This window comes from Pseudomonas caspiana, from assembly GCF_040224095.2.
GTDB lineage: Bacteria > Pseudomonadota > Gammaproteobacteria > Pseudomonadales > Pseudomonadaceae > Aquipseudomonas > Aquipseudomonas caspiana.
The window spans coordinates 1785308-1896338 of the sequence record NZ_CP167995.1 but is presented as its reverse complement, the minus strand read 5'-3'; the positions used below and the strand labels follow the sequence as shown (position 1 = coordinate 1896338).

The window sequence follows — 111031 nt, the reverse complement described above, 5'->3', positions numbered from 1 at the left end:
GCGCCGTTGAGGCGGCTGGCGCTCCACTTCTGGCGCTCGCCTTCATTGTTTGAATGGTTAGCCGTGGCTGTCATCCACAGCCAGTCATTTTCCACGGAGGACATCCAGTGCTCATCGCTCACCTGTCAGACTTGCACATCCGGCCACAAGGCGCGCTCTACAAAGGGTTGGTGGATTCAAACACGATGTGCAAACAAGCCATCGAGCACTTGAACGCCCTGCATCCGCGCCCGGACGTGGTGATCATCACCGGCGATCTGGTGGATGAAGGACAACCGGCCGAGTACGAAATGGCCCGTGCACTTTTGGCGGAGATTGAACAACCACTGTTGATGATCCCTGGCAATCATGACGACCGCGAGTTGTTCAGGTCTGCGTTTGTCCAAGCAGAAAGTGCTACACACGAAGGCCCACTGCACTTTGTTGCCTCACATCTTGGCCCTGTCCGCATCATTGGACTGGATGTCACCGTGCCCGACGAACATCACGGTGACATGAGCGAGGCAGCACAGGCATGGCTGGAAACTGCCCTTGCAGAAGAGGCGGATAGACCAACCCTGATCATGCTCCACCAGCCGCCATTCTTGAGCGGCATTCCTTACATCGATACGTATGCGTGTATCAATGCGCACCGGCTTGTTCAGGTGGTGGAGCGCTACCCCGCCATCGAACGAATAGTCTGCGGGCACATCCACCGATCCATGCAACTGCGCTTTGGCGGCTCCTTGTTGTGCACCGCCCCCAGTACAACCACAGCCATCGCGTTGGCGCTGGACGCAAATGCTCCGCAAGCCTCTTACGTAGAGCCGCCAGCCCTGCTTTTGCATCACTGGAAACCTGATACGGGGCTTATCACTCATTGGGTGCCGATCGGCAAATTCCCGGGGCCGTTGCCGTTTGCCTGATGGGTGAACTGCGCACGTATTTTCAGGCAGAACAGTGCCTCTCCCAAAACGGGCGCAAAAAATGGGGGGAATTACAGGCGGTGAATCTGAATATCCAGCCCCTCCTCCGGCGTTGGTGCCTGAAAATATCGGGTGATCAAATCAAACTCCGCGTCGGTTGCCGCGAAGTCATGCTCACCGCGTACGTTGCGGGCGCGCAGTCGAGCACGGCAAACATCATCCTCCACGTCCAGATAGTGCAAACAGTGCTTCACCTCACCCGCTTCCGCCAAGCCCCGCAACCACTCGCGGTCTGCACGAGTATTGCCGGGAAAATCCAGAACCACACTGATACCCGACTTCAGCATGGTGCTGACTAGCGGGCCAACGACATCGCGAATTCGATGGGCGAATTGCACATAGTCGGTCACTGATTTGATCTCGCCTGGGTAAAGCCTTGAGAGCCAGTGATCCTCACTCAGCAGGACTGCTGAATGCTCAGCGACGAGTGCCTTCGCAAGTGTTGATTTGCCGGAAGCGATCTTGCCGCACATGAGATGAAGTTTCGCAGTAGTCATCGACCTGTCCTGTTTTCAAAATGTGGTGGGTATCTGCTTGAAGCACATTCAAAGATCCCGCCCCATCAGCCAGTGTTCTTTATCCCACGCCTGAAAACACTCCAGAACCTGCCAGCCGCGCTTGGCGTAGTACTCATGGCGGTCATGGGTGTGCAGATACAGCCGCGTGTTGCCGTTAGCCTTCGCTGCGGTGCAAATGCCCTCGATCAGTTGTTCCGCCAGACCTCGCTGTCGCGCATGCGGGGCGATGAAAACACAGGCCAGCCATGGGCCCAGCTCCGGGCGTTCAGCCAGGTCATTTCTAGCCAGCGCAGCGCCGCCCAGCAGTTGCCCATCCTCGACGGCAATCAGGCATTGCCAGTCACCATTAACCTGTCCTTCGGCAAATTCACGCTGCCAGTCACTCAATGATTGACCGACGTATTCATATGCAAATTGTTCGTGCAGCCACTGTGCGAAAGTGTTGCTGTACTGCATATCGTCGCGCAGCCAGATCAGGCGGGGCATGTGGCTTTCCTTCTTTTTCACCGTCGACGAGTTGAGTATCTCCATCACCATCGGCCTTGGGTACTTCTAAGCTGGGTCAGTGCCCGGCGGTTCAGTGCTGCGAATGCAATCGTCTTGATTGAACCGGCTAAGAGTCAAGCAGAACAATCGCCCATCACTCGCTGGCAACACTCGACATCCGGGCTCACATTCTGCAAGAGTGCGAGTCGATCTGGTGATACCGCTTTAAGGACCTCGCGCCATGGAAAGCCCGCATACACTGCAAACCGCTCGCTTGACACTCACTCCACTGCAACTGACCGACGCCTCCGATATCCAGCAGTTGTTCCCCCACTGGGAAGTGGTCCGCTACCTCGACCGTCGGGTGCCATGGCCTTACCCGGATGATGGCGCGCTGACGTATGTTCGTGACGTAGTGCTCCCGGCCATCGCGGCAGGACGCGAGTGGCACTGGATGATCCGTCTGGGTTCAGAGTCAGGGCAAAGCATTGGCAGCATCAGCCTGTACGACCAGCCTGGCAACAACCGGGGATTCTGGCTCGCCCCGCGATGGCAGGGCAAAGGCTACATGCGTGAGGCCTGCGAGGTCATCAACAGATACTGGTTCGAAACACTGGCGCGTCCGGTCATGCAAGTGCCCAAAGCAGTCGAAAATCAGGCCTCGCGCAAGGTCTCACAGCGTGAGGGCATGCGCTTGATCGGGACAACAGAAGGCCACTTTGTCTCGGGACCTCAACTCAAGGAAATATGGGAGATGACGCGTGCTGAGTGGTTGAGCAACCCGGAAAACGGTCGGGCCTCTCTTGATCGGCCTGTCACAAGCGCAAAGTAAGACATTGCAGGAGACCGCCGTGTGCTTCTAACACGGCACTTTAGCGCAGCGGACACCTATCTGTAGGAGCGCACGAGCAGCGCGAGGCCGCGATGGCGGAGTGTCAGGCGGAAAGCCATCGCGGCCTCGCGTTGCTCGTGCGCTTATACAGAAAGCGTTTGGTAGTCCTACAGAAACGGACCTGCACCGCCGGGGTTCAGGTCAAGTCATACTTAATCGTAAAACGGCTCTACCGACGTCCGACTACCAACAAAGAAACTGTCCGCTACGAGTCGCAACGGCTGCAAATCCAGATCACTGGCTTTGCTGCCAATCAACTGTTGAAAATGCCGATACACCGCCGCGTACTCGCCCTCCCCCGAAACAGCCTGTCGCACGCCGTCAATGCTCAACAGCGCACCACCGTTGTCCAGCCGCAAAACACCTTCGGCACAGCGAACCTCGATACTCCAGAGTTCATCATGACCATGGTCAAAGTCGAACTCCGCGCGCACGTCGAGCTGGCGCGCATCAGACATTTTGATGGATGCAGCGATAGGCGACTGACAGTTACTCGGGACTCGCAGTTCGGCGGACTCAACGAACAGCGGCAACGGCAAAAGATGGGTCGCAATCGACAATGCATTGATGCCGGGATCAAAAACGCCCAGACCGCCCGGCTGCCAGATCCATGCCTGACCGGGATGCCATTTGCGCACGTCTTCTTTCCAGTCGATCTGCACGCTTTGCAGCGTGCGAGTGGCCAGCCAGTCACGAGCGGCCTCAATCCCCGGTGCATAACGCGAATGCCAGGCGAACAGGCCGCTGACGCCCTGCTCCGCAGCCTGACTCGCCAACGCCATCGCTTCGCCCAACGTGGCACACGGCGGCTTCTCGACCAACACGTGTTTACCCGCAGCCAGCGCCTCTTGCACCAACGCGAATCGCCCCTGCGGCGGCGTGCAGAACGCAATCGCATCAACATGCGGGCCTTTTTCGAGCAACTCACTCAAGGACTGGAAATTCTCTACCCCGGCACAAGGCTGGCCTTGGGTCGCAACAGCCACCAACTGGAACGCGGGGTTAGCGGTAATAGCGGGCACGTGCTGATCCTGGGCAATCTTGCCGTAGCCCACCAGACCGAGACGGATCGGTTGCATCGATGACTCCTGACTTTTTGTAGTTATTAGGAAAGCGATCCAGCAAGACTACGTTTGTACGACGGGGAAGTCATCTTGTGAATCGGGCACAGTCGGGTTTTGCAGGAACATCGGTAAACACGTAACCCGTAGGATTCGCCAGACTCTCCACTATTGAATGAGGCTGCGACAGGATTGCGACAAACATCTGACCAGTAGGAGCTGCCGAAGGCCGCGATGGCGGCGTGTCAGGATAAATGCCTCGCAGCCTTCGGCAGTTCCTACGGATAATGCATTCCAGATCACAGGATTATATTTTCTGATGGCAGCGAGACTGCGAAGAAAGGTTATGTAGAGTTTCTGGCCCCCTCGGCTGGCTTGGCAAGAGAGCTGACTAAAACTTCTAATGCCAACGCTTGAACGCCCGACGTCCTCGCAGCACGCCCCACGTCATGGCAAGTCCTGCGCCGCTGAAGAAGATGAACGTAGCGATAGTTTCCAGTAGATACCAAAGGAAACGTTCTGGCTGGTCATCGAATATCAGATGCTCCTTCACGGATTGGCGGCGTGATCCGGTGAGCGCATCGAATTGCCAAAGGGTAAAGGCATCATTCAGACGTTCCCCCGCTAGCCAGGCGCAGCCCAGGCAGAAAACAGCCCCTAAAAAGCAATAAATGCGGACGCGATATTCCGGTATCACAGAAACTCCATTTACTCGTTGAGCAGGTAATGATTATCGGCGACGTTGGGGTAAGAACAAGTATCTGGATCAAGCTATTTAGCCGCGGTAAAGCTCCCGGAGATTAATCACTGTCTTGTGCTGAACTTCACACTCCTCTTTACTCAATGCCCGCTCGCAATACTCGCGACTCAAGAAAAGGATGGTGTCATTCCCGTCAGGTTCGCTAGGGTAATCCGGGTGCTGTCCAACTTCTGCCAACAGTGAATGCGTAACAGGAACCACATGAAAATGCAGATTGAAACCTGCAGAAAAACCCAACTTGTAGACAACAACCTTCCAGGGCTCGAAGGCCTGAAAAAGAAGTTGCTCGGTTTGCCGCAAGACATCGCCGAGTGAGGCCAGCGCCGAGTCGCTGAGGTCCATGAAATCCGAAGCGGCAGCGATTGAGCTGACCATCAGGTAACCACTGTAACGCGCATCGCGCCGATGGCTGACTCGCCAGTGTTCCGTGTCGAAAATATCCCACTCAGTCATGCGTACTCATGCTCCAACTGTTCTCATGTTCGGTTTGTCATAAATGAGGTGCGCCTTGTCGGCGCTCGCGGTTCTGTGCAAGGATTGGCCATGACCAAATGTATTCAATGCAACCGACATCACCATCACGGACCTCGCTCAAGGTGCCGCGGTTGCTCATGCTCATCGAATAATCATAATTCAAGATACTTTTTCTGAAGATTCAATGAACAAACCAAGGCGCCCATGGCGCCTTTTTTATTGCCTGAAAATTGGAAATCATCAAATGACAATGCTACGTGGAACAGGAGCCAACGTGTTGGCGAGACGGTTTTTCTGCCACAGCGAGTTAAGCGGCTCGCGAACAAGTTCGCTCCTACAGGCTCGTCGTTGCCACGAGACCTCGCCGTGAGAGGCGTCGAGCCCCAGCAAGCGATTGTGATGATGGATGCAGACGGCGCAGATGCTTTAATACATCCACAGCTCAAACATAATCAGGAAAATCCGCAATGCCAGACGCCACCGACCAAGCATTCTATGACCGCGCAGACGCGCACATCGAGTTGTCCAACGAGCAGCTTAAAGCGTTCGAAAACCTCGGTCAGGTCAGTGCATCCATGATGTTTGGAACCACACGATTCAACGCCTGGGTCAGCGCGCGCAGCTTCAAGTCCGGCGAGGAAATGGCTCAGGCACGTGAGGCGATGCTGAAGTACTTCTGCGATCAGTACCGGCTGATGCTTGAGGATAATCTGGACGATCACATCAATAATTTCAGCCAGTACATGATGGTTCAAAAACCGGATTGATAGAGATAACTGAGCACCGGTCTTTTTATTGGCCCGTCGAGGCTGGTCGCCTCCAGTCACGCTTATCAAAAAATACTACTGACTGTAGGAGCTCACCGAGGTTACGAGGCCAGCGATAGCGGTTTGTCTGATACTCCGCCATCGCTGACCTCATAATCTCCGTGAGCTCCTACAGGTCCCAGGTTTGCCATAGTAAGATCCGGCTAAACCAAAAGAACAAACCGGCACTCAGCAGTATCGTCACCCATCTGCGGTTCCAGCCGGAACCCGCACCGTTCAAGCACTTTCCTGGAGCCAAGGTTTTCCTCGAAGACATAAGCGACCAGTCGCGTAAGCCTCCAACGCGCCCTTGCCTGCTCAATCAGGTGCTTCAACGCCAGTGTCGCCAGCCCCCGCCCGCACGCCTCCTGATCAATTCGATAACCAACCTCCGCAGTCTGGCCTGACGAACTGATGCCTTTCAGATTTGCGCGTCCGACGATTCGCCCGCTGCAATCCTCGATGACAAATGGATGCCAGACGCCAATGGCGAAGTCAGCGAGATAGCAGTCGATATGCTCCGTGACACCTTGCAACGAATAGAAGTCAGGCTCTCGGGCATCAATGTGAGATTCAAACCACTCACGGTTACGCACTTCAAAGGCCAGCAGTGCTTCGGTATCGTCGGCGTTCAACTCACGGATTCTGAATGGCTTCATGGGCGGCTAGTAACGCTCTGATCAACCTGAAGATACGCGGTCAGCAATAACGTCAGCTGCTGTTCGAGGCCTGCTTCGAAGTCTGTATTGCCACGCCCTTCGAGTAGCGCTCGCACAGGCCCGACAACGGCGGTAAGCGAGACTGCCGCGACCAGTGCCGGATTGTCGAAACGTGCATCGGACGCAGTCTTCAGCATGCTCACTATGGCGGCTACCATCCGCACGCTCATACGCGTGACCAGTTCAGCACCGCCCCGCTCTGCCGCTATCGCGTAGAGCGCCTTGGACATCGGCGGATCACGCAGTTTGACGGCCAGAAAAGCCACGACAAACCCCGACGCCATTTCGGCCACAGTCTTGCCGTGACATTTACCGCACGCACTCTCAACAACCTCGACAACTTCCTGCAGATGCTTTTCGAGCACCGCAGCCAGCAGCGCGTCGCGATTCGGGTAGTACTGATAGACGCTGCCAACCGACATTCCGGCGCGCTCGGCAACCCGCGTGGTGGTGCAGCGACTTAGCCCGTATTGGGTCAAAACCTGAAGGGTAGCCGTGTGAAGCGCCTCAACCGTCGCAACGGATCGGGCCTGAACCGCTGATTTTCTTGGCTTTAACGATGCTTTGACTGTGCTCATGGAATGCGAATTCAAAACCTGAAGGTTCCTTCATATCATAGTTTTTCCTCACGCAAAGCAAGAGCGATAGATATGACGGATGCTTTAAACAAAAGAGGCAACAAAAGCGGCACGTTCAATCTCGGCGACCGCCTGGTGAAGCGAATCGGTTACGGCGCAATGCAGTTGGCAGGCCCCGGTGTGTTTGGTCCGCCCAAGGATCGTCAAGCCGCGGTGGCAGTCCTGCGTGAGGCTGTCGAATCTGGCGTGGATCACATCGACACCAGCGACTTTTACGGGCCGCATGTGACCAACCAGATTATTCGCGAAGCACTGCATCCCTACCGAGATGACCTCACGATAGTTACCAAGGTGGGCGCCGTTCGCGGCGAAGACGGCTCCTGGATTCCAGCCACGTCGAAAAAAGATCTGACCCAGGCTGTACACGACAACCTGCGCAATCTGGGCCTGGACGTGCTGGATGTGGTGAATGTGCGCATCATGTTCAGCGCAATGGGACCAGCCGAAGGTTCGATCGAAGAACAATTGAGCGCCGTTGCAGAATTACAGCAGCAAGGACTCGTTCGCCATATCGGCATCAGCAATGTCACGCCCACGCAAGTCGCCGAAGCGCGGAAGCTGACCAAATTCGTCTGCGTGCAGAACCTTTACAACATCGCCCAGCAACACGATAACGCCATGATCGACGAACTGGCCCGTGACGGGATTGCCTACGTGCCGTTTTTCCCACTGGGTGGATTCACACCGATTCAATCGTCGGCACTGTCGACGGTGGCACAGCGACTCGACGTGACGCCAAAGCAGTTGGCACTGGCATGGCTGTTACGCCGCTCACCTAACATTCTGCTGATCCCCGGCACATCCTCGGTCACCCACTTAAGAGAGAATCTTGCAGTGAGCGAATTGGTTCTGTCGGATGAAATCATGGCAGAGCTGAACGCCATCGCGGATTGACCGCAGGCGATCAACGTTGCGCGTAACCGGTCGACCATCGGCCGGTTACGCGCAGGTTTAAAGCATCAGCTTGCATCAATCCCTGACCCTATTTAAAAACCGGAACCGAAGTCGAACTCTCTTGAGATTGCGCCTGCTGACGCAGTCGGTTCCCGATTTCAGCGATCTTCGCTTCACCGGCACGCAGCGCTTCTTCGCTGGTGTGCACCGAGTAGTAGCCGAGTTTCAGGTCATAAGGATGAGGCGCGGCCGAACCGAGGACAAAGGTCGCGCCTGCTTGCCCGGCCTCAAGCGTAACGGCCTGGCGGCCGCGCTCGAAAATCACCATCTCGCCCGCCACGATTGGATCTGGCGAGCTGACCGATCCGCGACTGAGGCTCATCCAGAGCGACTCATGTCCCTGCGGCGGCGTGTAGGTCCAGGACTCACCGGCAGGAATAGTCACCAGCAAATAGTTGATGCCTTCAGGCGCGCGAACCGGACTCTGCACGCCTTCGTACTGGCCAACAATCACCCGCGCCAGACCCGAAGTGGGCATTGCGTCGGCTTCCAGGTACTGGCTATCAACAGAACCGTTTTCAAGTTCCGGCCCCAACGCGAGCCAGAGCTGGAAGCCTTGAATCCGATCTGAAGTGCCTGCCGACATTTCTTTGCCGTGCCACACGCCGCCACCGGCACGCATCCATTCAACCCCGCCGTAGGCAATCGTTCCGCGGCCTGCCTCAGGATCATCAAAATGCACATTGCCCTCAGTGATCACGGTGACCGTGGCAATACCGGAGTGCGGATGCATTGGCATGCTGCCGAGGAACGACTTCGGACCTTCAACCAAATCCAGAAAAACAAACGGCTTGATCAGTTGCCCATAGTCCGACGGGCTCATCAGCCGGACGATCGGACCATGGCCAGTACCCGTGGTGCGGTGGCTGATCGGACGAGGAGTGACTGCGTTAACGACCGATGATGCATTCATGTGATTGACTCCTTGAATATGAGTGAACGTTGCTCCGCCCGGACAGACAGCAACTGTTTGCGTGCGCTCATGGTAGGGAGTCGGCATCCCGCTGATTAGTCGCTACAATCGATTTGGACTCATCCATTTTTGGCTCAATACAATGATCGACCTGAACGATGTGGCAATTTTCATCCAGGTAGTCGATGCCGGGAGCATCGCTGGCGCAGCACGGCGTATCGGCGCACCGTCAAATACACTCAGCCGTCGCATCAAGCAGTTGGAGGAAAACCTGGGGGCCAGGCTGCTTCATCGATCAACCCGCAAATTGACACTGACCGATGCGGGCAAATCCTTGTATGAGCAAAGCGCCGCGCAGATCACCCAACTGATAGAGATCAGCAGCGAGCTGCTCAACGGCAGCCAGGAGCCTGCCGGTAGAGTCAGAGTCGCGGCACCCGCAGATTTTTTCGAATTGTTCGACATGAATTTCGTGGCGGATTTTCTGGCTCGATACCCCAGGGTCCAACTGGACTTCCTGCTGGGCGATCAACGCAATGACCTGATCGCTGAAGGCATCGACCTGGCGTTCAGGGCCGGTGCTATGCCTGACTCAAGCCTTGTTGCCCGAAAGGTCAAAACAGGTCGCCGCCTGCTTGCGGCAAGCCCCGCTTACCTCGCGGCTCGGGGAGTGCCGCATGACATTCATGCACTGGGTCATCATGACTGCGTGTGCTTCCCTCACCCCTCCGGCCAGACATCATGGAATCTGGCCAGCGCAACCGGGCCAGCGCGAGTCGATATCGTGGGAAGACTCTGTGCGAGCACCGCACAAGCTCAGTTGAAAGCAACGCTCGCAGGCTTGGGTATCTGCTTTTTGCCCGAGTCGGTCCTGCGCCAGAGTTTGAAAAGTGGCCGCCTGGTAGAAGTGCTACCGGACTACGGCCAGCAAAACAACGACCTGTTCATCGTCTTCCCCAGCCGCAAGCAAATCCCCCTCGCCGTCAGCACCTTCGTTGATGAAGCCGTGGCGCATTTACAGCAAGTCCTCTCAGCGTAAGGGCCTGCCAAGCCAGACGAGAACAGGCACTCAGTTACCGGTCACTGCGCCGATCCGGTCCGTGATCCACTGATGGCTGCGCGCAAGAACACGTCCCGTCATCGCCGTCGGAAAATGAATAAACCCATGCGCACAAATCGGTGTCACGTGAACTTCAACATCCGCCGACTTCGCCCATCGATCAGCCATCTGCACGGTGTCGTCCAGAAGCGGATCCAGTTCACCGGCAAACATCAGCGCCGGCGGCATGTCCGTGAGGTCGCCGTACAGAGGCGATAGCGGTGGCTGACGGCGCTCCTCGTCGCTGATATCAGGCGTAAGCAGACGCAATGCATCGACCATTCCCGGGCCATCCAGCACCAGCGTTTCAGGGCCTGCGGCCCTAACACTCGCAGTGCCCGTCAGATCGTATACGCCGTAATACAAAACTGCCCCGCTTACCCGTCGAAGCAAATCCGGCCAGGCTTTTAGCCGCAACAGCGTCGCCGCCGCCAAGTGCCCGCCCGCCGACTCACCGATGATGATCACGGGTAAATCAGCAAATTCTTCATTGGCACCACTCAATAGCCAGCGCGCGGCAGAAAGACAGTCATCCATCAAGCCTTCAACAGGCGTTGATACGGCAAGGCGGTAGTCCACCGAAACCACCGCGACATCGCACGCCTTCACCAGGGCGAGGTTAAGGTCGTCGTTCATTTGCGCGTTGCCGATAACCCAGCCACCACCATGGATATCAAACACCACGCCTTTTGCCTGGCCTTTGGGCCTCAAGATCCGCACGGGCACCGATACGCCGTCGACACCCACCGATCTTTTTTCAGCCTGCTGCCCATGCTTGGCCAGCTTGCTCGCGCCGCCGATTTGCCCCGCTCGCAAGAGTGTTTGAATTACACGAGGCATCAAGCGATTACGGATTCGAAAACGCGGTAACCAGCCGAGCTTTTTATTGAAGCGTCGCATTTCTGCGACTTCATGCTCGGTAAAAGCCTGAAGCTCGTGGTGATCCAATGTGTGGCCTCCTGTCGAACGATGCATAGTCTTCGGGTTGAAGCGTGGCCTGTAGGAGTGAGCTTGCTCGCGATAGCATTACGTCAGTCGATAACTTATCAACAGAAAAACCCGATCGCGAGCAAGCTCACTCCTACAGGTCCAGCGTTTGCCGCACGGCAACACGCTTGGCGGGCATTGAGTAGAACGCCACATTTAATACGAGTTCTGATCACCAGCTTTCATTTATACGCAGTCGAACCACCTTGCAGCGCGCCCTCAAGAAACTCAATGAACGCACGTACCTTCGCATTCAATGCCGACCGTTCTGTGACACATGCATAAATATCCATCGGTTCAGACTCAGCCGCCGCAGCGCCGCAGCCGTCTGACTCGAACAGCGGCAGCAGTCGGCCGCTGTCGATATGCGGCTGCGCAATGAAGCTGGCCAGTCGCGCAATGCCGCCGCCATTCAGGGCGATCTGCGTGAGCATGTCGATGTCATCACAGACAAACCCCGGATTGACCTTCGCCTCGAAACGCTTGCCATCAAGTATGAAATTCCACGGCAGAAAACGCCCGTCGGTGGGATAGCGAAACACCAGGCAGGCGTGTGCTTTCAAATCGTCAGGCGTGACAGGCACTCCGGCGCGATCAAGATAAGCAGGCGCTGCACAGAAAACAAAAGGCAGCGAAGCAATATGGCGGGCAACCAGCTGATCACTGAGTTGAGCCTGGATTCGGATACTGACGTCCACACCTTCCAGCCGATGATCGACACGCCGGTCGGCACTGATCAACTCGACACTGATACGCGGATAGGCGGCCTTGAACGCGGGCATCAGCGGCGCCAGTACATGACGTCCAAACGCCGCCGTGGTTGCAATACACAGCCGCCCTTGAGGTTCGGTGGCAACGGCGGCGGCTTGCGACGCGAGTTCGATATCGCGCGGGATGTGCCGCACCTTTTCGTAGTAACGCGTACCGCTTTCGGTGAGTGCCATCCTGCGCGTGGTGCGCGACAGCAGTCGCGTGCCCAGATGTTTTTCCAGCCGGGTAATGCTCTGGCTCGCTGCGGCGGCGCTCATCCCTTGGGCACGTGCCGCCGCGGCGATGCTGCCCGCTTCCACCACGCGGATGAAGGTATTAATCAAACCCAGAATATCCATCGAATCTTCGACGCCCTATTCGTTGATTTTACTTATGAGTGATTCAAGCGCCGCTTGGCTACCCGCATATTCCGCCGCTTGTTAGGTTAGCGGCTCCGGCTACCGCCAGACTATCCAAGAGGTTAACCGATGACAGCTCGAACGAGCCAAACCAGCCTGCGTCTTCGCTTTCCAAAACGCGCAACGCCTTACGTTTTTGCGCTCTATATGGCAACTATCATGGCGTTCCTGATGTGCCTGGTGATCACCTTGGCGGAGTTTGGATTCGACGAAGATTACCTGAGGAATGTGATGAATGCCTATCGAGTGGCAATGCCCGCAGCCTTCGTCTGCGTGCTGGTTGTAAGGCCGATGGTTGCCCGGCTGGTCGCGTGGACCGTGCATGGACACTGAGACTGCCAGTGCTTATCACTTGAAGAATTGTGCTGCCCCATCGACACTGCAACACCCCGAATGGAATCTGAGAGATAGCCGTGCGTTTTATTCCTCAAGTCATGCTTGTCTGTGGCGTCGTCAGCCTGGCAGGTTGCGCCACCAACTCCCGTAACGCAGAACGTGGGCTGCAAGCCACCATGGGTCAGCCGCTGATACAGAACAGCATCATGCGTGAAGGCGATGCGTTGACCTTTCAGGTTGCCGTGCCGCAGTCCATTAACACGGTGCCTGTTACCGGTATGTTCGAGGCAGCATGCTCGTCGCCCACGCTCTATTTTCTTTATGTGCATGGCACTCAACGCGCGTATCCGGCGGGGTCCGTCAACTACAGCGCAGCCAAACAGTTATCGCCGACGCTATACCCTTCGCTCGCGGCCAACCCGACGTTCACGCAGGCCTGCGCACAGACACCCAAACCCGATTGGCGCGTGGTGAAAACCAACGACCGCGAAGACTGGACACTGCTTGACCGCAATAGCGTGAAAACAGTCAACGGCGAAGTGCGCTTTTGGGCCGCCTTCGATAGCCCCACCGTACTCACTGACATGCCCTATGACGCCCCTTATGCGCAGAAGCGCGAGCAGTTTGCAGTGTCCTGTGCGGCGGGCACCTACAAAATGCTTGCGGGTTACGATCTGGACGCAAACAACCGGGTGACCGATGGGCGGGTGACTTCATCCCCCACCGCCGAGCAGATCGCAGGCAGCAATGCTGACTATCAGGCGTTGTTCACCCTGGCGTGTGGCAACGCGGAAAAAACCGCCGCGCTGGATACCTTCAAGCCGCGCCAGAAGGCTCCTTTGGTGATCAAGCTGGAAGCCGTGCAGCCATCCGTACTGAACGCGATCAAACAACTTGATCTTGGCCAACCCCGGCAAACGCTCAACTACGTGCGCACCCAAGGCACCACAAACTTCGAGGGCAAAAGCGGCACCGCCAGTGAAGAGCGCTTTATCAGCACCGATAAGTCGAGTGGTCAATTGAGCATCAACTCACGCGCTGAAGGCTATGACAACCAACAAGTCAGCTGGCGCGGTCTGCTCCCACTGGTGTCAAAAACGAACTTCACCGTTAATGGTGCAAGTGACAGCAGCTCCACTAGCCAACTCAGCTTCAGCGGCAACTGGAAAACCCTGCCGGTCGGCGAAACCGTAAGCCACACCTCCACCCAGACAAAGGTCAGCAGCCTGGTCGGGAAATACGGGGGCAAGCCTCAAACCACCCACTGCAAAGTCGAACGCGAACTTAACGCCAGCGAACTCAACGCCGCCCTTTCCGGTACAGCCAAAGCTTTGTCCTGCAGCACAGAAGGAGATCAGTACAAGCGGGTTAACCACGTTTACTACCTGAACGATTACGGATATTTCTTCCAGGCCAGTACAGACAAGAACCGGTTTTATTACAGCGATTATCGGATTGAGTCGGTGAAGTAAGAATGCGGCAGGAGCTGTAGGAGCTCACCGAGGGTACGAGGCCAGCGATAGCGGTGTGTCAGATAAACCGTCATCGCTGGCCTCGTAGCCTTGGAGAGATCCTACAGAACTGTTTCAGCTTTGAAGGCTGCGCGGCTACTTTACCGCCGCCCATCAATTAACATCCGCACGGCAAGGCCCATCAGTACCGTGCCCATCAACCAGCGCTGTACCACCTGCCAAAAAGGCCTGCCCACGAAAAACGCAGCGATTGAACCCGCCGTTATGGCAATCATTGCGTTGACGCTCACGCTAATAAATATCTGCGTAAAACCCAGCACTAAAGATTGCGTCAGCACACTGCCGTGATCAGTCGGATCAATGAACTGGGGCAGCAACGACAAATACATGACCGCCACTTTGGGATTCAGAAGATTGGTGACGAAGCCCATCATGAACAACTTTCGTGGGCCGTCCATGGGCAAATCTTTGACCTGGAATGCAGAACGGCCACCCGGTTTGACCGCTTGCCAAGCCAGGTACAGCAGATACAAGGCGCCGCCGATTCGCAGGGCGTCGTACGCATAAGGAACGGCCATAACCAACGCAGTAATGCCCAATGCCGCCAGGACCATATACACGACAAAACCCAACGCAACGCCGCCCAGGGAAATCAAACCGGCAACCCGTCCTTGACAGATCGATCGCGAAATCAGGTAGATCATGTTCGGACCGGGGGTCAACACCATGCCGAGCGAGATCAGGCCATAGGCAACTACAGTGGACAGTTCGGGCATCGTGTCGCTCCTTGAGAATATTCGGAGCAAGCGTAAGTCGCGAAAACGAAAAACGTTAGATACAGATGCAACACCAAAACGGCATACACAGAGTGGGAGCACTTGAACAAATCCAGCGGCGTTAACCCTGCGCATGCTCAGATATCAGGGGGCATGATGATGCAGGGAAACCGACAGCAAGCGACTTTGGCAGTGTTATTTTTCAAGCCGGATTCAGATCAAGACTCAATTATTGATAACCTCCCCTTTTTTAACGAACAAGGACAGCCCGTGTGATTACCTGCCATGTGAAGTACCTGATTGATCCGTATCAAATCCCTGCTTTCGAAAACTATTCGCGCTTATGGATCCGGCTGGTGACGCGCATGGGCGGCTTGCACCATGGCTACTTCCTTCCGGCCGAAGGTGCCAACAACATCGCGTACTGCCTGTTCAGCTTTCCAAGTCTCTCGGACTACGAACGCTATCGCAAAGAAGCGGAAACCGATGCCGAATGCATTGACGCAGTGGCATTGGCAGTGGAGAAGAAATTCATCGTCAGCTATGAGCGCAGCTTTATGCGCCCCGTGCTCGATTGATACTTGGCGCGAATTGTCACCTCACACCAGGACACCCAATGCTCATTGTCTTCAGCGGCCTTCCCGGAACGGGTAAAACGACTATTGCGCGTGAACTCGCCAGGCAAATACCTGCGGTGTACCTGCGTATTGATACGATCGAGCAAGCCATCCGCAACTCCGGCGAGCTTGCACAGGATGTTGGTCGCAGCGGATACAGGGTTGCGAACGCTCTTGCGCTGAGCAACCTTCAGCTTGGCAGTAAGGTGGTTGTTGATTGCGTTAACCCGGTAACGGAAAGCCGAAATGTCTGGAGTGAAGTTGCCGCACAGACGGGTATTCAGCTAGTGAACATTCAAGTGGTTTGCTCTGATAAACAGGAACATCAGCGCCGGGTTGAAACCAGGCAAAGTGACATTTGCGGGCTGACTCCACCTACCTGGCAATCTGTATTGAGCCATGAATATGAAGCCTGGGATGAAGCTCCGTTTACGATCGACACGGCGGTAACGTCTGCGACCGAGGCAGTGGCAATAATCACCCGGCAATTTTTATCGAATGATCATCAGGCTCGTTAATAAGGGAATGTACAAATGCTGACAGGACAATGCCTTTGCGCAACCGTGGTTTTTTCCCTGAGAACAGAACCGCTTTCTTTCTATCGATGCCACTGCTCCCTCTGCCGAAAGCAAACGGGCACAGGTCATAACTGCGCGACAATCGTGCCTGAATCCAGTTTCCAATGGGAGGCCGGACAGTCTGAAATCAGCACATGGCTCAAACCCAGCGGCTACAGAAATGATTTCTGCAAACACTGCGGTTCAACAGTCCCCAATGCCTTGCGCGGCTCGCCGTATATGTGGATTCCTTTGGGTCTGCTGAATTCGCAAGTCCAAGCCATGAAATGCATTGGCGATTATTGCCTGAGCGACGCGATGCAATGGGATACGTTGCAGTCTGAAAACGCTTATGACGCCTCGCCTGAATCTTTGGAGTCGCTGCTCGCTGCACTGGGAGCCAAGTGTTGATCGGTCAGCCAGGAGGGTTAAAGCGAACATAGTAATGATCGAACTCGCCACTTTCTAAAAACTGAAAGCCATGACGGACATAAAACCGATTCGAATCGCTCTCTTTGAGTGCCCCGACTTTAATCGGCAGTGCAACAGCATCCGCCTCTTGGAATATCAGCGACAGCACCGCAGCGCCTACACCTGAACCTTGCGCGACCCGCTTCAGGTACAAGTGGTCAAGCAGCAATTCAGCGTCCTGTTGCTTGACCACAACGAAACCAACGCGCTCACCGGACACTTCGATGTAACGCGTATTACCTGCCTCAAAGCCACTGACAAAACGCTCCCGAGCACGCACCGGATCAAATCGCCCTACCCGCTCCAGACTTTCGCGCATGGCTTCAATCCGAATGGCGACCAGGTCGTCCAGATCGCTTTGTTGAACAGGGGTCAAAGTAACGTCGGGACGATGATCAGTTGTGGCAAGCATCATTTGCGGGCTCCAGTCCTTTTGAATTCAAGTTGAAGCGCAGTGCCTTCCAGGTGATCAAGCCTCCCTCAATAACTTCAGAACCCACTGCTGACTCCATGCGCCTATCCGCTTTAAATATCAGCAATCAGCGCAGCGTCAATACTGCATTAAACAGGCGTGCGTTTGAACACCTACGTCCGGTGGACCGCACGCCTGCATAGCACCCAGGCCGCTTACCCCTTCAGCTTGCGCGAGAGAAATTCGCCGATGTACTCAGCAACTTCTGGCGCATGGGTTTCCAGCGCGAAGTGGCCGGCATCCAGCAGATGCACTTCCGCACTCGGGATGTCTTTACGGTACGCCTCAGCCCCCGGCGGGATGAACGCCGGATCATGCTTGCCCCAAACAGCCAGTAGTGGCGGCTGATGTTTGCGCAGGTACGCCTGAAATGCAGGGTAGGCCGCAACGTTAGTGCGGTAATCGAGAATCAGGTCCAGCTGGATTTCTTCTGCGCCGGGCCGTGCCATGTACAGGATGTCGAGGTTATAGCCGTCCGGGGAAAGCTTTTGCGGGTTGGCACCCGTGCCATATTGCCAGTCACGGATTGTCTGCGGTGATAACGATGGGCGGCAGGCCTCGCGATTGGCGGCGGACGGATCGCGCCAATAGGCTTGCCACGGGTCCCATTGATCGCTGAAGCCCTCCAGATAGGCGTTGCCATTCTGGCTGATAATCGCCGTCACCTTCTCTGGGTTTGCAGCGGCAAGACGCAAGCCGGTTGGCGCACCGTAGTCGAATATGTACAGCGCGTACTTCTTCAAACCCAACGCCTCGGTGAAGCCCTCGATCACTTTGTAGAGATTCTCGAAGGTGTACGCGAACTGCCCGCGTTGCGGCGCTTTGGTGTTACCGAAACCGGGCAAATCCGGGGCGATCAAGCGGTACTGGCTAGCCAGTAACGGCATCAGATCACGGAACATGTGGCTCGCTGTCGGAAAGCCGTGCAGCAGCAAAAGCACCGGGGCGTCCTTGGGGCCAGCTTCACGGTAGAAGACCTCTACCTCACCCACTTGCTGCGTGTGATACGTGACGCGCAAAGCATCATCGAGTGCCATATCGTTTCCCTTGGTCGCAGGACCTTTGATGGATGAAGCAGCGCTCACAAAAGAAGCACCGATAGCAGAAGCGGCGCCTACCGCAGACGCCTGCAAAACCTTGCGCCGGCTGATGCCAAACGCTGGATCGGAATTGTTCATGACAAGAACCCACTCTGGATGAAGTGAGCTCAATGCTATTCATTGAGTAAGGTGTAGAGAATGACCAGCCAACTCAATTGACCATTTCCGTTTCTGCAATGCTGGTAGGATCTCTGGCAAGTCACATCACGCGGTGAGCGGTATATGGATCGGATTCAGGAGATGACGCTTTTTGCTGCTTTGGCCGAGCAAACCAGCTTTGCCGGGGTGGCTCGCCATGTCGGGCTGTCCACGGCCACGGTCACACGGGCCGTGGCCAGCCTCGAAAGCCGTCTGGGGGTGCTGCTGGTTGTGCGCAACACGCGCAATATGCGGCTCACCGAAGCGGGACAACGGTTCGCCATTGATTGCCGCCGTTTACTTGCCGACCTCAATGAGGCGGAAAACGCAGCGGGCGGGCTGCATGCGGTCCCGGGTGGACTACTGACGGTGACCGCGCCACAGATGTTCGGCGCGCTGCATGTCACTCCACTGATGACCCGGTTTCTCAGTCGACATCCGACCGTAGAGATTCGCGCCATTCTGGTTGACCGGGTCGTGTCCATGCTGGATGAAGGCGTTGATGTGGCCGTACGCATTGGCACGCTGCCCGACTCATCGTTGACAGCTATCCCCGTCGGCAGCGTACGCCGCATGGTCTGCGCTTCCCCTGCCTATCTGGCCGAACATGGCACCCCGCAGCATCCGGATGACCTGCGGCAGCACGCGACCATCTCGACCTCCGCAGCAGAACGGCCCCCTCAATGGCAGTTTCGAATAGATGGGCACGACTACTCGGTGGACGTGGGCTCAAGGCTCAGCCTGACGTCATTTCAGGCTGCGATCAGAGCAACCGTTCAGGATTGGGGGCTGACCCAAGTGCCGCACTATCAGATACGCGAACACCTGCAGGGCGGAAAGCTCGCATGCGTGTTGCAAGCATTTGAAATCGCACCGGAGCCGGTACATGTGGTGTACCTCGAAGGCCGCCGAGGCTCCTCGAAGGTGCGCTCATTCGTGGATTTTTGTGTTGAGGCGTTGCGGGAGGATCTACGTTTTGAGGCGGGTGCTGCGTGACGGTGGACTGAAACGATAAAAATATCGTGGCCTAAACGGCCTGTTTTTTAGCTACCCCGCTCCAGCGACTAGGCTGAACGAAACTCAAATGACCTTTTTTCCGAAGATCGTTTCGTAACGCTACCCTTGGAGCCCCGACCATGACCGACACCCAACCTCTGACCATCGCTGTATTGCTAGGCTCCGTACGCAGTGACCGTCAAGGCATCAAAGCCGCACGCCTGCTTTTGAGCGCCCTTGAGCAGCGCGGCCACGAAGCCGTCCTGGTCGACCCCATGATGACGCGCCTGCCTCTGCTGGACCGGATGTACAAGGAATATCCAGCCGGACAAGCACCAGCAGAACTGGAACAACTCGCTACCCTTTACCGCCGCGCCGATGGATTTCTGCTGGTCAGCGCCGAATACAATCACGGCGTCCCACCGGCACTGAAAAACCTGCTCGACCACTTTCTGGAGGAATACTTCTGGCGTCCCTCGGCGATCACTTGTTACTCAGCAGGAGGTTTTGGCGGAGTACGGGCGGCGATGCAACTGCGCATGATCGTGGGAGAACTGGGCATGCCGAGCATCCCCAGCCTGTTTTCCATCCCCCGCATCGGCGACGCCCTGGCGGATAACGGACAGCCTACAGAAGCGCGCACGCTGAAACAGATGAACCGGTTTCTCGACGAGTTCGAGTGGTATGCGCGGGCGTTGAGGGATCAGCGGGCGAAGGGGACGCCTTATTGAGGGTGCGTCTCTTGAGGGATCGTGGCATAGAGTTTGACGGCGAAGATAATCAACTGTAGGAGCTGCCGAAGGCTGCGAAAGCGGTATGTCATTAATTACCGATTCGCAGCCTTCGGCAGCTCCTACAGAGAGCGTGCGGATATCTTAAACACCCAAAAAACCGACATGTAGTACATACCTAAAGCCATCCAAAAACCGCTCGATGCTAGCGTGATTTCTCATTCACGCTCTGCAGGATTCACCGATGTACGCTATCGATTACAACAGCTACCGCGCCACCAAAAGCTTCAATCACCGCACCCGTTTTCTGGTCATGCACTACACGGCCTGTAACTTCCGACAATCAGTTGCTGCGCTCACAGGACCCTCGGTCAGCGCGCATTATCTCGTCCCGGACCCAAGCGATAAAACCTACACCGACGCGGATTTCACCGATATGCGCATCTTCAACCTCGTCGATGAAGGCGAACGCGCATGGCATGCAGGCGTCAGCGGATGGGCGAAGCGTTACAACCTAAACGACACAGCCATCGGAGTAGAAATCGTTTATGTGGCCACCGAAGACAAAGGTGCTTTCACTTTCCCGCCCTATAACCCCACGCAGATAGATGCCGTCAAAGAGCTGGCAAAAAACATCCTTCAACGCTATCCCGATATCACACCGGTTAACGTGGTCGGCCACAGTGATATCGCCATCGGCCGTAAAAGCGACCCTGGCGCTGCATTCCCCTGGAAAGAACTTCACGATGCCGGTATTGGCGCGTGGTACGACGAAGCAACCAAACAAAATTATCAAACGCAGTTCAGCGGCGCCCTGCCCGCCAAAGCAGACATGGTCGCGAAACTAGGCCGTTATGGGTATGACTCAGATACTGCGGGGACAGACAGCGGTTACAGGAATCTGATCCGGGCATTCCAGCTGCATTTCCGCCCGCAAAAATATGACGGAGTGGTGGACGCTGAAACGGCGGCCGCGCTGTATGCGTTGGTGGACAAGTATTTCCCGAAGAAGATGACGAAGCAGATATATGTGTGAAGCGATTGAGGTTTAAACAGATTCGCAGACGACGCAGCACGATATTCAGGAAACCCTGAACACTGATCAAAAACCGGATTTTTTACAGATACCCGCCAGAGCTGGCGAGTTAAAAGATAGGTGGTAACCCCACCAGCCACACCCCGGCACACAATGTTCCCGCTGTGGCTGCTTCCTTCCGGATCTGACCAGGTTCACGGGTAATCGTTGCGGGGGGACCGATGGGGTCACCATAACGACACTCACCTGTCGGCGAGCCGCGCCATTGTACCGGTCTTGCGCGAAGTTACAACCCGTAATGCCGGATAAAAATTCGATAGGGCTCAAGCACTTGTGTGCCGGGGGTTGGGTGGGTTGCAGCGCTCGGGATCGGGGCTTATAGTCGCGCCGTCGCTGCACATCAGCGATCGGGTGTGGAAGCCCGGCTGGACCAGGAACGCAAAGCTCATAGCAGCATCGCAGGCATTTACGTGCCCGATTGCAACGTTATGGCGGCTGTGCGTTGGGGCATCTTCGGGTGCGCCGGGTTTCCTGGACCGGTCTTCCACACCTGCGCACAGCTGCCACCCACTCACGTGGAAGTGAGTTTTTGGCAGCTTCGTCTAACTCAGGAAGCTGTAACCAATGTTCAAAATCACTCCAAATCCCCCTGCCCCACCTGCCCCATCCGTTCCCGGAGGTGCAGCATGAGTCGCTTCCTTCCGCTCAAGAGCAACAACACAGACACACCGGTGATGCACATCGACAGCCATGCGCCGCTGGATTTTCTGTTTGCCAGTGCTGACCGGCGCATTCGCATGGCGCGCTATCTGCTGGAAACACTGGACGGTGCCGATGAGTGCGATGTGCGTTGCATCGCCAATGCCGCGCTGATGTTGCTGAGCGATGGTTGCGATGCACTCACGGTTGTCGAGAAGCAGATATTTAGCCCGCCCTCTCCATGCACTTCTGTCAGACACTGAGCCATACTGCGCACCGCCTACTTTTCTTGTCAGACGGTGCGATTTAGCAGTGATGAATACGCAAGTTGTGAGCTACGAAACCCTCAACGAAACACAGCGCCAACAGCTGGATGCTCTGGAGATTTTGCCGCAGCAGCTGCCGTTTTCCGGGGATATCTACTGCGCGCTGAATACGTTGCTGGTCCGCCCCAGTCCGAATATTCAAGGTGTGGCGCTGTTGGTGGACGACAAGCCGGTGGGTTTTTTATTGCTCAAGCGTGGGGAGTTTTTGCCGCACTGGGCGGTGGAAGGTTCAGCGACGCTGCATGCGCTGCAGATTGATCATCGGGTGCAGGGTAAAGGCTTGGGCAAAGTGTTTTTGCAGGGCTTGCCAGAGATAGCGCGCGCGACGTGGCCGGATATCGGGCAACTGATGTTGTCAGTGGATGCGGACAATGTGGCGGCGCGAAATTTGTATGTCGGCCAGGGCTGGGTGGATACCGGTGAGGCGTATAAGGGGCGGATCGGGTATGAGCGGCGGTTGGTGTTGGGCTTGTAGATCGAGCGCTTAGGTGAGTCAGGTAGACCGAGGCGCCTGCATCGCTGGCAAGCCATGCTCCCACAGGAAGTCGCATTCCCCCTGTGGGAGCATGGCTTGCCAGCGATAAGGTCGCCTCGGTTTCAAGCGAATTGCTGTTAAAGCCCCAACTCAGCCACAACCGCTTCCAGCGCCTTGGCCGGGTCGGCCGCCTGGCTGATCGGGCGGCCGATGACGAGATAATCGGAGCCTGCGTCCAGCGCCTGACGCGGGGTCAGGATGCGGCGTTGGTCGTCCTGGGCGCTGCCGCTTGGGCGGATGCCGGGGGTGACCAGTTGCAGCGTCGGGTGGGCAGCTTTCAGCGCCTGAGCTTCCAGTGCGGAACACACCAGACCGTCCATGCCAGCCTTTTCAGCCAGCGCAGCCAGACGCAACACTTGTACCTGCGGGTCGACGTCCAGACCGATGCCAGCCAGGTCTTCGCGCTCCATGCTGGTCAGCACGGTCACGCCGATCAGCAGCGGTTGCGGGCCGGTGCGCTGGTCGAGCACTTCACGGCAGGCCGCCATCATGCGCAGGCCACCCGAGCAATGCACGTTGACCATCCACACACCCATCTCGGCCGCAGCTTTCACAGCCATCGCGGTGGTGTTGGGGATATCGTGGAATTTGAGGTCCAGGAATACTTCAAAACCCTTGTCGCGCAGGGTTTCGACGATGTCCGAAGCGCAGCTGGTGAACAGCTCTTTGCCGACTTTGACGCGGCACAGCTTGGGGTCCAGCTGGTCAGCCAGTTTCAAAGCGGCGTCACGGGTCGGGAAATCCAGGGCGACGATGACAGGAGTCTGGCAGGCGGACATGAGCGGGTTCTCTGGTAGGTCGAAATCGGCGCGCATTGTATCCGAACCTTACAGCAGACGGTAATCGAACCGCTGTACTGAATCGATTCTCCCCAATGAATACGCCCTAAAGCGGACATTACAGCGCCCTGCCCGCACCAAAGCTGCCCCCACTTGCCCTGCGCAAACGAGAACCGTTCTGCGAACGACGCATTTTGGACCAATACGACTATGGTTCAGTGAGTGGCATGGCGACTGCAACAGGATGTTTCGATGATTCCACAGACTCCAGGGAGCTGCACATGAACACTCAACTCAAGCCCACGCTGGGCACACTCCATTTATGGGGGATCGCAGTGGGGCTGGTGATCTCCGGTGAGTACTTCGGCTGGAGTTATGGCTGGGGCGTTGCCGGAACATTAGGCTTCCTGGTCACATCGCTGATGGTTGCGCTGATGTACACCTGCTTCATCTTCAGTTTTACCGAACTGACTACTGCCATCCCACACGCGGGCGGACCATTTGCCTACAGCCGTCGAGCATTCGGGGAAAAAGGCGGGCTGATTGCCGGGCTGGCGACCTTGATCGAATTCGTGTTTGCGCCCCCAGCCATTGCGATGGCCATTGGTGCGTATCTGAACGTGCAGTTTCCGGCGCTCGACCCCAAGCATGCCGCCGTTGGCGCCTACATTGTGTTCATGACCCTGAACATCCTCGGCGTGAAGCTGGCTGCAACCTTCGAGTTGGTGGTGTGCATCCTGGCGGTGGCCGAACTGCTGGTGTTCATGGGTGTGGTTGCCCCGGCGTTCAGCTTCAGCAACTTCGCGCTTAACGGCTGGGCCGGTTCTGACACCTTTGGTGCGCCGGCAATTGCCGGTATGTTTGCCGCCATCCCGTTCGCAATCTGGTTCTTCCTGGCCATCGAAGGTGCGGCCATGGCGGCTGAAGAAGCCAAAGACCCGAAGCGCACCATTCCAAAGGCTTACGTCAGCGGTATTCTGACGCTGGTGGTGCTGGCCATGGGCGTGATGCTGTTCGCAGGTGGCGTGGGTGACTGGCGCACCCTGTCGAACATCAACGACCCGCTGCCACAGGCAATGAAAACCGTGGTCGGGGAAAACTCCGGCTGGTTGCACATGCTGGTCTGGATTGGTCTGTTCGGTCTGGTGGCAAGTTTCCACGGCATCATCATGGGCTACTCGCGACAGTTCTTTGCGCTGGCCCGGGCTGGTTATCTGCCCTCCTCGCTGGCCAAACTGTCGCGCTTCCAGACGCCACACCGCGCAATCATCGCGGGCGGCCTGATCGGTATTGCAGCGATCTACAGCGATGGTCTGATCAACCTCAACGGTCTGACCCTGACCGCAGCGATGATCACCATGGCGGTTTTCGGCGCCATTGTGATGTACATCATGAGCATGCTCAGCCTGTTCAAACTGCGTAAGACCGAACCAGGTCTGGAACGTACCTTCCGCGCGCCGGGCTACCCGATCGTGCCTGGCATTGCTTTGGCGCTCGCCGTGGTGTGCCTGATTGCGATGGCCTGGTTCAACGCTCTGATCGGCCTGATCTTCCTCGGTTTCATGGTGGTGGGCTTCGTCTACTTCAGCCTGACGGCGCAATCACGCGCCGATGCGCCGGCTGATGCGATGCTCACCGGGCTTTAAATAACCACGCACACAGGGCACAGGACTAGACTTGAACCATTGAGCGGCGCTGCTGCTCAAACGGTTACATAAAAAGGAGAGCCCTATGCCCTGGTATGCCTGGTTAATTCTGCTGGTTGCAATTGGTTCGATCGTGGGCGGTTTGATGGTCTTGCGCCAGTCTGCGCAAAAGCTGCCACTGACCGACGAGCAACTCAAACGCGTCCACGAGCGCAATGCCGAGATGGATGCCAAAGAGGCCAAAGATCGCTAGAACAGAAAAGACGGTGCCAACAAGCACCGTCTTTTTCGTTTAGCGTGTTGCGTGATTAGGCTCGGTTGCCACGGCCCGATTGCTGGTCAGTGGCAGTACGGCTATTCGATAAGGCTGGAAAATCTTCAGCATCTGCCCGTTATCGCGCAGTTGCTGCAGCAGGTCTTCGAATTGCGCGGCACTTATCGGCGATTTCGGACGTAGCAGGGCAAAATGCCGATACGTTTGATCGACCCGCTCCGATACCAGCAACTGAGCAGCTTCGGTGCGGTTGCGCGCCATGAAATCACTGAGGTACGAGCGCGTGACCAGCGCAATGTCGGCGCGGTCACGCATGACCATCAGCAGGTTGCTGTCATGTGAATAGGTCAACGTGGTATCGAAGTGTTCGCTGAGGTACTTCGGATCAGCATTGAACTGCGCAAACGCATAGTGATAGCCACTGAACAGCGCGAGACGCTTGCCCTGCAAGTCATTGAAATAACTCTGCCCCCGGCCCTCGACTTTGCGCGTGACGAAAATTTCCGCATCTTCGAGTTTCATGTCGACCGATTCGTGGGGAATCGTCTGCCAGTCCCACTCGGGATTCTCAAAGATCGCCATGTCGATGCGCCCTTGCTCGAAATCACGAAAGCGACGAGGAATCGACGTCGGCACCAGCACAAACTGATAGTTTTGCTGAGCAGCGTTCAGGGCAGCGACTAGTTCAGGCAGCAAACCGGTGTCTGCGCCTTTTTCCGGTCGGATGGTGTAGGGCGGGAAATGCGCCGCACCGATTTTTACTACTTGTGCAGCACTCACCGGAAATGCCAGCAGTGCTGCGGCGCTTACCAACAAGGCCCGCGAAACCGTTCGCCCAGACAAAAAATCCAAGACTGCGCACCCCTGAAATTGGTCAACCCTAGGTGTTTTTTGGTGTTAAGACTATCAGCAAATAGAGCAATGCAGCCTTAATTGTCCTTAAGTGCCATCATCAAGGCTTCATCGGCCAATTGATCCAGTGTCATGCTGCCTTGCGGTCTGAACCACGTAGTGGTCCAGGACAGCGCGCCCGTCAAAAAGCGCCGGGTGATGAACACATCGCCCTTGATGAAACCGGCTTCCTTAGCCTCGCCCAGTACCTGTAGCCACAACTGTTCGTAGAGATCACGCAACGCCAGAATCTGCGCCTGGCCTTGCGGCGACAATGAACGCCACTCGTAAACCAGCACCGCCATGGCTTCACCGCTCCCCCCCATGATCGACTGCAACTCGCAGCGGATCAGCGCCAGCAACCGCTCGCGCACGGCGTTCGCTTCAGTCAACGCAGCGCGCATCAAGGCGGTGTTGTAGACAATGGTTTCCTCCATCACCGCACGCAGGATCTCGTCCTTGCTTTTGAAGTGATGAAAGATGCTGCCCGACTGGATGCCCACCGCGCTAGCCAGATCGCGCACGGTTGTACGCTCATAACCTTTGTGGCGGAACAGGTGCGCAGAGACCTGCAACAACTTGCCCCGGGCGCTTTGCGGGTCAGTGAGCTGGCCCGCGTCGACCAAATCGCGCATGACCTGTAAAGCTTGCTGCTCGTTCAAGTTCGCTTTCCTCCAGCTCACACACGAAACGCCTGATCCCACTTCCATATCTTGCAGGAGCTGGTGCTGCTCGTAAGCGCCTACAAAATCCAACCGTCTTGCAAAACCCTCCCGCAAGCCCCGCAATCTATGCTTGCTAGCGCAACCGAGCAAGCGCTAGGCCAATAAATAAAGAGTGGAGTCGCAGATCAACGGTCGTCCGAAATCGTTTTCACCACCTCAAAAACCAAGCACTTGCTCGGCAAGCTCGAACAAGCCGGTATCCGCGAGATGTTCAGCAACGCCCCGCTGCCCGCAATGACAGACCGGACGCATGACACCATCGCCAGTCCGAATATTGTCCTTTGGGGCACGATCAGGGCACCGATGGACGGATCGATTGTCGATGTATTAGTCAGCGAGAGCGCAACCGTCAGCCAGGGCCAGTTACTGTTGGTGCTCGAGGTCGCGCCGATAGACGTATCCGGCTGAATGTAGCTACGCTTGGTCCGAATGGATCAATGACTTGGACAGGAGCTTCAGATGCCGCACTGGTTGGTGATTGATCTGGAGGCCACGACCGAAGAAGGCGGCTGGCCTGTAGCAGAAATGGAGATCATCGAAATCGGGGCGACGCTCGTCAATCAGGACGGCCGTGAGCTGGATCATTTCGAACGCTTCGTGCGCCCGGTGCGTCGGCCTCTGCTGACGAGCTTTTGCAAGGAGCTGACTCATATCAGCCAAAGCAACATCGACAGCGCAGCGCCACTGACTACGGTGTGGCCGGCCTTTGAGCGATGGATCAGCCATCATCAGGCACGGGTGGTGGGCTGGGCGAGTTGGGGGAACTATGATCGCCAGCAGCTTGAGCAGGAATGGCGGCAGCACCAACTGACAAGCTTTCTGAGCAGTGTGCCCCACGTGAACCTGAAACAACGCTTCGCCAAAGAGCGCCACCTGCAACGCCCTTTAGGGCTGAACGGCGCGCTGCAACTGGCCGGCATGCAATTTCACGGTCAACAGCACCGCGCTCTGGTGGATGCTCGAAACACGGCACGCCTGCTGCCGCTGATTCTTCCCAACTGAATGGCACGCGCGTTCTAAAGCGGGTGACGAGGAGAATTCGCTTCGGCATACTGGCCGCCCAATTTTCAGCCCTTATCGAGGAATCGCCATGTTCAAAGTCAACGAGTACTTCGACGGCACTGTTAAATCCATTGCATTCACTCAACCTGAAGGGCAAGCCACAATTGGTGTCATGGCCGCGGGTGAATACGAGTTCGGTACTGCGCAACGGGAAATCATGCACGTCATTTCCGGCAGCCTGAGCGTAAAGCTGCCAGATAGCACTGATTGGGAAACCTTCGAGACCGGCAGTCTTTTCAACGTACCGGCCAATAGCAAGTTCCAGCTGAAAGTCGCTGTGGACACGGCTTATCTTTGTGAGTATCGCTGAGGCTGTTGCTCCACACGCCTGATTGCACGGCACCCGAGCCTGAACGGCAACGCTGAAAATGCGCCGGGTGCCTAGCGATCAAACACGCTCGACAAGCAGTTGATCATCCCTCCCCGGATTGCGCCTGATTCCTCTCCCCCATCTTCTTGCTGCGCTTCTCAAGCACCAGATAAACCACTACGGCAATCATCAGCGGCAGCAGGAAATAAATGGCGCGATAGCCAATCAACGCCGCCAATAACGTGCCTTTGGAAAACTGGCCCTGCAGCAGGGTGATAAACACCGTTTCCAATACCCCGAGCCCCGCCGGAATATGGGTGATGACGCCCGCGATACTGCTGATCAACAGCACCCCGAGGATTGCAGGATAAAACGCCTTCTCAGGCAACAGCGTGTAGATCACCAACGCCATCAGCGACCAGTTCAGCGCGCCAAGGCTCGCTTGCAGCAACGCCTGCTTCAGCGATGGCAAGTTAATTTCCTGTTTACGGATCGTCCAGGAGCGACGCTTGGAGAAGCGGCAGGCCAGCAAATAGGCACCGGACACCAGCAGCAGCGCTACACCGATCAGCCGCAGGGTTCCTGAACCTACCGCCCAGTCCTTGGGCAATTCCAGAAAGCCCATGGAGAAAACGCTACCCGCCAATATCATGTAGCCCAGCCAATTGGTGATCAGGCTCAGACTCAAAACGCGGGTGATGGTCGGCACATCCAGCCCAAGCCGGGAATACAGGCGATAGCGCAAAGCGATCCCGCCGACCCAGGAACTGAGGTTGAGGTTAAACGCGTAGCAAACAAAGGCCACCGGCACGATTTGCTTGATCGCCAGTTTGTGCCCGGTATAAAACCGCGCCAATACATCAAAGCAGCAATAGGTAAGGTAGCTGCACAGCGCAATGACCACGCCCAAGGCCAGGGTACTGAACTTGTAGGACTGCAGCGCCTGCTTTACCTCCTGCCAGTCGAGATTCTTGACCAGCAGAAACAGCAAGACCGGCACGGCAATAAAGAAAAACAGATTGAAGGCACGCTTGGCCCACTTCCATTTGTTGCCATGCTTGTTCTGGACTTTATCCGCTGACGAGTCGGTCGCGGCCTCATAAGACTGGCTCATAACGACTTCTCCTGATCTGATCGCAGGCCCGACTGCAGCGTTTGCGCAACACCGTTCTGCTCGTCCTGAATAACGCTGGCTTCGGGAATCACATCAGCGGTGCGCAGTGGCTTGAGGCGCATGCCGTGAGCCGGGAACAAACCGGCAATAGCCGGAAAGTGTCGCAAGAAGTGAAAGCACAAGAAGATCATCGGCGCGCGCCACCACTGACCGCGCGCGGCGCCCTTCAAGCTCATTTCCTTGCTATGGGCCGCAGCCAGTCCTGTCAGGTGCTCATGCAGATGCTGATTGAGCTGCTGATCGCGAATGAACAGGTTCACCTCAAGGTTCAGCGCAAGGCTTAACGGGTCAAGGTTGCTGGAGCCAACGGTGGACCATTCACGGTCGATCAGCGCGACTTTGCCGTGCAGCGCGCGCTGGGTGTATTCATGAATTTTCACCCCGTCACGTAGCAAGTAGGTGTAGGTCAGTCGCGAACAGACCCGCACGAACGGCATGTCCGGCTGGCCTTGCAGAATCAGCGTGACCTTGACGCCGCGCCGCGCCGCATTGCGCAACTCGCGCAGAAAACGGTAGCTGGGGAAGAAGTAGGCGTTGGCGATGGTGATCCGCTGGGTTGCATTACGAATCGCCAGTAAATACTGCTCTTCGATGTCCGTGGTGTGTTCTTCGTTGTCGCGTTCGCACAACAGCATTCGTGCACTGCCGGCATGTTGGGTCGCCACACGCAAGGCCGGAACCTTGGCTCGCACGCCCTCGCTGAGCAGACGCAAAGCAGAATGATGAATGTCAGCGACGATGGGACCCCGCACCATCACCGCGTAATCCTGCTTGGCGGTCAGCCCGGTGTCGCTCATATGATCGACGCTGTAGTTGATGCCGCCAATGAACGCCAGCTCGCCGTCGATGACCACGACTTTGCGGTGCAGACGCCTGAACAGATTAGTGCGCATGCCCATCAAGCGAGGACGCGGGTCAAAAAGCTGGATATGCACGCCCGCAGCCAACATGCGGCTGACGAACGACTTGCTCAGGTCGGAGGTGCCATAGTCGTCGACCGTGACCACCACATACGCGCCGTTAGTTGCCGCCTGGATCAGCGCCTGTTGCAGCGCCTCGCCAATCCGGTCTTCAAAAATAATGAACGTCTCCAGCAGCACTTCCTTGCGTGCCGCGCGAATACACTCGAAAACCCGGCTGAAATAATCTTCACCGTTAATGAGCAACTCAACCGAGTTGCCTTCCTGCCAGTGCCCGTGGTTATTCGCCTGATCACTCATAAGGTAACCTCCACTGCCAGCGGTGCATGATCTGAAAGATGGGACCACGGACGATTGGACAATACTTTGGGCCGATCGCTCGTGGCATTACGTATGTAAATGCGGTCCAGCCGAAGTAACGGCCAGCGCGCAGGAAAACTTTTCGCGGGAGCGCCGAAGTGCTCAACAAAAACTTCCTGTAACCCCGTGCCCTCCAAGGCTGCATCTGCGCGCTGACGCCAATCGTTGAAGTCACCGGCGACGATCACGGCGTCCCCTTCCGGCAACCGGGCCAGCAGCTCTGCGAGCAGCTTTAACTGCTGTAGACGATGATGTTCACGCAACCCCAGATGCACGCAGATCGCATGGACCTGACCGTGATGCGGCACCTCCAGGACGCAGTGCAATAACCCGCGCTCCTCTGTGCCGTGGATCGATATGTCGAGGTTCTCGTGATAACTGATCGGGTACTTGGACAGCAATGCGTTGCCGTGGTGTCCATGGGGGTAAACCGCGTTGCGACCGTAGGCAAAGTCGGTCCACATGCTGTCAGCCAGAAACTCGTACTGGGTAGTCGTGGGCCAGCCTTTGACACGCTGCGCATGGTTCTGATGCTCACCATGCACTTCCTGCAAAAACACCACATCGGCAGACACTGTGCGTACCGCGTCGCGTAGTTCGGGCAAAATAAATCGCCGGTTGAGGAAGCCGAATCCCATGTGCATGTTCATGGTCAACACATTCAGGGAAGTACTCGCAGGCGTGGCTGTTCGCACGCCGACTGGCGATGTGGCACTGGTCAAAACTCAACTCCTTGCAGGTCGCCCGGGGACACTTCAAGCCCTTTGACGAGATTGAAGCGCTCCAACAATTGGCGAGCGTCGTACGGCGCACGAACTTTTATGTCGTTATCGAAGTAGCAATAGATGTCTCGGGTCTTGCGTTTCGGACCGTTCGCGGCGCTGACCAACTGCGCATCGTCGGGCTGCGAGCCGTTGCACCACGCGTCTATACGCGTCTGCCAATGTTTGATGGCCTTGTCGCTATAGCCGCTGGCATAGAGTTTCTTGTCGCCATGCAAACGCAAATACACATAGTCGCTGGTCAGGTCTTCGATATACGGCCACTTGCCTGCGGTGTCCGCTATCACCAACGCAATGTTGTATTTGCGTAATAAGGTAATGAACTCCGGGACCTTGAAGCTTGCGTGGCGGATTTCCACCGCGTGACGCACCCGGCCGGTCTTGGGGATTTCCAGATATCCGGGCTTGTGCATTTTTTCGTCACAGCCCGAGGCGCAGTGCTTGGCCTGCTTCATGTCATGGGGCAGCAACGCCAGAAAGTGTTCGAACTTGTCGGCATCGAACTTGAAGCTAGGCGGAAACTGCCAGAGGATCGGGCCGAGCTTGTTCTTGAGCTGAAAAATACCCGATGCAAAGAAGTTTGCGATGGCGTTCTCTACTTCATTCAAGCGCCGCACGTGAGTGATAAAGCGCGGCGCCTTGACGCTGAAGACAAAGTCATCAGGCGTATCGGCATACCAGCCTGCATAACGCTCAGGCGTCTGCAGAGCATAGAACGAGCCATTGATTTCAATGCTGTTGACAGCCCGGGAAGCAAACTTGAGTTCGTTCTTCTGTGTCAGTCCGGGCGGGTAAAAGTCACCCCGCCATGGGACGTAACGCCATCCGGAGATGCCTATGCGGATATCGCTCATGATCGAGGTCCAGTGCTATGCGCGTCGCCTGAGTGCGCGGTATCTCTGGCACGCTCCGGGCCGAGATCCACATCTGCTCTCAGGCATGAATGTTCAAGTCATATGAAGCCTGGCACTGGCACAGGTTCCCTATCGATTTACGGCTGAGGCCTAACTGAGCGAGTTCACAAAGCTTTTATATTTGCGCCCCAGTTCTGCAGCACATTGGTGAACGTCCTGAAGCTTGAGGTTCGAGACAGTGAAGCCGAGCAGGGACTCCATGACCGCCATGTTCTCGGATTCGAAGCTAACGCTGCCATCGGCACGTATGGCGCTAATCCCGTCCTGCCGTTGGCCTTGTTGATTGACATCGATCGCCTCGCTGCGCGATACCCCATAGGGAAGCGCCAGCAGAATTTGCCCCATTCCTACCCTGACCGGATAGCCACCCGGCAGCCCGTTTGGGCCCGGCGCATGGGTGATGATTTCATGCGCGGCATACAGATTTTCAAGCATGGAAACCGCTGATATCGCATTGAAGAAATTGATATCGACCCCGCCCAGGCTACGAAAGTGGGTGAACGCAGCATTGAAAATCGCCTCGTCGTCGTACTCACCCGTGTACTCCCGGTTATCGACCCAATAAATGAGTCGATAATGAGCAATTTTGGGTAAGCCAATCTGAGCGACCTGATGGCAGAAGTGTTGCTGCGCCACCAGCCGGACCTGCACACAATCGGGGGGACGCATCGCCAGACGTGCTATCGATAACCGAACAACAGGCACGAGATTGGCCAAACCGCCTATACCAGCGTCCGGGGCCATGCCTACTTTATCAAGCACAACATTAACGGCGTCGGGAAATGCCGCATTAATCACTAAAACTTTTAACCCGCAACTTTTTATCGCACGCATCAGTTCATAGGCAGGCGCTAACTGCATAGGTAGCCAGGGTCCAAACCCGGCTTTATCCAACGCCTGATAATGCGCAGCGGGCAGATGACCAATCAATCGCCACGGCTGCAAAGAGGCACTATTAAAAATGATATCAGGGCGAATTCGATAAATAATTCGAGCATTCTCCTCGACATTACCTTCCGCCAGGTCCATAACCACTGGATAAATTGTGCATATCCCGCCCATCTGCAGGCATCCCAAACGCAGCAAATTACAACTCCGGATTATTTTTTCCAGATCAAGACCCGCGACATAAAAGATAAATGCATCTCTGGGGACCAAAATCTTGAGAATCTGCAGGGACAAATCTCCACCGCCCACTAACATCAATTTTTTCTTTTCCATTACTGTTTTCCCCGACACGCATTTGGATGCTCCTTGTTTCAGCGCGGGCATAAAGGTACGCCGCGCCGTATCCGGCGTGATCTCATAGCGTTGTTTTTATTTCACCCTATAAAAGCCAGCCAACAGGCTTAGCTACCCCATACGAGCGGCCACCGCCCAAATGAAGCACTGTCTACAACTCACTAAATAAAATAGTTTTCTTTGAAGCACAAAACCTGGACACTTACAGCACGACACTCAAAACTTGTAAAACGCCCCCGCGCCAACAAAAAACATCGAATACCGAGTAAATTCCGCGCAAGTATCAGACACTCGAGCCTCAGATAAAAATAACGAAAATCATGACCATCAAGATGAATCCAATTCAAATAACTGTCAAACATGAAGACTACCTTTAACAGCACAATTAGATATAACTAGCGACGTTTTAAATCCGAAGTCTTTTTCGACACCCCTAAGGCGGCAGTGTCGCTATGATCATTCACCCTCAGCAAGGATGCATACAGCGTCGTTCAGGCATGGGTATTGCTGTAACAATTTGAGCGCTCAGGGGTCAAGAAAACGTCACTTCCACAGCCACTTAACGACCTGCCCGCGCTAACAAACTGGTCTGACCGAAGGTCATAAGGAAGCTGGGCCCACTTATCAATCCTGGATCAACCCGAGCCAGGCAGCCCAAAAACAAAACAATGCCGCACATAAAAAACCTGGCATGAAGGGAAAACACCGTGAAGACACTTTCATCAGCACGCTACAGCTACAAAGCCCGCTGGCTTCACTGGGTCATGGCCATCCTGATCGTCCTGGCCTACGCTTTGATCCTGAGTCGCACACAGTTTGCCCGCGGTTCTGAACTACGTATGTTCGCCGTACAAAGCCACTTTTGGGTCGGCATTCTGGTGCTGGCGCTGGCATTCTTTCGTGTTGCCGAGCGTCGTCGTCATGCACCGCCTGACATCACGCCCCCACTCGAAGGTTTTCTGCGGCTCGCCGCAACGCTCTCTCACTACCTGCTTTATGCGTTTTTGTTTGCGCAACCGCTGCTGGGGTTGTTCACCGTTCTGATCGAAAAAGGCGCGCTGCCTGTTCCATTGACAGAAATATTGATCCCCTCCCCGTTTCCGATTTCGGAACGCTTTGCAGAATCTCTGGAGGATCTGCATAAGCTGCTGGGTTCAATTTTCTACTATGTCATTGGCTTGCATGTAATTGCGGCGATCTGGCACCACTTCGTGCGCAAAGACAACACGCTCAAGAGAATGGTCTAGAGACGAACAGCGGGATCTTGCAGGCCACAGGCAATGGCTTGCTCCGGCCGCCTTGCAAGACAATCCATGGTTCAAAGGTTCTGTAGTGTTCCTGCAGAACCCTTGATCAGAAATGCTGCAATATGTCTTCGCTGGCGACAACCGTGGCGTATTCCCCGTGCAGATTCGCGAGCGACATGGCGTGTACGTCTTCGGCGCTGCGCGGGGTGCCGAAGAAATCTGTGGTGTCGAAAGTAAAGCATCCGTCATGAGGCACCATGACCTCAAACCCCAGGTTGCCACCTGTGCGAGCAGTGGATTCCACTGAGTTATTGGTGACAACGCCAACGATGACGAGCTGGGTGATGGCATCGCCTTTCAACCACTGTGCGAGTGACGAATTGCAAAATGCATCCGGCACCTGTTTGCGTAGCTCTCGCTCCCCGTCTACAGGCGAAAACTGCGGCTGATACTCCACGCCGGATTGCTCAGGCCAGAACACCGATTGAGGCTCGCGGGAAAAATGCCGGATATGAATCACCGGTCGATGGGTCGTACGCCACGCCCGCAACAGCTTGAGCATTCGCTCTTCGGCTTGCGGATTGTTGCGCCGCCCCAGTTTTGGATGCTGGATACCTTGTTGCATATCGATGATCAACAGCGCGGCATTGCCGTGAATATTCATTTTCAACTGACTCTATCGAGGGTTTAAACGGCGCTAAAGGCTGATGCCAGACCCTGCCGGGCAAACTGTTCGAGGATAAAGTCGACGAATGCCCGAGTCTTGCCTGGCAGTAATTTATGCTCACTGTAATAGAGAGAGATATTGCCGTCATCGACGTACCAGTCGGGCAACACCCGGTGGAGCTGACCGCTGCGCAGATACGGCACGGCAAACGGCATGCTGACTAACGCAACCCCCAAGCCCTGCTCGGCTGCAGAACAAGCCGCTTCCGAGTCGCTCATGGTCATGCGCGGCTTCAAATTCAACGGGCTGTGCTCGTGTTCGCGACTGGTCAGCGACCAGGAGCGGATTCGGCCCGTCTGTGGTGAACGTATAAGAATCCCCGGATGTCTCTGTAGATCATCTGGATGCACGATACCTGGCTGCCCGGTCAAGTAGCCCGGCGAAGCAACCAATATTCGATGCGCGGGCGCGAGTTTACGTGCGACCACACCCTGCGGCAGATCGAAGCCGCCGCCAATGGCCGCGTCAAAGCCCTGACCGACAAGATCGACCTGTCGATTATCAAAATGCCAGTCCGGAGTTATCGCCGGGTAACGACGCAGGAACTCCGCCAACAGCGGCACGATGTAAAGACGACCGAATATCGTCCCCATGCTGACTTTAAGCGTGCCCGCTGGCTGACCTTGCGCACTGGCCAGGTTCGCGACGGCATTTTGAATAGTGGCAAAGCTGGCACTCACTTCGACCAGAAAACTTTGCCCTGCCTCCGTCAGCGTCAGGCTGCGGGTACTACGCTGGAACAGGCGTACGCCCAGTCGTGCTTCCAGCTTGGCGACACTTTTGCCCACCGCCGCTGGCGTCAGACTCAGACGCCGTGCTGCTTCGGCAAAGCTCCCCACCTCGGCACTGCGAACAAAGCATTCGATGCTGCTGAAGTTTTCCATGACTTGGATTCTAAACTTTTGGTTTACACAGACTAGCCCAATTACCGTCTACACAGGATGCAATCTGCGCCGGATACTGAGCCCCATCAACTTCCACCCCAACTGTTCAGGAGAATCACATGACCCAGCACACACCTCTCAGCGGTAAAGTAGCTCTGGTTCAAGGCGGCTCACGCGGTATCGGCGCGGCCATCGTCAAACGTCTGGTCGAAGAAGGCGCCGCCGTGGCCTTCACCTACGTCAGCTCCGAAGCCAAGGCTCAGGAACTGCAGGACAGCATCACCAGCAAAGGCGGCAAGGCGCTGGCGATCAAGGCCGACAGCGCAGACGCGGAAGCCATTCGCAACGCCGTCACCCGCACCGTTGAAAGCTTTGGTGGCGTCGACATTCTGGTCAACAACGCAGGCGTGCTCGCAATAGGTCCGCTCGAAGAGTTCAGCCTGGAAGACTTCGACCGTACGCTGGATATCAACGTACGCAGCGTATTCGTTGCCTCCCAGGCCGCAGCGAAACATATGGGTGATGGCGGTCGCATCATCAACATCGGCAGCACCAACGCCGACCGCATGCCCTTCGCCGGTGGCGGTGTGTACGCCATGAGCAAATCAGCGCTGGTCGGCCTGACTAAAGGTCTGTCCCGGGACCTCGGCCCACGGGGCATCACCATCAACAACGTACAACCTGGCCCGGTAGACACTGACATGAACCCGGCAAGTGGTGATTTCGCGGAATCGCTGATCCCGCTGATGGCCGTCGGTCGCTATGGCCATGCAGAAGAGATCGCCAGCTTCGTCGCCTACCTCGCAGGCCCTGAAGCGGGCTACATCACTGGCGCGAGCTTGACGATTGATGGTGGGTTTGGGGCTTGATGGACAGCAGCGCTATTGATTGACACTGCGCAGCAGGAAAGCCAGAAACGAAAAACCCCTGAATTCTCAAGGAGTTCAGGGGTTTCGTTTGTAGCGAATTTGGCGGTGAAGGAGAGATTCGAACTCTCGATACAATTTCTTGTATACACACTTTCCAGGCGTGCTCCTTAAGCCACTCGGACACTTCACCGTATCTCGTCACACCGTTGGTCTGTCGAGGCGCGCTAATGTAGTCGAAAGCTTTTACGAACGCAAAGGTTTTTTCAGAATTTTCATGTGCTTAAGCAAAACACCCGCCTGCACTCTGATCGCCACGACGTCTTCCCCATTGGGCGATGCAGTTTATGCCTCGCGTGATGCAGGCCGGGGTGATTTCCGGTCGGTCATTGCTCTATATTCGAGTCCTGCTCGGCGGAGATAGAAAGCAATGGCACATTCACCCCGGTATCAAGTATCAGAATCCGTACGCAGCATCGAAACAGAGATCGGAAAGCTGCTGGATTTGGTCCTCATGCTAAAGGACGCTGGCGACGAAGGATTATCAGCGAGCGTGGCGCTTCAAGCGCATAAATTGCTGGAGGCTGCGGTAGCACTGAGGATGGCGATGGCGGATTGACTGCCGGTATGGGCCCGGTGCCTTGCTCAAGCCAAAAACTCCATTAAGGGTCACACCCGACTTGCAACGAATATTGTGCAGCACTCAGTGCATCTCATCTTCGCGGGGGCGACCCTAAAGGCTCGGCGGCACTGGCAGCTCACCCGTCAATAACGCACAATCGCGCCTTCCCGACACTTTGGCGTCTTTGCGCCGGAGATGGTCGACTTGGCTGCACACCTGCCGGAGAACCCGATGAATCTGCTCGAATGGAACGACGTTACTCAAGCCAAATACCTTGAGACCAACCCTCTCCTGCGCGATGAAATCAAGAGTTTGAGCGCCAAAGACCAGGAAGATCAGATCAAGTGGGCCTTCGAAGACGAGGCTGAAGCTCAGGGTATTGAACCGTGGGAGTTGGCCGCGCAACTGATTGCCGAAACCCCGGAGCAACTCAAAGACATTCGCCGCAACACCCATCAACAGGTTGCCGAGGCTTTGGGCATGGACTGGGCTGAATACTGCGAGCTGAACGACATTCAGGAGTGAGACGTACATGAGCGCATCGTCTGAAGCAGGAGCCGCAGTTTATTCGCCCCTGACGCTGAAGCTGTATGACGCATGGGTGCTTGGTATTTCCAACCGTTTCGCCTGGCACTGCCCCACGCGGCAAGTGTTGCAACCGTTCTTCGACCGTCACATCGGAGCGAACCACCTGGATGTGGGCGTCGGCACCGGCTATTACCTGGCTAACGCCCATCTGCCAGACACCACGCATGTGACCTTGCTGGACCTGAACCCCAGCAGCCTTCAGGCAGCCAAGGAGCGCTTCGGTCGCGCTGACACGCAAGTCCTGCAGCACGATGTGTTCAAGCCGCTGGATGCCTCGCAGCACGGTCGCTACGACTCGATCTCTCTGTTCTATCTGCTGCATTGCCTGCCAGGCAGCATGGCCGACAAGGCTCAGGTGTTTGCCAGCCTCAAGCCCTGCCTGAAAGGCAACGGTGTGCTGTTCGGCGCAACCATCCTCGGCGATGCGGCCGAGCACAATGGCTTTGGCCGCAAGCTGATGGACATCTATAACAAGAAAGGGATTTTCGGTAATCGCGGCGATACAGTGCAGGGCCTGCGCAGCGCTCTGGAGCAACACTTTGCTCAAGTGAGCATTGAAGTGGTAGGCAAAGTCGCGCTGTTCAGTGGCAGATCACCGATTCTGTAAGTGCCGTTGACGCAGGACGAGTAAAGAAAAACTGACTCGGTAGTCATTGCTTTACCTGCCCCTTGCGGGTGGGTAACGTCTGCTCACGTCAATAACAAGGAACACTGCCATGAGTGATTTGATCTCTTACCAACTGGAAGATGGTATTGCCACCCTGACCCTCAACAACGGTAAGGTCAACGCCATTTCGCCTGCGGTAGTCGCGGCTTTCAACAGCGCGCTCGATCAAGCCCAGAAAGACCGCGCCGTGGTTATCATCACCGGCCAGCCCGGGATTTTGTCCGGTGGCTACGACCTGAAAGTCATGACGTCGAGCGCCGAAGCGGCCATCACCCTGGTCAAGGAAGGTTCGACACTGGCCCGACGCATGCTCGCTCACCCCTTCCCTATCGTAATCGCCTGCCCCGGTCACGCGGTGGCCAAAGGCGCTTTTCTGCTGCTGTCGGCTGACTATCGGATCGGCGTCGAAGGGCCATTCAGCATCGGTTTGAATGAAGTGCAGATCGGCATGACCATGCACCATGTGGGCATCGAACTGGCCCGGGACCGCTTACGCAAATCGGCTTTCCACCGCTCGGTCATCAACGGCGAAATGTTTGACCCCAAAGGCGCCATGGACGCGGGATTCCTCGACAAAGTCGTCAGCGTCGAAGAGCTCTCCGAAGCAGCACGCACAGCTGCGCTGCAATTGAAAAAAATCAACATGAACGCCCACAAGCACACCAAGCTGAAGGTGCGCAAAGCGTTACTTGAAACGCTGGACGCGGCTATCGAGGCTGATCAGCAGCACTCGCTTGGCTGATATCAAGCGTCTGTCGAAGCGGACATGACGTAGCCCGCGAACTCGGCGGGCTTTGCCGACTCTTATTCGTTAGCCCGCTGCCCGGGCATCCCCGCCACTTTCAGGATGCGAAATCAAAATGGGTCGAGTCGTTGCCGCCGCGGTTTACAGTGCGGGCAAAAAAGTCACCAATATAAGCCTCGAAGAAGGCGCAGCCTGGGCTGCAAAACCCGGCCACTTTGTCTGGATTGGTCTGGAGCAACCGAGTGCCGCCGAGCTGGCCAGTCTCAAGGAGCAGTTCAACCTGCATGAACTGGCTCTGGAGGATGCCCTCGAGGTACACAGCCGTCCCAAGCTGGAAACCTTCGGTGATGCGCTGTTTATCGTCACCTACGCGCCGGTCAGGGCGAACGGCAAGCTGGAGTTCATCGAAACCCACATCTTCGCGGGCAAGGGTTACATCATCACTTCGCGCAATGGCCACTCCAAGTCTTATGGCCTGGTGCGCCAACGCTGCGAAGCCCGGCCATTGCTGCTGGAGCACGGCGAGGACTTTGTGCTCTACGCCTTGCTCGACTTCGTCACTGAAAACTATCAACCCGTCACTGAAGCCATCCATTGCGAACTGGAAGAGCTGGAACACAACGTGCTCAACGGTGCGCTGAAAGAGAGTGACATCCAGCGTATCCACAGCCTGCGTCGCGATCTGCTACGCCTGTGGCGTTACGTGGCGCCAATGGTGGAAGTCGGTGAGGAGTTACAGAAACTCAATTTCCCCTTCATCGACAAAAACATGCGGCCGTACTTTCGCGACGTGGAAATTCACGTCAAACGGCAGATGGAAGATTTGGGTAATCTGCGCGACATCGCCAGCCAGACCATCGAGATCGGCCTGCTGCTGGAGTCCTCACGGCAGAGCATCGTGCAACGCAAGTTTGCCGCGTACGCGGCAATCCTCGCCGTACCGACCGCCATCGCGGGCATTTACGGGATGAACTTCGAAAACATGCCGGAGCTGACGTGGCACTACGGTTATTACGTGGTGCTCGGCACGATAGCTACCGTGTGCGGCGGATTGTTTGCGAGCTTCAAGCGCTCGGGATGGCTTTGAAGAGAGTGCCTTTTTGGCACTGACTTGTCGGCGAGGCGGAAATCCTGATTACGCAGGCCCAATGTCTCGCCAACAAGCTGGCTCCTACCGGTTATTAACGGTCAGCACTAAAGCGTGACCTCAAACCGCTGCTTTGTGCTGCACGAAGCGCATCATCCATTCGGCTACTGTCTGGCCGTGATGGTCATGGTCGAGGCTGGCGATGCCGGTCTGGTAAATCGTTTCGCCCAGGCACTCCTGGCGGATATCCAGCAATGTCCGTGAGTAATCGTGAATGAACTCCGGATGCCCCTGGAAGCACAGCACCTGATCGTTGATGTGATACGCCGCAAACGGACAGAACTCGCTGGAAGCAATGACGGTGGCGTTCTCCGGTAGCGCAGTGACCTGGTCCTGATGGCTGATCAGCAACGTCAGTTTTTCCATCGTAGGTGTCATCCACGGCGTGGCGGGCGCCAGCGTGTAGTGATGAATGCCGACGCCCCAGCCTTTGCTCGCCCGCTCACTTTTGCCGCCCAGCAGCAATGCGAGCAACTGATGGCCAAAACAGATACCGAGCAGCTTGTCGCCGCGCTTGTACAGCTCCAGCAAATAGACTTTCAGGGTTTGAATCCATGGATCTGTGCCGAACGAGTCCGCCTTGCTGCCCGTGACCAGGTACGCGTCGAAACGCTCGCCTTCGGGTGGGTAAACACCCTGCATCACGTTGTAGACCTCGAACTCGGCGGCAATCGGTTGCCGCGCGAAAAGCCGTTCGAACATCCGTCCGTACCCCTGATATTGATCAACCAACTCAGGACGCAGGACGTCGGTTTCCAGAATGCAGATGCGTAGCGGCATAGAAAGTACCTGAAGCGGTAAAGGCGATAGTGCACCGCTCAAGCCTGCCTTGAACGGGCATGCCAAGGCAAGCGCCCGTTGCAGGGTCTGTGCGTCATTACCTGAACCCTGGCTGTACCGTCAGCAATCAGAACTGCTCGTCTTTTGTAAGGCTGGTACAACAGCAATCACGGCCGTAGGAATATTCCGACACCGACGAACGGCAGCGAGATGCAAAAAGGTTGAAAAATTGCCCGAGCTGTCTAGCAAGGGAGCATCCGCCCGGCAACGGCGATTTCTATAACTCAATAGTCATATTAATTAGCTGTAGATACGAAATGGTTCTAAACAACAGTATCCGTGGACTCTAAGGTTAACTTTGTAGCAACAGTAGCGCGATAAAAATTATATGTGGCGCTCGGGTTGTCGGCGGCTTTGTCGGACCGGTTGCTCAATGAATCACCTTTGCCAGCTGCCCGAACATTCATCAACGAATTCGGTGAGCTTTTGTCGCTCAGGAATAACAAAAAAAGGCAGACAGCCATGTTCAAGCACTCCAAAGTACGTCAAGCGGGACTCATTGTGTTCGCCACTACCCTGCTGCTGATCTTGCCGAACATGACACGCCTGTTCGGTTGAAAAGCTTCGCCAATGCAACCGATCATGCAGCGCCCTACCCGGTGAAGACTATCTGTGCCAATCTTTCCTCATCACGGAAGGAGGCATTGGCGATGAATAAATGGTTAGCATTGGGGCTGGCAGTATTTGCCAGCAGTGCCACTGCAGGCGATGTCGAACAGGCTGTCGCGGTAGCTGCTTTAAAGGAAGGCAAGCTGGCAGTGGACGTGCGTAGTCAGACTGACTATGACGCGGGCACCGTGCTCAACGCAGTACGCGTTGAAGAAGGACGTCTGGTCAACCAGATGAAGCAAGTACTCAACGATCGCAACGTGGTGTTTGTGGTGTTCAGCAGCAGCAATGAAAAAGCCAGCAAGGCTCAGGACAAGCTGAACAAAGCCGGGTATTACAGCGTGATCAACGGCGGCAATTATGAAGAGCTGCATAACGCTCTTTACGACACCAGCGATGACCCTGCGGAGTAATGTTTTGCGCTTTATGCTTTCCCTCGCTGCGCTGACGCTGGTGCCTCAACTTTCCCTGCAAGCTGCACAACTGAAAATCGAACGAGCAGATGGCGTCAAAATCTGGGAGACCAGTCAACTGCTCGCACACCCGCTGATTCAGACCATCAAGGTCAGCGACGATGTTGCCTACAAACGCGCCATGAGCTATCGAGCCATCCCGCTTGCGGCGCTGCTGGAGGGTGTTACAGCACAGGATCACCTGCAGGCTGTCGCCACTGACGGCTTTGCAGCCGAGATATCCGCAGCACCTGTGGTTCAACCCAAAGGCTCCAAGGCTTGGCTCGCCATCGAAGACCCGTCCCATCCCTGGCCAGCGCTCAACAACGGCACGCATAGCGCTGGCCCGTTCTACCTTGTGTGGACAAATCCCTTGGCTGACGACATTGGCCGCGAAGAGTGGCCGTATGCGATGAGCAGTCTGCGAGTGCTGGCGTCGGTCAGCGAACGCTTTCCCGCGTTGCTACCCGACCCGAAACTGGCGGCTGAAAATCCGGTAAGCAAAGGTTTTGCGCTGTTCCAGAAGAATTGCCTGGCCTGCCATCGTCTCAACGCTGCTGGGGACTCCCAGCTGGGCCCTGACCTTAACCTGCCGTACAGCCCGACTGAATACTTCACCGCCGGGTTTCTGCGCCAATACATTCGCAACCCGCAAAGCCTGCGCGAATGGCCGCAAGGCAAGATGCCTTCCATTCCCAAGGAAGTCTTGTCAGATACCGAACTGGATCAGGTTATCGCTTATCTGGAACACATGGCGGCGCGGCGTAAGGCGGGGGACTAACGATAAGCTTACTGTGGGTCTGACCCGCCTCGCGAACAAGTTCGCTCCTACCGGTTCAGCACCATTTCAGGTAGGAGGCAACTTGTTGGAGAGGGGCTTGATGCAGTGACTCGCACGGCGCCTGGGCATCAAGGGCTGATGGGCCCCCTTTCAATCACTGATGCTGCGCCTGCATCATCACTTTCGGCGCGCCAACCATTGGTGACACAAACACCTTGGCGTGCATCTGTTCGCTGCCCCCGCCACGGCGCATACCGCGCACCGGGCAAGCGTCCAGGTAATCCAGGCCCACCGCCAGTTTCAAGTGGCGCTCAGGAATGGCCAGTTGATTAGTCACATCAAAGCTGTACCAGGCGTCATCAATCCACGCCTCTGCCCAGGCATGACTGGCCAGATGCTCGCTGTCTTCGCTGTACAAATACCCCGACACATAGCGCGACGGAATCCCGAGGCTGCGTGTGCAGGCCAGAAACGCATGGGTGTGGTCCTGGCAAACACCTGACCGGCCCGCAAAGGCCTGCGCAGCACACGTATCAACTTCAGTGGAGCCCGGTGTGTAAGTGATGTACTGATTCAGCGCCTGCATCAGATCAATCAATGCGGTGCGGTCCTTGCGGGTTTTGCACTGCTGACTGGCAAAGGCGCGAATCGCCTCGTCAGGCTCGGTCAGTCGCGTGAAACGCAGAAACGGCAACGGTGACTGGCTTTCGTGCTCAGCTTCGCGTTTCTCGTCGATTTCGACCTGACCACGGGCGCCGATGATGATCGCTTCGTGCGGCTCATCCATGCTCAATACGTGCAGGATATTACCGAACGGATCGATCTGCGCCCGCACAGGACGCGGCAAGGTCAGTTGCCAACTGAGCACTTGCTGGCGCTCGCTGTCGTGTGGCGTCAGACGTAAATACTGGATGCTTGCGCGGACCTGATCCTCGTAGTGATAGGTGGTCTCGTGGCTAATTGAGAGTCTCATGCAGCCTCCAGGTAAGAAGTGTGAATGGCGTTACCCAATTGGGCCAGTAACGGGATGAATTCGTTCAACCACTTGTGCAAGCCCTCATCTAGAATTTCATCGATCCCGGTATAACGCAGGCGTGCATCCAGCTCGGCAGCCAAACGCTGCGCCGGACGGCCGTTGGCACCCGGCAGGCTCGCAAGGATCTGGTCCAGCTCTTCCAGACAAGCACTCAGCGAGCGTGGCACGTCGGAGCGCAGCAACAGCAGTTCTGCAACTTGCCGAGCGCCCGGCGCGTCTCGATACAACTCGGTGTACGCCTCGAAGGACGACAGTGCCCGCAACAATGCACTCCACTGGTAATAACCATGCGCCGAGCTGTCAGCCACGGCATTGGTGTCATTGCCTCGCAGCTCAAGCATTTCGTAGCGGGCGTCGAGCATGCGCATGGTGTTGTCAGCGCGCTCGATGAAGGTCCCGAGGCGGATAAAACGGAACGCGTCATGACGCATGATCGTGCCGTAAGTCGCGCCGCGGAACAGGTGCGAACGCTCTTTGACCCATTCACAGAAACGACTCATGCCGTAACGGGTCAGGCCTTGTTCAGCGATGCCGCGAATCTCCAGCCAGGTGGAGTTGATGTTTTCCCACATGTCGGCAGTGATTCGCCCACGTACCGCATGGGCACTGGCCCGCGCAGCACCCAGACAGCTGTAGATACTGGCCGGGTTGCTCGCATCCAGCGCAAAGAAATGCAGCAAACGTTCCGCGTGCAGCTCACCATGGCGCTCAAGATAGTGATCCAGCGTGCCGGTAATCAGTAGCGGCATGGCCAGCTCATCAAGGCCGTCACCCCGCCCGTCCTGAGGCATCAAAGACAGCGAATAGCTGACGTCCAGCATCCGGGCGAGGTTTTCCGCTCGCTCCAGATAACGCGACATCCAGTATAAATCCGAGGCAGTTCTACTTAGCATTGGCAGGCATCCTTAATCCTCGACCACCCAGGTGTCTTTTGTTCCGCCACCTTGAGACGAGTTCACCACCAGCGAGCCTTCGCGTAACGCGACTCGGGTGAGCCCGCCGGGTACGACGCGGGTTTCACGACCAGAAAGGACAAACGGGCGCAAATCGATATGGCGCGGTGCGATGCCGTTCTCGACGAAGGTCGGACAGGTCGACAGGCACAACGTCGGTTGCGCGATGTAAGCATGCGGCTTGGCTTTGATACGCGCGCGGAACGACTCGATTTCCGCAGCCGTCGAAGCCGGCCCGACCAGCATGCCGTAACCGCCCGATCCTTGAGTTTCTTTGACCACCAGTTCCGGGAGATTGGCCAGCACATGGGACAAGTCAGCAGGCTTGCGACATTGCCAGGTCGGCACGTTCTGCAGGATTGGCTCTTCATCCAGATAGAAACGAATCATGTCCGTGACATACGGATAAACCGACTTGTCATCCGCCACCCCGGTGCCGATCGCGTTCGCCAACACCACATTGCCGGAGCGATAAGCCGAGAGCAGGCCAGGTACGCCCAGCATCGAATCAGGGTTGAACGCCAATGGATCGAGGAACGCGTCGTCTAGACGACGGTAGATAACATCCACCGCTTTCGGTCCATCGGTGGTGCGCATGAATACGCGATCATCACGCACGAACAGATCCGCACCTTCAACCAGCTCAACACCCATTTCCCGCGCGAGAAACGCGTGCTCGAAAAACGCACTGTTAAAGCGCCCAGGGGTGAGTACCACCACACTCGGGTTATCCAGCGGGCTGGAACTCTTCAATGTGTCGAGCAGCAAATTCGGGTAATGATCGATAGGCGCAATGCGCTGCGCGGCAAACAGCTCGGGGAACAGACGCATCATCATCTTGCGGTCTTCGAGCATGTAACTCACGCCACTCGGCGTGCGCAGGTTGTCTTCCAGCACGTAATACGTGCCGTCGCCATCACGAACCAGGTCAACGCCAGAGATATGCGAATACAGATCGCGATGCAGATTAAGGCCCTGCATCGCCAGTTGGTACTGCTCGTTGGCCAGTACCTGTTCGGCGGGGATAACCCCTGCCTTGATAATCCGTTGCTCGTGATAGAGGTCGGCAAGGAACATGTTCAGCGCCTTGACGCGCTGAATACAGCCGCGCTCAACCACCCGCCACTCACTGGCCGGAATACTGCGCGGAATCGTGTCGAAAGGAATCAGGCGCTCTGTGCCCTGCTCATCACCATAGAGCGTGAACGTGATCCCGGCCCGATGAAACAATAGATCGGCTTCACGCCTGCGCTGAGCCAATAGCTCAGGGGGCGTCTCACCCAGCCAGCGGGCAAATTCCCGATAATGCGGGCGGACCAGGCCGCCAGCATCGTACATCTCATCATAAAAGGTGCGGATCATGCCGTACTCCTTGTCACCACGGACACCAAGGGCCTTCGCAAGGCCCGTGCCATCGGCATAAACGCTTAAATATCAAATGGTTACATAAACATAGAAAGGTATTCGCACCATTCCTGTGCAAGAACCCTCTCAACCAATTCTCCTACGCTTCATTCGGAAGCGTCTTTCAACCGCAAAAGCTATGAACAGCATAGCCAGAGTTGATTTCACGAGACGATATCGTTTCCCGATAATCCACGACATCCAAAGCACACTGTATTTGCATGCCCCGTTTCAAGTCGTTGTCGAAAAACACGACAGCGCTGGCAACACCGATTTCTTAACCGGACTTCCCTTTGAGCCACTCACTGAGTGGCTCTTTTTTTGTCCTTTAACGGGTCGATCCCGTATCTGTAAAACCACCGGATACTGCTTTCTGCGTTTAGAACATACAAACTAAAACCGGCCAATTCCCAGGCATGCGCCCAGAAATTGACCGGTTATTCAACGCATCATCATAGGTTTCATGCGTGCAGACGCCTGATCTCCTGCCTGACTCCCCAGCCCTCAACCTCGCCATCCAGCGGCGTGATTGCAGCCTGGAAATCCTGTTCGAAATCACCGATACCGTCATACGTCGCGTGCATCACCTTGCTCAGCTGCAAGTGCCAAGCGCCGTCATCTCTTACATTGATCTGAGTATTAAGGGATTCGCCACGGTATTGATCCGCAGCCTGCCTTGCCCGTTCCTCATCCGGGAAAATGGCGTAGAACTCGATGGGGTGGATACGCGCGAAATCAAAACCGCTTTCTTTCATGCGGCGCAGTACGTTACTGCTGATGTCCTCTTGATAGGCTGTGCTCATGAAACGTCCTCCTATTCAACGATAGATAGAGTTTCAACATTCCCGAAACGACGCGTCCAAACAGTAGCGTCACACGGCGGATACTCCGCCGCCTGGGATCAAGCATGTAGCTGACAAGGCCGGGTCCATTCAAAGATCGGCATCGACATGGAAGAAACGGGAGAAGTGTGTCACCCGTCTCATTTGCAGAGTAACCCCTTCATTGGCGTTCTGCCAATTCCTGGTTGGAGCAATTTTTTTTTACACGCTCAGGACGCCTCTTTGATAGAGATGATCTGCACGGCATTGTGTTCTTTCAAAGACTTCGCTGTCGGCTCGGCTATTCGGCCGTCCAGATCGTTCATGTCCAGCTCATCAGCGACCGGAACCAAAATGTGGCGCAGACGGCGAGCAACTTCCTCGTCACTGGGACGATGATCAGACTCCATCACCTGGCTTTGCTGCACACCGTCTTTGTCGAGATACGAAATGGTCCACTGTTTCATTAAGGTCTCCTCGGCAGCCGACAATGCGGCTTACGTGATCTTGACCTTTTGAGGGGGGCATTCGTTCACAGGATTTGAATCAATACGGTCCATGGCGCTACGTTGTCTCGCGGCAAACATAAGACCTGTAGGAGCTGCCGAAGGCTGCGATAGCGGCGCGTCAGACTGAATGCCTCGCAGCCTTCGGCAGCTCCTACAGCTCAGTCGCACACTCATGACGGCGAGATCTTTTCGGCATGCCCGGACAACAAAAAGCCCCTGCGTGAGGGGCTTTCTGTTTACATCACCAGCGGATCAATTCTTGCTGGCTTCGACACCTGCGGTGTTATCCAGCAGGCTCTTGGTCGCGGTCTGCAGGAAGCTGTCCAGCTTCTCACGCAGGGCCTGGGTATCCGGCGCATCCGGAATCACTTCGGCATGCGGGGTACGGCCCAGGGTGTAAGACAGCACCTTCGGTTCCATCTCTTTAGGTTCGATCAGGATCCGGTCACCGGTGATCAGGGCAACAGTCTGCTCGCTACCCGACGGCTTGATGACACCAAAACCTTTGTCGCCTGCCGGGAGGTTGAGCAGGTCACGGCCCCAGCACTGGTGACGGGTTTCGCCGCCAAGACGGCCCATGATGGTCGGTACGATATCGATCTGTGTGCCGACAATACTGCTGCGCTGGCCAAATTTCTCTTGAATCCCCGGCGCGATCAGCAACAACGGTACGTTGAAACGGCCCAGGTCCATTTCGGTGATCTGCTGGTTGTTACCGAAACCATGGTCACCCACAACCACGAAAAGGGTTTCCTTGTAATACGGCTCTTTTTTGGCTTTCTCGAAGAACTGGCCCAGAGCCCAGTCTGAGTAGCGCATGGCGGTCAGGTGCTCATCCAGCGTGCCATGGCCCGTTACTGGCTCCATCGGCAGTTTTGGCGGCAGCGCGTAAGGTGTGTGGTTAGACAGGGTTTGCAACAAGGCATAGAACGGCTTGCCGTTTGCGCCGCGAGCCTTCAGCTCTTGCGCGCCACGATCAAACATATCCTGATCGGAAACGCCCCACGTTGGATCGGAGAACACCGGGTCAACGTAATCGCCGCGCCCGATAAAGGTAGTCATGCCCTGATTGCTGAAGAAACCCGACTGGTTGTCCCAGGCGAAGTTACCGTTGTAGACATACACGTCGTCATAGTTGCGAGCGCTAAGCAGCTGCGGCAGACCAGACAGTTTGTGCGCACCTTCCGGCGTCTGCATCAAGTACTCAAAACCTGGCAGGTTCGGGAAACAGGCCATGGTCGCAAACATACCCTGGTGGGTGTGCGTGCCGTTGGAGAAGAAGCGGTCAAACAACAGACCTTCTTTCGACAGTTTGTCGAAGTAAGGCGTGATATTCGCCTCATCCCCCAGCGCCCCTACCGAGTGACCGGCGAAGCTTTCCATGAGGATGACCACAACGTTCTTGATCGGCAGCGTATTTTCCACTGGCGGTGTGAAATCGCGGCGGACAGCAGCGAGGTCAGGCTCGACCAGCTTGTCGTTGGCGGTCAACAGCATGTCCCGCACGGTTTGCTGTGCAGCAGGCTGCAGCAGCGTAGCCTTCCAGATATTGTCGCGATCTTCGGACATCCGGCTCTTTGCGGCTGCGATCAACGTAAGGGTACCGTTGAGGCCCAGCGTGTTGGCGAAGTTGGATTCGGTGGTGTAAGCATCGCCCCAGCGCAGCGGCGGCCCTTGACGCAGGGTGCCACGCGCGGCAACAACGGCAATCAGCAAGCACACCACGAACACGCCAATACGCGCATACCACGGTGCCACATTGCGATTGCTGGAATTACTGACGCTGAACTCACGTCGCGGGCGAGTGACACGATCAACCCCTTTGAACACCAGGCTCAACAGCCAGGTCACCACGGCCCATGCCAACAGGTAACGAACCACCGGGAAGCCGTACCAGAGCATGCTCAGAACGGTCTTGGGGTCTTCCTTCACGTACTGGAACACCAGACCATTCAAGCGCTGGTGGAACTCGCGGTAGAAGTCCATTTCCATCAAGCCGAAAAACAGCGTGATGCTGGCAACCACGGTCAGCCAGAAACGGAAGAAGCCCCGTGCAGCCATGGCGCGGACGCTGAACAACGAAAGCAACAGCGGGATCATCAGGTAAACGGTCAGACGCAAGTCGAAACGCATACCGTTGAACAGCGCTTCGACAAAGGCCGAGGCCGGTGTGTCACCGATCATCTCGCGGTTATAAACCAGCAACGCAACGCGCAAGAGCGTGTACATCACCATCAGTACCAACGCACTGAGCAGCGTATAAGCCAGGTGCGATTTGACGGTGGGTTGCAGCGAGCGCGACGACGCGTGCTTATGAATCATAGCGTCCGGTTTAGCCATGTTGTTCTAGGATCCGTTGGATTCAAAATAGGGTTCGAAATACAGGTGCGCCCGGCAATGACCTGGCATTGGCGAACGGCGGGCGCAAATCTTACGTGATCGCCCGGGATTTAGCAGCGATGCACTGCAGATGTTTTACCTTCAGCAGTAAGAAGTCGGATGAGAAGTCCGGAGAAAAAACCCGGGCACACGAACACGAGTAGCGAACGGCTGAAAACCGCGCGCAATTCTCAAGGACGAGGCGTGAAAAATTTGTAGTGGCGAATCAGCGGCGTCTGCTGTTGCCCGAATGCAACGCAAGCATGACCTTCCAGCGGATGGGCCATGCTTGCGTAATCGTCGCAGATATCAGTCGTTGCTTGGCTTGTTCACGGCCTGGAGCACGTACTGCGGCAGTGCAAAAGCACCGATATGGACTTCAGGGTTGTAATAGCGAGTAACAATACCGCTACCCGCGAAACGCTGACGCAAGGTCTCAAGTGGCAATTTACGATACGCCGGGTCGGTTGCCCCCCAGGCAAAGGTCATGGCGCCACCGATGTAAGTCGGAATCGCAGCCTGATAGAAGTGCCAGTCCGCAAACAAACCACGCATGCGTCCAGCAGTCGTCTGCACGCCGCTGAGTTGCATGAACGGAGTACCGTTCTGCGTGACCAGGATGCCACCTTCGTTCAGGCAGCGATGACAAGCCTGATAGAAGTTTTCCGAGAACAGCACTTCACCCGGACCGATCGGGTCGGTGGAGTCAGAAATGATCACGTCGAATTTTTCTTCAGTGGTTGCGACAAAGCGCATGCCGTCGTCGATCACCAGATTCAGGCGCGGGTCATCGAATGCCCCCTTGGAGTGTTCCGGCAGGAATTCCTTGCACATCTCGACCACAGTGCCGTCGATTTCGACCATGGTGATGTGTTCGACAGAGCCATGCTTGGCCACTTCGCGCAGCATGCCGCCGTCACCGCCACCGATGATCAATACACGACGTGCAGCACCATGAGCCAGGATTGGCACATGGGTCAGCATCTCGTGATAAATGAACTCGTCAGCCTCTGTGGTCTGGATCACGCCATCCAGCGCCATCACCCGGCCCATGCGCGGGTTCTGGAAAATCACCAGATGCTGATGTTCGGTGCGCACTTCGTGGAGCATTTTTTCAATGCGAAAGCGCTGGCCGTAACCCTCGTACAACGTTTCTTGATAGTCGCTCATGGGGTAGGTCCCTGATGAATGCTGAAAACAGGACGGCCAGCCGCCCATAAGGAAGGCGCGCATTCTACGTTGCGAATGATGACAGGTCGAACCTCGGGTGCTGTAAGCACTGAAAACCCTGGGTTCCTGCGAAAAAAAATCCTGAGTTTGAAGATGCGCATTCCATAGGCGCTACCGAAGGCTGCGATGCATCCAACCTGACCCACCGCCATCGCGGCCTTCGGCAGCTCCTACAGGTCACTTGCTTACAGCGCGGTGCAGATCAAATCCGCACATTGCCCCGCGGACCAGCAACAGCCCAGATGATCAGCCCCAGCACAGGCAGTAACGCGATCAGAAGTACCCAGAGGATTTTAATCCCGGTTTCGGCACCGCTTTTCAGCACGTGGATGATGGCCCAAATGTCGAGAGCCAAAATGATCAGCCCTACCAAACCATTAAACGTAGAACCCATGATATTGCTCCAGATTGAATAAACGCCCCTCTAGGATAGTGGCATTGCTGTAGGGTTCCGTTGAACCAACCGCATATTTTTGCGTTCCGAATCAGGTCACGCCAGCATTTAAACCGCTCAACGTCTAAACATTTGCGTTCAGATTCTTCAGACAGGGTCAGCCAGTCATGCAAACACCCGCACAACCAAGATCGCTCTGGGCCTCGTGGTTAGCCCAGGCTCAGTCCACTCCCCTGCTCAGCCTCGGTTTTTTGCTGGTGCTGCTGGTCGTGCTTGGGCTGTTTGTTGCCAGCGGTTACAACGCGATTTATGGCGCCAATCAGGACAACCTGCATTACGCGCTGCTGGGTGGCACTGCCGGTTTCGCGGCAACCGCGCTGGGTGCAGTCATTGCCGTGGCACTGAGGGAAGTTGACCAGCGCACTCAGGACGTGATGTTGGGCTTTGCCGCAGGGATGATGCTTGCTGCCAGTTCGTTTTCGCTGATTTTGCCGGGGCTTGCTGCTGCTCGTGACATTACCGACAGCGGGCCACTCGCGGCTGGCACGGTGGTGCTTGGCCTTGGGCTTGGCGTGTTGTTGATGCTGGGTCTGGACAAGTTCACACCCCATGAACACGAGAGCGTCGGCCGCCAGGGCCCGCATTCGGAGCGTATCAATCGGGTCTGGCTGTTCGTGCTGGCAATTACTCTGCACAACCTGCCTGAAGGGATGGCAATCGGCGTCGGCTTTGCCAATGGCGATATGCAAGTGGGCGTACCGCTGGCCACCGCCATTGCAATTCAGGATATACCCGAAGGCCTGGCGATTGCCTTGGCGCTGCGGGTGACGGGGTTGTCCTCAATGAAGGCCATGCTGGTAGCCGTTGGCTCAGGCTTGATGGAGCCTATCGGTGCGCTGATTGGTCTGGGGATATCCAGCGGCTTTGCCATCGCCTACCCCGTCAGCCTGGGTCTGGCTGCGGGGGCGATGATCTTTGTGGTGTCCCACGAGGTGATTCCGGAAACCCACCGCAATGGCCATCAAACTTCAGCAACCCTGGGACTGATGGGCGGCTTTGCGGTGATGATGTTCCTCGACACGGCGCTGGGCTAAACGCTTATTGGCTACGCAAGGCTTCCAGTGCAGGCGCGGCGTGAATGTTCAATGCGGCGCACAGTTCAAGCACGCGAGCCTGATCGTCGCCATAGACCAATACTGCCTGCAATTCATCATCCAGCGGCTGACTGAAGTTCATCAGCACATAGCCACCGTTTTCCTTATTCATGCTGCCTAGCTGTATCTGAATGCGATTGAGCGCTACCAGAGCATCGACTTTGGCAAGCTGTTTGGGCTTGATGTTGAACGCTACGTCTTTGCCAAAAGAATCGACGATTTGCGCGAAGAGGTCCATGTAGGTGTCGGCCTGAAACAGCACGGTATCGGGCAGGCTGCCCACCACGACCCATTCACCCAAGGGAATCGGGAACGTATCGTCGTAGTTGATATCGGGATTGGCAGCCAGAAACGCTGAAGGATCGGCGTAAGCCTGTGCGGCCTCATCAGCAATACGCACGATGTCCTGCTCACCCATGCAACCCGAACTGATTTTGCCGATTAATTCGATAAGTTGATTTTTCATGGGAGATCCTGATCACGAGCAAAAATAAAGGCGCGAAGGATACCGACAAATCCTCTGCGCCTCTATCACTTACGCCCGCAACACATTTCAGCCAGCGAGTCGGGCCAATTGCTCTGCGGTATCTGCCGCACCCATGGTCTGTGCGGCCGCCAGCGGCGTCACGCCCTTGGCATCCCGGGCGTTGGGGTTGGCACCTTTGCTGATCAGGTAGTCGACGATCGCTGTACGGTTAAACATTGCTGCCATCATCAATGCCGTTCGACCATCAGCCGATGCGCCCTCGACTTCAGCCCCGGCATCGACCAGCAATTTAACCACTTCCAGATCGCCCTTGAATGCGGCCCCTGCAATCGGGCTCTGACCGTTGTCGTTGCGAATTTCCGGATCAGCCTGATACTTGAGCAAAACCCGTACAGCATCCTGATGGCCGTGATAACTGGCGAGCATTAATAGCGTGTCGCCTTTGTGGTTACGCAGATTGGGCGTAAGGCCTTTTTCCAGCAACCTGTCCAGCATCACTGCGTCACCGCGACGAGCAACGTCAAATACCTGCTCGGCAAACTCCAGAGCTTCCTCGTCGTTCATCTGCACAGGTTGATTGCTGGTGTTCTGATCTGACATGGGTAACTCCTGCATTAATAAGGCACGAGATCAGCAGCCGTATCGCTGCTGTCTCCTTCAATTAATGACCGCAAGTCTCCAGAGCCGTTCGTCTCGGGTCAAGGTGCGCGAATAGCCCACGACCGTTCATCGACTGATGAGACGTTCGTACCATCTTTTTTATTGATCGCCTGAATAAAAACCCAAAAGCGCGGTCGGAGTATTCACGCGACATCACTCGATCTACTCGCTGAATCCTTTCTGCTCTACGCGGCAAAGTTCCCTCGCCGCTGAAAAAAACCTTAAAAAACCCGCAAAATGCAGGATGCCCGATAGCCATTCATGCATATTGCACGAATCTGAAAATTTGAATTTCTTGTAAGTAATTGTTTTAAAAGGATTTTTAAACAATGCAGATACTGGCACAGTCACTGCACTAGTACTACCAAGCTTGTTATCCCATGAGCAATGGAGCCGCTAGACATGACTTTTATTCAAGAAAAATTCGCATCCGTATTTTCAGAATTCGACGTGACCACCCAAGCCCGTCCAGACGGTGGTGTGCTGCTTTCCCTGCGCAATAACGAAGGTAAGCAGATTCGCCGTTCAGTGTCCTACGCGCAGCTCCACACTCCAGTTCAACTTGAGTGGGTAATCAGCGCAATTCGTCGTGATCTGGCGAGTCAGGCAAGTGATCTGCCAGCGATCTCGATGCTGCAAAGCCAGCACCGTTTTGATCTGCCGACCTATCACACCCGTTGATTCAGATTTTTGATTGTCCGTTTCATGCTGCATTGATTCAAACGCTTCGCTCCCTTTGTTTAGCCGTGACTGCCAATTGGCATTCACGGCTTTTTTTGGCCGGGAATAATGAATAGCCGGGAATACCGGTTGGTGGTCGCTCACCTGATAATGCCCTGACATAAAGCCTCACCCACCGCCTGAGCCTTGTTGGAAACCCCGAGTTTGCTGTAAATACTCCTTAGGTGATATTTAACGGTTGCCTCGGACACTTGCCTGATCGTGGCGATTTCCCACGCTGTTTTGCCGTCACGTGCCCATTCGAGTATCTCGACTTCTTTTTCACTCAACCCCTTGGAGCGCAACTTTGTCCCGCGCCCTACCAGATGCAGGACAGGGACAAGGCTGGATAACAAATACTGGTCGGGACCTTTGAGCGCTCGACTCAAGCCGTTCAGCGAACAAATCGACGTCACTCCCTGAAAGCTGCGGGCAGGACTTGTGTAGCCGTAGGAGCATGCGGGGGTCAGCCCGTGCTTTTCAACTGACCGGCCGAAACCCGCCGTAGGTGGATAACGCTTGAACGCCGCGCTCCAGTCGACGAATCCCAAATGCTCGCGGTAATGACTGACTACAGGGTCATCCATCAGTAACAGTTGCCGCCGGTAATCCTGACTCCACGCTCTATCAACATTGGATGTCACCAACGTCAACAGCATCGTGCCTCTGAATTGGCAAAATATCGCCCCTTCGCACTGACACTCCTGGCGCAACCAGTCCAGCGCATTTTCGATAGCCTGATTGCTGTCCAGCTCATGAATGCTCCTGACCATTTGTTGTATGAGTGGATTCTCGGTCGAGTTGATTGATTCAGCACTTCCCATCGCAGTTCGCTCCTTTTCCAGGCTCGGCGCAGGGCTTGATTGATTGCGCCGGGAATGGGTGGATCAGGAAACTACACGATTAAAAGCGCTGTAGAACAACACTCGAAACAAACAGGTATTACTTACCCAAGTAAAAGCCTCGTCCTACTTTTCAGCAGGACGAGGCTTACTTGCGTCGACAGATAATCGGCTTAAAAGACCGAGTTAGCGGATGGCGACCGCCGCTAACCCGCAAGCAGGACGGTTGCCTCGGAGGATCAAAGTGACGCGAGGTCTATATCGGCAAAACTCACCACGTTGACGTGGCCCGCTAACTCACCCCCCTCCCGTACCAGGCCGCAAGTGGCCATGCCGGCAGCCTTTGCGGCATCCAGCTCCTCGACGATGTCCGAAAGAAAAACGATCTCTTCTGCCGGCAAGCCAATGTCCTTGGTGATGTTGCGGTACGACTGCGCCTCACGTTTGGGCCCGGAAGTCGTGTCGTAGTAGCCGCTGAACAAGGCCGAAAGATCTCCCGCTTCAGAGCAGCCGAAGATCAGCTTCTGCGCCTGAATCGAGCCAGAGGAATAGACGTAAAGCCCGTAACCTTGCCGATGCCAGCTCTGCAGCGCGTGCACCGCGTCAGGGTAAACATGGCCTTTGAGCTGACCGGCGTCGTAACCCTGCTCCCATACCATGCCTTGCAGCGCTTTGAGCGGTGTGGCCTTGCGATCTTCGGCAATCCAGCTCAGAAGAATCTCGATGACACGCTCGACGTCGGCATCCGGCTCGGCGCTGTCTTCACGCACCTTTTGTAACTGCGTGGCGACGTCAGGGCGAGAGGCCTGCTGACGGACGAAATCCGGCAGATGTTTTGCCGCGTACGGAAACAACACGTCGAAGACAAAACTGACCGCGCTGGTGGTGCCTTCGATATCAGTCAGGACTGCTTTGATGGTCATGAACACCGAATCCTATAAATCGTCAAGCTGAGGAAATTGGCTAGCGATTTTCTCGCCAGTGAAATTCGCGACCCAGCCTTCAGTGTTGTTGAACAGGCGAATCGCCACGAAATGCGGATTCTCACCCATATCGAACCAGTGCGGCGTGCCCGCTGGAACCGAAATCAGGTCGTTCTTTTCGCACAGCACGGCGTAGACATACTCGCCGATATGCAAAGTGAACAGACCGCGCCCGGCGACGAAGAAGCGCACCTCGTCTTCGGAATGGCGATGTTCATCAAGGAACTTGGCGCGCAACTCGGCCTTTTGCGGGTGATCACTGTTGAGGCTGATCACATCGACGGTGACATAACCGCGTTCGGTCATAAGCTTGTCGATCTGCACGCGATAAGCGCTGATCACCTCCTCCTGGCTGGCACCCGGAGTAATTGGGGTCGCGGCCTGCCAGCGGTCAAAACCCACTCCATGTTCGGCGAGGGTCGAAGCGATGTCTTCCAGATGGGTCAGGACTTTATCGGGCTGCTCAGGGCTGGACTGGTGATAAACATACAGGCTGCTCATGGCGGCGCTCCTCAGTTCGGTTCGGCTCGGTTCAATGTGCCCTGCGACTTTTACAGGTCGCTCAGGCTGAACGCTAAAAAAACGTTATCGGTTCAGTACGGCAAGTGTCTTGAGTTCGCACTCAAAGAGGAACTCGAAAGCCTCGATCTGCCGCAGTGCGTCGCTCATCTTCGCGCCCCAGGTATATAAGCCATGGCCGCGAATCAGATAACCCGCGCAATCAGGGTGTGCATCAAGCCAGGGCTGCACTTTCGCCGCCAGACGCACGATATCCTGATCGTTGTCGAAAATGGGCACCACTACTCGCGACTCATGAGTCACCACGCCACTGAAGGCCTTTTGCAGCTCATAGTCTTCAAAGACCAGATGATCGGCCTTGGTCAGACGCGACAATACCGTCGCGTTGACCGAATGGGTGTGCAGCACTGCACCAACTTCCGGTTTGCAACTGTAGAGTTGCGTATGCAGCAAGGTTTCCGCAGACGGCTTTTTGCCAGCCTCCAGGCTGTTGCCTTCAAGATCAGTGGCCAGCACATCGTCAATGCCCAACTGGCCTTTGTGTTTGCCCGACACCGTCAACAGCACTTCAGTGGCAGACAGCCGCGCCGAGTAATTACTGCTGGTAGCAGGTGACCAGCCACGACCGTACAGAAAACGGCCGGCGTCGATAATTGCCTGACTCAGTTGTTCGCGGCTCATGCCCGCTCCTCTTTCATTCGTGTAGCTGCCATCACGGCAGCAGCCAGTGCCGCAGCACTGGCGATGGTAAATGTCCAGCCGGCGCCAAGGAAGTTCCAGGTGTAACCGGCGTAAAGCGCGCCCAACGCACCACCCGTCCCGGCCAAAGCCGCGTACAACGCCTGTCCCTGACCTTGTTGCTGCGAGCCGAAGCTACGTTGCACGAAGTGGATGGCAGACGCGTGAAAGCTGCCAAACGTGGCAGCATGCAGCAATTGGGCGAAGAGCAGCACCGTCAGATGGTCAGCAAGATTACCCAGCAACAGCCAGCGCAACGCCGCCAACAAAAAACTCGTCAACAGTACCTGACGTACCGAGAAGCGCTGCAATATCCGGCTCATGGCCATGAACATCAGCACCTCAGCAACGACGCCGACCGCCCAAAGCAACCCGATCAACCCTCGGGCGTAACCCAACTGCTCCAGATGCAGCGTCAGGAATGTGTTGTACGGGCCGTGACTCAATTGCATCAGCCCGACGCAGGCGTAGAAAGCCAACACTCCTGGACGAGTCAGTTGCCGGAAAAAACCACCCGTTTCAGCATGACTCGTCGACACGATCGGCTGCGCATTGGGCACCCACCAACTGCTGATGACAATCCCGAAAATGATAGCGACCAGTAAATAAGGGAAATAGTCGAGGCTCAACCACTCGAATAAACGCCCCACGCTGACTACGGTCAGGATGAAACCAATTGAGCCCCACAACCGGATCTGGCTGTAACGAGACGTCTGCCCGCGCAAGTGCGCCAAGGTAATGACTTCGAATTGCGGCAGGATTGCGTGCCAGAAGAACGCGTGCAGAGCCATGACCATCGCCAGCCAAAGGTAGCTTTGCTCGATCAGAATCAGGGAAAACGCGAGTAGCCCACAGATAGCTCCTAGCCGCACGATCACCAATCGACGTCCGGTGTGATCCCCTAGCCAACCCCAGATATTTGGGGCAACACAACGCATCAGCATCGGGATCGCCACCAGCTCGCCAATGCGCGCGCTGGAGAACCCGAGGTGGCTTAAGTACAACGGCAGGAATGGCGCGGTAGAGCCCAGCAAGGCGAAGTAGAAAACGTAAAAACTGGACAGCCGCCAATAAGGCAACTGTCCAGCCGGGGATTGCGTCACGTCAGTTGCCCTTGGCAGCAGCAACGCCATCGGGCATTACAGCTGACCCAGCACAGGCGTGGTCACTCGGACGTCGGCGTTCTGGCCACGATGACGCAGCAGATGATCAAGAAGCACGATAGCCATCATGGCCTCGGCGATCGGCGTGGCGCGAATGCCGACGCATGGGTCATGACGCCCCTTGGTGATCACATCTACCGGGTTGCCGTGAACATCAATCGAATGCCCGGGCGTGGTGATGCTGGAGGTCGGCTTGAGCGCCAGGTGCGCCACAATCGGCTGACCTGAGGAAATACCGCCGAGAATGCCGCCAGAGTTGTTCGACAGAAAACCTGCAGGCGTCAGCTCGTCGCGGTGCTCGGTGCCGCGTTGCGCAACACTGGCGAAACCGGCGCCGATTTCCACTCCCTTGACTGCATTGATGCTCATCAGCGCATGAGCCAGATCAGCATCCAGACGGTCGAAGATCGGCTCGCCCAGGCCCGGCATCACGCCTTCAGCAACGACCGTGATTTTTGCGCCGACTGAATCCTGATCACGACGCAACTGGTCCATATAGGCTTCCAGCTCCGGAACCTTGTCGGGATCCGGGCAGAAAAACGCATTCTGCTCAACCGAATCCCAGGTCTTGAACGGGATATCGATCGGCCCGAGCTGGCTCATGTAACCGCGTACCACGATGCCCATCTTTGCCAGATACTTTTTGGCGATAGCGCCAGCCGCCACGCGCATGGCTGTTTCCCGCGCCGAGCTGCGACCGCCGCCGCGATAATCACGAACACCATACTTGTGGTGGTAGGTGTAGTCAGCGTGGGCCGGACGGAACTGTTCCTGAATCGCCGAATAATCCTTGGACTTCTGATCAGTGTTGCGAATCAGCAAGCCAATGGAGGTGCCGGTGGTTTTGCCTTCGAAAACGCCGGAAAGGATTTCAACTTCATCCGCTTCCTGGCGCTGGGTCGTGTGGCGACTGGTGCCGGGCTTGCGCCGATCCAGATCAATTTGCAGGTCTTGCAGCGACAGCTCAAGGCCCGGCGGGCAGCCGTCAACGATAGCAACCAGCGCCGGACCATGGCTTTCGCCGGCGGTGGTGACAGTGAACAGCTTGCCGAAGGTGTTGCCGGACATGCGGACGCTCCGATAAATCAGCGAAAAAACCAGATCGATATAAACAGACCCGCCAGTATACGCAGGCTGCTCGTGTAGTTCATCCTCGAACCTTATTCGTCTGGCCGCGTCCAATCGGCATCCAAACAGATAGTGGCCCAACGATGCTACGAGTTATCGCTTTGATTCTTCCCCTGCTCACCGGGCTTGCTCATGCTGCCACCCCATCCGTACTGCAGCGACCCATCGTCCTGCAAACCGCGACGGGCGAGTTGTCCGGTACCTTGTTGCTGCCCAAATCCACTGAACCGGTGCCCGTGGTGTTGATCATCGCGGGTTCCGGCCCTACGGACCGCGATGGCAACAATCCCGACGGCGGGCGCAACGACAGCATGAAACGCCTGGCGCGCATCCTCGCCAAACACAACATCGCCAGCGTGCGTTATGACAAACGCGGCGTTGCCGCCAGCAAGGCAGCGACCCCGGATGAGCGCAACCTGAGCATTGAGGCCTATGTTGCCGATGCACAAGCCTGGGGCCAGAAACTCAAGGCTGACCCACGTCTGGGTCAATTGATCCTGCTGGGCCACAGCGAGGGCGCACTGGTGGCGGCTCTGGCGGCTGAAAAAGCCGGTGCTGCCGCTGTGATCTCCGTGGCTGGCACCGGCCGCCCAGTAGATCAAGTGTTACGCGAGCAACTGCAATACCGTCTGCCACCGCCACTGCTCTTGCGCAGCAATCAGTTGATCGACGAAATCAAGGCGGGCAAGACCGACAACGATGTTCCGGCCGAACTTGAAGTGGTGTTCCGGCCCAGTGTTCAGCCGTATCTGATTTCGTTGTTCCGTCAGGACCCGGCCGCGGCGTTCGGCAAGCTGCAAGTCCCGGCGCTGATCGTGCAGGGTCGCCATGATATTCAGGTGGGTGTCGGTGACGCCGAGCTATTGAAAAAGGCGAAACCCGATGCCGAACTGGCCTTGATCGAAGGCATGAACCACGTGTTACGTATCGTGCCGAACGACATCAAGCGTCAGCTGGCGTCGTACAAAGATCCGCAACTGCCGCTGTCGAGTGAGCTTTCCACACGGATTTTGCGTTTCATAGACGCCGTGCCTGCGGCGTAACCATGGAAATTTGACGTCAGGAAATCACGGACACCCTTCAGGACTCGTAAAAACGGCCGATAGGGATTTGCTGGCACTGTGTTTGCTGCACAGGGTCAAGGACAGGATCGCCGTAAACATGACAGAAACAACAGCATTACCCGACACCATTGAAGACACCAAAGCCGCTGAAGCTCAAGCCTCGGCGCCTGCGCAGTTGTGGGACGACGTCAAGCCGGAACACTTTCTGATGCTGCGCCTGGCCCCGCTGCAGACCGACCGTGCCACAGGTGGCCGGCCGTTGCGCTTTGTCCAGTTTGGTCGTGCCGAGCGCCACAGCAAGGAATTGAGCCTGCTGCGCCTGAACATTCAATTGCCAGGCCAACGGGTGCGGCGTGAACAGAATCATCTGGATGTCTGGGTCGATCATGAAAAGCATATCGTGCGCTTCGGGCCCGATTCCGGTTTGCAGATCGAGCCATGGAACCGTGGCATCGGGCGTTTTCTGATTGCTCAGGGTATCCACTGGGCGCAGAAAAAATGGTCGGCCTACAAAGTCGAAACGTTTGCCCTGCCTAGCAAGGACGGCCTGAACGAAGACACCCGCTTGCGCCGCGACCACTTCCTGAAAACTCAGGGATTCGAAGTTGCCTATGCTGATGCGCAGCACATGAAGGGCAGTTTCAAGGAAGTCCAGGTGGGCAACCTGCACAGCACCTGGAACAACGACAAGATTCAAATCATCGAAATTCTCGAGGCCTCACAGATGCTGGAGGGCGCCGAGAAGAAGATGATTGAGCAGGAAGGGTTGATCCGTCAGCACGAGGATCGAGTCGGCAAGTACAAACGTGAAGACAGCGGCTTGCGCTTCACTATTGCCTGCCTGGTTACTTTTGCAGTCTTCCAGGCCGGGTTGCTGATCTGGATTGCAACCCACCGCTAGCCTTCAAACTCAAGGCGCTCACCGAGAGCGCCTTGAATCTGATCAATCAGACCCGCGATTCAAACAATGCCTGATGCTCCCGGCACTGGGCAGCGCTGAGCATGAAAACGCCGTGACCGCCGCGCAGGAAATCCAGCCAGGTGAAGTCAACTTCCGGGTACAGCGCCTGGACGTGAACCTGACTGTTGCCAACTTCAACAATCAACAGACCCTTTTCGGTCAGATGATTCGCCGCCTGACTCAACATCCGTCGCACCAGATTCAGACCATCACTGCCGCAAGCCAAGGCAAGTTCCGGCTCGTGCTGGTATTCGTCCGGCATATCCGAAAAATCTTCGGAGTCGACATAAGGCGGGTTGGAGACGATCAAGTCGAAACGCTGGCCCGGCAGGCCATCAAAGCCATCGCCCTGAACGGTATAGACACGCTGGTCAACGCCATGGCGTTCGATGTTCTGGTTGGCAACTTCCAGCGCTTCAAACGACAGGTCGGCCAACACGACTTCGGCCTCCGGAAACTCGTCGGCGCAAGCAATACCGATGCAGCCAGAACCCGTACACAGGTCCAGAATGCGGGCTGGCTCGTCCGCCAGCCAAGGGGCGAAGTGGTTTTCGATCAGCTCGGCGATCGGTGAGCGAGGGATCAGTACACGCTCATCGACAATGAACGACATCCCGCAGAACCATGCCTCACCCAGCAGATAAGGCGTTGGCACGCGCTCATCAATGCGGCGTGCAATCAAACGCTGAAGCTCGGAGATTTCATCAAGCTCCAGCCGGCAATCCAGATAGCTGTCGGCAATTTCCCAAGGCAGGTGCAAGGCGCCCAGAACCAACTGGCGCGCCTCGTCCCAGGCGTTATCGGTGCCGTGCCCAAAAAACAGGTCTTCTTCGTGAAAGCGACTAACCGCCCAACGGATATGGTCGCGCACAGTGCGCAAGCGGGATGTGATCACTGGGACAAGCTCCTTGGAATACGTCTTGGGATTCTAGCAGCCAGGAACGTATCACACGATGCCCCCGTGCCATTACTGATCCACCCATTTCTGACGCATCTCATGTTCGACGATGGTTATGGATACGCGGCTTTTCAATCAGGGCATAATGCTATCCGCCTGGATCAACCAACGCCGCTACAGGCCAGAGAATCCGGAGCTTCTCATCGTCGCCATTCCCAGAACCGCTCCAGCGGAGGAGAATGTCGCAAAAGCCCCACACAAAGGAGCCCCAGATGTCCGATCCAAAGACCATGTTTCAACTCAGCGGCCGTGGCTATGCAGCGGCCACTTTGAGTAATGCCACGCTGATTATTATCGATGCACAGAAAGAATATCTCAGCGGTCCGCTGGCCCTGACCGGAGTAAATGAAGCTGCGGCGAACATCTGCCAGCTGGTAGCAGCCGCCCGCGCTGGAAAATGCCCGATCGTGCATATCCGCCATCTCGGCACAGTCGGTGGCCTGTTCGATCCGCAAGGCGAGCGCGGCGAGTTCATGCCAGACCTCAAGCCACATGAAGGCGAGCAGGTAGTGGAAAAGCGTCTGCCCAATGCCTTTAACGGCACCGGACTGGATGACCTGCTGCAAAGCCTGGGTCATCTTGACCTGATCGTTTGCGGCTTCATGAGCCATTCGAGCATCAGCACCACCGTGCGCGCAGCAAAGGATTACGGCTATCGCTGCACCCTGGTGGACGACGCTTGCGCAACCCGCGACTTGCCGAGCCCGGACGGCGTGGTCAGCGCCCATATCGTTCATCGCACCGAAATGGCGATCATGAACGATAACTTTGCGACTCTGGCCCTTACCAAAGACCTGATCTGAAGCACCAGCCTCCAGAAGTCAACTGTCCTGCCCGGCTAAGAGTGTCACCACTCCATGCCGGACTGCCTTGCTCAGGTTCCCCCGCGCTACCGCCGCAATAGCGGTCATGTGACGCCGTTCACATAACCGCCCATCCATTAATGCCCGCCTTCTGCCCTTCAATCCCTCCCTGCGGGAACCAGCCGCCCTTTATGCGAGTCAGACCCCGATACTCTGGAGGAAATCGGAATGAAAGTATCCGACGGTTTTGATGCCCGTCGCCTGCGTCCAAAAGGACCGGGTAGTTGGGGCGTGCGCATTGGTTCGGCCATTGCTGCCCTGTTGGCCACTTTCGGCGTATTGCTGGCGATGGCCGGTGTTTCCATCCTGATTGGCCGCCCGCAAGTATTGGGTGAACTCAATGCCAGTCCGCTGGGCGCAGCGTTGGTAGTGTTCGGTGGTTTGTTGGTGCTCTACGTCGGCGTCTGGCTATGGCGCCGCTGCCGACTGGGCCGCCGCCGCAAAAACGGTCTGAACATGTCGCCGCATTTGATGAAGAAGAATGATTGAGCGGTAGTTCCTGTCGGGAATGTCGTGCGGTAGGACTGGCTTTAGCCGCGAGGACAATGTTCCTGCCAAATGTTCCTGCCAATGGATACCCATCGAATTTACGGCCCCTTTCCCGGGCCTTACGATAAATCGCGTCATGTCAGTGATTTTTTGCAGGGGCAGACCCGAGTTGCCAAAAGCGGCGTTTTAATCACGCCGCAGACCACGACTTGGTTAAACTAGCCCCCTTCGCGGAGGCTGACATGCAAGACGACGATTTTTCCCTGTTCAAAAAAGAGTTACGCGGCGTCAAGCCCATCAAGCAAGAATATGCCGATGTCGGCAAACCGAAAACCGACCGTAAACTCCTGGCCAAACTGCGTCAGTCCGCAACGGTGCGCACCAATTCAGTAAGAGTCGATGGACTGTCGGATCAGTTCGTGATCGACGTCGGGCCAGAGGATGTATTGAGTTGGTCCCGCGATGGCGTGCAGGAAGGCCAGATGCGTAAGCTCAAGCTCGGTCAGATCAGCTTCGAGGGCAGCCTGGATTTGCACGGCATGACCGTCGAGGTCGCGAGGGAAACCTTGTGGGAGTTTCTCGCCGAAGCCACCAAGCTGGAAATCCGCTGCGTGCGCGTCACTCATGGCAAGGCGGTGCGACTGGACGGCAAACGCCCTATGATCAAAAGCCACGTCAACACCTGGTTGCGACAACATCCCCAGGTGTTGGGATTCTGTTCGTGCCAGGCGAAGCACGGCGGCGCGGGAGCGGTTTACGTGATCCTGAAGCGGACCATGATGGAAGGCCGCGACGAGTAACCCGTCGCAGCCTGAACACACTCCGGGTTCGTTACGGTCGTCCGCCAGGGCCGCCACCACCTGGACCACCGCGGTCGCCACCTTCATAGTGACCGCCGCCACCGTGCCCGCCACCGCCTCCATGCCCGCCGGGCCCGCCTGGACCCCAGAATGGCCAGCAGCCTGAGACGGTAGACAGCACAGCAACCACTATTGCCACTTTCATCATTCGACCAAACATCACTTCACTCTCTCATGCGACAGGTATTTGTTACCTGCTCGTTCAGACAGCGTGTGAGGGGTTATTTCTGTCGCGGGTTGGTAGGGGCTTGGTAAGCGATTGGATACATATCTACCACCGTCTCTCATCATCAGTGACTACAGTAGGCATCCGCAAGTCTTCCGCCATTGCCATATGCACCTATTTAGGTACACTGCATCCTCATGCCTGATGACACACCTGTTCTCGCCGTACGTTTCTTCTGCACAGACGCTGGCAATGAGCCGGTTCGTGAATGGCTATCAAATCTAACGCCAGCACAGGCGACTGATCGGGATTGATATAAAAGCCGTCCAACTCGGATGGCCGATGGGTATGCCCGTTGTTCGAAAGCTTGAAGCCGGGCTCTGGGAGGTCAGGGTTGATCTTGGCGATACCATTGCCCGGGTACTGTTCACGATCACAGCTTGCGAAATGGTATTGCTTCACGGCTTCATCAAAAAAAGCCAGAAGACACCTTCAACGGATTTAACGACTGCACGACAGCGCAAGTCGCGGCTATGAGGAGCCAATGATGAACGAGAACGTAGGATCTGACTTCGACGATTTTCTTGCGGAACAGGATCTTGTCGAAGAAGTCACCGCTGCGGCACTGAAACGAGTCATATCCTGGCAGCTTGCAGAAACGATGAGGCTTCAGAAAGTTACCAAAAAAGACCTCGCCGAGCGGATGCATACCAGCCGGACAGTGGTGGACCGCGCCCTTGATGAGAGCGACGCGGGGATGACTCTGGCAACCCTGGCCAGTGCAGCACGTGCTTTGGGACAACGCGTGGAAGTACGACTGTTGCCCAATATCAAGTAGCAATCGTCTCACCACAAGACTGCCGTGACCCCGTGAAAGCGGTCTGGAAGGCAACCTACCGACATCGAGCGATACAATTGCCGCCTGTCCTACGTTACTATGTCGCGCAACGCAGGCTTGCCCTGCATTTCTTGCTGATCAGCCTGGCCATGTCGTGCAAATGTTGGTTATCGACACGGTACCGCTGCGGACAGCATTACCTTTTACGGAACAACCCCTGTGACACTGGAACAGAACTACACCGCGATCCTTGGCCAACTGGGGGAAGACGTTTCCCGCGAAGGTCTGCTCGACACTCCCAAACGCGCTGCCAAGGCAATGCAGTATCTGTGTCGCGGTTATCAGCAAACGCTGGAAGAGGTCACCAATGGTGCCCTGTTCAGCTCCGACGCCAGCGAAATGGTGATGGTCAAGGACATCGAATTGTATTCGCTGTGCGAGCATCACTTGTTGCCGTTCATTGGCAAGGCGCATGTTGCCTACATCCCTAATGGCAAGGTGCTGGGTCTGTCCAAGGTCGCACGCATTGTGGACATGTACGCCCGCCGCCTGCAGATCCAGGAAAACCTCAGCCGCCAGATCGCCGAAGCGATCATGCAAGTGACCGGCGCAGTGGGCGTTGCCGTGGTAATCGAAGCCAAGCACATGTGCATGATGATGCGCGGTGTCGAAAAGCAGAACTCGTCGATGATCACTTCGGTCATGCTCGGCGAATTCCGCGAAAACGCTGCCACCCGCAGCGAGTTCCTCAGCCTCATCAAGTGACTGACGCCCTGCCCGGCTGACCACTCGCCGGGCCATGGGCGATACGTTCCCGCCTGTTTCTCGCGAGGTCTTCACGTGTTTATAAAAGCTTTGAGGGTTGGCCTTGGCCAACTGGTGATCTTCGGCGACTTCATTACCCGCCCGGCGAAGAAAAAACGCACGCCCGAGGCCCAGGCTGCCGTCGAGCAGTCAGCAAAGAATCTGAGCCTGTATCAGTTCAATGCTTGCCCGTTCTGCGTCAAAACCCGTCGTACCCTGCACAAGCTCAACGTCCCGGTGGCACTGCACGACGCCAAAAACAATGAGCACGATCGTCAGACCCTGCTCAATGAAGGCGGCAAGATCAAAGTCCCTTGCCTGCGTATCGAAGAAGACGGCAAGACTACCTGGATGTACGAATCCAAAGTAATCATCGACTATCTGAATCAGCGTTTCGCTACGGTCTGATTCACGCCCCGCTGCCCGACATCAGTTCGGGCAGCCCTCCTGACGGCACGCCGCATAAGCCTTCAACTGGTCTACCCGGACTTGGGTATGCTCAGCCAGACACCGGGACTGCAGCAGTGGCCAGATAGAGCCGGAGTCCTCAGGCTTACCTACCTGATACGTACAATCCGCATCACGGAAAGCAATCCACTTCTGCTGCGCGCTCTTCAGCGCCTGCTGCTTCGCGGGCGTCTGCAAGTACGCCATTTGCGCCTTGTATTGCGTGTTCAGCTCCGCGTCCAGTGTCGCCAGTTGCTTGCTCGCGCATTGGTTCATCGCGGCCTGGTTGGCATCACAATCTTCTGTTTTCGCAGAAGCAGAGCAACCAATACCCAGCGCCATGAACATCAGCACTGCCATCATTGAAAAGCGCATAGGGAATTCCTTTCCTGAAGTCGTTGATATCGGGTCACGGGGTCGCTCCCGAAGGGCGCGCAGACTAAATGCCTGTGCTGACACAGCCAAGTGATTTCAGCCCTGCTAAACAATCGGACATAAAAAAGCCGGTCATGTTGCGTGACCGGCTTTTCAGGCATCCATTTCGATCAGTCCAGCATCCCCACGTAACCAGGTTGCGCCTTCACACGCTCCAGCCATTGCTCGATGCCAGGATATGGCGTCAGGTCGAAACCGCCCTGATGGGCAACATGGGTGTACGCGTACAACGCAATGTCTGCGATGGAAAAGTTATCGCCGACCAGGAACGGCGTGCGTTTCAGTTGCTGCTCCATCACTGCCAGCGCGCGGTAACCGGCTTTATGCAACGAACGATATTCCTCCAGACGCTCCTCAGGCAGCCCCAGATAAAACTGGATGAAGCGAGCGACGGCGATGCTTGGCTCATGGCTGTACTGCTCGAAGAACTGCCATTGCAGCACTTGAGTACGCAGTCGCGGTTCGCTTGGCAGGTACTGGCTACCATCGGCGAGAAAATTGAGGATCGCGTTGGACTCCCACAAACAGGTGCCGTCCTCAAGCTCCAGTACTGGAATCTTGCCGTTGGGGTTCTTCTCCAGAAAGGCTGCGGTCTGGGTTTCACCATTGAGGATATCCACCGCCACCCAGTGGTATTCAACACCCAGCAAGTTGAGCATCAGCTTGATCTTGTAGCAGTTTCCCGATTTGTAATCGCCGTAAACCTTGTACATCCCCTTCTCCTTAAATTCGCCTGATGCTCGCTGCTAAGCGGCCTGCTCTAACTGGGCCTGACGTACAACTGCCGCCAATCGTCTCAGACCTTCGTCAAGACGGGCCGGGTCGATATGGCTGAAGTTAAGCCTCAGGTAACCAGGATTAGCATCCGGATCAGCGAAAAACGGCTCCCCCGGCATAAACGCGACATCCTGCTTCAGCGCTTCATCGAGCAAAGTCCGTGTATCCATTGGCTGCTTGAGCGTCAGCCAGAAAAACAGACCACCTTGCGGACTGTTCCAGTCAGCTATATCGGCAAAGTGTTGTTTTAGTGCAGCCTCAAATGCATCCCGACGCTGACGGTAGAAGCTCTGCAATTGCGAAAGGTGCTCATGGTAGTGCTCGGTCCCGATCCATTGCAGTGCCTGCCACTGACCCAAACGGTTGGTGTGCAGATCCGCTGACTGCTTCAAACGCAGCAGATGTGGGAACAGATCGGGGCTGGCGATCAGATAACCGACCCGCAAGCCAGGCAACAGGGTTTTCGACACGGTACCGGTGTAGATCCAGCTGGCTTTTTGCAAACGACTGGCGATGGGCTTGGCACTGCCGCCATCAAATGTCAGATCGCGATAGGGTTCGTCTTCGATCAATGTCACGCCGAACTCATCAAGCATCGCAGCCACGGCCACCCGGCTGGCCTCGCTGTAACGCACTGCAGAGGGATTCTGAAAAGTCGGAATCAGATAAGCGAACGCAGGTTTGTGCTGCTCCAGTTGCTCACGCAATGCAATTAAATCAGGGCCATCGGTTTGCAGCGGCACAGTGAGGCAATTGGCGCCGAACAACTGGAAGATCTGCAGCGCAGCCAGGTAAGTCGGCGCCTCGAGCACAATCTTTGTGCCCTTATCGATGTACAGCTTGGCCGCCAGATCCAGCGTCTGCTGCGAACCACTGACGATCAATACCTGGCTGGCATCGCATCGCAAACCGATAGCTCGCGCCTCTGCGGCCAAGGCTTCGCGCAATTCAGGCTCGCCCTCGCTCATGCCGTACTGGCCAAGCGCAACGGGCATGTCCGCCCATTCCACCTTGGGTAGCATGGCTTCGGCCGGCAGGCCACCGGCGAACGACATGACTTCCGGACGCTGCGCTGCGGCAAGGATTTCACGAATCAGAGAACTTTTAAGCCGGGACACGCGTTCAGAGAAAGCCATTGAGATCACCGCTAGCCGAAGTAATTGGAAATAAGTCAAACTGGTTGACCGAAATTACGACGCCGGACACAGATACGTCAATATGCTTGACCTTAAAAATTCCGCCTCCCAACAAGCAGCCATGGAAGCTTTCTTCTTCGGCTATCAGGCATTCACAGCCAAAGCCGATGAGATGCTCGCCCGCCGAGGCTTCAGCCGTGTACACCAACGCGTGGTGTTTTTCATCGCGCGCTACCCGGAGTTGAGCGTGAAAGAGCTGCTCGGCGTGCTGGGTGTGAGCAAGCAGGCACTCAACGCGCCTCTGCGTCAGTTGATCGCCATGGACCTGGTCCACAGCACCGCCCCGGACAGTGACAAACGTAAACGTCTGTTGGGGCTGACGGAAGAAGGCGTCAAGTTTGAGCAGGCATTGCGCCGCGAACAGGTAAAGCTGTTGCAACGGGTTTTTGCCGAAGCGGGTCGCGATGCCGTTGATGGCTGGCTGCAGGTCAATGAAGCGCTGGGCAGGACTTTGCAGGGTAGCGCAAGGCCTGTTTCTCGCGAGGATGATTGAACATCCAGCACTGGACCTGTAGGACTCACCGAGGTTAAGAGGCCAGCGATAGCGATGTGTCAGACAGACCGCCATCGCTGCCTCGCGGTGCTCATGAGTTCCTACAGGGTCAGACTGCCTGGTAACTGTACTCACGTTTACGAATACCGCTGTATCGCAACACTCTGATACCACTACGTTTACGCTTGCAGCCTGCCGTTGCACACGCTCAAGGATGGATCGATGAACGCTTCACCCCCCGCCCGCCTACGCCCATTGGCCGACACCTCCCCCGCCGCGATAGTCGCTGGTTTTATCGCCATGATGACGGGCTGTACCAGTTCGCTGGTACTGATGTTCCAGGCGGGTCAGGCAGCCGGATTGACCAGTGCGCAGATTTCTTCGTGGATCTGGGCATTGTTCGTGGGTATGGCCATATGCAGCATCGGCCTTTCGTTGCGTTATCGGACACCCATCACCGTGGCCTGGTCGACCCCCGGCGCAGCCTTGCTGATCACCAGCCTGGGTGGCGTGGCGTATCCAGAGGCCATCGGTGCGTTTATCACCTGTGCGGTGTTGGTCATCATTTGCGGCGTGACTGGCAGCTTTGATCGACTGGTAAAAAAGCTTCCCGCATCCCTGGCTGCGGCGTTGCTGGCAGGCATCCTGTTCAAGATCGGCAGCGAAATCTTTGTCGCCGCCCAACACCGTACCTCACTGGTGCTGGGCATGTTTTTTACCTACCTGCTGATCAAACGGGTATCACCGCGTTACGCCGTATTGGGTGCGCTGCTGGTGGGCACGGCGCTCTCAGGATGGTTGGGCTTACTGGATTTCAGCGGGTTTACCCTAGAAGTCGCGATGCCGGTCTGGACGACTCCAGAGTTTTCCCTGGCAGCAACCGTGAGTATCGGCATTCCGCTTTTTGTAGTGGCCATGACCTCGCAGAACATGCCGGGTATCGCCGTGTTGCGCGCTGATGGTTACCACGTGCCTGCCTCGCCGCTGATTTCAGTCACCGGCATTGCTTCATTACTGCTTGCGCCGTTCGGTTCCCACGGGCTCAATCTGGCCGCCATCAGTGCAGCCATTTGCACCAGCGCCCACGCTCATGAAGACCGGGACAAACGATACACAGCCGCCATCTGGTGCGGGATTTTCTACGCCATTGCAGCCATTTATGGCGGGGCGCTGGCGGCATTGTTCGGCGCGTTCCCCAAGGAGTTAGTGCTATCGATCGCAGCTCTGGCGTTGTTCGGCTCGATCATCAATGGCCTGACTGTTGCCATGAATGAACCCAAGGAACGCGAGGCGGCCCTGATCACCTTTATGGTGACCGCGTCAGGCCTGACTTTGCTTTCTATTGGTTCGGCGTTCTGGGGGATTGTTGCGGGGGTTGTGACGATGGTGATCTTGAACGGGAGGTCGCGTCGGTAGAGGCAGATCGTTTCAGCAATACATCTACCTTCAAAGATGATTCTCTGGGTCTAACTCTTCTGCGCAGAAACCGAGTGACCTGTAGCTGCCGAAGGCTGCAATAGCGGTGCGTCAAACCAAGTGCTTCGCAGCCTTCGACAGCGCCTACAGGCCAGTAAAGATTTCGTGTTCCGCTACAACCTGAAATGTCCGACCATCCCTTTCAGCTCGGTCCCAAGTAATGCCAGCTCGGTGCTCGACGCCGCATTGCCACGCATGGCCACGGCCGACTGGTCGGCGCTGGCGCGAATATTGGTGACGCTGCGGTTGATCTCTTCAGCCACTGAAGTCTGCTGTTCTGCCGCCGCGGCGATTTGCTGGTTCATCTGCTGGATAATCGAAACCGCCGCAGCAATGCTGCCCAGTGCGCTTTCTGTTTGCAGCACATCGCTGACTGCAAGTTTGACCAGCTCACCGCTGCTCTGAATCTGCGCCACCGAAGCCGACGCACCGGTGCGAAGACTACTGATGAGACGTTCGATTTCTTCGGTGGACTGCTGAGTGCGTTTGGCCAATGCCCGGACCTCATCGGCCACCACCGCAAAGCCCCTGCCCTGTTCACCTGCACGCGCCGCCTCGATGGCGGCGTTGAGAGCCAAAAGGTTGGTCTGTTCGGCCACGCTTTTAATCACACCCAGCACGGTGCCAATGTTCTGGATCTCGGCACTTAGGTTTTCGATGCTGTCGCTCGCGGACGCCGAAGAGCTCGCCAGTTGCTCAATCCGCTGAAGGCTCTGGCGCACCACTGTCTGGCCGCTGTCGACCTTGTCATCCGCGCTCTGAGCAGCAAGTGCCGCCTCTTCCGCATTGCGGGCGACGTCATGTACGGTTGCCGTCATCTGGTTCATCGCCGTCGCGACCTGCTCGGTCTCTTCCTGCTGATGACTGACTTCACGATTGGTCTGCTCGGTCACAGCCGAAAGTGAATGCGCAGAGCTGGCCAACTGATCGATACCCGCTTGCAGACCACTGACTATGCCGCTCAGGCCTGCCCCCATTTGCTGCATGGACAGCATCAATTGGCCGATCTCATCACTGCGACGCACCTCGATACTGCCACTCAGATCGCCCGCCGCGATGCGTTGCGCAACAGCAATAACGCTGCGGAGCGGCCGGACGATCAAGCGAGTGATCAGCAGCGAAGCAATCACGCCCACCAGCAAGGCCACCACGGATGACCCGATGATCTGCAACGTGTTCGTGGTGAGCTGCGCCTGCATTGACTGATCTTCAGCGGCATAAGCCTGCTTCACCTGCTCGACGACCTGTCTGGCATTAGCTGCCAATTGCTGCGAAACCTGAGCCTCACTGGCGAGCAAATCGGTGTATTCGCTCAATTTGTCGTTGAAGTTGCCAATATGCGTGCTGACTTCACCCAGCACCGTTAGATAGCCCTCATCCTTGACAACGCCCTTGAGCTCTTCGGCCAGCGTCTTTGCCTCATCTGCCTGCTGGATTTTGCCAGTCTTGACCTCATCACCCGAACCCGTCTTTCGGCTCTTGTCGAGACGCACTCGCGCCTCGTCCATGGCCTGCATCATCAGCCTGGAAACCTGGCTGACCTGATTGGCCTGCTCAATGAACTCAGCACCCTGCTCACCCTTTGAATCCTTGAGCCAATAAGTACCGTCATCTGCCAACCCGGCCTGCAAAACATCCAGGTTGTTGGCAACACTGGAAACCGACCAACTGGCCATTTCCAGAGCAAGGTCCTTGCTTTGGCTGATATCAACGAACTGATCGAAAGACGTGCGGTAAGCGCTGAGCGTTTGCTGGACCTCAGCCATTCTGGACTCGCTGGCCGGGGACTGGGATTTCAGCTGTTCAGCCAGTGCATTCAACTCGTCAATGCCTGCATGCAGTTGCTCAACGATCTTGGGGTCACTGCGCAGTGCGTATTCCTGCTCCAGCAACCGAACCTTGAGCAGCCCGCTGTTGAGGGATGACATCTGTTTCAGTCCGTCGAAATGAACGCTGATATTTTTCAACGACCAGACGCCGATCGCCGCCACCAGAGCGGTCAGCAGCAAAACCAGCGTGAACCCCACGCCAAGTTTTTTGGCCACACCAAGATTGGCAACTCGAGCTTGCACGGCCGAAATCATAGCGCTCATCCCCGTTCGATGACTCAAAGCGACCCGCCTTTCGACTGAGGCCTTTGAATCGCACCATTCAATAATCGTGCAGATTCGCAATGGATCTGGGGATGTACAAGAGTTTGACGCCGAGCTAATGGCAATTAGCTATGCCGAAGTCGTTTTCAGACTGTTCCGGGGGTTAAACCAGATCAAGGGTCAGCTAAAAGCTCCGGATTTTCAGGATGGAAGCGCTGAAAAACTTACGAACAGCCACGCGCGAACGCCCGATTCGGAGCAATTACCCAGAGTGGAGCGCTGATTACGTGCAGATATGGGCGTCAGCGTGTCGCAGCACCAACCAGCAAGGTTCCGGCATCAGCATCCAGCGTGGCCTCTATGCCCAGAGGCACCGCGTAGTTGACGGCGTCATGGCCGATGGACAGACCGCCCAGGACAGGAACACCCAAGTCCCCCAGTCGCTCCATCAATACGCTTGAATGGGTGATCGCTCCTGTAGCGCCTTTGGGTTCACTGAACTGCCCAACCGCAATGCCTGCCAGCCCATTCAGCGCACCACTGTTGAGGAGTTGGGTCAGCAGACGGTCGACTCGATAAGCTGCCTCACCCACATCCTCGATCAACAGAATGGCGCCGTTCAGGTCAGGGATGTAGCCAGTGCCCACGCTGCTGCTGAGTATGCTCAGGTTACCGCCCAGCAATATGCCTTGAGCAGTGCCACGAGTACGCACATCGAAAGTGCGCTCCGCTGGATCTGCTGACACCACAACCGGTTCGGTGCTCATGGTCACGTGCCGCAGACCGCTGACGAACACGCCACCCCGCTCAAGCTGACTGGCGACAGGCCCGTGAATGGTCGCCAGTCGCGCATGTTCCCAGAGCGCTCCGTGAAATGCAGTGATATCAGAAAACCCAATCACGAGCTTCGGATCACGCCTTACCGCATCGAAGTCCAGATGCTGAACAATCCGTTGCGCGCCATAACCGCCACGATTGCAGAAGAGTGCGCGGATTTCCGGATCGGCCAGAGCGGCATTGAAGTCAGCAAGCCGATGCTCATCGGTGCCCGCATAGAAAGAGTGAGTATCCAGCGCGTGAGGGTAAATGCGGGGCTTCAGGCCCCAGCTCTTCAGAACTTCTGCCGCGCTCTCGACCTTCGCCGCCGCCACCGGGCCAGCAGGTGAAACCAGAGCTACAGCGTCTCCAGGGCGCAGTACGTTGGGGCGAAGGGTTGGCAAGCAGGTAGGCGACATTCGGGGAACTCAGGCTTCAGGTAAGGGAGCCAATGTAGATTAGTCTCGGCTGACGATCTACATAGATAAATATTACCCTTGATTTAAAAGCTTATCTCCAGCGGGTACACGCCTATTCATCATTCAACTGGATCGCAGCGCATTCGCAGAGTGATCTTCACTTGCCTGGCTTTGCCTCAGCGACTTCAATCAACCTTTGTCTATCTTTGAGGAACTGCCATGAGCACCCACACCAACCGCCAATTCCTGCTCGCCAAGCGCCCGGTCGGCCAGGCCAGTCGCGAGGACTTCACTTATCAGGAAGTGCCGGTCGGCGAGCTGGCAAGCGGGCAGATTCTGGTCAAAAACCATTACTTGTCGCTGGACCCGGCCATGCGAGGCTGGATGAACGAGGGCAAGTCATACATCGCTCCGGTCGGTCTGGGTGAGGTGATGCGCGCACTGGGCGTTGGCGAAGTCGTCGCCTCGCAGAGTGATCAGTTCGCAGAGGGGGATTTTGTGCAAGGCGCGCTGGGCGTTCAGGATTACTTTCTGGGTGAGCCTAAAGGCTTCTACAAGATCGATCCGAAACTAGCACCACTGCCCCGCTACCTTTCCGCACTGGGCATGACCGGTATGACGGCCTACTTTGCCCTGCTGGATGTCGGCGCGCCGCAAAGTGGCGATACCGTGGTGATTTCCGGCGCGGCGGGTGCAGTGGGTAGCGTGGCCGGTCAGATTGCCAAGCTTAAAGGCTGCCGCGTGATCGGCATCGCTGGCGGCAAGCAGAAGTGCGAGTCGCTTATCAATGAGCTGGGGTTCGATGGCATTATCGATTACAAGAGCGAAGATGTGCTGGCAGGTCTGAAGCGCGAATGCCCCAATGGGGTGAATGTCTACTTCGACAACGTTGGCGGTGACATTCTCGACGCCGTACTCAGCCGTCTGGCACCCAAAGCCCGAGTTGTGATCTGCGGTGCGATCAGCCAGTACAACAACACATCGCCCGTCAAAGGACCGAGCAATTACCTGTCGCTGCTGGTCAATCGCGCCCGCATGGAAGGTTTTGTAGTCATGGACTACGCCAGCAAGTTTGCCGCTGCCGGACAGGAGATGGCGGGCTGGATGGCTCAGGGCAAGCTCAAGAGCAGGGAAGATATTGTGGACGGGCTGGAGACTTTCCCGGAAACCCTGCAGAAGCTGTTCAACGGTGAGAATTTCGGGAAGTTGGTGTTGAAGGTTTAGGCCTGGAGAAATCGGGGGCTATCAATCCAAAACATTCATCGCCCAATTGCAATGCATTCTAAGAGCTCACGAGCACCGCGAGGCCGCGATGGCGTTCAGTCTGATACGCCGCCATCGCGGCCTCGCGCTGCTCGTGCGCTCCTACAGGTCAGAATCCGGCTGGCGACAAGTGCAGGACTAACTCTCTACTGCGCTTGCAACACCTCATCCGCCTTGCCGCCTGCGTCCTGAATCACCAGGTGAATGAAGTGCAGCTTGGTGATCACTGCAGGTGGCAGGACAAACGGGTAAAAGTCCGGCTGCCCCATGCTGCGCGACAGCTCGTTGAGCATGCCGGCCAACTCGATCCATGCGTTGACGAATGACAGGAACGCAGGCCCACCGGGATGCTGCGGATCGTAGAGGGTCTCCAGCGGGAACGGCTGATAATCCAGGTCCATGTCCCGGGCACTCATGCCGAAACCCAATGCAGTATCGACCGCGTCCATCATGTGCAGGTAATGCGCCCAGGTCTCTGCCCAGTCCTCCCAAGGGTGCATGGTCGCGTAGGCACTGACGAAGTTCTGCTGCCAGTCGCTCGGCGCGCCGTTCTGATAATGATGGTCCAGAGCATCGGCGTAACTGGCGCGCTCATCACCGAACAGGTTACGAAACCCATCCTGCCACCAGGTATTGGCAATCAACCGATCCCAATAGTAGTGCCCCACTTCATGCCGGAAATGCCCGAGCAGTGTTCGATACGGTTCGTGCATCTGCACACGAATTTTCTCGCGATGGGCGTCGTCCGCCTCTTTGATATCCAGGGTAATCAAGCCGTTGGCGTGGCCCGTGGTGGGTGCCTTGCCTTCCAGATCAACGCCCAAAAACTCAAAGGCCAGCCCGCGCTCTTCGTCCTGGGTTTTAGGAATAACTTTCAGGCCCAGGGAGATCAACTGCGCAACCAGCCGACGCTTGGCCGTTTCCACCTTGCACCAGCGCTCACCGTTTTCCGGAATCGACAAGTCGGGAATGGTGCGATTGAGGCTACACGCGATACAAAATTCACCGCTGTCATTGGCGGGAAATAGCCAGTTGCAGGCAGCCGGCGTATCGAGGTTGGCGCAGCGTCGATAAAGCCCGGCTCCGGGCTCGTCGCTCAAGCGCCAGGTGTCTTGATCGGGACCAGGCTCAAGAGCCGCAACTCGCCCCTGCTCCGGCAAATAGCCGAGCCCTGCCGAACAGGCCAGGCACTGGGTATTCGGGAAGAATACTGACTGGCCACACCGGCATTGCCAGACCTTGCTATTACGCCGGGTCTCGCCAACGAACGGTGCGGCAATGCGGGAACTGAGTTGTTCGAAAAACCGGTACATGGCGATCTCCTGGTGGGCCAGCAAGCACTAGATCACCGCCGGTTGCCGTCGTTCCGTGGACTTGATGCGTGACGTGAGCTTTGTGGGAACATGCTCAGCACATGGCCATTCAATCCACCGCGACGCCATGCTTGGTCAAGAAAGCCACAAACGCCTCTTCATCCAGCACTTTCAGGCCCAGCTCGTTGGCCTTGGTCAGCTTTGACCCGGCCCCCGGTCCAGCGACCACGGTATGGGTTTTGGCCGATACCGAACCAGATACCTTGGCACCCAGGCTTTCCAGTTTTTCCTTGGCGACGTCGCGGCTCATCAGCTCCAGGGAGCCGGTCAACACCCAGGTCTGACCTGCCAACGGCAAGCCTTCGACGACTTTTTTCTCGCTCTGCCAATGCATGCCGAAGTCTTTCAACTGGGCTTCGATGGCCAACCCGCGCTCGGCGTTTTCCGGCTTGTCGAAAAACTCGCGCACAGCCTTGGCCTGCTTCTCGGGCAAGGTCTGACGCATGTCCAGCCAGTCTGCCTTGATGATGCCCTCCAGCGAGCCAAACTTGTCCGCTAACTTCTGCGCGGCACCAGGACCTACCGAGGGGATGTTCAGCTTGTCGACCATGCCACCCAGCGTCGCGCTGGCGGCGAATTCGGCGCCCAGCTCACCCTCATCCTGCAATTGCAGGCCGCGTTCGTTTAGCAGCGCGTCAATCACGTTCTGGTTGTGCTCGTCTTCAAAGAAACTGTGGATCTCATGGGCCACTTCCAGACCGACATCTGGCAAATAAGTCAGCACCTCAGGCAACGCCTGTTTGACCCGCTCCAGCGACGCCAGCGAGCGGGCCAGCACCTTGGCGGTCTCTTCGCCCACATCCGGAATACCCAGCGCATAGATAAAGCGCGCCAGCGTGGGCTGCTTGCTGTCTTCGATGGCCTTGAGCAGTTTTTTGCTGGAGATTTCCGCGAACCCCTCCAGATCGACGATTTGCTCAAAGGTCAGTGCATAAAGATCAGCCGGAGAACCGATCAGTTTCTCGTCCACCAGTTGTTCGATGGTCTTGTCGCCCAGACCTTCAATATCCATGGCCCGTCGCGAGACGTAGTGGATGATCGCCTGCTTGAGCTGCGCGCCGCAGGCCAGCCGACCGACGCAGCGGTACACCGCGCCTTCGCTGACGGTTTCCTTGCCTTTGCTGCGCTTGATCAGTTGCGTGCGCTCGACGTGCGAACCACACACCGGACAGGTTTGCGGAATCTCTACCACGCGGGCGTCTTCCGGGCGACGCTCAAGCACGACTTGCACCACTTGAGGAATCACGTCGCCTGCGCGACGGATGATCACGGTGTCGCCGATCATCAGCCCCAAACGAGCCACTTCGTCCATGTTGTGCAGGGTCGCGTTGGCGACGGTCACGCCAGCCACTTTGACCGGTTTCAAGCGTGCTACGGGCGTAACAGCCCCCGTACGGCCGACCTGGAATTCGACGTCGAGCAGTTCGGTCAGCTCTTCCATGGCGGGGAATTTATGGGCGATAGCCCAACGCGGCTCACGGGCACGGAAACCCAGCTCGCGTTGCGCAGCCAGATCGTTGACCTTGAACACCACACCGTCGATTTCATAGGTCAGGGCCAGACGCCGCTCGCCGATGTCGCGGTAATACTCCAGGCACTCTTCAATGCCGTTGGCCAGTTTCAGCTCACGGCTAACCGGCATGCCCCATTCCTTGAGCTGGTTCAAATTGCCGATGTGCGTATCGGAAATTTCCGCAGAGACCTGGCCCAGACCATAAGCACAGAACTCCAGGGGTCGATTGGCAGTGATCTTGGAATCCAGCTGGCGCAGGCTGCCCGCCGCAGCGTTACGCGGATTGGCAAAGGTCTTGCCGCCGATTTCAGCCTGGCTCGCATTAAGGCGCTCGAAGCCCGCCTTGGACATGAACACTTCACCGCGCACTTCCAGCACTTCAGGCCAGCCTGTGCCATGCAGCTTGAGCGGGATGTTACGCACGGTGCGCACATTGATGCTGATGTCTTCACCTGTGGTGCCATCACCACGGGTGGCGCCTCGAACCAGCGCGCCATCGCGGTACAACAGGCTAACCGCCAGACCGTCGAGCTTGGGTTCGCAGCTGTACTGCACTTTCGCACCGTTACCGAACAGGTCGCCGACAGGCAGATCCAGCCCTTCAGTCACCCGGCGATCAAACTCGCGCATGTCGACTTCTTCGAACGCGTTACCCAGGCTGAGCATCGGTACTTCGTGACGCACCTGCGTAAACGCCGACAGCGCTGCGCTACCGACCCGCTGTGTGGGCGAATCAGGGGTGACCAGATGCGGGTTTTCCGCTTCAAGCGCTTTGAGTTCGTGGAACAGCCGGTCGTACTCGGCATCCGGAATGCTCGGTTCGTCGAGGACGTGGTAGCGGTAGTTGTGCTGATCCAGCTCGGCGCGCAGTTCTAGGATTCGGGTTTCGGCGGCTTTCATGCGGTGTTCTCTTCAAAAGCAAAAGAGCAGCCTAGGCTGCTCCGATGTTGGTGCTCTGTTGGTTCGACCGTAGGAGCGCGCTTGCCCGCGATAAGGGCCGAAGGACCTTCGTTGCCTGAAAACCGCCATCGCGGGCAAGCGCGCTCCTACAGTTACAGGTTTGGCTTCAACGACGCTGAGTCAAGGCGCGGCGTTCGAATTCGACGATGCGCTGACGGTAGTGCTCGATGGTCTGCGCGGTCATGACGCTGCGCTGGTCATCCTTGAGTTCGCCGTTAAGCTCATGAGCCAGCTTGCGAGCAGCGGCGACCATCACATCAAAAGCCTGTTTCGGATGACGCGGACCCGGCAAGCCGAGGAAGAAACTCACGGCACGGGTGCTGAAGTGATCGATGTCATCCAGATCAAAAACGCCTGGCTTGACCGCGTTGGCCATGGAGAACAGCACTTCGCCGTTGCCGGCCATGCTTTCATGGCGATGGAAAATATCCATTTCACCGAAACGCAGACCGCTTTCCAGAATGTTTTGCAGCAGTGCCGGACCTTTGAAGCCACTTTCGTCACGGCAAATAACACTGATGACCAGCACCTCTTCGACCGGCGCCAGATCCTTGTCTTCGGTAATTCGCTGAGCAGGCTTGTCGTCCGGGAAATCATCGTCACGCCCGGTGAACAGGCTAGGGCTGTCCATATCCAGATTCAGATCGCCTTGTTGCGGCTCATCTTTGCGCTTGTTGTTGCGCTTGCTCTGACGCGGCGTCGCGCTCATCGAGGGCAAGTCTTCCTCGTCGAGCTGCGGCTCTTTATGCGTGTCGAGCACTCGCGGTGGGCCCAGCAACTCGGCGGAGGACGTGTCATCGTCGTCCGGCAGGTTCGAGAAGCTGCGGTCCAGCCTGAATTTCAATTTCCCCTTGCTGCCGCGCATACGGCGCCAGCCATCAAAAAGAATACCGGCAATGACAATTATGCCGATGACGATCAGCCACTCGCGCAGACCGATTTCCATGTAATCCAGTGCCTCTAGTGAAGAATGCTTGAAATAAGGGCCTAAACCCCTTTAAAACGTGGTGCCAAGTCTCTGTTCTGACTGGCAATTTGCCCACGCGAAAAGAAAAAGTGGACATTAAACTAGCACGACCAAAGGTAACTTTACACCGTCTGTTACATCTGGTTGGTGCGCAAAGCGATATCTACCGCACAGAGTTGTTCACGCAAGGCCAATAACCGGCCATTTCTATCGCGCGGAACAAGCCTTGCTAGGCGTCGACCAGCGCCATTGCTTCCTCCACATCCACTGCCACAAGTCGCGAACAACCCGGTTCATGCATGGTGACACCCATCAATTGATCGGCCATTTCCATGGCGATCTTGTTGTGGGTGATGTAAATGAATTGCACAGTCTGCGACATCTCCTTGACCAGTCGCGCGTAGCGTCCAACGTTGGCATCGTCCAGCGGTGCATCCACTTCGTCGAGCATGCAGAACGGTGCAGGATTGAGCTTGAAAATGGCGAAAACCAACGCCAACGCAGTTAAGGCTTTCTCGCCACCGGACAGCAAATGGATCGTGCTGTTTTTCTTGCCCGGCGGGCGCGCCATGATTGTTACCCCTGTATCGAGTAAATCTTCGCCCGTCAGTTCCAAATAAGCTGAGCCACCACCGAAAACTTTTGGAAAAAGTGACTGAATTCCACTATTTATCTGATCGAAGGTCTCTTTGAAGCGATTTCGCGTCTCCTTGTCGATCTTGCGGATGACGTTTTCGAGGGTTTCCAGAGCTTCAACCAGGTCAGCATTCTGCGCGTCCAGATAACGTTTGCGCTCTGACTGCTGCTGATACTCGTCGATGGCCGCAAGGTTGATCGCCCCCAGTCGCTGAATACGCCCGGCGATGCGTTCCAATTCTTCCTCGGCCTCCTTTTCGTTGGCCTCGGCGGTCAGGGTCGGCAATACGCCATGCAAATCGTAACCGTCTTCCAGCAACTGATCCTGCAACGCGGTACGGCGCACCGTGAGGGATTGCCATTCCATGCGCTGCTGCTCCAACTGGCCACGCACCAGTTGCGATTGCTGCTCGGCCTGGGTGCGGCGCTTCTCGGCATCGCGTAACTCGCGATCGGCATCTTCCAGTGCATTCTTGGCGGTACGCATTTCATCGTCCACCGCCATGCGCCGCTCAAGTAATTCTTCAAGTTTCAGGCGCAGCTCTTCCAGCGGAGCTTCGCCCTCTTCCAGATTGAGATTTAACTGCTCACGTTTTTCGCTAAGCCGCTCGGATTGCATCTCCAGACGCTCAAGGGCCTGCCGTGTGGAATCGTGCTGAGCCCTGAGCGAACCGAGGCGCACGGCCAGTTGATGAGCATGATCCTTGTGCTGACGGGCTTCCTGTCGCACCCGGTCGAGCTGTTCGCGTAGGCTGTCGCGCTGGGCCTGGAGCAACTCACGCTGTTCGGTGTCCAGCGCCATGGTGTCCAGCGCATCCTGCAATTGCAGACGCGACTCGCCCAATTGCTCGTGCTCAACGGCGCGCTGCTCACCCAGTTCGGCCAGCTCCTCATCAAGGCGAGTCCGGCGTAGCGTGAGCTGTTCGACCTTGACCTTAGCGGCAGACAACTGCGCCCGGAGCTCGCTTTGCTGACGGGTCTCATCCTGCACCCGACGCCGCAATTCTTCCCGGGCTTCTTCCTGATTCGATTGCTGTTCGCGCAACGTCAACAGCTGCTCTTCAAGAGAGGCCAATGTGGCTTCACGCTCTTCGCGCTCCTGCCCCAGGCGCTGCAACTCCTGCCCACGGGCCAGCACGCCGCTTTGCGCTTCACTGGCGCGACGTACCCGCAGAAAGTGCGGCCCTACCCAATAGCCATCGCGGCTGATCAGGCTTTGCCCGGCCGCCAGCTGGCTGCGTTGGGCCAGTGCCTCGTCGAGGGTTTCAACCGGGCGAACCTGACCCAGCCAACTGGCGAGGTCCATGTCACTGTCGACTTTGTCCAGCAGACTACCGGGAATCCGCGCGGCCTCGGCGCTGGCGCTGACCAGACGCAAATCGCCCTGCTGGAAACCTGCCAGATCCAGACCGCTGAAATCATCCACCAGCACAGCCTGCAGATCAGCGCCCAGCACGGTTTCCACCGCCAGCTCCCAACCCGGCTCAACCCGCAAGCCTTCTGCCAGCCGTGGTTGCTCAGCCAGATCATGATCGCGCAGCCATTCAGCAGTGCCGGTATCAGGATCGAGCGCTGCCTGCTGCAAAGCTTCCAGAGATGCCAAACGACCATTGAGCCGCTGCAATTCGCCTTGGGCCTGTTGTTGCGCCTGACTGGCCTGTTGCAGCTCGTTGCGTAAATGCTCAAGCCGCTCGACCGCTTGCTCTTCGCCGATGTGCAGCTCTTCGAGGGTCATTTCCCGAGTCGCAAGGTCTTCGTCCAGTTGCAGGATCGCGGCATCTTCCGGGTCGGCTTTGAGCAACTGTAACTCTTCACCGAGACGTCGCTGGCGCTCGGCAAGACGCTCCAGGCTTTGTTCCAATTGTTGAATGCGTGACTGCTGAACCTCTGCCTGCCGCCGAGGCTCGGCAGATTGCAGGTTGAAACTGTCCCATTTCTCCTGCCAGCCGTGCATCGCACCTTCAGCGTCTTCCAGCGACGCAGCAGATTCCTCGGCGGCAGCACTGGTCATCTCCTGCTCGGGTTCGAGCATTTCCAGCTCTTCGCCCAAGGTCGCCAGCAATGTGCGGTCGTGCCCTAGGTGGGATTCGGTTTCCTGACGAGCGCGCTCGGCTTCGCGCAGGTCCTCCTGCAATTGGCGCAAGCGTTGCTGGCCGTGCTGAATACTTTGTTCGACGCGGGCAATATCACCGCCCACGGAATAGAAGCGGCCCTGAACCAGATTGAAGCGTTCGGACAGATCATGGTGGCCGTCACGAAGACGCTCAATGCTGGCATCGGCGTTGCGCTGTTCCGCAACCAGCGCCTCGAAACCGACTTCCTGATTGCCGATCACCGCTTCGCGCTGGCTAACCTGCTCGTTCAACGCCTGCCAGCGCAACGCCGACAACTGCGCCTTGAGCTGGCGTTCTTCGGCTTTGTACTCCTGATACTTCTCGGCGGCCTGAGCCTGACGATGCAAACGTTCCAGCTGACGTTCCAGCTCCTCACGAAGGTCGGTCAGGCGCGCAAGGTTTTCGTGGGTACGGCGAATCCGGTTTTCAGTCTCGCGACGGCGCTCCTTGTACTTGGAGATACCCGCCGCTTCCTCGATGAAATTACGCAAGTCTTCGGGCTTGGCTTCGATCAGCTTCGAGATCATGCCCTGCTCGATGATCGAATAGCTGCGCGGGCCCAGACCGGTGCCGAGGAAGATATCGGTGATGTCCCGCCGACGGCATTTGGTGCCGTTCAGGTAATAGGTGTTCTGGCTGTCGCGGGTGACCTTGCGGCGAATGGAAATTTCTGCGTAGGCAGCGTACTCGCCGACCAGCGTGCCGTCGGAGTTATCGAAGACCAGCTCGATGCTGGCCTGACTGACCGGCTTGCGGCTGGTGGAGCCGTTGAAGATAACGTCAGTCATCGACTCGCCGCGCAGGTTCTTGGCCGAGCTTTCGCCCATGACCCAGCGCACGGCGTCAATAATGTTGGATTTGCCGCAGCCGTTAGGGCCGACGACCGCCGCCATGTTACTGGGGAAGTTCACCGTGGTGGGGTCGACGAAGGATTTGAACCCCGCCAGCTTGATGCACTTCAGCCGCATGGGATCAGCCTGCTTCCAGAGCCGAAAGTACCAACTGACAACTGCGCTGGCCGTAATCGGTCAACACGCTACGAACCCGCGCTGTATCCCGAGCCACCACTGCCTCAAGCAGCTGCTCAAACAAAGTCAGGTAATCGCGCATCTCGGCTTTGCGCTGGTCGAGTGCCAGGTAATAGCTGCGGCTCATGGACGGTTGCAGGTTATCGACGGTTTCTTGCAGATAAAGGTTGTCGGCAAAGGGATAGGCGGCACGCATGACGTTGAAGCTGTCTTCAACGAAGGCTTTCACGTCCTGGCGCTCGTAGCTGGCAATCAGCCGCTGCTGAATTTGCAGAAAGGTTGCCAGATCGCTTTGCTGCTGCCACTTCTCGGCCACCGCAATGCCCAGCAGCACATACAATTCAGTCATCAGCGTGCATAAGCTCTGTACGTTGTGCGCGTTGAGCACCGTGACCTGCGCACCGCGACGCGGCAGGATCGCCACCAGATGACGGCGTTCCAGAATCAACAATGCTTCGCGCACCGAGCCTCGGCTGACGTTTAACGCCTGCGTGACTTTTTGTTCCTGAATGCGCTCCGCGGGCTTGAGTTCGCCACGAATGATGCGCTCGGCAAGGTGGTGAGCAATTTGCTCGGCGAGGCTGTCCGGAGCCTTGAACGTCATGTCTATCCCAAATGCTGGTTATAACCAAGCGGCGCAGTGTATCCCAATGAAGGCCAATGGCGCAGGGCCATACCAGTGGAAACTGGCACGAAATAAGCAAAACTTTCAACAGATCGTGTCAGTTCGTCGCATTGGCGACCTACTGATACCACGCACCTGGCCTAAAAACGACATTTCCTGACCTAAGAGTCAGAAACAAATTGACCGAGAAGTCAGACCTGATAAATTCGGGCTTACAGACCGTGTGAAAACGTAGCGAGCGACGGCAAGACAAGGCAAAAACAGGCGAAAAAGCGGAGTCTAGGTGTTCTAAATGAGCATTTTTCGCCTGTTTTTAACGCAGTATTGCCGAGCGCAGTAGTTTTCACGCGGTCTGTCGTGTTCGATGACCAGAAAAACGCGTAGAGGACCTGCCGTGATCCAATTTCTCTTGAACAATGAGCTACGCACCGAACATAGCCTGGACCCCAATCTGACGGTTCTCAACTACCTGCGCGAACACCTGCACAAATCGGGCACCAAAGAAGGCTGTGCCAGCGGTGACTGCGGCGCCTGCACGGTGGTGGTCGGCGAACTCCAAAGCGATGAATCGGGTGAAGACAGCCTGCGTTATCGCAGCCTCAATTCGTGCCTGACTTTTGTCGCTTCCTTGCACGGCAAGCAGTTGATCAGCGTTGAAGACCTCAAGCATCAAGGCAAGCTGCACAGCGTCCAGCAGGCGATGGTCGATTGCCATGGCTCGCAATGCGGTTTCTGCACACCCGGTTTTGTGATGTCGTTGTTTGCCCTGCAGAAGAACAGCACACAACCCGATAGTCATAAAACCCACGAAGCGCTGGCGGGCAACCTCTGCCGCTGCACTGGCTATCGCCCGATTCTCGATGCCGCCGAACAATCGTGCAGCAAGCGTCAGCCGGACCAGTTCGACGAACGCAAGGCACAGACCATCGCTCGCCTGCGCAGTATTGCGCCGACGCAAACCGGTGAACTGAATGACGGCGACAAGCGCTGTCTGGTCCCGCAGACCGTTGCCGACCTGGCACATTTGTATGAAGCCAACCCGCAGGCGCGGCTGCTGGCTGGCGGTACCGATCTGGCCCTTGAAGTTACTCAGTTTCACCGCCCGCTGCCGGTGATGATTTATGTGGGCAATGTCGCCGAGCTGAAGCGCATGGAGCATTTCGATGATCGCCTGGAAATCGGCGCCGCGACACCACTGACCGATTGCTACGCAGCCCTGAGTGCCGAGTACCCGGACTTCGGCGAACTGCTGCAGCGCTTTGCCTCGTTGCAGATCCGCAATCAAGGCACGCTGGGCGGCAATATCGGCAACGCCTCGCCGATTGGCGACTCCCCTCCTCTGCTGATCGCTCTGGGTGCGCAAATCGTGCTGCGCAAGGGCGACACCCGCCGCACCCTGGCGCTTGAGGATTACTTTATTGACTACCGGGTGACGGCGCGGCAGGAAAGCGAATTCATCGAAACCATTGTCGTGCCTAAAGCCAAGGCGCAGCAGGCCTTCCGCGCCTATAAAGTGTCGAAGCGGCTGGATGACGATATTTCTGCGGTGTGCGCGGCGTTCAATCTGCATGTCGAGAATGGCAGCATCGTTGACGCACGCGTTGCTTACGGAGGGATGGCAGCAATTCCCAAGCGAGCCACCGCCTGCGAGCGGGCACTGATCGGCTCGCCATGGACATCTGCCACCGTGGAGGCTGCCTGCGCGGCACTGGCCGAAGACTTCACGCCCCTGTCAGACTTCCGCGCCAGCAAGGAATATCGGCTGCTCAGCGCGCAAAACCTGCTGCGCAAATACTTCATCGAACTGCAAACGCCTACTGTCCAGACGCGGGTGACGGCTTATGTCTAACAACTCAGCCATAAAGTCACAGGCCGAAATGATCGCCCTGTTTCAGCAGGATCTGACTACCGGCGTTGGCCGCAGCGTCAAGCACGACAGCGCCGACAAGCATGTGTCCGGCGAAGCGGTGTACATCGATGACCGCCTGGAATTTCCTAATCAACTGCACGTGTATGCGCGCCTGTCCGACCATGCCCATGCGCGGATCATCAGCGTCGATACCACGCCTTGTTATGCCTTTGATGGCGTGAAAATTGTCATCACTCACGAAGACATCCCCGGCCTGAAAGACATCGGGCCGCTGCTGCCCGGCGATCCATTGCTGGCCATCGACAAAGTGGAGTTCGTCGGCCAGCCGGTGCTCGCCGTTGCCGCTCGCAGCCTCGATATCGCTCGTCAGGCGGCAATGGCCGCGGTGATTGAATACGAAGATCTGGAACCGGTGCTGGATGTGGTTCAAGCGCTGCGGGCCAAGCACTTTGTGCTCGACAGCCATACGCACAAGCGCGGTGACAGCGCCGCTGCACTGGACGTTGCCCGGCATCGTCTTCAGGGCAATCTGCACATCGGTGGTCAGGAACACTTCTATCTGGAGACCCAGATATCCTCGGTAATGCCCACCGAAGATGGCGGCATGATCGTCTACTGCTCGACCCAGAACCCTACTGAAATACAGAAACTGGTCGCCGAAGTGCTGGACGTTTCGATGAACAAAATTGTCGTCGACATGCGCCGCATGGGCGGTGGTTTTGGCGGCAAGGAAACCCAGGCAGCGAGTCCTGCGTGCCTGTGTGCCGTGATCGCGCGCCTGACCGGGCAGCCCACCAAAATGCGCCTGCCCCGCGTCGAAGACATGCTGATGACCGGCAAGCGTCACCCGTTCTACATTGAGTACGACGTGGGCTTCGATGACGATGGCCGTCTGCATGGCATTCGGCTGGATCTGGCGGGCAATTGTGGTTATTCGCCAGATCTTTCCGCGTCAATTGTCGACCGGGCGATGTTCCATGCTGACAACTCTTACTACTTGGGCGAAGCCACAATCAACGGCCATCGTTGCAAGACCAACACCGCCTCCAACACCGCATACCGTGGCTTCGGCGGCCCACAAGGCATGGTCGCCATCGAAGAGGTCATGGACTCCATCGCCCGCTATCTGGGCAAAGATCCATTGGCGGTGCGCAAGGCCAATTACTATGGCAAGACCGAGCGCAACGTCACCCACTACTACCAGACCGTCGAGCACAACCTGCTGGAAGAAATGACTGCCGAGCTGGAAGAAAGCAGTCAATACCACGAGCGGCGCGAAGCGATTCGGGCTTTCAACGCCAGCAGCCCGATTCTGAAAAAAGGCCTGGCGCTGACCCCGGTCAAGTTCGGCATTTCCTTTACCGCCAGCTTCCTTAATCAGGCCGGCGCGCTGATCCATATCTACACCGACGGCAGCATCCACCTGAACCACGGCGGCACAGAAATGGGTCAGGGGTTGAACGTCAAAGTCGCGCAAGTCGTGGCAGAGGTATTCCAGGTCGATATCGACCGGATTCAGATCACCGCCACCAACACCGATAAAGTGCCCAACACTTCTCCGACTGCGGCTTCCAGCGGCGCGGATCTGAATGGCAAGGCGGCGCAGAACGCGGCAGAAATCCTCAAACAGCGTCTGGTGGAATTTGCCGCCAAACACTTCAAGGTCGCAGAAACAGACGTGGCGTTTCGCAACGGCCACATTCGCGCAGGCGAACAGATCGTGTCATTCCAGTCTTTGGCGCAACTGGCGTGGATGGGGCAGGTTTCGCTGTCCAGTACCGGTTATTACAAGACGCCGAAGATCTTCTACGACCGCAGTCAGGCACGGGGCAGGCCTTTTTATTACTTTGCCTTTGGCGCAGCCTGCAGCGAAGTGATCGTCGACACCCTGACCGGCGAGTACAAGATGCTGCGTACCGACATCCTGCATGACGTCGGCGCGTCATTGAATCCGGCCATTGATATCGGGCAGGTCGAAGGTGGCTATATTCAGGGGATGGGCTGGCTGACCACGGAAGAACTGGTCTGGAATGACAAAGGCAAACTCATGACCAACGGCCCGGCGGGCTACAAGATTCCGGCGGTCGCGGATATACCTTTGGATTTGCGCGTCAAGCTGGTGGAGAACCGCAAAAACCCGGAAGACACTGTGTTTCATTCCAAAGCCGTGGGAGAGCCGCCGTTCATGCTTGGCATCTCGGCCTGGTGTGCGATCAAGGATGCAGTGGCCAGTCTGGCCGACTATCGCCATCAACCAAAGATCGATGCGCCCGCGACACCGGAGCGGGTGTTGTGGGGGTGTGAGCAGATGCGTAAGACCGAGTCGCCAATATCGCGGGCAAGCACCGCTCCCACAGGGGACCGCGATCCAATGTGGGAGCGGCCGGGGTCGCGCTCGACCTTACCCACGATGGAAGCGATGAAGATCGCAAGCCCGGAGATCAAAAAATGAACTGGATCAGCGCCCTCGCCGACCTGCAAACCCAGGGTGAAGCCTGCGTGCTGGTCACCATCATCGAAGAGCGCGGCTCGACGCCACGTAATGCCGGTTCGAAGATGGTGGTCAGCGCCGAGCGGATCTTCGACACCATCGGTGGCGGGCATCTGGAATACAAAGCCATGGAGATCGCCCGGGAGATGCTGCTCAGCCGCAGCCAGGACACGCGCCTGGAACGTTTCAGCCTGGGCGCGAGCCTTGGCCAATGCTGCGGCGGCGTGAATGTGCTGCTGTTCGAACCCATGGGCCAGCCTCAGGCGCAGATCGCCGTGTTCGGTGCCGGCCATGTAGGTCGAGCGCTGGTGCCTTTATTGGCCAGTCTGCCCTGCCGGGTGCGCTGGATCGATTCTCGAGAACAGGAGTTTCCCGCGCAGATTCCCAGTGGCGTTCGCAAGATCGTCGCCGAAGACCCGTTGGATGAAATCGATGAGTTGCCCAAAGGCAGTTATTGCATTGTCATGACCCACAACCATCAACTGGACCTGGAGCTGACCGCGGCGATTCTCAAGCGCGGCGACTTTGCCTACTTCGGTCTGATCGGCTCGAAAACCAAGCGGGTCAAATTCGAGCATCGGTTGCGTGATCGCGGCTTTGATCCGGCACTGTTGCAGCGCATGCGCTGTCCGATGGGGCTGAGCGAAGTCAAAGGCAAGTTGCCCATCGAGATCGCGGTATCCATCGCCGCCGAAGTCATCGCCACTTACAACGTTAATCTCGGGCAGCACAACGCCAGCGCCGAACCTGTTGCCAAACTGCTGCCGGTTTCACGGCGCAGCCGGGCGCAATAACCGGCTTGCTGTTGCGCTGCACCTCCCCGTAGGAGCGCACGAGCAGCGCGAGGCCGCGATGGCGTGGTATCAGCCTCGCGCTGCTCGTGCGCTCCTACAGGCAAGACACTCCAATTCAAATGCTGATTTATGCTTGATGAGACCTATATGAACCCAAGTAAAAAAGCCTACCGAGCCGCCATTCTGCACAGCGCTGGCGACCCGGCAGAAGTCGGCATTGAAGCGTCATACGAGTACTTCGCTGACGGCCTGATGCTGGTTGAAGACGGCAAGATTGTCGCCCTTGGCCACGCAGCCGAACTACTTACAACCCTCGAATCCCATGTCGAAGTGACCGAGTACAAGGACGCATTGATCACGCCTGGCTTTATCGATACCCACATCCATTTGCCGCAGACCGGCATGATCGGCTCCTACGGCGAACGTTTGCTGGACTGGCTCAACACATACACCTTCCCCTGCGAAAAACAGTTCGCTGACCCGCAGCACTCAGCCGAAGTCGCGGACATTTTCCTCAAGGAACTGCTGCGCAACGGCACCACCACTGCGCTGGTGTTTGGCAGCGTGCACAAGGAGTCAGTCGAGGCGTTCTTTCAAGCAGCAGAAAAGCTCAACCTGCGAATGATCGCTGGCAAGGTGATGATGGATCGCAACGCTCCGGACTACCTCACCGATACGGCAGAATCGGGCTACGCCGACAGCAAGGCGCTGATCGAACGCTGGCACGGCAAGGGCCGCCTGCACTACGCGGTCACGCCACGATTTGCGCCGACCAGCACCCCGGAGCAGCTCACACTGGCAGGGCAACTGCTGGCCGAGTATCCCGATGTGTACATGCAGACTCACATCAGTGAAAACGTCGAGGAGGTGCAGTGGGTCAAGGCGCTGTTCCCGGAACGCAGCGGTTATCTGGACGTATACGACCATTTCAAACTGCTGGGTGAACGCTCGGTATTTGCCCACGGCGTACACCTCTGCGACACCGAATGCGCGCGGCTTGCCGAGACCGGTTCAGCCATCGCCTTCTGCCCTACTTCGAACCTGTTTCTGGGCAGCGGCTTGTTCAATCTGCCTCTGGCTGAAAAGCACAAGGTCAACGTCGGCGTAGGCACTGACGTGGGCGGTGGCACCAGCTTCTCAATCCTGCAAACCTTGAACGAAGCCTACAAAGTGATGCAGATGCAGGGCGCCAAACTGAGCCCTTTCAAATCGCTGTACCTGGCAACCCTGGGCGGCGCACGTGCGTTGCGTCTGGACGACCGGGTTGGCAGTCTGCGGGTGGGTAATGAAGCCGATTTTCTGGTGCTGGATTACCACGCTACGCCGTTGCTGTCGTACCGTTTGAAGCAAGCCAGGGACATTGCCGAGACATTGTTTGTACTGATGACACTGGGGGATGACCGAACGGTGCTGGAGACTTGGTCGGCTGGGGAAATCGTGCACCGCAGATAAGGCGAAGCTGACGGAAAAACCTGTGGGAGCCGGGCTTGCCCGCGATGAGGCTGGATGCGATCTAAAATGAATCGCGTCTAGCCTCATCGCGGGCAGCCCGGCTCCCACAGAGGTATGCAGTAACACTCAACCTTTCTTCCCCACCCTCAAATGCGAAAACACTGCATGCAGGTCATCTGAGGCGCTGTCTTCGTCCAGGTTGAGTTTGCTGTCGATGTGATCCATGTGATGCATCATCAGCTCGACGGCACGCTTGGAATCACGAGCTTCGATCGCGTCGATCAACTGGCTGTGTTCATCCCATGAACAGTGCGTGCGATTGCCGGTTTCGTACTGGGCGATGATCAGTGAGGTCTGCGAGACCAGACTGCGCTGGAAGCTGATCAGCGGGGCGTTCTTCGCCGCCACGGCCAATTGCAGGTGAAATTCGCCGGACAGGCGAATGCCTGCACCGCGATCGCCCTTGGCAAAACTGTCGCGCTCTTCATTGACCATCTGCCGCAAGGCCGCCAATTGCTCCGAAGTCGCATGCTCGACAGCCAGTTCAGTGATGGCTTTTTCCACCATCCGACGCGCGAAAAACACCTGACGCGCTTCATCAATGCTTGGGCTGGCGACCACTGCACCACGGTTGGGCCGCAGTATCACCACCCCTTCATGCGCCAGACGAGACAGCGCCCGACGGATGATCGTCCGGCTCACGCCAAAAATTTCACCCAGCGCTTCCTCACTCAGCTTGGTCCCAGGTGCCAGACGCTGCTCGAGAATGGCCTCGAATATGTGCGCATAGACCACATCGTCCTGAGTGCCACTGCGCACTGGCTTCGCAACGCGTGGCTGCTTTTTGAGGGGTTGCAACGGTTCGTTCATGAGCGCTCGTGGCAGTCGACGATAAAAAGTGAGCGCATTGTACACAGGGCGCGGCGACCGGACAGTGCGCCTGCCGAGCGGGCTAAACCATGCTGTATGAGTTGCAAAAGTGGCGGTCGTTTGTGAATCACTCAACTGCCACGATACGTCGAGTAACTGTAGGGCGAGATCAGCAACGGCACGTGGTAGTGCTCCTGGCCGGCGTCAATCCCGAAGCGCAACACCACCACATCGAGAAACGCAGGTTCAGGCAACGCCACACCTCGGGCGCGATAATAGTCACCGGCATGAAATTGCAGTTGGTAGACACCCGAGCGGTAGTCCTCACCTTGCAACAAAGGCGCATCACAACGACCGTCGCTGTTGGTCTGTGCCGAGGCGACCAGCACATGGCTTGCGCCCTCGACCCGATACAGTTCGACCTTGATGGAGCAGCCGGGACAACCGTGGGCAGCGTCAAGAACGTGCGTCGTCAATTTACCCATTTCGAATCTGCCCCATCCTGAAATCTGAAAGCCACACGCCGCACCATTTGAGTGCCAGCAGCCGTGAAAGAATGTCGAATTAAGACACTTTAACGAAAAGCTGTACACAATAAAAAATGCTGATTAAGCCTGTATGCGGGCTTATATCCCGCGCAGCCCCGATTCACCGGGACTCGCGGAATTAATTAGAGTTTTTCACGATTACCTGACCACCTAGGCAAGTTTCTTGCAGAAACATGTTAAGCATCTGGGACAAAAAACAAGGTTACAAATTGAAAGACGCTTTGTATACAATCCAGCCATCGCATCTGTTCCACAGCACATAAGGAATATTGCAGTGAGCGCTGACTATCCTCGCGACCTGATCGGTTATGGCAGCAACCCGCCCCACCCACGCTGGCCGGGTAACGCACGCATTGCGCTGTCCTTCGTGCTCAATTACGAAGAAGGCGGCGAGCGTAATATCCTGCACGGCGACAAAGAGTCCGAAGCGTTCCTGTCCGAGATGGTCTCTGCTCAACCGCTGCAGGGCGAGCGTAACATGAGCATGGAATCGCTTTATGAATACGGCAGCCGCGCTGGTGTGTGGCGTATCCTCAAGCTGTTCAAGCAATTCGATATCCCGTTGACGATCTTTGCCGTGGCCATGGCAGCCCAGCGCCACCCGGATGTGATCCGCGCCATGGTTGCCGACGGTCACGAGATTTGCAGCCACGGTTATCGCTGGATCGATTATCAGTACATGGATGAAGCCAAGGAACGCGAGCACATGCTCAAGGCGATCCGCATCCTCACCGAAATCACCGGCGAACGTCCGCTGGGCTGGTACACCGGACGCACCGGGCCCAATACCCGGCGCCTGGTGATGGAGGAAGGCGGCTTTCTCTACGACTGCGACACCTATGACGACGACCTGCCCTACTGGGAGCCCGACAACCCGACCGGCAAGGCTCATCTGGTGATTCCCTACACGCTGGACACCAACGACATGCGCTTCACTCAGGTGCAGGGTTTCAACAACGGCGATCAGTTTTTCCAGTACCTCAAAGACGCCTTCGATGTGCTGTATGCCGAAGGTGCCGACGCGCCGAAAATGCTTTCCATCGGTTTGCATTGCCGCCTGATCGGTCGCCCGGCTCGTCTGGCTTCGCTCAAGCGTTTCATCGAATACGCCAAAAGCCACGAGCAGGTCTGGTTCACCCGCCGGGTAGACATTGCCCGCCACTGGCACGCTGAACACCCGTATCAGCCGGAAGCCGCACAATGAGCCGTTTCATGACGCTAAAACCATCAGCCCTGAGCCGGGACGAGTTCATTGCGACCTTTGCTGACATCTACGAACATTCGCCATGGGTCGCAGCCGCTGCTTACGATCAGGGCGCGCTCGATGAGCTGGACGATGTCGAGACCCTGCATGCGCGAATGAGCCAGATCCTGCTCAACGCGGATCATGAGCGCCAGCTCGCACTGATCAACGCGCACCCGGATCTCGCCGGTAAAGCGGCGGTGCAAGGGCAACTGACCGAAGCCAGCACCAGCGAACAGGCTGGCGCGGGCATCCACCAATGCACAGCCGAAGAATTCAAACGATTTACCGAACTCAACGACGCTTACAAAGCCCGATTCGCCTTCCCGTTCATCATGGCAGTCAAAGGCAGTAACCGGCACCAGATCCTCGCAGCCTTTGAGACCCGCATCGATAATTCGGTCGACGCCGAATTCGCCTGCGCTCTGGCCGAGATCAACAAGATTGCCCTGTTTCGTTTGCAAGCCCTCTAACCGCCCTACCCAGGCCACTGATCAAAAGGCAGACCTAAAAGAATGAAAGCTTACGCCGCACCCTTCGAGAAGTTCGTCAACCTGGCCGACGCGCGCCTGGGCACCAAAATCCTTTCCGTCACTGACGACTGGTTCGCCGACGCCAACCGCCTGTTCCAGCCCACCCCTGCGGTGTGGAAAGAAGGCGTGTTCGACGACAACGGCAAGTGGATGGACGGCTGGGAATCGCGTCGCAAGCGTTTCGAAGGTTACGACAGCGCGGTGATCCGCCTGGGTGTGGCGGGCACGATCAAGGGCGTGGACATCGACACTTCCTACTTCACCGGTAACTATCCGCCATCGGCATCGCTGGAAGCGTGCTTCCTGGCCAGCGGCGAGCCGGACGAGAACACCCAGTGGACGGAAATCCTGTCAGCTGTGGAACTGAACGGCGACAGCCATCACTACCATGAAATCAGCGCTGACCAGGCGTTCAGCCATTTGCGCTTCAACATCTATCCCGACGGCGGGGTTGCCCGTCTGCGTGTTTACGGCGTGCCGTTCCGGGACTGGTCGGCCGTGGGTGAAACCGAGCAACTTGATCTGGCGTCGGCGCTCAATGGTGGTCGTGCTCTGGCGTGTTCGGATGAACATTACGGCAGCATGAGCAACATCCTCAATCCGGGCCGTGGCGTGAACATGGGCGACGGCTGGGAAACTGCACGTCGCCGCACGCCTGGCAACGACTGGGTAATCATCGCTTTGGGTCATGCGGGCGAAGTGGAAAAAGTCGTGGTCGATACCCTGCACTTCAAAGGTAACTATCCGGACAGTTGCTCGATCCAGGGCGCCTTCGTCAAAGGCGGCACCGACAGCCAGATCGAAACCCAGAGCCTGTTCTGGCGCGAACTGCTGCCAAGCCAGAAACTGAGCATGCACGCCGAACACGAGTTCGCTGAGCAGATCAAGGCGCTGGGTCCGATCACCCATATTCGCCTGAACGTATTCCCGGATGGTGGCGTGAGTCGTCTTCGGGTGTTGGGTAAAGTTGTAAGGTAAGCATCGTGCCCCCCTTGTGGGAGCGGTGCTTGCCCGCGATAGGAACACCGCGGTCTATCCTGAACCGCGTCCAGCCTTATCGCGGGCAAGCATCGCTCCCACAAGGGTCCAAAGAATTCGAAAACAGAAGACCCAGCATGCGCACACTGACCATCGAGCCGTTGACCAAAGAAGCTTTCGCCCCGTTCGGAGACGTCATCGAAACCGACGGCAGCGATCACTTCATGATCAACAACGGTTCGACCCAGCGTTTTCATCGTTTGGCCGAGGTGCAAACCGCGACGCCGGACGACAAGGCGATCATCAGTATCTTCCGCGCCGAGGCGCTGCAGATGCCGTTGATCATCAGCATGCTGGAGCGCCATCCGCAGGGCAGTCAGGCGTTTGTGCCACTGCTCGGCAACCCTTTTCTGATCGTGGTCGCGCCCATTGGCGATGAACCTGATCCAGAGCTGACCCGTGCCTTCGTGACCAACGGCAGGCAGGGTGTTAATTACCATCGCGGCGTCTGGCACCACCCGGTGCTGACGATCGAAAAGCGGGATGACTTCCTGGTGGTTGATCGCAGTGGAACTGGCAATAACTGCGATGAGCATTTTTTCGCTGAGAGCCAGAAGCTGGTTCTCGACCCCCACCCGTAGAAGCTTGAACGTCCGAGAAGTGACGACAGCTAGAAGGTAAACCCGTGGAAGCACATTTGATGGAATGGCTGAATCTCAGCGTGCGCTGGATTCACATGATTGTCGGCATCGCCTGGATCGGCGCATCGTTCTACTTTGTCTGGCTGGAGAACAACCTGAACCGGGTCAATCCCCGCGATGGTCTGTCCGGGGATTTATGGGCCATTCACGGTGGCGGCATCTACCACCTGGAAAAATACAAACTCGCCCCGCCGACCATGCCTGAGAACCTGCACTGGTTCAAATGGGAAGCCTATTTCACCTGGCTGTCAGGCGTGGCCATGCTGTGCTTGGTGTTCTACGCCAATCCGACCTTGTACCTGCTCGCACCGGGCAGCAGCCTGTCCGGCGTGGAAGGCGTGGCGCTCGGACTGGGTTCGCTGTTCGTCGGCTGGTTCGTCTACAGCTTTCTCTGTGATTCAGCGCTGGGCAAACGCCCCGCCCTGCTCGGCTTGATTCTGTTCGTGCTGGTCATCGCTGCGGCGTATGGTTTCAGCAAAGTGTTCAGCGGTCGCGGCGCTTACCTGCATGTTGGCGCGATCATCGGCACGATCATGGTCGGCAACGTGTTCCGCATCATCATGCCCGCCCAACGCGCATTGATAGCAGCCATCGCCGAGAACCGCACACCGGATCCATCGTTGCCCGCCAAAGGCTTGCTGCGCTCACGCCACAACAACTACTTCACGTTGCCGGTGCTGTTCATCATGATCAGCAACCATTTCCCGAGCACTTACGGTAGCGCTTACAACTGGCTGATCCTGGCCGGGATCGGTGTGTTGGCAGTGCTGGTCCGGCACTATTTCAATACGCGGCACAACAGCCATAAATTCGCCTGGACCCTGCCTGTCGCTGCACTGGGCATGATTTGTCTGGCTTACGTCACCGGCCCTGCGCCGATGCCACAACCACAGCAAGCAAAGAAGATCGAATATCAGCCATTACCGGGGACCGCCGTCGGCGGCTATCGCCATGACGAAGTGCGCCCGGCTCCGCCTCCGGAACCTGTTGCAGAGGCTGCAGTTGCCAGTCCGGGCGTAGACTTCGGGAAGGTGCAGAGCGTGATTCATGAACGCTGCACCGTGTGCCACTCAGCCAAACCCACCAGCCAGTTATTCAGCACCGCGCCTGCCGGCGTGATGTTCGACACAGCAGAACAGATCAAGCAAATGGCCCCGCGCATTCAGGCCCAGGCCGTGACCTCGCAGATCATGCCGCTGGGCAACATTACCCAGATGACTCAGCAGGAAAGAGACCTCATTGGGGCGTGGGTGACGGCAGGCGCGCAGCCCCACTGATCGCTGGCCGAGCACCTGACTGTAGGAGCTGGCGAAGGCTGCGATGGCATTTACCTGATACACCGCCATCGCAGCCTTTGGCAGCTCCTACAGTCAGGTATATGAAACATTAATTTACGCCCCACAATTGTTCGCCCTGCCCTGTCCCAGAGCACTTGCACGAAACACGCGCAGCCAATATCCTCCGCCGCCGCGTTAAAACCCGCCGTGTTGCAATGCTGACTGAACAGACAACTAACTGACCAACCGGTCAACTGTCGCGTTTTTCTGAAAAAAGCCCTGATCGACTGTTAAAGATGCAGCCGATAGCACTTTCGTGCGCTTTTCAATCAGCATTGGCTCAGCTCTTGCTATGTAGTCAAAGCTGACCAAACAGACATGTTTTAACCGCGGAAAAGTGCCTACAAAGAGCACCCAAAAAAAGACCATATCGATCCATCAGGGGAGCATTGAATGAACCGTATTATTTCCAGCGCGATAGTTGCCGGCAGTCTTCTGGCGTCCGGGCAAAGCATGGCCGACGGCCTGCTGCAATGGCAGAGCAACAGCCTGACTTACCTCAACGGTCGCGACTTTACAGTCAACCCGTCAAACCAACAGACGTTCACTTTTGAACACGCTGACGGCTGGAAATACGGCGATAACTTCCTGTTCATCGACAAGATCTTCTATAACGGCAAAGGCGACGCCACCAACGGCGACAACACCTACTACGGTGAGATTTCCCCGCGCTTGTCCATGGGCAAGATCTTTGGTCAGAAATTCGAGTTCGGCCCGATCTCCGATGTATTGCTGGCGGCCACTTACGAGTTCGGTGAAGGCGATAACGAGTCGTACCTGATTGGTCCAGGCTTTGACTTGAACATCCCGGGCTTCGATTACTTCCAGCTGAACTTCTACAAGCGTTACACCGACGGCCATCGCGCGGGTTATGGCGCATGGCAGGTTACACCGGTCTGGTCCTATACGATTCCAGTGGGCAAATCCGACATCCTGATCGACGGTTTTATTGACTGGGTGGTGGACAACAAGTCCGACCGCAATGGCGAATACAAGTCCAACGTACACTTCAACCCGCAAATCAAATACGACCTGGGTAAAGCGATCAACTTGCCTGAGCGCCAACTGTATGTGGGTATTGAGTACGATTACTGGTCTGACAAATACGGCATTGAAGACACCAAGTTCTTCGACACCGACCAGAACACCGCGAGCTTGCTGGTGAAAGTGTTCTTCTGATTCGAATACGAAATCTGTAGGAGCGCTCCCGTCGTCCAGACGCCGCGCGGCAAACATGGACCCTGTAGGAGTGAGCTTGCTCGCGATAAATGATAACGCGGTATGTCTTCTGGCTGCGTCTCATGCATCGCGGGCAAGCCTCGCTCCCACAGGAATCTCGTGAGTCCAGAGTTTTACGTATCTACTCCCACGGCAACGGCTTGCCCGCCCGCACTTTCGAGTTGATTGCACGCAGCAACTCCAATGGATCACTCTCGGTTTGCGCGTGACTTTGTTCATCGACCCAGGCCGAAACCTGCTTGCGGTCCAGATTGGGCCGCAAATGCAGGATCTCCACTAACTGACGCTCACATTGCTGGGCATACGCGACAACGCTGGAAAACAGTGGGCTATTCATTCAAGTCGACCAGCCATTCAGGCCCTGATTAGTTTCCAGACTTTCCCCGCTACCGTGACCAGCAGCAGGACCAACGCACCTGCAATAATACCGGCGACTGCGTCCAGCAGAGTAGGCACCACCATCGAAAAACCACCGACCGTTTGCGCCGCATGCTCCGTTACGCCTTCGATCCAGTGATGAGCGAAAGGCACGCCATGGGTGAGAATCCCGCCGCCGACCATAAACATCGCGGCAGTACCGACAATCGAAAGGATTTTCATCAATACCGGCGCCAGCCACAGTAGCGCTGAACCCATACTTTGCACCGCCGACCTGGCGCTTTTCTTCAAATAAAGGCCGAGATCGTCCAGTTTGACGATGCCCGCCACCAGACCGTATACGCCGACGGTGATCAACACCGCTACGATAACAAGCACGCCGACCTGATCCAGAAATGGTCGGGTGGACACCACGCCCAGCGCCAGCACGATGATTTCTGCCGAGAGAATGAAGTCAGTCCGAATCGCCCCTTTGACCCTGTCTTTTTCGAACGCGACCATGTCGACATTCTTGTCGGTGGCAGCCTCCCTGCGCTGCTGACGCTGTTGCCCGGTTTCGGGATGCAGCCATTTATGGGCAATCTTCTCGAAACCTTCGAAACACAAGTAAGCACCGCCAATCATTAACAGAGGCAGAATCGCCCAAGGTGCAAACGCACTGATCAGCAAGGCAGCGGGCACCAGTATTGCCTTGTTGATCAAGGAACCCTTGGCCACCGCCCACACAACGGGCAATTCACGATCGGCGGACACTCCGGTGACCTGTTGTGCGTTAAGCGCCAGATCGTCGCCCAACACACCAGCGGTTTTCTTTGCGGCCAGAGACACGTCGTCCAATAGCGTCGCGATGTCATCCAAAAGAGTCAGCAAACTTCCAGCAGCCACAGTCAATATCCTTGAATACGTCATCGAACGTTCGATAAGGCAGCATGATTGATGCCACGCAGCGGCCATTGAAGCACAGCACGGATCAAGAGGTTGGCCGATATTGAGGCGCTCATGAGGCGGGTGCTACCATGCGCAACCGCCGATCGGGCAAGGAAACCTCTGGTTTATGAGCAGTATTCGCGAGCGCAACAAAGAGCTGATCCTGCGTGCCGCCAGTGAAGAGTTCGCCGACAAAGGCTTTGCAGCTAGCAAAACCAGCGACATCGCCGCCAAGGCAGGCGTCCCCAAGCCCAACGTTTACTACTACTTCAAGTCCAAGGAAAACCTCTACCGCGAGGTGCTCGAAAGCATCATCGAGCCGATCCTGCGCGCCTCCACGCCTTTCAATCGCGATGGCGTGCCTGCCGAGGTGCTCAGCGCCTATATCCGTTCAAAAATCCTGATCTCCCGCGACCTGCCCTTCGCCTCGAAAGTATTCGCCAGCGAGATCATGCATGGCGCGCCGCACCTCTCGCCTGAGCAGGTAGAGCAACTCAACGGCCAGGCCAAACACAATATTGATTGCATTCAGGGCTGGATCGACAGCGGTCTGATCGCGCCCATCGATCCCCATCACTTGATGTTCACGATTTGGGCTGCGACCCAGACCTATGCCGACTTCGACTGGCAGATATCAACGGTCACCGGCAAGACAAAACTGGAAGACAGTGATTACGAAGCAGCAACGCAGACAATCATCCGACTGGTGCTGAAAGGCTGCGCCCCGGATATTTAAAATGCTTCCTTCTTTGTGGAAGCCAACCTTAAATCTCAATTCCAGCAGAAAACAAAAAACCCGCCGAGGCGGGTTTTTTGTATGACCATTCCAACATCCTGTCAGTAGCCGTCCTGGCGATGGTCGATCATCCGTGATCCCGAAGCGCTTCCTTCGCTGCGGTGATGGATCCAATTTACCGCTTAAATGTGACAACTCATAGAGCGGAACTCCCCTCTTCGTGTAAGCCTTTCGCTATAACGCACAGGAATTTGAGAAATTTCCGCCAAGCGACTCAGGTTTATCCTTTCAGCGCCGACACCCACTTTAGTAGCGGTGGACTAGACGACAAGTATCAAAAGGCTATTATCGGGTCGGGACTGACCTCATGGGGCCCCACGGCGCAAAGCGTCCGAAACAATAAAAAATAGAACGGAGCAACCGGTCATGACAATGCGCAGCTTATCCATCAGCCGACGACTCTGGCTGATTCTCATCGTCTCCGTACTGATGCTGTTTATCCTGGCAGCGGCCATGCTCAAACAAGTGCACACGGACCTCTACGCCGCCAAGGCGGAAAAAACCATGCATGTGGTGCAGAGCGCCAGCGGGATCCTGGAGTATTACCAGGGTCTGGAGACTGCCGGCGCGCTAAGCCGTGATGCGGCCCAGAAACAGGCTCTGGATGCTATCCGCGGCATGCGCTACAACAAGGATGACTACTTCTGGATCAACGATATGCGTCCAGTCATGATCATGCATCCCATGAACGCGAAGCTGGTCGGTCAGGATTTATCCGCAATCAAGGACCCGGATGGTTTCGCAGTCTTCAACGAGATGGTTGCCGTAGCCAAGGAAAAAGGCGCGGGTATGATTCAGTATCGCTGGCCCAAGCCGGGTGCCAGTGAACCCGTCCGGAAAATTTCCTACGTAAAACTGTTTGCACCCTGGGGCTGGATTCTCGGCTCAGGCGTTTACGTCGATGACGTGAAAGCAGAGTTCCAGCAACAGACGATCAATGCCGCGTTGTTCAGCCTGGCGATCATCGCCGTCATGGCACTGCTGGTCATTCTTATCGCGCGCAGCATCGTCCGCCCTCTTCGCGACTCCGTGCAAGCCATGGCTGACATTGCCAGTGGCGAGAGCGATTTGACCCGCTCTCTGGAAACTCAAGGCAACGACGAAGTCACTCAACTGGCCAGGCATTTCAACGCCTTCACCGCCAAGCTGCGTGGCGTGGTCATTCAATTGCAGGCATCGGCTAACGGCCTGGAAAAAGCTTCCTCGGATTTGGGCAGCAATGCCGAACAAGCCCAGGCGCGCAGCCAGCAACAGTCGCAGCAAATGGAACTGGTGGCGACCGCCGTCAACGAGGTGACTTATGGCGTTCAGGACGTTGCCAAGAATGCCGAGCACGCCGCCAATGAAATGCGCGACGCCGAGTCCCAGGCGCACCAGGGCCAGGTGAACATCGACAGCAGCCTGCGCCAGATCGATCACTTGTCCGGCACGATCAATCAAGCGGTTGACGTAATTCGCACGCTCTCTTCGGAAAGTACACAAATCGGTGGCGTACTTGAGGTCATCAGTTCAATCGCCGAACAGACCAACTTGCTGGCCCTGAACGCGGCGATCGAAGCTGCGCGCGCCGGGGAGCAGGGTCGTGGTTTTGCGGTGGTAGCCGATGAAGTTCGCTTGCTGGCCCAGCGCACCCAGAAATCGACCGCTGAGATTCAAAGCATGATCGAACGCCTGCAGACTCATTCTGATGCGGCGGTAAAAGTCATTGCCGACAGCAGTCGTTCATCACAACTGACCATCGAGCAAGCCAATCAGGCAGGGCAAAGCCTGACATCAATCAGCCAGGCCTTGCGCAACCTCAACAGCCTCAACGCGTCGATTGCCAGCGCAACGTTGCAGCAATCCCACGTCGTCGAGGACATCAACCAGAACGTCACGCAGGCAGCGCAACTCTCGCAGAGCACTGCCATCGCAGCAGAACAGTCGACGGAAGCAAGCGTTCACTTGCGGGAAATGAGCGAACAGTTGAATGGGCTGTTGAGGCAGTTCAGGGTCTAAACATATACAACCTGCAGGAGCTGCCGAAGGCTGCGAAACCGGCCATTCTGGCACACTGATTTCGCAGCCCTCGGCAGCTCCTGCGGAATGTGCAGACCAGCAGTACAATTCAAATCCGGAAATTGCGTAGACTGCTCCGATCTTGAATTCGGAAACCACCATGGACAGCACCATCAGTCGCCGCGAACAGTTACGCATTGTCATCTTCCAGAACGATACCCCGGCCGGACGACGCTTCGACAAGACGCTGCTGGTGGTCATCCTCTGCAGTCTGATTGTCGTCGTGCTCGACAGCATTCCCGCCGCACACGAAGGCTATGGCGATTGGCTCGCCTATGCCGAGTGGGGATTCACCGCCGTATTCATCATCGAATATGCGCTGCGTCTGTACTGCTCACCGCGACCACTGCAATACGCCTTCAGCTTCTATGGCCTGGTAGACCTGCTGGCGATCGTGCCTGGCATCCTCGCGATCTATTACAGCGATGCGCAGTACCTGTTGATCGTGCGTGTAATCCGCATGTTGCGGATTTTCCGGGTGCTCAAACTCAGCCCGTACCTGAAGCAAGCCAATTACCTGCTGGCGGCACTGCGCGGCAGTAAACAGAAGATCATCGTGTTTCTGGTCAGCGTGTCTACGCTGGTGGTTGTGTTTGGCACACTGATGTATGTGATTGAAGGTCCCGAGCACGGTTTTACCAGCATCCCGAAAGGCATCTATTGGGCAGTCGTGACGCTGACCACCGTGGGCTATGGCGACATTGTGCCCAAGACCGCTATCGGCCAGATGCTCTCGGCGCTGGTGATGATCACCGGTTACTCGATCATCGCGGTGCCCACAGGAATCTTCACCGCCGAGCTGGCCACTGCCATGCGTGGCGAACAGCTGAAACACGATTGCCCGGTGTGCTCGAAGAATAATCACGAACACGGCGCCGCCTTTTGCTCACGCTGCGGCAACGCACTTTTCCCCCGCGTGGAAAATAAAGCATAAGCAAATGCTTTTTAAATCTTTAAACGCCTAATGCTGCCCGGCTATAGTCGCCAGCATTAAGCCATCAACTCAGTGCTATTAAACTCAGTAGCATGACCCACCACAAAAAAGGAATGCGCAGTGAACAGACTTTTCGCCGCTTCGTTACTCGCCGCTGGACTGGCTTTCGGCAGCGCGGCCCAGGCCGCCCCGACCTTGCTCAACGTGTCGTATGACGTAATGCGTGACTTCTATAAGGACTACAACGCTGCGTTCCAGAAACACTGGCAAGCCGAGCATAAAGAAAACATCGCCGTGCAGATGTCGTTCGGCGGCTCCAGTAAACAAGCCCGCTCAGTCATCGACGGCCTGCCAGCCGACGTGATCACCATGAACATGGCCACCGACATCAATGCTTTGGCAGATAACGGCGAACTGGTCCCGAAGAACTGGGTCACGCGCCTGCCAAACAACAGCGCACCGTTCACTTCGGCCACCGTATTTATCGTCCGCAAGGGCAACCCTAAAGCCTTGAAAGACTGGAACGACCTGGTCAAGGACGGCGTAGAAGTTATCGTGCCTAACCCGAAAACTTCGGGTAACGGCCGTTACACCTATCTGTCGGCATGGGGCTATACCCTGAAAAACGGTGGTGATGAAGCCGCTGCCAGGAAGTTCGTCGGCGACCTGTTCAAACACGTACCCGTGCTGGACACCGGCGGCCGCGGCGCTACCACCACGTTCATGACCAACCAGATTGGTGACGTGCTGGTTACTTTCGAAAACGAAGCAGAAATGATTGCCCGCGAATTCGGTCGTGATCAGTTCGAAGTGGTTTACCCGAGCGTCTCAGCTGAAGCCGAACCGCCTGTCAGCGTGGTCGACAAAGTCGTCGAGAAGAAAGGCAGCCGCGCCGCTGCCGAGGAATACCTGAAGTACCTGTGGTCCCCAGAAGCCCAGGAAATCGCCGCCGCCAACTACTTGCGCCCGCGTGATCCAAAAGTACTGGCGAAATATACCGACCGCTTCCCGAAAGTCGATTTCCTCTCAGTAGAGAAAACCTTCGGCGACTGGCGCACTGTGCAGAAAACCCACTTCGCTGATGGTGGGGTGTTTGATCAGATCTATACCGGCAAATGATTGGGCTGGTTTGAAATGAAAAACGGCGACCTTCGGGTCGCCAATCTTCATAGGGTAACGCAGCTCACACGAAACCTGGAGCCTCCAAACACCGCGACACAGCGGTAGCATCATGCTGACACGCCACCTTTCGCAGCCTTCGACAGCTTTTAAAGAAAAGATGTCAAATCAGAGACCCATTGCAGCGATAGCAACTTCAGTCTTGTAACCCAAAATAGTCGCTCTTGCGCAACTCAAATACACCTGTGAGTTATCTCGCAAAACCCCTAGTATCTTTGTCAAATATCCTTTGGCCAACTGCGTATATTGATTTCCAAACGTCATAGGCGTAGGAACCAGATGCATGACTGAGGTACAGCTCTGTATCTCACCAACCATCTTCAAGACCACACGCAGCACAGCACTATTCATTTCCCAGCCATTGGCCTGCGGCCCGTACCATTTAACCAAAACCTCGCGCAGTATTTCTTTATCCTTGTGGTCCATTTCGTACATCTACAACCTCCGTTTAATACTAGCCACTATCTGCATTGCAATTTCTCTACTGCCTCGCACGGTGATGAGTTCGACGTCATCGCCATCCAGAAGCATTATTTTATGAAAGTCGGCGTCCTCTCTAGCGCCATGAAAAATGACCTGGATATCACTCTGTTGAAAGAAAATAACGTCAGACATGCAGTCAAGTTTCAAAAGACGTCGCTGCAAGCTCTGTTCCTGGGGATCAACAGTGATCTCCAGAGGCGGAGAAGCGCCGTAAATTAACCGATAAAAATCAGAAACAGCGGTTAAATTTTTACTCAGCCTAGCCAAGGAATCAGCCATCTTGCCTGTATCAAGGCGCTGTATACCAACGTAGTTTTTATTGGGATAAGCCGCGACAAACCCTTCACCGCTAACAAAAGCGTGTGGGGGGCCAGGTAGATCCAGCTGATAACGGGAAAAGAAAACGGGTAGAAACGCTCCCTTTTGGTAGATAAGAGTTCTGGCTTGGGCTGCTGAGTACCCACAACCGCTCGCGAATACATTGGCAGAGCAATACAGAACAAAAAAAGCACCGACCAGATACTTCATATGAAACTCCAAACCACAACAACTGCACGACAAAGAAGAAGTATTTTATACTTCTATCGCCTCATGCATATTAAAAATAAAGTAGGAAAAGACTGAAAAAAACGTAGGCTTTTTATTTTAATAATTTTGAGGCAAAAGAACGGCGACCTTTGGATCGCCGATTTTTTTGCCTGAAGAAACTTAGCTGCCCCATAGAAGCCAACTTATTGGAGAGGGTGCAGATGGACGATAATCATAACTTGCCGGCACTATTGTCTCGCCAACAAGTTAGGTGCTACAGGGGGAACAGAATCCAATCCGCCTCAATTCCCGAACTGCTTACCCAACCCTGCTGGCACACCGCTGGAATCCGTCTCCTGCCATGGTCCATTACGGCCCGTTGACCAGGTCCAGCCGTTGTTCCAGCGGTAGTAGGTGCGCTGGCGGTAGAAGGTGTCTTTCTCGTCATCCAGTACGTGCACACCCAGGCGCGCATCCCAGTGGCTGTTGCCACCCGGTGGCGGGGCGAAGTTGCTGGAAGTTTTCGGGCCGGCTGCCGGAGCTTTCGGGGCAGGCGTGGGTGCTGGCGTGCTCGGCGTGCCTGGCTGCGACTTGCCGGGCAGCGTCGGGATCGGTTCCTGGCTGCGCGGTCCTGTGGGCTGAACCGCGCAAGCGCTCAAGCCCATAACCAGACCCAATAACGTAATACGTGCGGCTGCGCGGTACATAAGCGTGCTCTCTACTGATCAGGGCTGTCGATGGTCAGTGCCTGCAAGGCCGTAGTATTGCTCGACAGTGGCTTGCTGCGGCCGATCCACTCGCCTGTGGTCGGCTGACCTGCACGGGATATCCGCGCCACGAGTTGGACTTCCGGAAAGTTCGACAGTTTCAGCTGCGGCATCATCGCGTCGGCATCGCCCAGTTCGACCTCAGTGGGCAAGTCAGCCACGGTCACTCGTTTTACCGCCAATGGCGCCGGAGGGCCACCCACCGCGCGAGCGAAGATGAATACGCTGTCACCCGGCGCGACTTTGGCTTTCAGGTCAGCGGCCAGATCGACACGCACTTTGATCGACGCCGTTTTAATGACAGCCGCCGCAGGCTGTTCAACCTTGCCACCGCTTTCAGCGAGCTTTTCAGTAGCGCGGGCAATGCCGCCTTCCAGTGCTTGCCGCGATGGATCCTGTGCAGGCAGCACAGCCAACAGGCGCTTCCAGTAATCTACGGCCTGCTGATAATGCTGGCTTTCAAAGGCGGCAATCCCCAACAGCCCCAGACTGGTGACTTCTTTTGGATCGGCCTGCAACGCTTCGTTGGTCAGTGCCTGCACCTGCGGGCTGAATTTTTTGCCGTTGGCGAAGTACAACGCCTGGGCCCACTGGCCTAGTAATTCGGCCTGCCGCCCTGCCAGGGCGACTGCACGCTCGAACATCGCGGCGGCATCGGCCGGTCGGTCTTGAGCCATATAAGTGCGCGCCAGGAAGTACAAGCCTTCGGCTGAATCCGGCTGAGCTTTGACGGCACGCTCCAGGCGGTTGGTCATCTCTGCAATTGAACCGGGTGGCTGGGCGAACTCACGGGTCAGTTCGACTTTGTCGCTGGCGCCAAAATGCATATAGAGAGCGATGCCCATCAAAGGCACCATAAACGCGGCCAGCAATGGCAAAGTCTTGCCAAGACGCGAGGTACGCAATGGTTCAGCGCCCTCGGTGTCTGCCAGCAACTCACGGGCCGCTTCGGCGCGACCGCTGTCCATTTGCGTCGAGGTCAGCACGCCCTCCTCTTGCTGACCTTGCAGTTCAGCGACGCGCTCCTGATACAGGGCAACGTTGAGCGCGGTGCGATCTTCTTCACTTTGCGCGCGACGACCACGCAGGACGGGGATCAGCAGGAAACTCATGGCCACCAGCAACAGCAGGCCGGCAGCTAGCCAGAAATCAATCATTCGCGGTTTTTATCCAGCAGATTTGCGAGGCGCTGACGCTCCCCGTCGGAAAGCGCATCGTTTTCCTCGCGGCCTTGGCCACGACGACGCACGACAATCACACCTATCACAACCATTCCGCCCACCAGCAACCCGGCTGGCCCGAACCACAGCAGCCAGGTTTTGGCGGTCAAGGCAGGCTTGTAGCGCACAAAATCGCCGTAGCGGTCGACCATGAAGTCAATAATCTGCTGATTGGTCTGCCCTTCGCCAAGCATGCGGAAGATTTCCTTGCGCAGGTCAGCAGCGATCGGCGCGTTGGAGTCGGCGATGTCCTGATTCTGGCACTTGGGGCAACGCAGTTCTCTGGTCAACTCGGCGTAGCGTGCGCGTTCAGCGTCGTCACGAAACTCATAGGCGTCGATGGCGGCGTGGGCCACGCTGATAATGCCCAGGCTGAAAGCAGCTGCGGCTATAAAACGCTTCATTGACGCGCCTCATCTACAAGGCCCTGATACAAGCCTGCCAGCTGTTCACGCCAAACGGTTTCGTCGACAACACCGACAAACTTGTGGCGAATGATGCCTTTGCTGTCGATCAGGAAGGTTTCCGGTGCTCCATAAACACCCAGGTTCAAACCGAGGCTGCCTTCGTCATCTCGGATGTTCAACTGGTACGGATTATGGAAATCCTTGAGCCACTTCAAGGCGTCTGCATTGACGTCCTTGTAGTTGATGCCGTAGATCACCACGCCCTGCTGCGCCAGTTTGTTAAGCACCGGATGTTCGACCCGACACGCGACGCACCAGGTCCCCCAGACATTGACCAATGCCGGTTTGCCCAGCAGGTCGGCACGGGTGATGATCCGGTCGCTTTGCACATCACGCAGGGAGAACTCCGGGAACGGCTTGTCGATCAGCGCCGAGGGCAGCTCGGCCGGGTCCAGATACAGACCGCGATAGAGAAACACCGCAACGCCAAGGAACAGCGCCAGCGGCAACAGCATCATCCAGCGCCTCATACCGCAGCCTCCAGGCCCAAGGCATCACGTACCTTGCTTTTGACTTTGACCCGATAA

119 protein-coding genes, 1 tRNA gene, 1 other RNA gene and 3 pseudogenes (2 of these 124 cut by a window edge) are annotated in these 111031 nt (G+C 56.5%); 58 read left to right on the top strand and 66 right to left on the bottom strand.

Annotation, left to right across the window (positions count from 1 at the left end; all coding sequences use genetic code 11):
* Together ABRP31_RS08690 and ABRP31_RS08685 are read left to right on the top strand one after the other, a co-directional pair.
* On the top strand, positions 1 to 53 hold the 3' portion of the coding sequence (locus ABRP31_RS08690; RefSeq protein WP_349970578.1) for a barstar family protein. The gene continues 274 nt to the left of window position 1, outside the view; only the last 53 of its 327 coding nucleotides appear in the window; the start codon falls outside the window, past its left edge; its stop codon occupies positions 51 to 53.
* A 54-nt stretch (positions 54 to 107) separates the two neighbouring features.
* The gene (locus tag ABRP31_RS08685; protein WP_349970577.1) at positions 108 to 905 is read left to right on the top strand and encodes a phosphodiesterase; all 798 of its coding nucleotides are present in this window, start codon (positions 108 to 110) and stop codon (positions 903 to 905) included.
* A gap of 71 nt (positions 906 to 976) precedes the next feature.
* Here the strand turns inward: ABRP31_RS08685 and ABRP31_RS08680 are convergent, their stop codons facing one another.
* A complete protein-coding gene (locus tag ABRP31_RS08680; RefSeq protein WP_349970576.1) occupies positions 977 to 1462 on the bottom strand; it encodes an ATP-binding protein in 486 nt (161 codons plus the stop codon).
* A 48-nt stretch (positions 1463 to 1510) separates the two neighbouring features.
* Positions 1511 to 1969 (bottom strand): GNAT family N-acetyltransferase, encoded by a 459-nt coding sequence (locus ABRP31_RS08675; protein WP_349970575.1) that lies wholly within the window; start codon positions 1967 to 1969, stop codon positions 1511 to 1513.
* Between the two features lie 241 nt (positions 1970 to 2210).
* Between ABRP31_RS08675 and ABRP31_RS08670 the strand changes: the two genes are divergently transcribed.
* Complete coding sequence (locus ABRP31_RS08670) at positions 2211 to 2801, top strand: GNAT family N-acetyltransferase (protein WP_349970574.1); 591 nt, start codon at positions 2211 to 2213, stop codon at positions 2799 to 2801.
* A gap of 212 nt (positions 2802 to 3013) precedes the next feature.
* On the opposite strand, the gene ABRP31_RS08665 is transcribed toward ABRP31_RS08670, so the two are convergent.
* The 3 genes from ABRP31_RS08665 to ABRP31_RS08655 all read right to left on the bottom strand — a co-directional run bounded on the left by ABRP31_RS08665 (position 3014) and on the right by ABRP31_RS08655 (position 5135).
* Entirely contained in the window at positions 3014 to 3940 is a 927-nt protein-coding gene (locus ABRP31_RS08665) for a Gfo/Idh/MocA family oxidoreductase (protein WP_349970573.1), read from the bottom strand.
* Positions 3941 to 4322: 382 nt separating this feature from the next.
* Entirely contained in the window at positions 4323 to 4619 is a 297-nt protein-coding gene (locus ABRP31_RS08660) for a hypothetical protein (protein WP_349970572.1), read from the bottom strand.
* 78 nt (positions 4620 to 4697) lie between these two features.
* Positions 4698 to 5135 carry a hypothetical protein gene (locus ABRP31_RS08655; RefSeq protein ID WP_349970571.1) on the bottom strand — a complete coding sequence of 146 codons (438 nt, stop codon included), beginning with the start codon at positions 5133 to 5135 and terminating at the stop codon, positions 4698 to 4700.
* A gap of 488 nt (positions 5136 to 5623) precedes the next feature.
* Here ABRP31_RS08655 and ABRP31_RS08650 point away from each other — a divergent pair, with 488 nt between their 5' ends.
* The gene (locus tag ABRP31_RS08650) at positions 5624 to 5923 is read left to right on the top strand and encodes a DUF3144 domain-containing protein (RefSeq protein WP_349970570.1); all 300 of its coding nucleotides are present in this window, start codon (positions 5624 to 5626) and stop codon (positions 5921 to 5923) included.
* A gap of 203 nt (positions 5924 to 6126) precedes the next feature.
* Here the strand turns inward: ABRP31_RS08650 and ABRP31_RS08645 are convergent, their stop codons facing one another.
* Both ABRP31_RS08645 and ABRP31_RS08640 read right to left on the bottom strand, forming a co-directional pair.
* The gene (locus tag ABRP31_RS08645) at positions 6127 to 6621 is read right to left on the bottom strand and encodes a GNAT family N-acetyltransferase (RefSeq protein ID WP_349970569.1); all 495 of its coding nucleotides are present in this window, start codon (positions 6619 to 6621) and stop codon (positions 6127 to 6129) included.
* Positions 6618 to 7259 carry a TetR/AcrR family transcriptional regulator gene (locus ABRP31_RS08640; protein WP_349970568.1) on the bottom strand — a complete coding sequence of 214 codons (642 nt, stop codon included), beginning with the start codon at positions 7257 to 7259 and terminating at the stop codon, positions 6618 to 6620. The genes ABRP31_RS08645 and ABRP31_RS08640 overlap by 4 nt, the downstream gene beginning before the upstream one ends.
* Positions 7260 to 7331: 72 nt before the next feature.
* Between ABRP31_RS08640 and ABRP31_RS08635 the strand changes: the two genes are divergently transcribed.
* Positions 7332 to 8213, top strand: coding sequence for an aldo/keto reductase family oxidoreductase (locus ABRP31_RS08635; protein WP_349970667.1), 882 nt, complete (start codon positions 7332 to 7334; stop codon positions 8211 to 8213).
* Positions 8214 to 8301: 88 nt separating this feature from the next.
* Here the strand turns inward: ABRP31_RS08635 and ABRP31_RS08630 are convergent, their stop codons facing one another.
* Positions 8302 to 9186: a pirin family protein gene (locus tag ABRP31_RS08630; protein WP_349970567.1), complete on the bottom strand. Its 885-nt coding sequence runs from the start codon at positions 9184 to 9186 to the stop codon at positions 8302 to 8304.
* A gap of 142 nt (positions 9187 to 9328) precedes the next feature.
* Between ABRP31_RS08630 and ABRP31_RS08625 the strand changes: the two genes are divergently transcribed.
* Positions 9329 to 10225 (top strand): LysR family transcriptional regulator, encoded by an 897-nt coding sequence (locus ABRP31_RS08625; protein WP_349970566.1) that lies wholly within the window; start codon positions 9329 to 9331, stop codon positions 10223 to 10225.
* Between the two features lie 30 nt (positions 10226 to 10255).
* On the opposite strand, the gene ABRP31_RS08620 is transcribed toward ABRP31_RS08625, so the two are convergent.
* Together ABRP31_RS08620 and ABRP31_RS08615 are read right to left on the bottom strand one after the other, a co-directional pair.
* Positions 10256 to 11185: an alpha/beta hydrolase gene (locus tag ABRP31_RS08620; RefSeq protein ID WP_349970666.1), complete on the bottom strand. Its 930-nt coding sequence runs from the start codon at positions 11183 to 11185 to the stop codon at positions 10256 to 10258.
* Positions 11186 to 11454: 269 nt separating this feature from the next.
* Positions 11455 to 12381 carry a LysR family transcriptional regulator gene (locus ABRP31_RS08615; RefSeq protein WP_349970565.1) on the bottom strand — a complete coding sequence of 309 codons (927 nt, stop codon included), beginning with the start codon at positions 12379 to 12381 and terminating at the stop codon, positions 11455 to 11457.
* Positions 12382 to 12510: 129 nt separating this feature from the next.
* Here ABRP31_RS08615 and ABRP31_RS08610 point away from each other — a divergent pair, with 129 nt between their 5' ends.
* Both ABRP31_RS08610 and ABRP31_RS08605 read left to right on the top strand, forming a co-directional pair.
* The gene (locus ABRP31_RS08610; RefSeq protein ID WP_087267209.1) at positions 12511 to 12774 is read left to right on the top strand and encodes a DUF2798 domain-containing protein; all 264 of its coding nucleotides are present in this window, start codon (positions 12511 to 12513) and stop codon (positions 12772 to 12774) included.
* 80 nt (positions 12775 to 12854) lie between these two features.
* Positions 12855 to 14249: a hypothetical protein gene (locus ABRP31_RS08605; protein WP_349970564.1), complete on the top strand. Its 1395-nt coding sequence runs from the start codon at positions 12855 to 12857 to the stop codon at positions 14247 to 14249.
* 140 nt (positions 14250 to 14389) lie between these two features.
* Here the strand turns inward: ABRP31_RS08605 and ABRP31_RS08600 are convergent, their stop codons facing one another.
* The gene (locus tag ABRP31_RS08600) at positions 14390 to 15025 is read right to left on the bottom strand and encodes a LysE family translocator (protein WP_349970563.1); all 636 of its coding nucleotides are present in this window, start codon (positions 15023 to 15025) and stop codon (positions 14390 to 14392) included.
* Positions 15026 to 15297: 272 nt separating this feature from the next.
* Here ABRP31_RS08600 and ABRP31_RS08595 point away from each other — a divergent pair, with 272 nt between their 5' ends.
* From ABRP31_RS08595 to ABRP31_RS08585, 3 genes are read left to right on the top strand one after another with little or no spacing between them, the layout of a single operon-like run.
* Entirely contained in the window at positions 15298 to 15603 is a 306-nt protein-coding gene (locus tag ABRP31_RS08595) for an NIPSNAP family protein (protein WP_349970562.1), read from the top strand.
* Between the two features lie 38 nt (positions 15604 to 15641).
* Positions 15642 to 16160, top strand: a complete 519-nt coding sequence (locus ABRP31_RS08590; RefSeq protein ID WP_349970561.1) for an AAA family ATPase — start codon at positions 15642 to 15644, stop codon at positions 16158 to 16160.
* A 15-nt stretch (positions 16161 to 16175) separates the two neighbouring features.
* Positions 16176 to 16610: a GFA family protein gene (locus ABRP31_RS08585; protein ID WP_349970560.1), complete on the top strand. Its 435-nt coding sequence runs from the start codon at positions 16176 to 16178 to the stop codon at positions 16608 to 16610.
* 4 nt (positions 16611 to 16614) lie between these two features.
* Here the strand turns inward: ABRP31_RS08585 and ABRP31_RS08580 are convergent, their stop codons facing one another.
* Together ABRP31_RS08580 and ABRP31_RS08575 are read right to left on the bottom strand one after the other, a co-directional pair.
* Positions 16615 to 17085, bottom strand: a complete 471-nt coding sequence (locus ABRP31_RS08580; RefSeq protein WP_372489346.1) for a GNAT family N-acetyltransferase — start codon at positions 17083 to 17085, stop codon at positions 16615 to 16617.
* Positions 17086 to 17297: 212 nt separating this feature from the next.
* A complete protein-coding gene (locus tag ABRP31_RS08575; RefSeq protein ID WP_349970664.1) occupies positions 17298 to 18179 on the bottom strand; it encodes an alpha/beta hydrolase in 882 nt (293 codons plus the stop codon).
* A 285-nt stretch (positions 18180 to 18464) separates the two neighbouring features.
* Here ABRP31_RS08575 and ABRP31_RS08570 point away from each other — a divergent pair, with 285 nt between their 5' ends.
* From ABRP31_RS08570 to ABRP31_RS08560, 3 genes are all read left to right on the top strand, one after another.
* Entirely contained in the window at positions 18465 to 19376 is a 912-nt protein-coding gene (locus ABRP31_RS08570; protein ID WP_349970559.1) for a LysR family transcriptional regulator, read from the top strand.
* 140 nt (positions 19377 to 19516) lie between these two features.
* Positions 19517 to 20107: an NAD(P)H-dependent oxidoreductase gene (locus ABRP31_RS08565; protein WP_349970558.1), complete on the top strand. Its 591-nt coding sequence runs from the start codon at positions 19517 to 19519 to the stop codon at positions 20105 to 20107.
* A gap of 244 nt (positions 20108 to 20351) precedes the next feature.
* Complete coding sequence (locus tag ABRP31_RS08560) at positions 20352 to 21143, top strand: N-acetylmuramoyl-L-alanine amidase (RefSeq protein WP_349970557.1); 792 nt, start codon at positions 20352 to 20354, stop codon at positions 21141 to 21143.
* A 127-nt stretch (positions 21144 to 21270) separates the two neighbouring features.
* On the opposite strand, the gene ffs is transcribed toward ABRP31_RS08560, so the two are convergent.
* Positions 21271 to 21367, bottom strand: an RNA gene (gene ffs / locus ABRP31_RS08555) — signal recognition particle sRNA small type.
* Positions 21368 to 21829: 462 nt separating this feature from the next.
* Between ffs and ABRP31_RS08550 the strand changes: the two genes are divergently transcribed.
* The gene (locus tag ABRP31_RS08550; RefSeq protein WP_087267156.1) at positions 21830 to 22105 is read left to right on the top strand and encodes a hypothetical protein; all 276 of its coding nucleotides are present in this window, start codon (positions 21830 to 21832) and stop codon (positions 22103 to 22105) included.
* A 52-nt stretch (positions 22106 to 22157) separates the two neighbouring features.
* The gene (locus ABRP31_RS08545) at positions 22158 to 22643 is read left to right on the top strand and encodes a GNAT family N-acetyltransferase (protein WP_349970556.1); all 486 of its coding nucleotides are present in this window, start codon (positions 22158 to 22160) and stop codon (positions 22641 to 22643) included.
* 137 nt (positions 22644 to 22780) lie between these two features.
* Here ABRP31_RS08545 and pyrF read toward each other — a convergent pair whose 3' ends face one another.
* On the bottom strand, positions 22781 to 23482 hold the full coding sequence (gene pyrF, locus ABRP31_RS08540; protein ID WP_167384334.1) for an orotidine-5'-phosphate decarboxylase: 702 nt from the start codon (positions 23480 to 23482) through the stop codon (positions 22781 to 22783).
* Positions 23483 to 23763: 281 nt separating this feature from the next.
* Here pyrF and eat point away from each other — a divergent pair, with 281 nt between their 5' ends.
* Entirely contained in the window at positions 23764 to 25128 is a 1365-nt protein-coding gene (gene eat, locus ABRP31_RS08535) for an ethanolamine permease (protein ID WP_087267150.1), read from the top strand.
* A gap of 85 nt (positions 25129 to 25213) precedes the next feature.
* Positions 25214 to 25381 (top strand): DUF2897 family protein, encoded by a 168-nt coding sequence (locus ABRP31_RS08530; protein ID WP_122664846.1) that lies wholly within the window; start codon positions 25214 to 25216, stop codon positions 25379 to 25381.
* Between the two features lie 39 nt (positions 25382 to 25420).
* Here the strand turns inward: ABRP31_RS08530 and ABRP31_RS08525 are convergent, their stop codons facing one another.
* Together ABRP31_RS08525 and ABRP31_RS08520 are read right to left on the bottom strand one after the other, a co-directional pair.
* Positions 25421 to 26245: a transporter substrate-binding domain-containing protein gene (locus ABRP31_RS08525; RefSeq protein ID WP_087267386.1), complete on the bottom strand. Its 825-nt coding sequence runs from the start codon at positions 26243 to 26245 to the stop codon at positions 25421 to 25423.
* An 86-nt stretch (positions 26246 to 26331) separates the two neighbouring features.
* Positions 26332 to 26955, bottom strand: coding sequence for a TetR/AcrR family transcriptional regulator (locus tag ABRP31_RS08520; RefSeq protein ID WP_349970555.1), 624 nt, complete (start codon positions 26953 to 26955; stop codon positions 26332 to 26334).
* A gap of 270 nt (positions 26956 to 27225) precedes the next feature.
* On the opposite strand from ABRP31_RS08520, the gene ABRP31_RS08515 reads away from it, so the two are divergent.
* The 3 genes from ABRP31_RS08515 to ABRP31_RS08505 all read left to right on the top strand — a co-directional run bounded on the left by ABRP31_RS08515 (position 27226) and on the right by ABRP31_RS08505 (position 28390).
* Positions 27226 to 27426, top strand: coding sequence for a biotin/lipoyl-binding protein (locus ABRP31_RS08515; RefSeq protein ID WP_372489345.1), 201 nt, complete (start codon positions 27226 to 27228; stop codon positions 27424 to 27426).
* Between the two features lie 51 nt (positions 27427 to 27477).
* On the top strand, positions 27478 to 28020 hold the full coding sequence (locus tag ABRP31_RS08510) for an exonuclease domain-containing protein (protein WP_349970554.1): 543 nt from the start codon (positions 27478 to 27480) through the stop codon (positions 28018 to 28020).
* Between the two features lie 88 nt (positions 28021 to 28108).
* Positions 28109 to 28390, top strand: a complete 282-nt coding sequence (locus tag ABRP31_RS08505) for a pyrimidine/purine nucleoside phosphorylase (RefSeq protein WP_087267139.1) — start codon at positions 28109 to 28111, stop codon at positions 28388 to 28390.
* Positions 28391 to 28493: 103 nt separating this feature from the next.
* Here ABRP31_RS08505 and ABRP31_RS08500 read toward each other — a convergent pair whose 3' ends face one another.
* The 5 genes from ABRP31_RS08500 to ABRP31_RS08480 all read right to left on the bottom strand — a co-directional run bounded on the left by ABRP31_RS08500 (position 28494) and on the right by ABRP31_RS08480 (position 33761).
* The gene (locus tag ABRP31_RS08500; RefSeq protein WP_349970553.1) at positions 28494 to 29504 is read right to left on the bottom strand and encodes a lysylphosphatidylglycerol synthase domain-containing protein; all 1011 of its coding nucleotides are present in this window, start codon (positions 29502 to 29504) and stop codon (positions 28494 to 28496) included.
* Entirely contained in the window at positions 29501 to 30784 is a 1284-nt protein-coding gene (clsB, locus tag ABRP31_RS08495; protein ID WP_349970552.1) for a cardiolipin synthase ClsB, read from the bottom strand. The genes ABRP31_RS08500 and clsB overlap by 4 nt, the downstream gene beginning before the upstream one ends.
* Positions 30781 to 31566 carry an endonuclease/exonuclease/phosphatase family protein gene (locus ABRP31_RS08490; RefSeq protein ID WP_372489344.1) on the bottom strand — a complete coding sequence of 262 codons (786 nt, stop codon included), beginning with the start codon at positions 31564 to 31566 and terminating at the stop codon, positions 30781 to 30783. Before ABRP31_RS08490 ends, clsB begins: the two co-directional genes overlap by 4 nt.
* Entirely contained in the window at positions 31563 to 32480 is a 918-nt protein-coding gene (locus tag ABRP31_RS08485) for a DUF72 domain-containing protein (protein WP_349970551.1), read from the bottom strand. Before ABRP31_RS08485 ends, ABRP31_RS08490 begins: the two co-directional genes overlap by 4 nt.
* 150 nt (positions 32481 to 32630) lie before the next feature.
* Entirely contained in the window at positions 32631 to 33761 is a 1131-nt protein-coding gene (locus ABRP31_RS08480) for a hypothetical protein (RefSeq protein ID WP_349970550.1), read from the bottom strand.
* A gap of 728 nt (positions 33762 to 34489) precedes the next feature.
* On the opposite strand from ABRP31_RS08480, the gene ABRP31_RS08475 reads away from it, so the two are divergent.
* Positions 34490 to 35029, top strand: a complete 540-nt coding sequence (locus tag ABRP31_RS08475; RefSeq protein WP_349970549.1) for a cytochrome b — start codon at positions 34490 to 34492, stop codon at positions 35027 to 35029.
* A 106-nt stretch (positions 35030 to 35135) separates the two neighbouring features.
* Here ABRP31_RS08475 and ABRP31_RS08470 read toward each other — a convergent pair whose 3' ends face one another.
* Together ABRP31_RS08470 and ABRP31_RS08465 are read right to left on the bottom strand one after the other, a co-directional pair.
* A complete protein-coding gene (locus tag ABRP31_RS08470) occupies positions 35136 to 35693 on the bottom strand; it encodes a cysteine hydrolase family protein (RefSeq protein WP_349970548.1) in 558 nt (185 codons plus the stop codon).
* Positions 35694 to 35716: 23 nt separating this feature from the next.
* Positions 35717 to 36640 (bottom strand): LysR family transcriptional regulator, encoded by a 924-nt coding sequence (locus tag ABRP31_RS08465; RefSeq protein WP_349970547.1) that lies wholly within the window; start codon positions 36638 to 36640, stop codon positions 35717 to 35719.
* A 119-nt stretch (positions 36641 to 36759) separates the two neighbouring features.
* Here ABRP31_RS08465 and ABRP31_RS08460 point away from each other — a divergent pair, with 119 nt between their 5' ends.
* Positions 36760 to 37509 carry a 3-oxoacyl-ACP reductase family protein gene (locus ABRP31_RS08460; RefSeq protein WP_349970546.1) on the top strand — a complete coding sequence of 250 codons (750 nt, stop codon included), beginning with the start codon at positions 36760 to 36762 and terminating at the stop codon, positions 37507 to 37509.
* Positions 37510 to 37609: 100 nt separating this feature from the next.
* Here the strand turns inward: ABRP31_RS08460 and ABRP31_RS08455 are convergent.
* Positions 37610 to 37699 (bottom strand) — tRNA-Ser (locus tag ABRP31_RS08455).
* A gap of 237 nt (positions 37700 to 37936) precedes the next feature.
* Here ABRP31_RS08455 and ABRP31_RS08450 point away from each other — a divergent pair.
* From ABRP31_RS08450 to ABRP31_RS08430, 5 genes are all read left to right on the top strand, one after another.
* Positions 37937 to 38125 carry a hypothetical protein gene (locus tag ABRP31_RS08450; protein WP_349970545.1) on the top strand — a complete coding sequence of 63 codons (189 nt, stop codon included), beginning with the start codon at positions 37937 to 37939 and terminating at the stop codon, positions 38123 to 38125.
* Between the two features lie 234 nt (positions 38126 to 38359).
* Complete coding sequence (locus ABRP31_RS08445; protein ID WP_349970544.1) at positions 38360 to 38653, top strand: DUF6388 family protein; 294 nt, start codon at positions 38360 to 38362, stop codon at positions 38651 to 38653.
* Positions 38654 to 38660: 7 nt separating this feature from the next.
* Complete coding sequence (locus ABRP31_RS08440; protein ID WP_349970543.1) at positions 38661 to 39323, top strand: class I SAM-dependent methyltransferase; 663 nt, start codon at positions 38661 to 38663, stop codon at positions 39321 to 39323.
* A gap of 109 nt (positions 39324 to 39432) precedes the next feature.
* Complete coding sequence (locus tag ABRP31_RS08435; RefSeq protein ID WP_349970542.1) at positions 39433 to 40125, top strand: crotonase/enoyl-CoA hydratase family protein; 693 nt, start codon at positions 39433 to 39435, stop codon at positions 40123 to 40125.
* 118 nt (positions 40126 to 40243) lie between these two features.
* Complete coding sequence (locus tag ABRP31_RS08430) at positions 40244 to 41215, top strand: magnesium and cobalt transport protein CorA (RefSeq protein ID WP_087267052.1); 972 nt, start codon at positions 40244 to 40246, stop codon at positions 41213 to 41215.
* Between the two features lie 120 nt (positions 41216 to 41335).
* On the opposite strand, the gene ABRP31_RS08425 is transcribed toward ABRP31_RS08430, so the two are convergent.
* On the bottom strand, positions 41336 to 42055 hold the full coding sequence (locus tag ABRP31_RS08425; RefSeq protein WP_349970541.1) for an amidotransferase: 720 nt from the start codon (positions 42053 to 42055) through the stop codon (positions 41336 to 41338).
* Between the two features lie 710 nt (positions 42056 to 42765).
* Here ABRP31_RS08425 and ABRP31_RS08420 point away from each other — a divergent pair.
* Positions 42766 to 43137, top strand: a complete 372-nt coding sequence (locus ABRP31_RS08420; RefSeq protein WP_087267044.1) for a rhodanese-like domain-containing protein — start codon at positions 42766 to 42768, stop codon at positions 43135 to 43137.
* Between the two features lie 13 nt (positions 43138 to 43150).
* Positions 43151 to 43957, top strand: coding sequence for a cytochrome c (locus ABRP31_RS08415; protein ID WP_349970540.1), 807 nt, complete (start codon positions 43151 to 43153; stop codon positions 43955 to 43957).
* Positions 43958 to 44111: 154 nt separating this feature from the next.
* Here the strand turns inward: ABRP31_RS08415 and ABRP31_RS08410 are convergent, their stop codons facing one another.
* The 8 genes from ABRP31_RS08410 to ABRP31_RS08375 all read right to left on the bottom strand — a co-directional run bounded on the left by ABRP31_RS08410 (position 44112) and on the right by ABRP31_RS08375 (position 52683).
* Entirely contained in the window at positions 44112 to 44930 is an 819-nt protein-coding gene (locus ABRP31_RS08410; RefSeq protein ID WP_087267041.1) for a transglutaminase family protein, read from the bottom strand.
* Positions 44927 to 45886, bottom strand: a complete 960-nt coding sequence (locus ABRP31_RS08405) for an alpha-E domain-containing protein (protein ID WP_087267038.1) — start codon at positions 45884 to 45886, stop codon at positions 44927 to 44929. Before ABRP31_RS08405 ends, ABRP31_RS08410 begins: the two co-directional genes overlap by 4 nt.
* A 12-nt stretch (positions 45887 to 45898) precedes the next feature.
* On the bottom strand, positions 45899 to 47308 hold the full coding sequence (locus ABRP31_RS08400) for a circularly permuted type 2 ATP-grasp protein (protein ID WP_087267034.1): 1410 nt from the start codon (positions 47306 to 47308) through the stop codon (positions 45899 to 45901).
* 503 nt (positions 47309 to 47811) lie between these two features.
* Positions 47812 to 48153, bottom strand: a complete 342-nt coding sequence (locus ABRP31_RS08395; RefSeq protein ID WP_027898878.1) for a ribonuclease E inhibitor RraB — start codon at positions 48151 to 48153, stop codon at positions 47812 to 47814.
* Positions 48154 to 48401: 248 nt separating this feature from the next.
* Positions 48402 to 48638: a hypothetical protein gene (locus ABRP31_RS08390; RefSeq protein WP_087267030.1), complete on the bottom strand. Its 237-nt coding sequence runs from the start codon at positions 48636 to 48638 to the stop codon at positions 48402 to 48404.
* 294 nt (positions 48639 to 48932) lie between these two features.
* Positions 48933 to 51020 carry an LTA synthase family protein gene (locus tag ABRP31_RS08385; RefSeq protein WP_349970539.1) on the bottom strand — a complete coding sequence of 696 codons (2088 nt, stop codon included), beginning with the start codon at positions 51018 to 51020 and terminating at the stop codon, positions 48933 to 48935.
* 348 nt (positions 51021 to 51368) lie between these two features.
* Positions 51369 to 52229 carry a polyamine aminopropyltransferase gene (gene speE, locus ABRP31_RS08380; RefSeq protein ID WP_087267023.1) on the bottom strand — a complete coding sequence of 287 codons (861 nt, stop codon included), beginning with the start codon at positions 52227 to 52229 and terminating at the stop codon, positions 51369 to 51371.
* A gap of 262 nt (positions 52230 to 52491) precedes the next feature.
* On the bottom strand, positions 52492 to 52683 hold the full coding sequence (locus tag ABRP31_RS08375) for a PLDc N-terminal domain-containing protein (protein ID WP_087267020.1): 192 nt from the start codon (positions 52681 to 52683) through the stop codon (positions 52492 to 52494).
* A gap of 167 nt (positions 52684 to 52850) precedes the next feature.
* Between ABRP31_RS08375 and ABRP31_RS08370 the strand changes: the two genes are divergently transcribed.
* A complete protein-coding gene (locus tag ABRP31_RS08370) occupies positions 52851 to 53777 on the top strand; it encodes a ZIP family metal transporter (protein ID WP_087267018.1) in 927 nt (308 codons plus the stop codon).
* Between the two features lie 4 nt (positions 53778 to 53781).
* Here the strand turns inward: ABRP31_RS08370 and ABRP31_RS08365 are convergent, their stop codons facing one another.
* Positions 53782 to 54303, bottom strand: coding sequence for a hypothetical protein (locus tag ABRP31_RS08365; RefSeq protein ID WP_087267015.1), 522 nt, complete (start codon positions 54301 to 54303; stop codon positions 53782 to 53784).
* Positions 54304 to 54390: 87 nt separating this feature from the next.
* Complete coding sequence (locus ABRP31_RS08360) at positions 54391 to 54924, bottom strand: ankyrin repeat domain-containing protein (RefSeq protein ID WP_087267012.1); 534 nt, start codon at positions 54922 to 54924, stop codon at positions 54391 to 54393.
* A 462-nt stretch (positions 54925 to 55386) separates the two neighbouring features.
* Here ABRP31_RS08360 and ABRP31_RS08355 point away from each other — a divergent pair, with 462 nt between their 5' ends.
* Positions 55387 to 55665 (top strand): DUF3509 domain-containing protein, encoded by a 279-nt coding sequence (locus ABRP31_RS08355; RefSeq protein ID WP_087267009.1) that lies wholly within the window; start codon positions 55387 to 55389, stop codon positions 55663 to 55665.
* A gap of 140 nt (positions 55666 to 55805) precedes the next feature.
* On the opposite strand, the gene ABRP31_RS08350 is transcribed toward ABRP31_RS08355, so the two are convergent.
* From ABRP31_RS08350 to aroC, 6 genes are all read right to left on the bottom strand, one after another.
* Positions 55806 to 56528, bottom strand: a complete 723-nt coding sequence (locus ABRP31_RS08350; protein ID WP_087267006.1) for a LuxR family transcriptional regulator — start codon at positions 56526 to 56528, stop codon at positions 55806 to 55808.
* A 257-nt stretch (positions 56529 to 56785) separates the two neighbouring features.
* The gene (gene mtnC, locus ABRP31_RS08345; protein WP_349970538.1) at positions 56786 to 57469 is read right to left on the bottom strand and encodes an acireductone synthase; all 684 of its coding nucleotides are present in this window, start codon (positions 57467 to 57469) and stop codon (positions 56786 to 56788) included.
* Positions 57470 to 57481: 12 nt separating this feature from the next.
* Positions 57482 to 58030 (bottom strand): acireductone dioxygenase, encoded by a 549-nt coding sequence (locus tag ABRP31_RS08340; protein WP_349970537.1) that lies wholly within the window; start codon positions 58028 to 58030, stop codon positions 57482 to 57484.
* Between the two features lie 84 nt (positions 58031 to 58114).
* The gene (locus ABRP31_RS08335) at positions 58115 to 58729 is read right to left on the bottom strand and encodes a methylthioribulose 1-phosphate dehydratase (RefSeq protein WP_349970536.1); all 615 of its coding nucleotides are present in this window, start codon (positions 58727 to 58729) and stop codon (positions 58115 to 58117) included.
* Positions 58726 to 59919, bottom strand: coding sequence for an MFS transporter (locus ABRP31_RS08330; protein WP_372489343.1), 1194 nt, complete (start codon positions 59917 to 59919; stop codon positions 58726 to 58728). The genes ABRP31_RS08335 and ABRP31_RS08330 overlap by 4 nt, the downstream gene beginning before the upstream one ends.
* A 6-nt stretch (positions 59920 to 59925) precedes the next feature.
* On the bottom strand, positions 59926 to 61017 hold the full coding sequence (gene aroC / locus ABRP31_RS08325; RefSeq protein ID WP_087266992.1) for a chorismate synthase: 1092 nt from the start codon (positions 61015 to 61017) through the stop codon (positions 59926 to 59928).
* A gap of 143 nt (positions 61018 to 61160) precedes the next feature.
* Between aroC and ABRP31_RS08320 the strand changes: the two genes are divergently transcribed.
* A complete protein-coding gene (locus ABRP31_RS08320; protein WP_349970534.1) occupies positions 61161 to 62120 on the top strand; it encodes an alpha/beta hydrolase in 960 nt (319 codons plus the stop codon).
* A gap of 118 nt (positions 62121 to 62238) precedes the next feature.
* Positions 62239 to 63042 carry a hypothetical protein gene (locus tag ABRP31_RS08315; protein WP_087266986.1) on the top strand — a complete coding sequence of 268 codons (804 nt, stop codon included), beginning with the start codon at positions 62239 to 62241 and terminating at the stop codon, positions 63040 to 63042.
* A 46-nt stretch (positions 63043 to 63088) separates the two neighbouring features.
* On the opposite strand, the gene prmB is transcribed toward ABRP31_RS08315, so the two are convergent.
* On the bottom strand, positions 63089 to 63997 hold the full coding sequence (gene prmB, locus ABRP31_RS08310) for a 50S ribosomal protein L3 N(5)-glutamine methyltransferase (protein WP_087266983.1): 909 nt from the start codon (positions 63995 to 63997) through the stop codon (positions 63089 to 63091).
* 275 nt (positions 63998 to 64272) lie between these two features.
* On the opposite strand from prmB, the gene ABRP31_RS08305 reads away from it, so the two are divergent.
* The 3 genes from ABRP31_RS08305 (at position 64273) to ABRP31_RS08295 (ending at position 66212) form a co-directional block, all read left to right on the top strand.
* Positions 64273 to 64863: a cysteine hydrolase family protein gene (locus tag ABRP31_RS08305; protein WP_087266980.1), complete on the top strand. Its 591-nt coding sequence runs from the start codon at positions 64273 to 64275 to the stop codon at positions 64861 to 64863.
* Between the two features lie 228 nt (positions 64864 to 65091).
* Positions 65092 to 65412 (top strand): hypothetical protein, encoded by a 321-nt coding sequence (locus tag ABRP31_RS08300; protein ID WP_349970533.1) that lies wholly within the window; start codon positions 65092 to 65094, stop codon positions 65410 to 65412.
* A 242-nt stretch (positions 65413 to 65654) separates the two neighbouring features.
* Positions 65655 to 66212, top strand: a complete 558-nt coding sequence (locus ABRP31_RS08295; RefSeq protein ID WP_349970532.1) for a Smr/MutS family protein — start codon at positions 65655 to 65657, stop codon at positions 66210 to 66212.
* A gap of 31 nt (positions 66213 to 66243) precedes the next feature.
* Here the strand turns inward: ABRP31_RS08295 and ABRP31_RS08290 are convergent, their stop codons facing one another.
* A complete protein-coding gene (locus ABRP31_RS08290) occupies positions 66244 to 66432 on the bottom strand; it encodes a hypothetical protein (protein ID WP_087266971.1) in 189 nt (62 codons plus the stop codon).
* Between the two features lie 203 nt (positions 66433 to 66635).
* On the opposite strand from ABRP31_RS08290, the pseudogene ABRP31_RS08285 reads away from it, so the two are divergent.
* The 4 genes and pseudogenes from ABRP31_RS08285 to ABRP31_RS08270 all read left to right on the top strand — a co-directional run bounded on the left by ABRP31_RS08285 (position 66636) and on the right by ABRP31_RS08270 (position 68488).
* A pseudogene (locus ABRP31_RS08285) lies at positions 66636 to 66975 on the top strand (type II toxin-antitoxin system RelE/ParE family toxin).
* Between the two features lie 10 nt (positions 66976 to 66985).
* Entirely contained in the window at positions 66986 to 67276 is a 291-nt protein-coding gene (locus ABRP31_RS08280; protein ID WP_087266968.1) for an XRE family transcriptional regulator, read from the top strand.
* Positions 67277 to 67495: 219 nt separating this feature from the next.
* On the top strand, positions 67496 to 68041 hold the full coding sequence (folE, locus tag ABRP31_RS08275; RefSeq protein ID WP_087266964.1) for a GTP cyclohydrolase I FolE: 546 nt from the start codon (positions 67496 to 67498) through the stop codon (positions 68039 to 68041).
* Between the two features lie 75 nt (positions 68042 to 68116).
* Complete coding sequence (locus tag ABRP31_RS08270) at positions 68117 to 68488, top strand: glutathione S-transferase N-terminal domain-containing protein (protein ID WP_158099112.1); 372 nt, start codon at positions 68117 to 68119, stop codon at positions 68486 to 68488.
* Between the two features lie 21 nt (positions 68489 to 68509).
* On the opposite strand, the gene ABRP31_RS08265 is transcribed toward ABRP31_RS08270, so the two are convergent.
* From ABRP31_RS08265 to ABRP31_RS08255, 3 genes are all read right to left on the bottom strand, one after another.
* On the bottom strand, positions 68510 to 68902 hold the full coding sequence (locus tag ABRP31_RS08265; protein WP_087266962.1) for a lysozyme inhibitor LprI family protein: 393 nt from the start codon (positions 68900 to 68902) through the stop codon (positions 68510 to 68512).
* 170 nt (positions 68903 to 69072) lie between these two features.
* Positions 69073 to 69675, bottom strand: coding sequence for a glutathione S-transferase family protein (locus ABRP31_RS08260; RefSeq protein WP_087266958.1), 603 nt, complete (start codon positions 69673 to 69675; stop codon positions 69073 to 69075).
* Between the two features lie 33 nt (positions 69676 to 69708).
* Entirely contained in the window at positions 69709 to 70875 is a 1167-nt protein-coding gene (locus tag ABRP31_RS08255; RefSeq protein ID WP_349970531.1) for a PLP-dependent aminotransferase family protein, read from the bottom strand.
* An 82-nt stretch (positions 70876 to 70957) separates the two neighbouring features.
* On the opposite strand from ABRP31_RS08255, the gene ABRP31_RS08250 reads away from it, so the two are divergent.
* Complete coding sequence (locus ABRP31_RS08250) at positions 70958 to 71428, top strand: MarR family winged helix-turn-helix transcriptional regulator (RefSeq protein ID WP_087266952.1); 471 nt, start codon at positions 70958 to 70960, stop codon at positions 71426 to 71428.
* A gap of 222 nt (positions 71429 to 71650) precedes the next feature.
* Positions 71651 to 72844, top strand: a complete 1194-nt coding sequence (locus ABRP31_RS08245; RefSeq protein WP_349970530.1) for a benzoate/H(+) symporter BenE family transporter — start codon at positions 71651 to 71653, stop codon at positions 72842 to 72844.
* 173 nt (positions 72845 to 73017) lie between these two features.
* Here the strand turns inward: ABRP31_RS08245 and ABRP31_RS08240 are convergent.
* The 3 genes and pseudogenes from ABRP31_RS08240 to ABRP31_RS08230 form a co-directional block, all read right to left on the bottom strand.
* A pseudogene (locus tag ABRP31_RS08240) lies at positions 73018 to 73611 on the bottom strand (methyl-accepting chemotaxis protein); the annotation flags it as partial.
* A gap of 267 nt (positions 73612 to 73878) precedes the next feature.
* Positions 73879 to 74988 (bottom strand): annotated as a pseudogene (locus tag ABRP31_RS08235) (HAMP domain-containing protein); the annotation flags it as partial.
* A 311-nt stretch (positions 74989 to 75299) separates the two neighbouring features.
* A complete protein-coding gene (locus ABRP31_RS08230; RefSeq protein ID WP_349970529.1) occupies positions 75300 to 76232 on the bottom strand; it encodes an LD-carboxypeptidase in 933 nt (310 codons plus the stop codon).
* A gap of 219 nt (positions 76233 to 76451) precedes the next feature.
* Here ABRP31_RS08230 and ABRP31_RS08225 point away from each other — a divergent pair, with 219 nt between their 5' ends.
* A complete protein-coding gene (locus ABRP31_RS08225; RefSeq protein ID WP_349970528.1) occupies positions 76452 to 77456 on the top strand; it encodes an NADP-dependent oxidoreductase in 1005 nt (334 codons plus the stop codon).
* Between the two features lie 185 nt (positions 77457 to 77641).
* Here the strand turns inward: ABRP31_RS08225 and ABRP31_RS08220 are convergent, their stop codons facing one another.
* From ABRP31_RS08220 to ABRP31_RS08200, 5 genes are all read right to left on the bottom strand, one after another.
* On the bottom strand, positions 77642 to 78808 hold the full coding sequence (locus tag ABRP31_RS08220; RefSeq protein ID WP_349970527.1) for a putative zinc-binding peptidase: 1167 nt from the start codon (positions 78806 to 78808) through the stop codon (positions 77642 to 77644).
* 109 nt (positions 78809 to 78917) lie between these two features.
* Positions 78918 to 81281, bottom strand: a complete 2364-nt coding sequence (ligA, locus tag ABRP31_RS08215) for an NAD-dependent DNA ligase LigA (RefSeq protein ID WP_349970526.1) — start codon at positions 81279 to 81281, stop codon at positions 78918 to 78920.
* A gap of 166 nt (positions 81282 to 81447) precedes the next feature.
* Entirely contained in the window at positions 81448 to 82287 is an 840-nt protein-coding gene (gene zipA / locus ABRP31_RS08210) for a cell division protein ZipA (protein ID WP_087266929.1), read from the bottom strand.
* Between the two features lie 250 nt (positions 82288 to 82537).
* Complete coding sequence (gene smc, locus ABRP31_RS08205; protein ID WP_349970525.1) at positions 82538 to 86026, bottom strand: chromosome segregation protein SMC; 3489 nt, start codon at positions 86024 to 86026, stop codon at positions 82538 to 82540.
* A 4-nt stretch (positions 86027 to 86030) separates the two neighbouring features.
* Positions 86031 to 86690 carry a GntR family transcriptional regulator gene (locus ABRP31_RS08200; RefSeq protein WP_087266924.1) on the bottom strand — a complete coding sequence of 220 codons (660 nt, stop codon included), beginning with the start codon at positions 86688 to 86690 and terminating at the stop codon, positions 86031 to 86033.
* Between the two features lie 415 nt (positions 86691 to 87105).
* On the opposite strand from ABRP31_RS08200, the gene xdhA reads away from it, so the two are divergent.
* The 4 genes from xdhA to guaD all read left to right on the top strand — a co-directional run bounded on the left by xdhA (position 87106) and on the right by guaD (position 93318).
* Positions 87106 to 88560, top strand: coding sequence for a xanthine dehydrogenase small subunit (gene xdhA, locus ABRP31_RS08195; protein ID WP_349970524.1), 1455 nt, complete (start codon positions 87106 to 87108; stop codon positions 88558 to 88560).
* The gene (gene xdhB, locus ABRP31_RS08190) at positions 88553 to 91033 is read left to right on the top strand and encodes a xanthine dehydrogenase molybdopterin binding subunit (protein ID WP_349970523.1); all 2481 of its coding nucleotides are present in this window, start codon (positions 88553 to 88555) and stop codon (positions 91031 to 91033) included. Before xdhA ends, xdhB begins: the two co-directional genes overlap by 8 nt.
* Positions 91030 to 91866, top strand: coding sequence for a xanthine dehydrogenase accessory protein XdhC (gene xdhC, locus ABRP31_RS08185; protein WP_349970522.1), 837 nt, complete (start codon positions 91030 to 91032; stop codon positions 91864 to 91866). The genes xdhB and xdhC overlap by 4 nt, the downstream gene beginning before the upstream one ends.
* A 147-nt stretch (positions 91867 to 92013) precedes the next feature.
* Positions 92014 to 93318 carry a guanine deaminase gene (gene guaD, locus ABRP31_RS08180; RefSeq protein ID WP_349970521.1) on the top strand — a complete coding sequence of 435 codons (1305 nt, stop codon included), beginning with the start codon at positions 92014 to 92016 and terminating at the stop codon, positions 93316 to 93318.
* Between the two features lie 126 nt (positions 93319 to 93444).
* Here guaD and ABRP31_RS08175 read toward each other — a convergent pair whose 3' ends face one another.
* Complete coding sequence (locus ABRP31_RS08175; protein ID WP_349970520.1) at positions 93445 to 94188, bottom strand: GntR family transcriptional regulator; 744 nt, start codon at positions 94186 to 94188, stop codon at positions 93445 to 93447.
* A 131-nt stretch (positions 94189 to 94319) separates the two neighbouring features.
* A complete protein-coding gene (gene uraH, locus ABRP31_RS08170) occupies positions 94320 to 94697 on the bottom strand; it encodes a hydroxyisourate hydrolase (protein WP_349970661.1) in 378 nt (125 codons plus the stop codon).
* 313 nt (positions 94698 to 95010) lie between these two features.
* Here uraH and puuE point away from each other — a divergent pair, with 313 nt between their 5' ends.
* The 6 genes from puuE to ABRP31_RS08140 all read left to right on the top strand — a co-directional run bounded on the left by puuE (position 95011) and on the right by ABRP31_RS08140 (position 100707).
* Complete coding sequence (gene puuE, locus ABRP31_RS08165) at positions 95011 to 95940, top strand: allantoinase PuuE (RefSeq protein WP_349970519.1); 930 nt, start codon at positions 95011 to 95013, stop codon at positions 95938 to 95940.
* The gene (uraD, locus tag ABRP31_RS08160) at positions 95937 to 96452 is read left to right on the top strand and encodes a 2-oxo-4-hydroxy-4-carboxy-5-ureidoimidazoline decarboxylase (protein ID WP_349970518.1); all 516 of its coding nucleotides are present in this window, start codon (positions 95937 to 95939) and stop codon (positions 96450 to 96452) included. The genes puuE and uraD overlap by 4 nt, the downstream gene beginning before the upstream one ends.
* 42 nt (positions 96453 to 96494) lie before the next feature.
* Positions 96495 to 97490 carry an allantoicase gene (gene alc, locus ABRP31_RS08155; RefSeq protein ID WP_349970517.1) on the top strand — a complete coding sequence of 332 codons (996 nt, stop codon included), beginning with the start codon at positions 96495 to 96497 and terminating at the stop codon, positions 97488 to 97490.
* Positions 97491 to 97627: 137 nt separating this feature from the next.
* A complete protein-coding gene (locus ABRP31_RS08150; RefSeq protein WP_349970516.1) occupies positions 97628 to 98131 on the top strand; it encodes an ureidoglycolate lyase in 504 nt (167 codons plus the stop codon).
* Positions 98132 to 98175: 44 nt separating this feature from the next.
* On the top strand, positions 98176 to 99468 hold the full coding sequence (locus ABRP31_RS08145) for a urate hydroxylase PuuD (protein ID WP_349970515.1): 1293 nt from the start codon (positions 98176 to 98178) through the stop codon (positions 99466 to 99468).
* Between the two features lie 453 nt (positions 99469 to 99921).
* Positions 99922 to 100707, top strand: coding sequence for an outer membrane protein OmpK (locus tag ABRP31_RS08140; protein ID WP_349970514.1), 786 nt, complete (start codon positions 99922 to 99924; stop codon positions 100705 to 100707).
* Between the two features lie 181 nt (positions 100708 to 100888).
* Here the strand turns inward: ABRP31_RS08140 and ABRP31_RS08135 are convergent, their stop codons facing one another.
* A complete protein-coding gene (locus ABRP31_RS08135; protein ID WP_027902392.1) occupies positions 100889 to 101104 on the bottom strand; it encodes a hypothetical protein in 216 nt (71 codons plus the stop codon).
* Positions 101105 to 101121: 17 nt separating this feature from the next.
* Complete coding sequence (locus ABRP31_RS08130) at positions 101122 to 102030, bottom strand: DUF808 domain-containing protein (protein ID WP_349970513.1); 909 nt, start codon at positions 102028 to 102030, stop codon at positions 101122 to 101124.
* Positions 102031 to 102199: 169 nt separating this feature from the next.
* Between ABRP31_RS08130 and ABRP31_RS08125 the strand changes: the two genes are divergently transcribed.
* The 4 genes from ABRP31_RS08125 (at position 102200) to ABRP31_RS08110 (ending at position 106979) form a co-directional block, all read left to right on the top strand.
* The gene (locus tag ABRP31_RS08125) at positions 102200 to 102808 is read left to right on the top strand and encodes a TetR/AcrR family transcriptional regulator (protein WP_349970512.1); all 609 of its coding nucleotides are present in this window, start codon (positions 102200 to 102202) and stop codon (positions 102806 to 102808) included.
* 426 nt (positions 102809 to 103234) lie between these two features.
* Positions 103235 to 104866 (top strand): methyl-accepting chemotaxis protein, encoded by a 1632-nt coding sequence (locus ABRP31_RS08120; RefSeq protein ID WP_349970511.1) that lies wholly within the window; start codon positions 103235 to 103237, stop codon positions 104864 to 104866.
* A 160-nt stretch (positions 104867 to 105026) separates the two neighbouring features.
* Entirely contained in the window at positions 105027 to 105860 is an 834-nt protein-coding gene (locus tag ABRP31_RS08115) for an ion transporter (RefSeq protein ID WP_349970510.1), read from the top strand.
* A 120-nt stretch (positions 105861 to 105980) separates the two neighbouring features.
* The gene (locus tag ABRP31_RS08110; RefSeq protein WP_349970509.1) at positions 105981 to 106979 is read left to right on the top strand and encodes a sulfate ABC transporter substrate-binding protein; all 999 of its coding nucleotides are present in this window, start codon (positions 105981 to 105983) and stop codon (positions 106977 to 106979) included.
* A gap of 168 nt (positions 106980 to 107147) precedes the next feature.
* Here ABRP31_RS08110 and ABRP31_RS08105 read toward each other — a convergent pair whose 3' ends face one another.
* The 7 genes from ABRP31_RS08105 to ABRP31_RS08075 all read right to left on the bottom strand — a co-directional run.
* On the bottom strand, positions 107148 to 107474 hold the full coding sequence (locus tag ABRP31_RS08105; RefSeq protein ID WP_349970508.1) for a hypothetical protein: 327 nt from the start codon (positions 107472 to 107474) through the stop codon (positions 107148 to 107150).
* A complete protein-coding gene (locus ABRP31_RS08100) occupies positions 107475 to 108050 on the bottom strand; it encodes a hypothetical protein (protein ID WP_349970507.1) in 576 nt (191 codons plus the stop codon). It lies immediately after the preceding gene.
* A 302-nt stretch (positions 108051 to 108352) separates the two neighbouring features.
* Entirely contained in the window at positions 108353 to 108757 is a 405-nt protein-coding gene (locus ABRP31_RS08095) for a hypothetical protein (RefSeq protein ID WP_349970506.1), read from the bottom strand.
* Positions 108758 to 108768: 11 nt separating this feature from the next.
* The gene (gene ccmI / locus ABRP31_RS08090) at positions 108769 to 109974 is read right to left on the bottom strand and encodes a c-type cytochrome biogenesis protein CcmI (protein WP_349970505.1); all 1206 of its coding nucleotides are present in this window, start codon (positions 109972 to 109974) and stop codon (positions 108769 to 108771) included.
* Positions 109971 to 110441 carry a cytochrome c-type biogenesis protein gene (locus ABRP31_RS08085; RefSeq protein WP_087266864.1) on the bottom strand — a complete coding sequence of 157 codons (471 nt, stop codon included), beginning with the start codon at positions 110439 to 110441 and terminating at the stop codon, positions 109971 to 109973. The genes ccmI and ABRP31_RS08085 overlap by 4 nt, the downstream gene beginning before the upstream one ends.
* Positions 110438 to 110974 (bottom strand): DsbE family thiol:disulfide interchange protein, encoded by a 537-nt coding sequence (locus ABRP31_RS08080; protein ID WP_087266861.1) that lies wholly within the window; start codon positions 110972 to 110974, stop codon positions 110438 to 110440. The genes ABRP31_RS08085 and ABRP31_RS08080 overlap by 4 nt, the downstream gene beginning before the upstream one ends.
* Positions 110971 to 111031: the 3' end of a heme lyase CcmF/NrfE family subunit gene (locus ABRP31_RS08075; RefSeq protein ID WP_349970504.1), read on the bottom strand. 1910 nt of this gene lie beyond the right edge of the window; 61 of the gene's 1971 nt are visible here — the last part of the coding sequence; its start codon lies beyond the right edge, outside the window; the stop codon is at positions 110971 to 110973. Before ABRP31_RS08075 ends, ABRP31_RS08080 begins: the two co-directional genes overlap by 4 nt.

Excerpts from the sequence above, each read along its gene's own strand:
- ABRP31_RS08680 (WP_349970576.1), bottom strand. The coding sequence starts at position 1,462 with ATGACTACTGCGAAACTTCATCTCATGTGCGGCAAGATCGCTTCCGGC.
- ABRP31_RS08675 (WP_349970575.1), bottom strand. The coding sequence starts at position 1,969 with ATGCCCCGCCTGATCTGGCTGCGCGACGATATGCAGTACAGCAACACT.
- ABRP31_RS08670 (WP_349970574.1), top strand. The coding sequence starts at position 2,211 with ATGGAAAGCCCGCATACACTGCAAACCGCTCGCTTGACACTCACTCCA.
- ABRP31_RS08665 (WP_349970573.1), bottom strand. The coding sequence starts at position 3,940 with ATGCAACCGATCCGTCTCGGTCTGGTGGGCTACGGCAAGATTGCCCAG.
- ABRP31_RS08655 (WP_349970571.1), bottom strand. The coding sequence starts at position 5,135 with ATGACTGAGTGGGATATTTTCGACACGGAACACTGGCGAGTCAGCCAT.
- ABRP31_RS08650 (WP_349970570.1), top strand. The coding sequence starts at position 5,624 with ATGCCAGACGCCACCGACCAAGCATTCTATGACCGCGCAGACGCGCAC.
- ABRP31_RS08645 (WP_349970569.1), bottom strand. The coding sequence starts at position 6,621 with ATGAAGCCATTCAGAATCCGTGAGTTGAACGCCGACGATACCGAAGCA.
- ABRP31_RS08640 (WP_349970568.1), bottom strand. The coding sequence starts at position 7,259 with ATGAGCACAGTCAAAGCATCGTTAAAGCCAAGAAAATCAGCGGTTCAG.
- ABRP31_RS08635 (WP_349970667.1), top strand. The coding sequence starts at position 7,332 with ATGACGGATGCTTTAAACAAAAGAGGCAACAAAAGCGGCACGTTCAAT.
- ABRP31_RS08630 (WP_349970567.1), bottom strand. The coding sequence starts at position 9,186 with ATGAATGCATCATCGGTCGTTAACGCAGTCACTCCTCGTCCGATCAGC.
- ABRP31_RS08625 (WP_349970566.1), top strand. The coding sequence starts at position 9,329 with ATGATCGACCTGAACGATGTGGCAATTTTCATCCAGGTAGTCGATGCC.
- ABRP31_RS08620 (WP_349970666.1), bottom strand. The coding sequence starts at position 11,185 with ATGCGACGCTTCAATAAAAAGCTCGGCTGGTTACCGCGTTTTCGAATC.
- ABRP31_RS08615 (WP_349970565.1), bottom strand. The coding sequence starts at position 12,381 with ATGGATATTCTGGGTTTGATTAATACCTTCATCCGCGTGGTGGAAGCG.
- ABRP31_RS08610 (WP_087267209.1), top strand. The coding sequence starts at position 12,511 with ATGACAGCTCGAACGAGCCAAACCAGCCTGCGTCTTCGCTTTCCAAAA.
- ABRP31_RS08600 (WP_349970563.1), bottom strand. The coding sequence starts at position 15,025 with ATGCCCGAACTGTCCACTGTAGTTGCCTATGGCCTGATCTCGCTCGGC.
- ABRP31_RS08590 (WP_349970561.1), top strand. The coding sequence starts at position 15,642 with ATGCTCATTGTCTTCAGCGGCCTTCCCGGAACGGGTAAAACGACTATT.
- ABRP31_RS08585 (WP_349970560.1), top strand. The coding sequence starts at position 16,176 with ATGCTGACAGGACAATGCCTTTGCGCAACCGTGGTTTTTTCCCTGAGA.
- ABRP31_RS08580 (WP_372489346.1), bottom strand. The coding sequence starts at position 17,085 with ATGATGCTTGCCACAACTGATCATCGTCCCGACGTTACTTTGACCCCT.
- ABRP31_RS08575 (WP_349970664.1), bottom strand. The coding sequence starts at position 18,179 with ATGGCACTCGATGATGCTTTGCGCGTCACGTATCACACGCAGCAAGTG.
- ABRP31_RS08570 (WP_349970559.1), top strand. The coding sequence starts at position 18,465 with ATGGATCGGATTCAGGAGATGACGCTTTTTGCTGCTTTGGCCGAGCAA.
- ABRP31_RS08565 (WP_349970558.1), top strand. The coding sequence starts at position 19,517 with ATGACCGACACCCAACCTCTGACCATCGCTGTATTGCTAGGCTCCGTA.
- ABRP31_RS08560 (WP_349970557.1), top strand. The coding sequence starts at position 20,352 with ATGTACGCTATCGATTACAACAGCTACCGCGCCACCAAAAGCTTCAAT.
- ABRP31_RS08550 (WP_087267156.1), top strand. The coding sequence starts at position 21,830 with ATGAGTCGCTTCCTTCCGCTCAAGAGCAACAACACAGACACACCGGTG.
- ABRP31_RS08545 (WP_349970556.1), top strand. The coding sequence starts at position 22,158 with ATGAATACGCAAGTTGTGAGCTACGAAACCCTCAACGAAACACAGCGC.
- pyrF (WP_167384334.1), bottom strand. The coding sequence starts at position 23,482 with ATGTCCGCCTGCCAGACTCCTGTCATCGTCGCCCTGGATTTCCCGACC.
- eat (WP_087267150.1), top strand. The coding sequence starts at position 23,764 with ATGAACACTCAACTCAAGCCCACGCTGGGCACACTCCATTTATGGGGG.
- ABRP31_RS08530 (WP_122664846.1), top strand. The coding sequence starts at position 25,214 with ATGCCCTGGTATGCCTGGTTAATTCTGCTGGTTGCAATTGGTTCGATC.
- ABRP31_RS08515 (WP_372489345.1), top strand. The coding sequence starts at position 27,226 with ATGTTCAGCAACGCCCCGCTGCCCGCAATGACAGACCGGACGCATGAC.
- ABRP31_RS08510 (WP_349970554.1), top strand. The coding sequence starts at position 27,478 with ATGCCGCACTGGTTGGTGATTGATCTGGAGGCCACGACCGAAGAAGGC.
- ABRP31_RS08505 (WP_087267139.1), top strand. The coding sequence starts at position 28,109 with ATGTTCAAAGTCAACGAGTACTTCGACGGCACTGTTAAATCCATTGCA.
- ABRP31_RS08500 (WP_349970553.1), bottom strand. The coding sequence starts at position 29,504 with ATGAGCCAGTCTTATGAGGCCGCGACCGACTCGTCAGCGGATAAAGTC.
- clsB (WP_349970552.1), bottom strand. The coding sequence starts at position 30,784 with ATGAGTGATCAGGCGAATAACCACGGGCACTGGCAGGAAGGCAACTCG.
- ABRP31_RS08485 (WP_349970551.1), bottom strand. The coding sequence starts at position 32,480 with ATGAGCGATATCCGCATAGGCATCTCCGGATGGCGTTACGTCCCATGG.
- ABRP31_RS08480 (WP_349970550.1), bottom strand. The coding sequence starts at position 33,761 with ATGGAAAAGAAAAAATTGATGTTAGTGGGCGGTGGAGATTTGTCCCTG.
- ABRP31_RS08470 (WP_349970548.1), bottom strand. The coding sequence starts at position 35,693 with ATGAATATTCACGGCAATGCCGCGCTGTTGATCATCGATATGCAACAA.
- ABRP31_RS08465 (WP_349970547.1), bottom strand. The coding sequence starts at position 36,640 with ATGGAAAACTTCAGCAGCATCGAATGCTTTGTTCGCAGTGCCGAGGTG.
- ABRP31_RS08460 (WP_349970546.1), top strand. The coding sequence starts at position 36,760 with ATGACCCAGCACACACCTCTCAGCGGTAAAGTAGCTCTGGTTCAAGGC.
- ABRP31_RS08450 (WP_349970545.1), top strand. The coding sequence starts at position 37,937 with ATGGCACATTCACCCCGGTATCAAGTATCAGAATCCGTACGCAGCATC.
- ABRP31_RS08445 (WP_349970544.1), top strand. The coding sequence starts at position 38,360 with ATGAATCTGCTCGAATGGAACGACGTTACTCAAGCCAAATACCTTGAG.
- ABRP31_RS08440 (WP_349970543.1), top strand. The coding sequence starts at position 38,661 with ATGAGCGCATCGTCTGAAGCAGGAGCCGCAGTTTATTCGCCCCTGACG.
- ABRP31_RS08435 (WP_349970542.1), top strand. The coding sequence starts at position 39,433 with ATGAGTGATTTGATCTCTTACCAACTGGAAGATGGTATTGCCACCCTG.
- ABRP31_RS08430 (WP_087267052.1), top strand. The coding sequence starts at position 40,244 with ATGGGTCGAGTCGTTGCCGCCGCGGTTTACAGTGCGGGCAAAAAAGTC.
- ABRP31_RS08425 (WP_349970541.1), bottom strand. The coding sequence starts at position 42,055 with ATGCCGCTACGCATCTGCATTCTGGAAACCGACGTCCTGCGTCCTGAG.
- ABRP31_RS08420 (WP_087267044.1), top strand. The coding sequence starts at position 42,766 with ATGAATAAATGGTTAGCATTGGGGCTGGCAGTATTTGCCAGCAGTGCC.
- ABRP31_RS08415 (WP_349970540.1), top strand. The coding sequence starts at position 43,151 with ATGCTTTCCCTCGCTGCGCTGACGCTGGTGCCTCAACTTTCCCTGCAA.
- ABRP31_RS08410 (WP_087267041.1), bottom strand. The coding sequence starts at position 44,930 with ATGAGACTCTCAATTAGCCACGAGACCACCTATCACTACGAGGATCAG.
- ABRP31_RS08405 (WP_087267038.1), bottom strand. The coding sequence starts at position 45,886 with ATGCTAAGTAGAACTGCCTCGGATTTATACTGGATGTCGCGTTATCTG.
- ABRP31_RS08400 (WP_087267034.1), bottom strand. The coding sequence starts at position 47,308 with ATGATCCGCACCTTTTATGATGAGATGTACGATGCTGGCGGCCTGGTC.
- ABRP31_RS08395 (WP_027898878.1), bottom strand. The coding sequence starts at position 48,153 with ATGAGCACAGCCTATCAAGAGGACATCAGCAGTAACGTACTGCGCCGC.
- ABRP31_RS08390 (WP_087267030.1), bottom strand. The coding sequence starts at position 48,638 with ATGAAACAGTGGACCATTTCGTATCTCGACAAAGACGGTGTGCAGCAA.
- ABRP31_RS08385 (WP_349970539.1), bottom strand. The coding sequence starts at position 51,020 with ATGGCTAAACCGGACGCTATGATTCATAAGCACGCGTCGTCGCGCTCG.
- speE (WP_087267023.1), bottom strand. The coding sequence starts at position 52,229 with ATGAGCGACTATCAAGAAACGTTGTACGAGGGTTACGGCCAGCGCTTT.
- ABRP31_RS08375 (WP_087267020.1), bottom strand. The coding sequence starts at position 52,683 with ATGGGTTCTACGTTTAATGGTTTGGTAGGGCTGATCATTTTGGCTCTC.
- ABRP31_RS08370 (WP_087267018.1), top strand. The coding sequence starts at position 52,851 with ATGCAAACACCCGCACAACCAAGATCGCTCTGGGCCTCGTGGTTAGCC.
- ABRP31_RS08365 (WP_087267015.1), bottom strand. The coding sequence starts at position 54,303 with ATGAAAAATCAACTTATCGAATTAATCGGCAAAATCAGTTCGGGTTGC.
- ABRP31_RS08360 (WP_087267012.1), bottom strand. The coding sequence starts at position 54,924 with ATGTCAGATCAGAACACCAGCAATCAACCTGTGCAGATGAACGACGAG.
- ABRP31_RS08355 (WP_087267009.1), top strand. The coding sequence starts at position 55,387 with ATGACTTTTATTCAAGAAAAATTCGCATCCGTATTTTCAGAATTCGAC.
- ABRP31_RS08350 (WP_087267006.1), bottom strand. The coding sequence starts at position 56,528 with ATGGGAAGTGCTGAATCAATCAACTCGACCGAGAATCCACTCATACAA.
- mtnC (WP_349970538.1), bottom strand. The coding sequence starts at position 57,469 with ATGACCATCAAAGCAGTCCTGACTGATATCGAAGGCACCACCAGCGCG.
- ABRP31_RS08340 (WP_349970537.1), bottom strand. The coding sequence starts at position 58,030 with ATGAGCAGCCTGTATGTTTATCACCAGTCCAGCCCTGAGCAGCCCGAT.
- ABRP31_RS08335 (WP_349970536.1), bottom strand. The coding sequence starts at position 58,729 with ATGAGCCGCGAACAACTGAGTCAGGCAATTATCGACGCCGGCCGTTTT.
- ABRP31_RS08330 (WP_372489343.1), bottom strand. The coding sequence starts at position 59,919 with ATGGCGTTGCTGCTGCCAAGGGCAACTGACGTGACGCAATCCCCGGCT.
- aroC (WP_087266992.1), bottom strand. The coding sequence starts at position 61,017 with ATGTCCGGCAACACCTTCGGCAAGCTGTTCACTGTCACCACCGCCGGC.
- ABRP31_RS08320 (WP_349970534.1), top strand. The coding sequence starts at position 61,161 with ATGCTACGAGTTATCGCTTTGATTCTTCCCCTGCTCACCGGGCTTGCT.
- ABRP31_RS08315 (WP_087266986.1), top strand. The coding sequence starts at position 62,239 with ATGACAGAAACAACAGCATTACCCGACACCATTGAAGACACCAAAGCC.
- ABRP31_RS08305 (WP_087266980.1), top strand. The coding sequence starts at position 64,273 with ATGTCCGATCCAAAGACCATGTTTCAACTCAGCGGCCGTGGCTATGCA.
- ABRP31_RS08300 (WP_349970533.1), top strand. The coding sequence starts at position 65,092 with ATGAAAGTATCCGACGGTTTTGATGCCCGTCGCCTGCGTCCAAAAGGA.
- ABRP31_RS08295 (WP_349970532.1), top strand. The coding sequence starts at position 65,655 with ATGCAAGACGACGATTTTTCCCTGTTCAAAAAAGAGTTACGCGGCGTC.
- ABRP31_RS08290 (WP_087266971.1), bottom strand. The coding sequence starts at position 66,432 with ATGTTTGGTCGAATGATGAAAGTGGCAATAGTGGTTGCTGTGCTGTCT.
- ABRP31_RS08280 (WP_087266968.1), top strand. The coding sequence starts at position 66,986 with ATGAACGAGAACGTAGGATCTGACTTCGACGATTTTCTTGCGGAACAG.
- ABRP31_RS08265 (WP_087266962.1), bottom strand. The coding sequence starts at position 68,902 with ATGCGCTTTTCAATGATGGCAGTGCTGATGTTCATGGCGCTGGGTATT.
- ABRP31_RS08260 (WP_087266958.1), bottom strand. The coding sequence starts at position 69,675 with ATGTACAAGGTTTACGGCGATTACAAATCGGGAAACTGCTACAAGATC.
- ABRP31_RS08255 (WP_349970531.1), bottom strand. The coding sequence starts at position 70,875 with ATGGCTTTCTCTGAACGCGTGTCCCGGCTTAAAAGTTCTCTGATTCGT.
- ABRP31_RS08250 (WP_087266952.1), top strand. The coding sequence starts at position 70,958 with ATGCTTGACCTTAAAAATTCCGCCTCCCAACAAGCAGCCATGGAAGCT.
- ABRP31_RS08245 (WP_349970530.1), top strand. The coding sequence starts at position 71,651 with ATGAACGCTTCACCCCCCGCCCGCCTACGCCCATTGGCCGACACCTCC.
- ABRP31_RS08230 (WP_349970529.1), bottom strand. The coding sequence starts at position 76,232 with ATGTCGCCTACCTGCTTGCCAACCCTTCGCCCCAACGTACTGCGCCCT.
- ABRP31_RS08225 (WP_349970528.1), top strand. The coding sequence starts at position 76,452 with ATGAGCACCCACACCAACCGCCAATTCCTGCTCGCCAAGCGCCCGGTC.
- ABRP31_RS08220 (WP_349970527.1), bottom strand. The coding sequence starts at position 78,808 with ATGTACCGGTTTTTCGAACAACTCAGTTCCCGCATTGCCGCACCGTTC.
- ligA (WP_349970526.1), bottom strand. The coding sequence starts at position 81,281 with ATGAAAGCCGCCGAAACCCGAATCCTAGAACTGCGCGCCGAGCTGGAT.
- zipA (WP_087266929.1), bottom strand. The coding sequence starts at position 82,287 with ATGGAAATCGGTCTGCGCGAGTGGCTGATCGTCATCGGCATAATTGTC.
- smc (WP_349970525.1), bottom strand. The coding sequence starts at position 86,026 with ATGCGGCTGAAGTGCATCAAGCTGGCGGGGTTCAAATCCTTCGTCGAC.
- ABRP31_RS08200 (WP_087266924.1), bottom strand. The coding sequence starts at position 86,690 with ATGACGTTCAAGGCTCCGGACAGCCTCGCCGAGCAAATTGCTCACCAC.
- xdhB (WP_349970523.1), top strand. The coding sequence starts at position 88,553 with ATGTCTAACAACTCAGCCATAAAGTCACAGGCCGAAATGATCGCCCTG.
- xdhC (WP_349970522.1), top strand. The coding sequence starts at position 91,030 with ATGAACTGGATCAGCGCCCTCGCCGACCTGCAAACCCAGGGTGAAGCC.
- guaD (WP_349970521.1), top strand. The coding sequence starts at position 92,014 with ATGAACCCAAGTAAAAAAGCCTACCGAGCCGCCATTCTGCACAGCGCT.
- ABRP31_RS08175 (WP_349970520.1), bottom strand. The coding sequence starts at position 94,188 with ATGAACGAACCGTTGCAACCCCTCAAAAAGCAGCCACGCGTTGCGAAG.
- uraD (WP_349970518.1), top strand. The coding sequence starts at position 95,937 with ATGAGCCGTTTCATGACGCTAAAACCATCAGCCCTGAGCCGGGACGAG.
- alc (WP_349970517.1), top strand. The coding sequence starts at position 96,495 with ATGAAAGCTTACGCCGCACCCTTCGAGAAGTTCGTCAACCTGGCCGAC.
- ABRP31_RS08150 (WP_349970516.1), top strand. The coding sequence starts at position 97,628 with ATGCGCACACTGACCATCGAGCCGTTGACCAAAGAAGCTTTCGCCCCG.
- ABRP31_RS08140 (WP_349970514.1), top strand. The coding sequence starts at position 99,922 with ATGAACCGTATTATTTCCAGCGCGATAGTTGCCGGCAGTCTTCTGGCG.
- ABRP31_RS08135 (WP_027902392.1), bottom strand. The coding sequence starts at position 101,104 with ATGAATAGCCCACTGTTTTCCAGCGTTGTCGCGTATGCCCAGCAATGT.
- ABRP31_RS08125 (WP_349970512.1), top strand. The coding sequence starts at position 102,200 with ATGAGCAGTATTCGCGAGCGCAACAAAGAGCTGATCCTGCGTGCCGCC.
- ABRP31_RS08120 (WP_349970511.1), top strand. The coding sequence starts at position 103,235 with ATGACAATGCGCAGCTTATCCATCAGCCGACGACTCTGGCTGATTCTC.
- ABRP31_RS08115 (WP_349970510.1), top strand. The coding sequence starts at position 105,027 with ATGGACAGCACCATCAGTCGCCGCGAACAGTTACGCATTGTCATCTTC.
- ABRP31_RS08105 (WP_349970508.1), bottom strand. The coding sequence starts at position 107,474 with ATGTACGAAATGGACCACAAGGATAAAGAAATACTGCGCGAGGTTTTG.
- ABRP31_RS08100 (WP_349970507.1), bottom strand. The coding sequence starts at position 108,050 with ATGAAGTATCTGGTCGGTGCTTTTTTTGTTCTGTATTGCTCTGCCAAT.
- ABRP31_RS08095 (WP_349970506.1), bottom strand. The coding sequence starts at position 108,757 with ATGTACCGCGCAGCCGCACGTATTACGTTATTGGGTCTGGTTATGGGC.
- ccmI (WP_349970505.1), bottom strand. The coding sequence starts at position 109,974 with ATGATTGATTTCTGGCTAGCTGCCGGCCTGCTGTTGCTGGTGGCCATG.
- ABRP31_RS08085 (WP_087266864.1), bottom strand. The coding sequence starts at position 110,441 with ATGAAGCGTTTTATAGCCGCAGCTGCTTTCAGCCTGGGCATTATCAGC.
- ABRP31_RS08080 (WP_087266861.1), bottom strand. The coding sequence starts at position 110,974 with ATGAGGCGCTGGATGATGCTGTTGCCGCTGGCGCTGTTCCTTGGCGTT.